95 protein-coding genes, 1 tRNA gene and 1 CRISPR repeat array (2 of these 97 only partly in view) are annotated in these 113821 nt (G+C 75.6%); of the genes, 56 read left to right on the top strand and 40 right to left on the bottom strand.

Annotation, left to right across the window (positions count from 1 at the left end; all coding sequences use genetic code 11):
- The 4 genes in view from CSPHI_RS11490 to CSPHI_RS11475 are tightly spaced (at most 11 nt apart) and all read left to right on the top strand, a layout consistent with a single transcriptional unit that may run on beyond the window.
- On the top strand, positions 1-1393 hold the 3' portion of the coding sequence (locus CSPHI_RS11490; protein WP_075693439.1) for a pyruvate kinase. Its footprint begins 503 nt before the window's first position; the window shows 1393 of its 1896 coding nt (coding positions 504-1896); its start codon lies beyond the left edge, outside the window; the stop codon is at positions 1391-1393.
- The gene (locus CSPHI_RS11485) at positions 1390-2094 is read left to right on the top strand and encodes a hypothetical protein (protein WP_075693437.1); all 705 of its coding nucleotides are present in this window, start codon (positions 1390-1392) and stop codon (positions 2092-2094) included. The genes CSPHI_RS11490 and CSPHI_RS11485 overlap by 4 nt, the downstream gene beginning before the upstream one ends.
- Entirely contained in the window at positions 2094-2843 is a 750-nt protein-coding gene (locus CSPHI_RS11480; RefSeq protein ID WP_075693435.1) for a glycerophosphodiester phosphodiesterase, read from the top strand. Before CSPHI_RS11485 ends, CSPHI_RS11480 begins: the two co-directional genes overlap by 1 nt.
- Before the next feature lie 11 nt (positions 2844-2854).
- On the top strand, positions 2855-3772 hold the full coding sequence (locus tag CSPHI_RS11475; RefSeq protein ID WP_084210406.1) for a DUF5926 family protein: 918 nt from the start codon (positions 2855-2857) through the stop codon (positions 3770-3772).
- Here CSPHI_RS11475 and CSPHI_RS11470 read toward each other — a convergent pair.
- On the bottom strand, positions 3769-5181 hold the full coding sequence (locus CSPHI_RS11470; RefSeq protein ID WP_075693431.1) for an LCP family protein: 1413 nt from the start codon (positions 5179-5181) through the stop codon (positions 3769-3771). The two genes, CSPHI_RS11475 and CSPHI_RS11470, sit on opposite strands and share 4 nt — an antisense overlap.
- 50 nt (positions 5182-5231) lie before the next feature.
- On the opposite strand from CSPHI_RS11470, the gene CSPHI_RS11465 reads away from it, so the two are divergent.
- On the top strand, positions 5232-6005 hold the full coding sequence (locus tag CSPHI_RS11465; RefSeq protein WP_075693429.1) for a fructosamine kinase family protein: 774 nt from the start codon (positions 5232-5234) through the stop codon (positions 6003-6005).
- Between the two features lie 23 nt (positions 6006-6028).
- A complete protein-coding gene (locus CSPHI_RS11460) occupies positions 6029-7216 on the top strand; it encodes a polysaccharide pyruvyl transferase family protein (RefSeq protein WP_084210405.1) in 1188 nt (395 codons plus the stop codon).
- On the opposite strand, the gene CSPHI_RS11455 is transcribed toward CSPHI_RS11460, so the two are convergent.
- Both CSPHI_RS11455 and CSPHI_RS11450 read right to left on the bottom strand, forming a co-directional pair.
- Positions 7173-7880, bottom strand: a complete 708-nt coding sequence (locus tag CSPHI_RS11455) for a CPBP family intramembrane glutamic endopeptidase (protein WP_075693428.1) — start codon at positions 7878-7880, stop codon at positions 7173-7175. The genes CSPHI_RS11460 and CSPHI_RS11455 overlap by 44 nt on opposite strands.
- Entirely contained in the window at positions 7877-9103 is a 1227-nt protein-coding gene (locus CSPHI_RS11450) for an amidase family protein (RefSeq protein ID WP_075693426.1), read from the bottom strand. Before CSPHI_RS11450 ends, CSPHI_RS11455 begins: the two co-directional genes overlap by 4 nt.
- Before the next feature lie 34 nt (positions 9104-9137).
- Between CSPHI_RS11450 and pheA the strand changes: the two genes are divergently transcribed.
- Both pheA and CSPHI_RS11440 read left to right on the top strand, forming a co-directional pair.
- Entirely contained in the window at positions 9138-10061 is a 924-nt protein-coding gene (gene pheA, locus CSPHI_RS11445) for a prephenate dehydratase (RefSeq protein ID WP_075693424.1), read from the top strand.
- Positions 10058-10693, top strand: a complete 636-nt coding sequence (locus CSPHI_RS11440; RefSeq protein ID WP_075693422.1) for a histidine phosphatase family protein — start codon at positions 10058-10060, stop codon at positions 10691-10693. The genes pheA and CSPHI_RS11440 overlap by 4 nt, the downstream gene beginning before the upstream one ends.
- Here the strand turns inward: CSPHI_RS11440 and CSPHI_RS11435 are convergent.
- Complete coding sequence (locus CSPHI_RS11435) at positions 10684-11028, bottom strand: metallopeptidase family protein (RefSeq protein ID WP_075693420.1); 345 nt, start codon at positions 11026-11028, stop codon at positions 10684-10686. The two genes, CSPHI_RS11440 and CSPHI_RS11435, sit on opposite strands and share 10 nt — an antisense overlap.
- A complete protein-coding gene (locus CSPHI_RS11430) occupies positions 11025-12068 on the bottom strand; it encodes a septum formation family protein (protein WP_157118550.1) in 1044 nt (347 codons plus the stop codon). Before CSPHI_RS11430 ends, CSPHI_RS11435 begins: the two co-directional genes overlap by 4 nt.
- A gap of 106 nt (positions 12069-12174) precedes the next feature.
- On the opposite strand from CSPHI_RS11430, the gene CSPHI_RS11425 reads away from it, so the two are divergent.
- Positions 12175-12840: a LysE family transporter gene (locus CSPHI_RS11425; RefSeq protein WP_075693417.1), complete on the top strand. Its 666-nt coding sequence runs from the start codon at positions 12175-12177 to the stop codon at positions 12838-12840.
- On the top strand, positions 12837-13760 hold the full coding sequence (locus tag CSPHI_RS11420) for a Dyp-type peroxidase (protein ID WP_075693415.1): 924 nt from the start codon (positions 12837-12839) through the stop codon (positions 13758-13760). Before CSPHI_RS11425 ends, CSPHI_RS11420 begins: the two co-directional genes overlap by 4 nt.
- 32 nt (positions 13761-13792) lie before the next feature.
- Here CSPHI_RS11420 and CSPHI_RS11415 read toward each other — a convergent pair whose 3' ends face one another.
- From CSPHI_RS11415 to CSPHI_RS11405, 3 genes are read right to left on the bottom strand one after another with little or no spacing between them, the layout of a single operon-like run.
- The gene (locus CSPHI_RS11415) at positions 13793-14293 is read right to left on the bottom strand and encodes an RDD family protein (RefSeq protein ID WP_075693413.1); all 501 of its coding nucleotides are present in this window, start codon (positions 14291-14293) and stop codon (positions 13793-13795) included.
- A gap of 47 nt (positions 14294-14340) precedes the next feature.
- Positions 14341-14877 carry an RDD family protein gene (locus CSPHI_RS11410; RefSeq protein ID WP_075693412.1) on the bottom strand — a complete coding sequence of 179 codons (537 nt, stop codon included), beginning with the start codon at positions 14875-14877 and terminating at the stop codon, positions 14341-14343.
- A 24-nt stretch (positions 14878-14901) separates the two neighbouring features.
- On the bottom strand, positions 14902-15375 hold the full coding sequence (locus CSPHI_RS11405) for an RDD family protein (RefSeq protein ID WP_075693410.1): 474 nt from the start codon (positions 15373-15375) through the stop codon (positions 14902-14904).
- A gap of 174 nt (positions 15376-15549) precedes the next feature.
- Here CSPHI_RS11405 and CSPHI_RS11400 point away from each other — a divergent pair, with 174 nt between their 5' ends.
- The 5 genes from CSPHI_RS11400 to CSPHI_RS11380 are packed head-to-tail and all read left to right on the top strand — an operon-like array spanning position 15550 to position 20451.
- Positions 15550-16065 (top strand): gluconokinase, encoded by a 516-nt coding sequence (locus CSPHI_RS11400; protein WP_075693408.1) that lies wholly within the window; start codon positions 15550-15552, stop codon positions 16063-16065.
- Entirely contained in the window at positions 16062-17429 is a 1368-nt protein-coding gene (locus CSPHI_RS11395; protein ID WP_075693406.1) for a GntT/GntP/DsdX family permease, read from the top strand. Before CSPHI_RS11400 ends, CSPHI_RS11395 begins: the two co-directional genes overlap by 4 nt.
- A gap of 36 nt (positions 17430-17465) precedes the next feature.
- Positions 17466-18725 carry a serine--tRNA ligase gene (serS, locus tag CSPHI_RS11390; protein WP_075693405.1) on the top strand — a complete coding sequence of 420 codons (1260 nt, stop codon included), beginning with the start codon at positions 17466-17468 and terminating at the stop codon, positions 18723-18725.
- Positions 18722-19612 (top strand): lysophospholipid acyltransferase family protein, encoded by an 891-nt coding sequence (locus CSPHI_RS11385; RefSeq protein ID WP_075693403.1) that lies wholly within the window; start codon positions 18722-18724, stop codon positions 19610-19612. Before serS ends, CSPHI_RS11385 begins: the two co-directional genes overlap by 4 nt.
- A complete protein-coding gene (locus CSPHI_RS11380; RefSeq protein ID WP_245803315.1) occupies positions 19609-20451 on the top strand; it encodes an HAD family hydrolase in 843 nt (280 codons plus the stop codon). Before CSPHI_RS11385 ends, CSPHI_RS11380 begins: the two co-directional genes overlap by 4 nt.
- 78 nt (positions 20452-20529) lie before the next feature.
- On the opposite strand, the gene CSPHI_RS11375 is transcribed toward CSPHI_RS11380, so the two are convergent.
- The gene (locus tag CSPHI_RS11375) at positions 20530-22635 is read right to left on the bottom strand and encodes an N-acetylmuramoyl-L-alanine amidase (protein ID WP_075693401.1); all 2106 of its coding nucleotides are present in this window, start codon (positions 22633-22635) and stop codon (positions 20530-20532) included.
- 172 nt (positions 22636-22807) lie between these two features.
- On the opposite strand from CSPHI_RS11375, the gene glf reads away from it, so the two are divergent.
- The 12 genes from glf to CSPHI_RS11315 all read left to right on the top strand — a co-directional run bounded on the left by glf (position 22808) and on the right by CSPHI_RS11315 (position 41147).
- Positions 22808-24040 (top strand): UDP-galactopyranose mutase, encoded by a 1233-nt coding sequence (gene glf / locus CSPHI_RS11370; protein WP_075693400.1) that lies wholly within the window; start codon positions 22808-22810, stop codon positions 24038-24040.
- Positions 24041-24077: 37 nt separating this feature from the next.
- A complete protein-coding gene (locus tag CSPHI_RS11365) occupies positions 24078-26060 on the top strand; it encodes a glycosyltransferase (protein WP_075693398.1) in 1983 nt (660 codons plus the stop codon).
- Positions 26044-26571 carry a phosphatase PAP2 family protein gene (locus tag CSPHI_RS11360; RefSeq protein WP_075693396.1) on the top strand — a complete coding sequence of 176 codons (528 nt, stop codon included), beginning with the start codon at positions 26044-26046 and terminating at the stop codon, positions 26569-26571. Before CSPHI_RS11365 ends, CSPHI_RS11360 begins: the two co-directional genes overlap by 17 nt.
- Complete coding sequence (locus CSPHI_RS11355; RefSeq protein WP_425429725.1) at positions 26568-27569, top strand: decaprenyl-phosphate phosphoribosyltransferase; 1002 nt, start codon at positions 26568-26570, stop codon at positions 27567-27569. The genes CSPHI_RS11360 and CSPHI_RS11355 overlap by 4 nt, the downstream gene beginning before the upstream one ends.
- A gap of 140 nt (positions 27570-27709) precedes the next feature.
- Positions 27710-28738, top strand: coding sequence for an alpha/beta hydrolase (locus CSPHI_RS11350; protein ID WP_075693394.1), 1029 nt, complete (start codon positions 27710-27712; stop codon positions 28736-28738).
- 254 nt (positions 28739-28992) lie between these two features.
- Complete coding sequence (locus CSPHI_RS11345; RefSeq protein WP_075693392.1) at positions 28993-30906, top strand: alpha/beta hydrolase-fold protein; 1914 nt, start codon at positions 28993-28995, stop codon at positions 30904-30906.
- Positions 30903-31400, top strand: a complete 498-nt coding sequence (locus CSPHI_RS11340) for a DUF732 domain-containing protein (protein WP_075693390.1) — start codon at positions 30903-30905, stop codon at positions 31398-31400. Before CSPHI_RS11345 ends, CSPHI_RS11340 begins: the two co-directional genes overlap by 4 nt.
- Positions 31401-31405: 5 nt before the next feature.
- Positions 31406-32320, top strand: coding sequence for a cutinase family protein (locus tag CSPHI_RS11335; RefSeq protein WP_075693388.1), 915 nt, complete (start codon positions 31406-31408; stop codon positions 32318-32320).
- A gap of 93 nt (positions 32321-32413) precedes the next feature.
- Complete coding sequence (locus CSPHI_RS11330) at positions 32414-34252, top strand: FadD32-like long-chain-fatty-acid--AMP ligase (protein ID WP_075693386.1); 1839 nt, start codon at positions 32414-32416, stop codon at positions 34250-34252.
- Between the two features lie 42 nt (positions 34253-34294).
- Positions 34295-39094, top strand: coding sequence for a polyketide synthase Pks13 (pks13, locus tag CSPHI_RS11325; RefSeq protein ID WP_075693384.1), 4800 nt, complete (start codon positions 34295-34297; stop codon positions 39092-39094).
- A gap of 114 nt (positions 39095-39208) precedes the next feature.
- Positions 39209-40705, top strand: a complete 1497-nt coding sequence (locus tag CSPHI_RS11320; protein ID WP_084210494.1) for an acyl-CoA carboxylase subunit beta — start codon at positions 39209-39211, stop codon at positions 40703-40705.
- An 82-nt stretch (positions 40706-40787) separates the two neighbouring features.
- Positions 40788-41147, top strand: a complete 360-nt coding sequence (locus CSPHI_RS11315) for a DoxX family protein (RefSeq protein ID WP_075693380.1) — start codon at positions 40788-40790, stop codon at positions 41145-41147.
- Positions 41148-41205: 58 nt separating this feature from the next.
- On the opposite strand, the gene CSPHI_RS11310 is transcribed toward CSPHI_RS11315, so the two are convergent.
- Complete coding sequence (locus CSPHI_RS11310; RefSeq protein ID WP_075693378.1) at positions 41206-42693, bottom strand: peptide MFS transporter; 1488 nt, start codon at positions 42691-42693, stop codon at positions 41206-41208.
- Positions 42694-42903: 210 nt separating this feature from the next.
- On the opposite strand from CSPHI_RS11310, the gene CSPHI_RS11305 reads away from it, so the two are divergent.
- Both CSPHI_RS11305 and CSPHI_RS12565 read left to right on the top strand, forming a co-directional pair.
- On the top strand, positions 42904-43509 hold the full coding sequence (locus CSPHI_RS11305; protein ID WP_157118548.1) for an NINE protein: 606 nt from the start codon (positions 42904-42906) through the stop codon (positions 43507-43509).
- Between the two features lie 88 nt (positions 43510-43597).
- Positions 43598-44221: a TM2 domain-containing protein gene (locus CSPHI_RS12565; RefSeq protein WP_075693374.1), complete on the top strand. Its 624-nt coding sequence runs from the start codon at positions 43598-43600 to the stop codon at positions 44219-44221.
- 9 nt (positions 44222-44230) lie between these two features.
- Here CSPHI_RS12565 and CSPHI_RS11295 read toward each other — a convergent pair whose 3' ends face one another.
- The 6 genes from CSPHI_RS11295 to trmB all read right to left on the bottom strand — a co-directional run bounded on the left by CSPHI_RS11295 (position 44231) and on the right by trmB (position 50595).
- Positions 44231-45004: a hypothetical protein gene (locus CSPHI_RS11295; RefSeq protein ID WP_075693372.1), complete on the bottom strand. Its 774-nt coding sequence runs from the start codon at positions 45002-45004 to the stop codon at positions 44231-44233.
- Positions 45005-45141: 137 nt separating this feature from the next.
- On the bottom strand, positions 45142-45540 hold the full coding sequence (locus CSPHI_RS11290; protein ID WP_075693370.1) for a DUF3054 domain-containing protein: 399 nt from the start codon (positions 45538-45540) through the stop codon (positions 45142-45144).
- Positions 45537-46640 carry a lysylphosphatidylglycerol synthase transmembrane domain-containing protein gene (locus CSPHI_RS11285; RefSeq protein ID WP_075693368.1) on the bottom strand — a complete coding sequence of 368 codons (1104 nt, stop codon included), beginning with the start codon at positions 46638-46640 and terminating at the stop codon, positions 45537-45539. Before CSPHI_RS11285 ends, CSPHI_RS11290 begins: the two co-directional genes overlap by 4 nt.
- Positions 46640-49171, bottom strand: a complete 2532-nt coding sequence (locus tag CSPHI_RS11280; RefSeq protein ID WP_075693367.1) for an MMPL family transporter — start codon at positions 49169-49171, stop codon at positions 46640-46642. Before CSPHI_RS11280 ends, CSPHI_RS11285 begins: the two co-directional genes overlap by 1 nt.
- 3 nt (positions 49172-49174) lie before the next feature.
- Positions 49175-49828, bottom strand: coding sequence for an NYN domain-containing protein (locus CSPHI_RS11275; RefSeq protein ID WP_075693365.1), 654 nt, complete (start codon positions 49826-49828; stop codon positions 49175-49177).
- Positions 49825-50595 (bottom strand): tRNA (guanosine(46)-N7)-methyltransferase TrmB, encoded by a 771-nt coding sequence (trmB, locus tag CSPHI_RS11270; RefSeq protein WP_075693363.1) that lies wholly within the window; start codon positions 50593-50595, stop codon positions 49825-49827. The genes CSPHI_RS11275 and trmB overlap by 4 nt, the downstream gene beginning before the upstream one ends.
- 120 nt (positions 50596-50715) lie before the next feature.
- Between trmB and CSPHI_RS11265 the strand changes: the two genes are divergently transcribed.
- The 5 genes from CSPHI_RS11265 (at position 50716) to CSPHI_RS11245 (ending at position 56027) form a co-directional block, all read left to right on the top strand.
- Complete coding sequence (locus CSPHI_RS11265) at positions 50716-51168, top strand: hypothetical protein (RefSeq protein WP_075693361.1); 453 nt, start codon at positions 50716-50718, stop codon at positions 51166-51168.
- A complete protein-coding gene (locus CSPHI_RS11260) occupies positions 51153-52118 on the top strand; it encodes a hypothetical protein (RefSeq protein WP_075693359.1) in 966 nt (321 codons plus the stop codon). The genes CSPHI_RS11265 and CSPHI_RS11260 overlap by 16 nt, the downstream gene beginning before the upstream one ends.
- Entirely contained in the window at positions 52118-52504 is a 387-nt protein-coding gene (locus CSPHI_RS11255; RefSeq protein ID WP_075693357.1) for a hypothetical protein, read from the top strand. Before CSPHI_RS11260 ends, CSPHI_RS11255 begins: the two co-directional genes overlap by 1 nt.
- A 112-nt stretch (positions 52505-52616) precedes the next feature.
- Entirely contained in the window at positions 52617-54455 is a 1839-nt protein-coding gene (locus tag CSPHI_RS11250) for a phosphoenolpyruvate carboxykinase (GTP) (RefSeq protein WP_075693355.1), read from the top strand.
- A 45-nt stretch (positions 54456-54500) separates the two neighbouring features.
- Entirely contained in the window at positions 54501-56027 is a 1527-nt protein-coding gene (locus CSPHI_RS11245; RefSeq protein WP_075693354.1) for an SDR family oxidoreductase, read from the top strand.
- Here CSPHI_RS11245 and CSPHI_RS11240 read toward each other — a convergent pair.
- Positions 56024-56881 (bottom strand): SDR family NAD(P)-dependent oxidoreductase, encoded by an 858-nt coding sequence (locus tag CSPHI_RS11240; protein ID WP_075693352.1) that lies wholly within the window; start codon positions 56879-56881, stop codon positions 56024-56026. The two genes, CSPHI_RS11245 and CSPHI_RS11240, sit on opposite strands and share 4 nt — an antisense overlap.
- 174 nt (positions 56882-57055) lie before the next feature.
- Here CSPHI_RS11240 and CSPHI_RS11235 point away from each other — a divergent pair, with 174 nt between their 5' ends.
- Both CSPHI_RS11235 and CSPHI_RS11230 read left to right on the top strand, forming a co-directional pair.
- Positions 57056-57505 (top strand): Rrf2 family transcriptional regulator, encoded by a 450-nt coding sequence (locus tag CSPHI_RS11235; protein ID WP_075693350.1) that lies wholly within the window; start codon positions 57056-57058, stop codon positions 57503-57505.
- Between the two features lie 133 nt (positions 57506-57638).
- On the top strand, positions 57639-58841 hold the full coding sequence (locus tag CSPHI_RS11230) for a globin domain-containing protein (protein ID WP_075693348.1): 1203 nt from the start codon (positions 57639-57641) through the stop codon (positions 58839-58841).
- A gap of 118 nt (positions 58842-58959) precedes the next feature.
- Positions 58960-59415: direct repeats of the CRISPR family, unit length 29 nt; unit sequence GGGAACAGCCCCGCTCGCGCGGGGAGGAC.
- Positions 59416-59864: 449 nt separating this feature from the next.
- On the opposite strand, the gene CSPHI_RS11225 is transcribed toward CSPHI_RS11230, so the two are convergent.
- Positions 59865-61655: a choline/carnitine O-acyltransferase gene (locus CSPHI_RS11225; protein ID WP_075693347.1), complete on the bottom strand. Its 1791-nt coding sequence runs from the start codon at positions 61653-61655 to the stop codon at positions 59865-59867.
- A 117-nt stretch (positions 61656-61772) separates the two neighbouring features.
- Here CSPHI_RS11225 and CSPHI_RS11220 point away from each other — a divergent pair, with 117 nt between their 5' ends.
- Both CSPHI_RS11220 and CSPHI_RS11215 read left to right on the top strand, forming a co-directional pair.
- Positions 61773-62840, top strand: a complete 1068-nt coding sequence (locus tag CSPHI_RS11220) for a nitronate monooxygenase (protein WP_075693345.1) — start codon at positions 61773-61775, stop codon at positions 62838-62840.
- A 43-nt stretch (positions 62841-62883) separates the two neighbouring features.
- Entirely contained in the window at positions 62884-63342 is a 459-nt protein-coding gene (locus CSPHI_RS11215) for a carboxymuconolactone decarboxylase family protein (protein WP_075693343.1), read from the top strand.
- On the opposite strand, the gene CSPHI_RS11210 is transcribed toward CSPHI_RS11215, so the two are convergent.
- The 6 genes from CSPHI_RS11210 to CSPHI_RS11185 all read right to left on the bottom strand — a co-directional run bounded on the left by CSPHI_RS11210 (position 63264) and on the right by CSPHI_RS11185 (position 70765).
- Positions 63264-64358, bottom strand: a complete 1095-nt coding sequence (locus tag CSPHI_RS11210; protein ID WP_075693341.1) for an acyltransferase family protein — start codon at positions 64356-64358, stop codon at positions 63264-63266. The two genes, CSPHI_RS11215 and CSPHI_RS11210, sit on opposite strands and share 79 nt — an antisense overlap.
- A 113-nt stretch (positions 64359-64471) precedes the next feature.
- Positions 64472-65164 carry a pyridoxamine 5'-phosphate oxidase family protein gene (locus CSPHI_RS11205; RefSeq protein ID WP_075693339.1) on the bottom strand — a complete coding sequence of 231 codons (693 nt, stop codon included), beginning with the start codon at positions 65162-65164 and terminating at the stop codon, positions 64472-64474.
- 87 nt (positions 65165-65251) lie between these two features.
- A complete protein-coding gene (locus CSPHI_RS11200) occupies positions 65252-66076 on the bottom strand; it encodes a GDSL-type esterase/lipase family protein (protein ID WP_075693338.1) in 825 nt (274 codons plus the stop codon).
- A gap of 228 nt (positions 66077-66304) precedes the next feature.
- Positions 66305-68551, bottom strand: coding sequence for a 3-hydroxyacyl-CoA dehydrogenase NAD-binding domain-containing protein (locus CSPHI_RS11195; protein WP_075693336.1), 2247 nt, complete (start codon positions 68549-68551; stop codon positions 66305-66307).
- Positions 68552-68584: 33 nt separating this feature from the next.
- Entirely contained in the window at positions 68585-69817 is a 1233-nt protein-coding gene (locus CSPHI_RS11190; protein ID WP_075693334.1) for an acetyl-CoA C-acetyltransferase, read from the bottom strand.
- A gap of 132 nt (positions 69818-69949) precedes the next feature.
- Positions 69950-70765, bottom strand: a complete 816-nt coding sequence (locus CSPHI_RS11185) for a class I SAM-dependent methyltransferase (protein WP_245803314.1) — start codon at positions 70763-70765, stop codon at positions 69950-69952.
- An 84-nt stretch (positions 70766-70849) separates the two neighbouring features.
- Between CSPHI_RS11185 and CSPHI_RS11180 the strand changes: the two genes are divergently transcribed.
- The gene (locus CSPHI_RS11180; RefSeq protein ID WP_075693332.1) at positions 70850-71989 is read left to right on the top strand and encodes a glycosyltransferase family 4 protein; all 1140 of its coding nucleotides are present in this window, start codon (positions 70850-70852) and stop codon (positions 71987-71989) included.
- On the opposite strand, the gene CSPHI_RS11175 is transcribed toward CSPHI_RS11180, so the two are convergent.
- Together CSPHI_RS11175 and pgfA are read right to left on the bottom strand one after the other, a co-directional pair.
- Positions 71925-73694 (bottom strand): MmpA family trehalose lipid delivery protein, encoded by a 1770-nt coding sequence (locus CSPHI_RS11175; RefSeq protein ID WP_075693331.1) that lies wholly within the window; start codon positions 73692-73694, stop codon positions 71925-71927. The two genes, CSPHI_RS11180 and CSPHI_RS11175, sit on opposite strands and share 65 nt — an antisense overlap.
- Before the next feature lie 109 nt (positions 73695-73803).
- Positions 73804-74949 carry a cell envelope lipid trafficking protein PgfA gene (gene pgfA / locus CSPHI_RS11170; protein WP_075693329.1) on the bottom strand — a complete coding sequence of 382 codons (1146 nt, stop codon included), beginning with the start codon at positions 74947-74949 and terminating at the stop codon, positions 73804-73806.
- Between the two features lie 151 nt (positions 74950-75100).
- Between pgfA and CSPHI_RS11165 the strand changes: the two genes are divergently transcribed.
- Positions 75101-76339, top strand: coding sequence for an acyltransferase family protein (locus CSPHI_RS11165; RefSeq protein WP_084210398.1), 1239 nt, complete (start codon positions 75101-75103; stop codon positions 76337-76339).
- Here the strand turns inward: CSPHI_RS11165 and CSPHI_RS11160 are convergent.
- From CSPHI_RS11160 to CSPHI_RS11125, 8 genes are all read right to left on the bottom strand, one after another.
- Positions 76225-79722 carry an alpha-(1->3)-arabinofuranosyltransferase domain-containing protein gene (locus CSPHI_RS11160; RefSeq protein WP_075693327.1) on the bottom strand — a complete coding sequence of 1166 codons (3498 nt, stop codon included), beginning with the start codon at positions 79720-79722 and terminating at the stop codon, positions 76225-76227. The two genes, CSPHI_RS11165 and CSPHI_RS11160, sit on opposite strands and share 115 nt — an antisense overlap.
- Before the next feature lie 10 nt (positions 79723-79732).
- Positions 79733-79927, bottom strand: a complete 195-nt coding sequence (locus CSPHI_RS11155) for a DUF2613 domain-containing protein (RefSeq protein WP_075693326.1) — start codon at positions 79925-79927, stop codon at positions 79733-79735.
- Positions 79928-80119: 192 nt separating this feature from the next.
- The gene (locus CSPHI_RS11150; RefSeq protein ID WP_075693324.1) at positions 80120-80533 is read right to left on the bottom strand and encodes a universal stress protein; all 414 of its coding nucleotides are present in this window, start codon (positions 80531-80533) and stop codon (positions 80120-80122) included.
- A gap of 27 nt (positions 80534-80560) precedes the next feature.
- A complete protein-coding gene (locus tag CSPHI_RS11145; protein WP_169840411.1) occupies positions 80561-82639 on the bottom strand; it encodes a YhgE/Pip family protein in 2079 nt (692 codons plus the stop codon).
- A gap of 8 nt (positions 82640-82647) precedes the next feature.
- Positions 82648-83583, bottom strand: coding sequence for a P-loop NTPase family protein (locus CSPHI_RS11140; protein ID WP_245803313.1), 936 nt, complete (start codon positions 83581-83583; stop codon positions 82648-82650).
- A 179-nt stretch (positions 83584-83762) separates the two neighbouring features.
- A complete protein-coding gene (locus tag CSPHI_RS11135; RefSeq protein ID WP_075693320.1) occupies positions 83763-85895 on the bottom strand; it encodes a YhgE/Pip domain-containing protein in 2133 nt (710 codons plus the stop codon).
- Positions 85892-86737 (bottom strand): ATP-binding cassette domain-containing protein, encoded by an 846-nt coding sequence (locus tag CSPHI_RS11130; RefSeq protein WP_075693318.1) that lies wholly within the window; start codon positions 86735-86737, stop codon positions 85892-85894. Before CSPHI_RS11130 ends, CSPHI_RS11135 begins: the two co-directional genes overlap by 4 nt.
- A 240-nt stretch (positions 86738-86977) precedes the next feature.
- Positions 86978-87051, bottom strand: a tRNA-Gly gene (locus CSPHI_RS11125).
- Positions 87052-87178: 127 nt separating this feature from the next.
- Here CSPHI_RS11125 and dcd point away from each other — a divergent pair.
- The 6 genes from dcd (at position 87179) to CSPHI_RS11095 (ending at position 92350) form a co-directional block, all read left to right on the top strand.
- Complete coding sequence (gene dcd, locus CSPHI_RS11120) at positions 87179-87754, top strand: dCTP deaminase (protein WP_075693316.1); 576 nt, start codon at positions 87179-87181, stop codon at positions 87752-87754.
- A 118-nt stretch (positions 87755-87872) separates the two neighbouring features.
- Positions 87873-88691, top strand: coding sequence for an ABC transporter ATP-binding protein (locus CSPHI_RS11115; RefSeq protein ID WP_075693314.1), 819 nt, complete (start codon positions 87873-87875; stop codon positions 88689-88691).
- Complete coding sequence (locus CSPHI_RS11110; RefSeq protein WP_075693312.1) at positions 88688-89341, top strand: ABC transporter permease; 654 nt, start codon at positions 88688-88690, stop codon at positions 89339-89341. The genes CSPHI_RS11115 and CSPHI_RS11110 overlap by 4 nt, the downstream gene beginning before the upstream one ends.
- Positions 89342-89345: 4 nt before the next feature.
- Positions 89346-90044 (top strand): ABC transporter permease, encoded by a 699-nt coding sequence (locus CSPHI_RS11105; RefSeq protein ID WP_075693311.1) that lies wholly within the window; start codon positions 89346-89348, stop codon positions 90042-90044.
- Complete coding sequence (locus tag CSPHI_RS11100; protein ID WP_075693309.1) at positions 90041-90997, top strand: ABC transporter substrate-binding protein; 957 nt, start codon at positions 90041-90043, stop codon at positions 90995-90997. The genes CSPHI_RS11105 and CSPHI_RS11100 overlap by 4 nt, the downstream gene beginning before the upstream one ends.
- Positions 90998-91030: 33 nt before the next feature.
- Positions 91031-92350: a UDP-glucose dehydrogenase family protein gene (locus CSPHI_RS11095; RefSeq protein WP_075693307.1), complete on the top strand. Its 1320-nt coding sequence runs from the start codon at positions 91031-91033 to the stop codon at positions 92348-92350.
- Here CSPHI_RS11095 and CSPHI_RS11090 read toward each other — a convergent pair.
- The 3 genes from CSPHI_RS11090 to CSPHI_RS11080 form a co-directional block, all read right to left on the bottom strand.
- Entirely contained in the window at positions 92331-93704 is a 1374-nt protein-coding gene (locus tag CSPHI_RS11090; protein ID WP_075693305.1) for a YibE/F family protein, read from the bottom strand. The genes CSPHI_RS11095 and CSPHI_RS11090 overlap by 20 nt on opposite strands.
- Before the next feature lie 73 nt (positions 93705-93777).
- Complete coding sequence (locus tag CSPHI_RS11085; protein WP_075694046.1) at positions 93778-95076, bottom strand: pyridoxal phosphate-dependent aminotransferase; 1299 nt, start codon at positions 95074-95076, stop codon at positions 93778-93780.
- A 313-nt stretch (positions 95077-95389) separates the two neighbouring features.
- Complete coding sequence (locus CSPHI_RS11080) at positions 95390-99151, bottom strand: heterodisulfide reductase-related iron-sulfur binding cluster (protein WP_084210397.1); 3762 nt, start codon at positions 99149-99151, stop codon at positions 95390-95392.
- A 438-nt stretch (positions 99152-99589) separates the two neighbouring features.
- Here CSPHI_RS11080 and CSPHI_RS11075 point away from each other — a divergent pair, with 438 nt between their 5' ends.
- The 8 genes from CSPHI_RS11075 (at position 99590) to CSPHI_RS11040 (ending at position 109408) form a co-directional block, all read left to right on the top strand.
- Positions 99590-100123: a PadR family transcriptional regulator gene (locus tag CSPHI_RS11075; protein ID WP_075693304.1), complete on the top strand. Its 534-nt coding sequence runs from the start codon at positions 99590-99592 to the stop codon at positions 100121-100123.
- Complete coding sequence (locus tag CSPHI_RS11070; RefSeq protein WP_075693302.1) at positions 100120-100818, top strand: ABC transporter ATP-binding protein; 699 nt, start codon at positions 100120-100122, stop codon at positions 100816-100818. The genes CSPHI_RS11075 and CSPHI_RS11070 overlap by 4 nt, the downstream gene beginning before the upstream one ends.
- A complete protein-coding gene (locus CSPHI_RS11065; RefSeq protein WP_075693300.1) occupies positions 100818-103616 on the top strand; it encodes an FtsX-like permease family protein in 2799 nt (932 codons plus the stop codon). Before CSPHI_RS11070 ends, CSPHI_RS11065 begins: the two co-directional genes overlap by 1 nt.
- A gap of 353 nt (positions 103617-103969) precedes the next feature.
- Positions 103970-105811 (top strand): molecular chaperone DnaK, encoded by a 1842-nt coding sequence (gene dnaK / locus CSPHI_RS11060; protein ID WP_075693299.1) that lies wholly within the window; start codon positions 103970-103972, stop codon positions 105809-105811.
- The gene (gene grpE / locus CSPHI_RS11055) at positions 105811-106428 is read left to right on the top strand and encodes a nucleotide exchange factor GrpE (protein ID WP_075693297.1); all 618 of its coding nucleotides are present in this window, start codon (positions 105811-105813) and stop codon (positions 106426-106428) included. Before dnaK ends, grpE begins: the two co-directional genes overlap by 1 nt.
- 135 nt (positions 106429-106563) lie before the next feature.
- Entirely contained in the window at positions 106564-107724 is a 1161-nt protein-coding gene (gene dnaJ, locus CSPHI_RS11050; protein ID WP_075693295.1) for a molecular chaperone DnaJ, read from the top strand.
- 26 nt (positions 107725-107750) lie between these two features.
- The gene (locus tag CSPHI_RS11045; RefSeq protein WP_075693293.1) at positions 107751-108197 is read left to right on the top strand and encodes a heat shock protein transcriptional repressor HspR; all 447 of its coding nucleotides are present in this window, start codon (positions 107751-107753) and stop codon (positions 108195-108197) included.
- 164 nt (positions 108198-108361) lie between these two features.
- Complete coding sequence (locus tag CSPHI_RS11040) at positions 108362-109408, top strand: PTS sugar transporter subunit IIC (protein WP_245803423.1); 1047 nt, start codon at positions 108362-108364, stop codon at positions 109406-109408.
- On the opposite strand, the gene CSPHI_RS11035 is transcribed toward CSPHI_RS11040, so the two are convergent.
- Both CSPHI_RS11035 and CSPHI_RS11030 read right to left on the bottom strand, forming a co-directional pair.
- On the bottom strand, positions 109387-110715 hold the full coding sequence (locus CSPHI_RS11035; RefSeq protein ID WP_075693291.1) for an alpha/beta hydrolase: 1329 nt from the start codon (positions 110713-110715) through the stop codon (positions 109387-109389). The two genes, CSPHI_RS11040 and CSPHI_RS11035, sit on opposite strands and share 22 nt — an antisense overlap.
- Positions 110715-111026 carry a hypothetical protein gene (locus CSPHI_RS11030; RefSeq protein ID WP_075693289.1) on the bottom strand — a complete coding sequence of 104 codons (312 nt, stop codon included), beginning with the start codon at positions 111024-111026 and terminating at the stop codon, positions 110715-110717. The genes CSPHI_RS11035 and CSPHI_RS11030 overlap by 1 nt, the downstream gene beginning before the upstream one ends.
- 156 nt (positions 111027-111182) lie before the next feature.
- Between CSPHI_RS11030 and CSPHI_RS11025 the strand changes: the two genes are divergently transcribed.
- Both CSPHI_RS11025 and CSPHI_RS11945 read left to right on the top strand, forming a co-directional pair.
- On the top strand, positions 111183-112025 hold the full coding sequence (locus CSPHI_RS11025) for a nitrilase-related carbon-nitrogen hydrolase (RefSeq protein ID WP_075693287.1): 843 nt from the start codon (positions 111183-111185) through the stop codon (positions 112023-112025).
- Positions 112026-112031: 6 nt separating this feature from the next.
- The gene (locus CSPHI_RS11945) at positions 112032-113549 is read left to right on the top strand and encodes a PucR family transcriptional regulator (RefSeq protein ID WP_084210395.1); all 1518 of its coding nucleotides are present in this window, start codon (positions 112032-112034) and stop codon (positions 113547-113549) included.
- On the opposite strand, the gene CSPHI_RS11005 is transcribed toward CSPHI_RS11945, so the two are convergent.
- Positions 113516-113821 carry the final stretch of a CaiB/BaiF CoA transferase family protein gene (locus CSPHI_RS11005; protein ID WP_075693285.1) on the bottom strand. It continues 813 nt past the right edge of the window, so 306 of the gene's 1119 nt are visible here — the last part of the coding sequence; its start codon lies beyond the right edge, outside the window; the stop codon is at positions 113516-113518. The two genes, CSPHI_RS11945 and CSPHI_RS11005, sit on opposite strands and share 34 nt — an antisense overlap.

Below are 113821 nucleotides of genomic sequence, written 5' to 3'. Positions count from 1 at the left end.
CGGCCCCGCCGCCTGGGCGGCGATGATCGACCACGTGCGCGCCGCCGCGGCCGCGGTGGGCCGGGAGATCCCGGTGAGCATGGACCTCGCCGGGCCGAAGCTGCGCACCGGGCCGATCGCCCCGGGGCCCCGGGTGGGCCGGGCCCGGGTGCTGCGCGACGACTCCGGGAGGGTCATCGCCCCGGCCCGGCTGTGGCTCACCGCCGCCGGCGACCCCGACCCCGCCCCCGCCCCGGAGACCCCCGCCCCGGGCCGGCCCGCGCTGGCGGTGCGGGTGGACCGGGCCTGGCTGGGCCGGTTGCGCCCCGGGTCCGTGATCGGCCTGGTCGACGCCCGGGACCTGCGCCGGGAGTTCACCGTCGTCGCCGCCGGCGCGGCCGGGGTGCTCGCCGAGGGCCGGCGCAACGCCTGGGTGCCGGAGGGCGCCCTGCTGCGCCACGAGCACGAGGCCACCCCCGCCCGCGGGATCCCGGCCACGGTGCGCCGGCTGCGGCTGCACCGCGGCGATCTGCTGCACCTCACCGATGAGCCGATCCTCGCCGAACCGGCCGCCCCCGGGGCCCCGGGTCGGATCTCCTGCACCATCGGCGCCGCGGTGCGCGCGCTGCGCCCCGGGGACGCGGTGCTCTTCGACGACGGCGCCATCGGCGCGGAGGTCGAGCGCCTGGAGCGCACCCCGGGCGGCCATGTCGACGCGGTGTTGCGGGTGACCCGGGCCCGGCCCGGCGGGGCGAACCTCGCCGCCGGCAAGGGCGTGAACCTGCCGGACACCCCGCTGCCGCTGCCCTCGCTGACCCCCGAGGACGCGGAGCACCTGCGTTTCGTCGCGGAGCACGCGGACATCGCCGCGGTGAGCTTCATCCGCACCCCCGGGGACGTGGCGCATGTGCTCGGGGTGCTCGGGGAGCTCGCCGCCGAGCACGACCGCGCCGGGCGCCCGGAGCTGGCCGCCCGCGCCCGGGACCTGGGCCTGATCCTGAAGATCGAGACCATCCCGGGCTTCCGCAACCTGCCCGGGATCATGCTCGCCGCGATGGCCCGCGACGAGGTGGGCGTGATGATCGCCCGCGGGGACCTGGCCGTGGAGCTCGGCTTCGACCGGATGGGGGAGGTGCCCGGGCAGATCCTGGCCCTGGCCCAGGCCGCCCGGATGCCGGTGGTGCTGGGCACCCAGGTGCTGGAGACCCTCGCCAAACGGGGCCTGCCCTCCCGGGCGGAGATCACCGACGCCGCCCATGCGTTGCGCGCCGAATGCGTGATGCTCAACAAGGGCCCCTTCATCGTCGACGCGATCGCCGCCCTCGACGATCTCGCCCGGGCGCTGGGCCGCTCCCGGCGGAAGAACCGGATCCTGCTGCGCCGGATCCGCTCCTGGGACGGGGCCGGGCGATGATCGACGCCGAGCTCCGGACGCATGTCCGGGCGCATGTGGTCGCCCTCATCGGCGGCGCCCTCGCCCTGCTCGCCCCGCTGGCCGCGGCGGCGACCTGGGGGGCGCACCGCGCCCCCGGCGGGGACGTCACCGGCATGGTGCTGCTCACCCCGGTCGCCGGGCTGCTCGACTCCCTCGTCCTCGCGGCCGGGGCGACCCTCGCGGTGGCGGTGCTCTCCCTGCTCGGCGCCCTGCGCACCCGGGCCCTGGCGCACCGGCCGCCGCTGGCCCGCGGCCGCGCCGGGATCACCGCGGCGCATCTGCTGCCCCCGCTCAACCTGATCGGCCCGGTGGCGGTGCTCGCCGAGACCGGGGTGCGCACCCGCCCCGGGGCCTGGGCCTGGTGGGCCGGCTGCCTGCTCGCCCCGGTGGCCGCGGTGGCCCGGCTCACCGCCCTCACCGCCGGGGAGCGGATCCGCGCGGATCTGCTCGTCGGCTGCGCCGCGCTGGCCCTGGCGCTGGCCGGCGCCGCCCTGGAGCGGGCCCTGACCGCCGTCCCGGCGCGCCGGCTGCCCGCCGCGGCGCCGCCGCCGGCGGGTCCGCGGCCCTTCTGGGCCCGCGGCGCGGACCCGGCGGCCCGGCCCCGCGGCCGGGTGGTGCTGGAGCCGCCCCTCGACGACGGCGTCGGGGATCTCATCATCCGCGGCGGGGAGGGCCGGTGATGGAGATCATCGCGCACCGCGGCGCCTCCGGGGAGTTCCCGGAGCACACCCTGCTCGCCTACGCGATGGCCGTGGAGCAGGGCGCCGACGGGGTCGAATGCGATGTCCGGCTCACCGCCGACGGGCACCTGGTGTGCATCCACGACCGCACCGTGGACCGCACCACCGACGGCACCGGGGCGGTGCGCCGGCTCACCCTGGACCGGCTGCGCCGGTTCGACGCGGGCGCCCCCGGCCACCCCCAGCCGGTGCTCGAGTTCGAGGAGCTGCTCGACTTCGCCCTGGACCATCCGCGGCTCGGCCTGTTCGTGGAGACCAAACCCGACCCGGGCCGCGGCACCGCCCTGGAGCGCGCCCTCGCCGACCGGCTCCGGGCCCGCGGCCTGGCCCGGGATCCGCGGCTGCGGCTGATGAGCTTCGCCCCGGCCTCGGTGGCCGCGCTCGGCCGGCTGCTGCCCGGCCTGGACCGGATCCAGCTGGTCGACCGGCCCGCCGGGACCCGATCCGGGCTGCGCCGGGCGCTGGCCCGGCCCACCCACCTGGGCGTGAATCTGCGCGGCGCCCGCCGCGACCCGGTGCGCACCCGGCGGGTGCCGGATCTGCGCTACAGCTGGCTCGCCCGGGGCGACGCGGACGTGGAGTTCGCCGCCGCCGCCGGGGTGCGCTGGCTGGCCACCGACTTCCCGGACCGGGCGCGGGCGGTGCTGCGCCGGGGCGCGCCGGGCACGCGGGGCCGGTCCAGCCGGTAGGTTGTGGGGCCGTGGGAAAGAAATCACGGAAGAACCGAGCACATGACACCCCGCCGGCCGGGATGAGCCGCCGCCAGGCCAAGCTCGCCGCCCGGGCCGCCGAACGCGCCCGGCTCGCCGGCAACCCCCGGCCCTTCGCCGGCGTGCCCGCCGAGGCGGACCTCATCGCGCTGCGCGAATTCGTCTCCTCCGCCACCGCCCCGGTGGAGGTCGCCGGGGCGGAGCGGGGCATCCGGCTGTGCACCGTGCTGCCCGGCGGCGGCGCGGCGGTGACCCGCGCCGCCGAGCACGGCGGCGGCGCCCTGGTGGCGCTGCAGACCCGGGACCGCTCCACCGACGCCGCCGCGGACCTGGCCCGCGCCCTGGACTGGGCGCGCGCCGCCGGCGACGGGGAGGTGCTCGACTCCGCGGTGACCGGGGCCGCCCCCGCCCTGGCGGAGCTGCTCACCGGCGTCGACCCCGCGGCGATCGAGGTGCACGGGGACTTCGCCTGGTGGCTGCCCCCCGGCGCCGACGCCGCCGCTGCGGGCCCGGAGATCCGGGCCGCCGCGGAGGCGATCGTGCCGGCGCACCGGGTCGCTGCCGAGGTCCCCGGCGCGGTGTGGTGGGCCGACCCGGGCGAGCGGGCGCATCTGCGCTGGGTGCGCCCCGAGGACCCGGCGGCGCTGCTCGACGCGCTGGCCCGGGTGCACGCCGCGGACCACCTCAGCCTCGGCGAGGGCACCAAGTTCGCCGGGGTGTTCCGGGTCGCCGGGGTGCTGGTGCCGGTGTGGGACGTCGACCGGGACGCCCCCGCCGACTCCTGGGCGGCGGCCGTCGCCGCCGGCGAGCGGCGGATCGCCGCCGCCCTGGCGGAAACCGGCCCCCTGGACGCGGCGGGCCGGAAATCCCGGGAGACGATCCTCTCCCGGCAGGTGACCCTGACCTAGCGGATCCGGCGGAACAGGTCGGCGGCGGCCTGCTCGTCCCAGAGCAGCACATCGCCGACGTCGACCGTCATCGCCCCGCCGACCGGCACCGTCTCCGAGGCCGAGCCCAGCGCCAGCCGGCCGAGCAGCCAGGCCAGGTGCCAGGAGTGATCCCCGTCGCCGACGGTCACCGCCGTCGTGGCCGCGCCCAGGGTGGGCACCAGGCGCAGCGGGTTGAGCAGCACCCCCGGGGAGCGCAGCCGGGTGGTCAGCGCGGCGAGGAACTCGCGCTGCCGGGCCACCCGGTCCAGGTCCCCGCCCGCGGTGGAGCGGGTGCGCACGTAGCCCAGGGCGGCCGCCCCGTCGTAGTCGCCGCAGCCGGCGGGCACGTCCAGCCCGGCCAGCGGATCGTCGATCGCCTCCTCCGGGCACAGCTCGATCCCGCCGGCGGCGTCGACGACGCGGGCGAAGCCGCCGAAGCCGATCTCCGCGTAGTGGTCGATGCGCACCCCGGTGGCCCGCTCCACGGTCTCCACCAGCAGCGGGGCCCCGCCGTAGGCGAAGGCGGCGTTGATCTTGTCCATCCCGTAGCCGGGCACCTCCACATAGGAGTCCCGGGGGATGGACACCAGGGTGGGTTCCCCGATGAGGGGGATGTGCGCGATCAGGATCGCGTCGGTGCGCTGGCCCTCGATCCCCCCGCCGGCGGCCAGGGCGGCGTTCTCCTCCTCGCTCATCCCGGCCCGGGAATCGGAGCCGACCAGCAGCCAGTTCGACGCGGCGCTGCGGCCCGGCCGATCCGCCAGATCGGCGAAGACCTCGGTGCGCTGCAGGCGCAGCTCCACCACCGCGAAGGCGGCGAGCACCAGCAGCACCAGCAGCAGCGCCAGGGTGCGCACCGGCCGGCGCAGGCAGCCGGGCCGGCGCCGCCGGGGCTTCGGCGCCGGGCCCCGGCCGCGGCGGCCCCGCGGGGGCGGCGGCGGGGCGGGCGGCCGGTAGCCGGGCGGGGGGAAGCGCGGGTCGGCGTGCTGGGCGCGCGCCGCGGGCGCCGGCTGCGCCGGCATCGCCCGGGTCCGCCCGGCCGCGGCCGGCCGGGCCCCGCGCGGCTGCCGGGGCAGCCGGTGCGCCCCCGCGGCGCGGTCCGCGGCGGCGCGCTCGGCGGCGGCGCGGCGCCGGATCCGATCCGGGTCCAGCCGCGGATCCCGCTCCGGGGGATCCGGGCGCTCCGGGCGCCGCCGCGGTTCGGGCGTCCCCGGCCGCTCCCCGCGCAGCGGGCGCTCCCACTGCGGGCCCTGCCCCGCGCCCCCGGCCGGCGGCGCCGGCCGCGCCGGCCTGCGCCGGATCGGCCGGCCGAAGCGGTCCAGGCGGGGGCGGCCCTGCGCATCGAGCACGTAGTCGCCGCCGTCGGCGGGCCGGGGGGTGTCGCTCATGCCTGTAGACAATAGGAGATGGGGCCGCCCCACGGGCCTACGCTGGGGCCATGGCCGAGGAGATCCACCGCAAGACCCGCCCCGGCGCACCGGCCGGGTTCTTCGACTGCGAGGCCGCCGGCCTGCGCTGGCTGGGGCAGGCCAGCGCCACCGGCGGCGCCCGGGTGGCCCGGGTGCTCGGCGTCGGGCCCGAGGAGCTGCTGCTGGAGCGGATCCGCCCCGCCGCCCCGGACCGGGCCGCGGCGGCGGCCTTCGGGGCGGCGCTGGCCGCCACCCACGACGCGGGCGCGCCGGCCTTCGGCGCCCCGCCGCCGGGCTGGTCCGGGCCCGGGTTCTTCGGGCCGCTCGCCGACCCCCGGCCGCTGCCGCTGCACCCCCGGGCCCGCTTCGGGGAGTTCTACGCCGCCGATCGGCTCGCCCCGGCGCTGGCCGCGCTGGACGGGGTCTACGGCCCCGCCGAGCGCGCCGTCTTCGATGCGGTGGCGCGGCGGCTGCTCGCCGGGGACTTCGACGACGACGATCCCCCGGCCCGGGTGCACGGGGACCTGTGGTCCGGCAACCTCATGTGGGATCGCCGCGGCGCGGTGCTCATCGACCCGGCCGCCCACGGCGGGCACCGGGAGTCGGATCTGGCGATGCTGGAGCTCTTCGGCGCCCCGCACCTGGACGCCATCCTCGGCGGCTACCGGGAGGCGCACCCGCTGCCGCCCGGCCGGGAGCGCCGGGTGGGGCTGCACCAGCTGTACCCGGTGCTGATGCACGCGGTGCTCTTCGGCGGGGGCTACGCCGGGCACGCCCTGCGCCTGGCCCGGGCCCTGGTCTGAGCGCCCCGCCTAGGCTGGGGCGCATGCCGGCACCGCAGCGGGAGCTCATCCACCTGATCGCGCCCTCCGGGCACCCCAACTACGGCGATGAGCTCATCGTCTCGGCCTGGCTGCGCTTCCTCGCCCGGCGCCGGCCGCGGGCCCGGGTGGTGCTGGACTGCCACACCCCCGGGGTGGCCGCCGCGCTGCACCGCGGGGAGCACCCCGGGCTGCTCGCGGTGGACACCACCTTCCGGGTGGGGGTGCGCGCCGCCGCGGACGCCGGCGGCGACCCGGCCGCCGCGGTGGCCCGGGCCCGGGCGATCCTCGCCGACCCGTCGATCTTCGCCCAGGTGGCGGTGAACCTGGACTGGGCGCGCCGGGCGGAGGTGGTGCACGTCCTCGGCGGGGGGTGGATCAACGATCTCTGGCCCGCCCACGCCGCGGTGCTCGCCACCGCCGGGGAGCTCGGCCGCACCCGGGTGGCCACCGGGCAGGGGCTCGTCCCCGGGGAGTCCCTCGCCGCCGCGCTGGCCGGGGTGTGGCCGCGGTTCGACCTGGTGGACGTGCGCGACGGGCCCTCCCGGGCGCTGGTCCCGGCGGGTGCCTCGGCGACCGGCGACGACGCCTGGCTGGGGCTGGCCGCCGGCCCGGCCGGGCTGGGCGCGTCCCGGGCCCGGCCGGTGGTGCTCGCCGCGCAGGCGGATCTGCTCGCCGAGGGCGATCCGGCGGCGCTGGCGGGGCGGATCCTGGCCATCCTGCGGGACTGGGGGGTCTCCGGGGAGGACCTGGCGGTGCTGGAGTGCATCCCGGACGTGGACCTGGTGGTGTGGCGGGAGATCGCCGCCGCCGCCCCGGATCTCGCCGCCGGGGCCCGGATCGTCGGCTTCCCGGAGCTGCTCGCGCACGGGCTGCCGGCCCGCCCCGGGCAGCGCTGGCTGAGCACCCGCTACCACCCGCATCTGGTGGCCGCCGCCCGCGGCGCGGCCGGGGTGGCCCTGGACGTGCACGCCGGGGGCTACTACGCGGTGAAGCATGGCGCGGTGGCCGCCGCCGGCTCCGGCTGGCCGGTGGTCGACGGCCGGGCGCCGGCGCGGCCCGGGCCCGGGTTCGACCCCGCGGCGGCGCGGGCCGCGGAGGCGGCGAAAACCGCCCTGGCGGAGCGGATCTACCCGCGCCGGGGGCCGCTCAGCCGAGCAGCCCGGCGCCGAGGAAGGCCACCGCGTCGATGAGGAAATGCGCCCCCACCAGGGGCCACAGCCGGCGGGTGCGCAGGAACCAGGCGGCGAAGACCGCCCCCATGACGAGGTTGCCGACCCCGGCGGTGGGTCCCTGGTAGAGGTGGTAGGCCCCGCGCAGCGCCGCCGAGGCCGCCAGCGCCGCCGCCGGGGAGCGGCCCAGCTGGCCCAGCCGGGTGATCAGCCAGCCCACCACCACCAGCTCCTCGGCCACGGCGTTGGCGGCGGCCAGGGCCAGCAGCGGCGCCACCGTCGCCGCGCCCACCCCCATCGCCGCCGGATCCACCGGCCGGCCCAGGCCCAGGGCCAGCCCCGCCAGGTACAGGCCCAGCCCCGGGATCCCGATCAGCGCGGCCAGGCCCGCCGCGGCCGCGGCGTCGCCGCGCCGGGGCCGGCCGGGCACGCCCCGGACACCGTCCCGGGCCAGCAGCAGCCAGGCCAGCCCGCCCCAGGCGGCCAGGGCGGCCGCCCGGGTGAGCTGCAGGCCCAGGTTCAGCCAGGGCCCCTCGGCCAGGGCCTCGTTGAGCGCCACCGGCTGCGCGCCGAGGGCCCCGCCGGCGAGCACCCCGGCCAGCTGCAGCACCGCGCGCACCGCCGCGGCCCCGAAGGTCGCCGCCAGCAGCAGGGCCAGCTCCGCGCGCAGCAGCCGCCGGCTCATCGCCGCTCCAGCACGGCGCCGAGATCGAGCAGTTCGGCGGCGCCCGCGCGCACCGCGCCGAGATGCACCGAGGCCCCGCCGAAGGGCAGCGACAGCGCCGCCCAGCCGGTGAGGTTCCACAGGGAGCAGAAGGGGGTCCACCGGGTCTGCGCCGCGAAATCCGCCGCGTGGCCCAGCCCCGCGAAGTAGCCGATCGGCGGCGGATCGTGGGCCAGGGTGGGGGTGAGCGCGACATCCACCGGCCACCGCCGGCGCACCGCCTCCGGCAGCCCCGCCCGGTCGGCCAGGCACCGCGCCCGCCGCGCCGGGCCCACCGCGGCGCCGCGTTCGCGCAACCAGCGGGTCATCGGCGCGTAGTCGCGCTCCGGCAGCCCGGCCAGGGCGGCGGTGATGGTGTCCGCGAAGAGCCCGGCGGCCCAGTCCGCCGGATAGGGCGCGGGCAGCTCCACCACCTCGTGGCCGGCGTCGGCGAGGGCGTCCGCCGCCGCCCGGGCGGCGGCCGCCCAGCGACCCCCGGCGCGCACCGGATCCTGCAGCCCGGTCAGCCGCAGCCCCACCCGCAGCCGGCGCCGCCCCGGGCGGGGGGCGGGCAGCCGGTGCAGCACCGCGAGATCCGCGAGATCCCGGGCGAGGAAGCCGGTGGCGGCCAGCGCCCCGCCGGCGGTGTCGTGGGCGGGTTTCAGCCCGGCCACCCCGCAGGCGGCGGCCGGCACCCGGATGGAGCCGCCGCCGTCGGTGCCCAGCGCCGCGGGCACCACCCCGGCGGCCACCGCCACCGCCGAGCCCCCGGAGGACCCGCCCGGGGTGCGCCCGGGCGCGATCGGGTTGTCCGGGGCCGCCAGGCCGGTGGGCTCGGTGTAGGCGGTGGCGCCGACCTCGGCGGTGGCGGTGGTGGCCACCGGCACCGCGCCCCGGGCGAGCAGCGCGGCGACCTCCGGATGGTGCGCGGCCGGGCGGTGGGTGAGCCGCGCCGAGCCGAGGGTGCAGGCCACCCCGGCGATCGGCAGCAGATCCTTCACCGCCACCGGCAGCCCCGCCAGATCCCCGCCGCCGCCGCGGGCGTCGAGGGCGCGGGCCCGGTCCAGGGCGCGCTCGCCCAGGCAGGTGGCGACCCCGGTGGCGCGGGGGTCGCCGTCGGCGGCGGCCAGCGCCGCGGCGGCCGCCGCGGCGGCGGGGAGCTCCCCGGCGGCGATCCGGCGGAGCAGGGTGCGGGCCCGGGTCATGCACGGATGGTATCCGGCCCTTAGGCTGGGGGCCATGACCACCGTGACCTTCCTCGGCCCGGCCGGCACCTTCACCGAGGCGGCCCTGCTGGACATGGCCGGCCTGGCCCCGCTGGCCGGGGCGGGGCTCGACCCGGTGCCCGTGGACTCCCCGGCGGCGGCGCTGGGCGCGGTGCGCCGCGGGGCGGCGGACTACGCCTGCGTGGCCATCGAATCCAGCGTGGACGGCCCGGTGACCTCCACCTTCGATGCGCTCACCGCCGGCCCGGAGCTGCAGATCTACCGGGAGACGGAGATCGACGTGGCCTTCTCCATCCTGGTCCGGCCGGGCGCCGATAGCGCGGCGGTGCGCAGCTTCGCGGCGCACCCGGTGGCGCTGCCGCAGGTGCGGCAGTGGCTGGACGCGCATCTGCCGGGGGTGGAGCTGCACCACGCCAGCTCCAACGCCGCCGCCGCGCACCGGGTCGCCGAGGGGGCCATCGACGCCTGCGCCGCCCCGGCCCGCGCCGGGGAGCTGCTCGGCCTGGCCGAGCTGGCCGCCGACGTCGCCGACGTGCGCGGCGCGCGCACCCGCTTCGTGCTGGTCGGCCGGCCCGGGCCGGTGCCGGCGCGCACCGGGCGGGACCGCACCGGGGTGAGCTTCACCCTGCCGAACCGGCCGGGCACCCTGCTCGACGCGCTCACCGAATTCGCGGTGCGCGAGGTGAACCTGTCCCGGATCGAGTCCCGGCCCACCCGGGAGGCGATGGGCGCCTACCGCTTCCACGTGGACATCATCGGCCATCTCGCCGACGCCCCGGTGCGCGGGGCGCTGGCCGCGCTGCACCGCCGGGCCGAGGATCTGCGCTTCCTCGGCTCCTGGCCGGCGCACGCCCCCGGCCCCGCCGACGCCCCGCCCCCGGACGTCACCGAATCCCTGGCCTGGGTGGACGCCCTGGCCGACGGGGGGCGGCGATGAGCGCCGGCCGGCTGATCCTGATCCGGCACGGGCAGACCACCGCCAACGTGGCCCGGGCCCTGGACACCGCGCTGCCCGGGGCGCCGCTGACCGACCTGGGGGTCATCCAGGCCCGCCGCCTGGGCCGGGTGCTCGCCCCGGCGGCCGGGGGGCTGGCGGAGGTGGTCACCTCCCATGCGCTGCGCGCCCGGCAGACCGGGGCGGGCGCGGTCGGCGGCCTGCACCGCATCGCCGGGCCGGGGGTGCGGCTGCGGCACGCCGCCGGGCTGCAGGAGGTCGCCGCCGGGGAGCTGGAGGGCCGCGCGGACCGGGAGGCGCACCGGATCTTCCTGGAGATCTTCCACGCCTGGACCCACGGGGAGCCGGAGGCCCGGGTGCCCGGCGGGGAAACCGCCGCAGAGGTGCTCGCCCGGTGGCGGGCCGCGGTGGCCGCGGCGGTGGCCGCCGCCCCGGCCGGCGGGATCGCCGCGGTGGTGGGCCATGGCGCGGCGATGCGGCTGGCCGCCCAGGATCTCGCCGGGGTGGACGGCGATTTCGTGTTCACCCACCCGGTGCCGAACACCGGCCGGATCGAGCTGGTCCGCGACGGCGCGGGCTGGCGGGCGGCGGACTGGGCGGGGGCTCAGCCGTAGCCGAGGCGGTGCAGGTCCTCCTCGTCGAGGCCGAAGAAGTGGCCCACCTCATGCAGAAGGGTCACCCGGGTCTGCTCCACCAGCTCCGCCTCGGAGGCGCAGATCTCGGCCAGCGCCTCCCGGTAGATGTGGATCACGTCCGGCGGGGTGGGGAAGTCGACGACCCGCTCCGGCAGCGGCACCCCCTCGTAGAGCCCGAGCAGGGTGGGCGTGTCCGGGTTGCGGTCGGCCACCAGGATCGCGACATTGCCCAGCCGGCGCAGGAACTCGTCCGGGATGAGGTCGATCGCCTCGTCGACGAGCTCCTCGAACCGGGCCGGGGTCACCTCGATCACCGCGGCGCCTCCCCCCGGCGGGGGTTGCGCGGCGGCGGCGGGGTCGGCGGGGCCCCGTCGATGGTGAACTCCCCGAGCACCGGGCCCTGCAGGGTGGCGAAGCCCTCGCCCCCGGAGTCCTTCGCCAGCCAGCAGTTCGTCGAATGGGAGCCCCGGGACCAGGACTCCTCGCCGACGGGCAGCCAGAAGGGCAGCAGGGTGGAGGCGTAGAGGGCGTCATCGCCGGCCTCGCCGCCGCCGAAGTAGTCCACCGCGGCGGTGGTGCACACATCGGAGAGGTAGTCGTTCTGGGCCTGCTCGGCGGGGAAGGCCTCGCCGAACTCGGCGCGCAGGTCCACCACCGCCACCGACTCGAAGATGTGCGGGTCGGCGCAGTCGGCGGGCACCAGGCTGCCGCGCTCGTCGACGGCCACGCAGGCCCCGGGCGGGTACGTGGCGGCCTGGTCGGCCCGCCGCGCCGGGCCCTCGTTGACCTCCGGGGAGCCGTCCGGGCCGGGCCGCTGGATACCGCAGAGCATGGTCCGGTCGCCCTCCGCCCAGGCCTCCGCCGGGGGCAGCATGGGGGCGATGGTGAACGCCCCGGCCGGGTCGAAGCGGCCGTCCAGGTAGTCGATGGTGGCCTCCCGGCACACCCGGTCGCGCAGGTCCACCAGCTGCCGGGCGGTGGGCTGGCCCACCCCCGGCGGGTACTCCCCGGCGACCTCCGGCAGCTCGGCGAGATCCACCCGGCGGGACACCTCGTAGCGGTGCGGTTCGGCGCAGTCCACCACCGCGAAGGCGGTCACCCCGCCGGCGGGGTCGGTGCGCCAGCTGATGCACTGGCCGGGCCGCGCCCCGGTGAACGGATCCGCCGCCGCGGCGCTGGTGGCGGTCGAGCCGCGCGGATCGGCGGCGCCGGGTGCGCCGCCGGGCGCCCCGGCCCCGTCGACCGCGGCGCCCACCGCGGCGGCGGCGATGCCGCCGGCGAGCATCGCGGCGGCCACGGCGCGGCCGCCCCAGCCGCCGCGCAGCCGGTTCGAGGGTCTCCGGGAGGTGCTCATCGTGGGCCCCATTGTGCCCCATGGGCCCGGGTCCGCCGCGCCGCCCCGGCGGGGTTAGGCTTCCAGCCATGCCGCACTCCCTCCACGACCCCCGCGGGGGCACCCGGTGAACTGGGCGGCGCTGGCCGCCATGCTCGGCGTGCACGTCATCGGCATGGCCTCCCCCGGCCCGGACATCGTGCTGATCCTGCGCCTGGCCACCCGCTCGCGCCGGCAGGCGCTGGCCGCGGTCGCCGGGATCGTCACCGGCGCCAGCGTCTGGGTGAGCCTCACCGTCGCCGGGATGGCCGCGGTGCTCTCCGCGCACCCGGGGCTGATGGCGGTGATCCAGGTCCTCGGCGGGGCCTGGCTGGCCTGGTCCGGCTGGGGGATGCTCGCCGCGGGCCTGGCCGCCCGGGGCGCCACGGTGCCCCGGATGGCCCCGGCCGATGACGCCGCCCCCGCGGCCCGCTACCGGCAGGGGCTGCTCACCAACCTGTCCAACCCGAAGATCGTGCTGTTCATGGCGGCGGTGCTCAGCCAGTTCATGCCGGTCGGCGCCCCCGCCTGGGTGCAGCTATTCTACCTGGCCTCCCTCATCGCCTCCGCGGTGCTGTGGTTCTCCCTGGTGGCGGTGGTGTTCTCCACCCCGGCGATGACCCGCCGGCTGCTCGGCGCGGGCCCGCTCATCGACATGGTGGCCGGGGCGATCTTCCTGGTGCTGGCGGCGGTGCTGCTCACCGGCGGCGGGGGCACGCTGTTCGCCGCAGTCGTGGGATACTCGGGTTCATGACGCATCAGACCGGAATCACCGCACTCGGCGTGTCCGATCACGCCTACCTGGAACTCGATCTGGTCGACGGCGCCGACCCGGCCGAGGCCGTCGGCCGCCTGGCCGCCGCCGTGAACCAGCCCACCACCATCGCCGCGAACATCGTCGTCGGGGTGCGCCCCGAGCTGTGGGCCAGGGTGGCCCCGGCCGGCGCCGCCCCGGAGGGGGTGCACGGCTTCAACGAGCCGATCCGCGGCCCCGGCGGCTACGCCATGCCCGCCACCCAGCACGACGCCTGGATCTGGGTCTCCGCCTCCGCGCGCTCGCGCTGCTTCGACGTGGCCAAGCTCATCCTCGGCGAACTCGACGGGGTGCTGCGCGTCGCCGACGAGATCGTCGGCTGGGTCTACGAGACCAACCGGGACCTCACCGGCTTCGAGGACGGCACCGAGAACCCCGGCGCCCTGGAGGCGCCCGGGGTGGTGGCGGTGCCCGCCGGCCGGCCCGGCGCCGGCTCCTCGGTGCTGCTCTTCCAGAAGTGGGAGCACCGCAGCCGCGACTGGGAGGGCCTCGGCGAGGATCGCCAGGAGGAGATCATCGGCCGCACCAAGGCCGACAGCGTCGAATTCGACGACGAGGTCAAGCCGGAGGACTCCCACGTCGCCCGCTCCGTGGTGGAGGTCGACGGGGAGGAGCTCGACGTCTACCGGCGCAACGTCGCCTACGGCGATTTCGGGGAGCACGGCACCGTCTTCGTCGGCTTCAGCCACGACCAGTGGCGCCTGGAGCAGATGCTGGTGCGCATGGCCGGCGCCGACGGCGGGCCCCGGGACACCCTCACCCGCTTCACCGACGCGCTCACCGGATCCTGGTACGTCTGCCCCGCGGTGGAGGCGCTGGCCGAGGTCGCCGAACCCTACCTGCCGGAGGAAGAGGACTAGGCCGCCGCGGGACCGGGGATCCCCCGGCCCGGTCAGCCCCGCAGCACCCGGGTGCCGGCGGCCCGGTCGTGGAACACCGGCTCGGCGCGGCGGGCGCGGATCGCGATGATGATGCCGATCAGGGTCACCAGCGGCCCGCCGAGGCCCGGGATGAGCCCCAGCAGGAGCCAGCGGTTGCGCCGGGCGGCGACCCGGAGGTCCATCGCGGCGCCGCCGGCGCGCACCACCCGGGTGCCCAGCACGGTTTTGCCGAGGGTGCGCCCGGTGGCCGCCTCGGCGAGCGTCTTGTACAGGTAGAACAGGGCCACGCCGATCAGGGCGGCGACCGGCAGGGTCTGCATGCCGAGCACCAGCTCCCCCTCGGCGGTGAAGACCGCATCCCGCCCGGTGGCGTCCAGCGCGGCATCGACCCGGTGCAGTAGCGCGCCGGTGACCCAGCCGATGGGGATGCTCAGCAGGCACCAGTCGATCAGGTAGGCGAGCACCCTGCGGGTGCCGGAGGCCGGTCGGGGGGCGTCGTGCGGGGCGCTCATCGGAGGCTCCTCTGCTCGGGGACGCGGACCCGGCGAGTATCCGGCGCTCACCGCCGGTCGTCCAGGGGAGCGCCGCCGGGCGCCCCCAGCCGGGTGGGGCCCCCGGGGGCCGGGTCCGGGACCACCCGGGTGCGGGAGAGCCGGTCCACGAAGGCGGGCCCGCCGGCGGCCTGCGCCATGAGCAGGAGGCCCAGGCCCAGGGTGATCGCCCAGCCGATGAAGGGCAGCGCGGCCGGCAGCAGCCACAGGTTTCGGCGCAGCGCCGCGCCCGGCGACGGCGGCGCCCCGCCGGGGCCGAGGATCCGCAGCCCCGCCATCCGCTTACCGGGGCTGCGGCCGTACCGCGCCTCGGCGGCCCACCGGTGCAGGAAGAACAGCAGCTGCGGCGCCGCGGTGAGCAGGAGCAGCCGGAGGCCCGGGGGCATCGGGCCGATCCCGTGGATCGCCGGCAGCAGCAGCGCGGTGGCCAGGATCGCGGCGACGCCGCCGGTGCCCAGATCCAGGACGAAGGCGCGGAGCCGGGCGCGCACCGGGGCGGGCCGCCCCGCCGGCGGTCCCCGGTGCGGGTTCGGCGGCCCGCTCATCGCCCACCCCATCCCGACGCCGGCCTACTCCTGGACCACCTGGGTGCCGGCGGCGCGGTCGTTGCGGGGCGCCCCGCCCCGGCCGATCCGGCGCAGGATCAGGATGCCCAGGATGAGGGTCACCAGCCAGCCGAGCATCGGGATCGCCGCGGGCAGCAGCCACAGGTTGCGGCGCAGCGCGGCGCGCATGCCCACGGCGGCATCCTCCCCGGGCCCGCGGACGACCCGCAGCCGCATCAGCCGCTTGGCGATGGTCTGCCCGCCGCTGGCCTCCAGCCCGGCCTTGTAGAGCAGCACCAGCGCCGTGGCGAGCAGCCGGCCGAGGCCGGGGAGGTCCACGTCCGCGCCGGCGAGGAAGAGGGAGAGCTCGATGGTCTTCGCGGTGATCGCGCCGAGGATCCCGGCGGCCGGGGCCACCAGCAGCAGGTCCATCAGCAGCGCGCCGAGGCGCAGTCCGGCGGCGGCCGGGATCGCGGCGGCGGTTCGGTTCTCGCCCATGGCCGGGCCCTTCCGGATGGTGGTCGATGAGGGTTGCCTACGATTATCTCCCCCGGCGGCGCCGGGCACCGCCCGGCGCACCCCCGGCCGGGTGGGCCGGGCGCGGGCCCCGGCTGAGCAGGGCACCGGGGAAGCTTCCTTCCCCTCGGGGGTGAGGGGGGTTAACATCCGGGCATGGACGATTGCACGCATCTCGTGTTCATGGGGGTGAGCGGCTGCGGCAAATCGACCGCCGCGGCGCTCGCCGCCGGCCGGCTCGGCCGGCCGCTGGCGGAGGCCGACGACTTCCACCCGGCCGCCAACATCGAGAAGATGGCCGCCGGCCGGCCCCTCGACGACGCCGACCGGGCGCCCTGGCTGGCCGCGCTGCGCGACCGGATGGCCGAGGTGGGCGCCCCCGGCGCGGTGGTGACCTGCTCGGCGCTCAAGCGCGCCTACCGGGACACCCTCCGGGAGGCGCCGGGCCGGGTCTTCTTCGTGCACCTGGCCGGCTCCCGGGAGCTCATCGGCGCCCGGCTGGCGGCGCGCACCGGGCATTTCATGCCCGCGGATCTGCTCGGCTCCCAGTACGCGGACCTGGAGCCGCTGGCCGCCGACGAGGACGGGGTCACCCTGGACGTGGCCGCCGCCCCGGGGGAGCTCGTCGACGCCGCGCTCGCCGCGGCCGGGCTGGCCGGGGGCGGGCGGTGATCGCCGCGGCGGCGCAGGCGCCGCTGACCACCGCCGGGCCCGCCCAGCTGGTCACCGCCGCCCTGATCGGGATCGCCGCGATCATCGTGCTCATCGTGTGGGTGCGGTTGCACCCCTTCCTCTCCCTGATGGTGGGCTCCGCGGTGCTCGCCCTGGCCGCCGGAATCGCCCCGGTCGACGCCTTCACCGCCTTCACCGCCGGGCTCGGGGACACCGTCGGCGGGGTCGGGGTGCTCATCGCCCTGGGCGCCATCATCGGCACCCTGCTGGTGAAATCCGGGGGCGCGGACGCGATCGTGGACGCCTTCCTGGCGCGCACCGGGGAGCGCGCCCTGCCCTGGGCGATGGCCGGGCTGGCCTTCGTGATCGGCATCCCGCTGTTCTTCGAGGTCGGCGTGGTGCTGCTCATCCCGGTGGTGATGCTGGTCGCCGCCCGGGTGCGCAAACCCGTGGTGCTGCTGGGCATCCCGGCGCTGGCGGGGCTGTCCGCCCTGCACGGGCTGGTGCCCCCGCACCCGGGGCCGCTCATCGCGATCGACGCCCTCGGCGCGGACCTGGGCCTCACCCTGGGCCTGGGCCTGCTGGTGAGCGTGCCGGTGGTGGTGATCGCCGGGCCGCTGTCCGCGAAGGTGATGGCCCGGTGGGTGCCGATCGGGGCCCCGGCGACCTTCACCGCCGGCGAGCCGATCCCCGCCGAGCGCCGGCCGGGGGTGGGCGTGGCCCTGTCCGTGGTGCTGCTGCCGGTGGCGCTGATGCTGGCGCGCACCATCGCGGAGACCACCGGCCTGGGTGGGCCGGCGGGCGCGGCCCTGGACATCCTGGGCACCCCCCTGGTGGCGCTGCTCATCACCACCTTCGTGGCGATGGCGGCGCTCGGCCTGCGCGATGGCCGGGATCTGGCGGCGGTGTCCGACCTGGTCGGCTCCTCCTTCGCCCCGGTGGCCGGGATCCTGCTCATCGTCGGCGCCGGCGGCGGGTTCAAGCAGACCCTGGTGGACTCCGGGGTGGCCGAGGTGGTCGCCTCCTGGATCGAGGGCGCCCCGCTGTCCCCGCTGGTCGCCGGCTGGCTGGTGGCGGTGGCGATCCGCCTGGCCACCGGGTCGGCGACGGTGGCCACGATCACCGCCGCGGGGATCATGGCGCCGATCGCGCCGGGGCTGGATCCGGCGCAGCAGGCGCTGCTGGTGCTGGCCATCGGCTGCGGCTCGGTGTTCCTCTCCCATGTCAACGACGCCGGGTTCTGGCTGGTCAAGGAGTACTTCGGGATGACCGTGCCGCAGACCTTCAAAACCTGGTCGCTGATGGAGACGATCCTGTCGGTGACCGGTCTGGTGGTGGTGCTGGCGGTGGGGCTGGTCGTCTGAGGCCGCCCGGATCCGCCCGCCGGGTACCCTGGGCCCGTGATCGATCTCAGATTCCTCCGCGACCACCCGGACATCGTGCGCGACTCCCAGCGCACCCGCGGCGAGGACCCGGCCCTGGTGGACCGGCTGCTCGCCGCCGACGCCGCCCGCCGCGAATCCATCGCGGCGGCGGACGCCCTGCGCGCCGAGCAGAAGTCCTTCGGCAAGGAGATCGGGGCGGCGGCGAAGGAGGACCGGCCGGCGATGATGGCCCGCGCCAAGGAGCTCTCCGAGCGGGTCAAGGCCGCCGAGGCGGCGCAGAAGGCCGCCGCCGCGGAGGTCGACGAGCTGCAGCTGCGGCTCGGCAACGTCGTCGAGGGCGCCCCCGCCGGCGGGGAGGAGGACTTCATCGTCCTGGAGCACGTGGGCGAGCCCCCCGAGTTCGACTTCGAGCCCAAGGACCATCTGGACCTCGGCGAATCCCTGGGGCTCATCGACATGGAGCGGGGGGCGAAGGTCTCCGGCTCCCGCTTCTACTTCCTCACCGGCGCCGGCGCCCTGCTGCAGCTGGGCCTGATGCAGCTGGCCGCGCAGAAGGCGGTCGCCGCCGGTTTCCGGCTGATGATCCCGCCGGTGCTGGTGCGCCCGGAGACGATGCGCGGCACCGGCTTCCTCGGCGCGCACGCCGACGAGATCTACTACCTGCAGGAGGATGACCTCTACCTGGTCGGCACCTCCGAGGTGGCCCTGGCCGGCTACCACGCCGATGAGATCATCGACCTCTCCGCCGGGCCGCGCCGCTACGCCGGCTGGTCCTCCTGCTTCCGCCGGGAGGCCGGCTCCTACGGCAAGGACACCCGCGGCATCCTGCGGGTGCACCAGTTCGACAAGCTGGAGATGTTCTCCTACTGCCTGCCGGAGCAGGCCGCCGAGGAGCACCGGCGGCTGCTGGACATGGAGCGGGAGATGCTCGCCGCGGTGGAGGTGCCCTACCGGATCATCGACGTCGCGGGCGGCGACCTGGGCTCCTCGGCGGCCCGGAAGTTCGACACCGAGGCCTGGGTGCCCAGCCAGGGCACCTACCGGGAGCTGACCTCCACCTCCAACTGCACCACCTTCCAGGCCCGCCGGCTGCGCACCCGGTACCGCGACGCCGAGGGCAAAACCCGGTTCGCGGCGACGCTGAACGGTACCCTCGCCACCACGCGGTGGCTCGTCGCCATCCTGGAGAACCATCAGCGCCCCGACGGCTCGGTGGTGGTGCCCGAGGCGCTGCGCCCCTTCGTCGGCCACGAGATCCTGGAGCCCGCCAAATGAGCAAGCGCCCCGTCCCCGCCGGATACCGCCGCGACCGCGGCTTCCTGGTCCCGGAGTCCTTCCGCCCGGCCCCGCCCACCGAGGAGGCCCGGGAGCCCTTCTACTCCTGGGTGATCCGCACCGCCCGGCGCTATATGCGCTTCCAGGGCCTGGAGATGACCGTGGACGGGGCGGAGCACTACCCCGTCGACTCCGGGGCCATGATCGTCGGCAACCACACCGGCTACTTCGACTTCGTGCACTTCGGCGTGCCCGCCTTCCTCAACGGGGGCCGGCTGGTGCGCTTCATGGCGAAGAAGGAGCTCTTCGAGCACCGGATCGCCGGGCCGATGATGCGCTGGCTGCACCATATCGAGGTGGACCGCTTCGCCGGCGCCGCCGCCCTCGATGAGGCGATCCGGCGGCTGAGGGCCGGGGCCCTGGTGGGCATCTTCCCGGAGGCGACCATCTCCCGCTCCTTCGAGATCAAGAGCTTCAAGACCGGCGCCGCCCGGATCGCCCGGGACGCGGAGGTGCCGCTGATCCCGGTGACCATCTTCGGCGGGCAGCGGCTGTGGGCCAAGGGCGGGGAGCGCAGGCTGGGCCGGTCGAAGATCCCGGTGTGGATCCGCGCCGGTGAGCCGATCCTGCCCGGCGAGGACGCCCAGGAGACCACCGACCGGCTGCATGCGGCGATGGTGGCGCAGCTCGCCCAGCTGCGCGAGGACTACATCGACCGCTACGGCCCCTTCCCCGAGGGGCTGCCCTGGATGCCCGCCGCGCTGGGCGGTTCCGCGCCCACCCTGGAGGAGGCCAACGCCATGGACGAGCGGGACCGGGAGGCCCGCCGCCGGGCCCATGAGGAGCGCAAGGCCCGCGAGGCGGAGCGGAACGGCGGGGGCAGTTGACCCTGGCCGCCACGCCGCCGCTGCTCGTCGCCAGCGACATCGACGGCACGCTGCTGGACTCCCGGGACCGGGTGCGGCCCCGGCTGCGCCGGGCGATCCTGCGGATGCTGCGCTCCGGGGTGCCCCTGGCGCTGGCCACCGGCCGGCCCGCCCGCTGGCTCACCCCGGTGCTGGACCAGCTGCCGGTGGCGCCGATGTGCGTCTGCGCCAACGGGGCGGTGATCTACGACGCGAAGGCGGACCGGGTGGTCGCCGACCACTCCATCGCCCCGGCGGTGCAGCGGGAGGTGGTGGACCGGGCCCGGGCGGCGATGGCCGCCGCGGGCGCCGGCGGGGTGGGCCTGGCCGCGGAACGCGCCGGGGTCAGCGCCGCGGACCCGATCGACGAGCTCTTCGTGGTCTCGCCCTCCTACAGCCACGCCTGGGAGTCCGCCGAGCACGGCATCCTCGCCGAGGATGAGCTGCTCGCCGCCCCGGCGACGAAGCTGCTGCTGTCCAATCCGGGGCTGGGCTCGGCGGAGCTGGCCCGGATCATCGCCCCGGCGATCCCGGAGGGGCTGGCGCACGTCACCTTCTCGGTGCCGGACGGGCTGGTGGAGGTCTCCGCCCCGGGGGTGACCAAGCGCAAGGGCCTGGAGGCGGTCGCCGCCCAGGTGGGGGCGGGCCCGGGGGACGTGGTGTGCTTCGGGGACATGCCCAATGACATCGAGATGCTGCGCTGGGCGGGGCTGGGGGTGGCCATGGGCAACGCCCGGCCGGAGGTGCGCGCCGCCGCCGACGAGGTCACCGCGGCCAATGACGATGACGGGGTGGCGCTGGTGCTGGAGCGCTGGTTCTGAGCCCGATCGGCCGGGGCGCGGCCGGATGGGGGAGGGGGCGCGCCGCGCCCGGGGCGCGCCCCGGGCGCGGCGGGTGCGCTAGTCCTCGTGGACGGCGATCTCGCCGGTGGCCTCGTCGAAGGTGATCGAGCCGTGCTGGAAGTCGACCCGCCAGAGGTCGCCGTCCTTGGCCTGCCGGCCCACCGGGGCGCCCAGCGGCCCGGTCTCGAAGCCGCGCGCCGCCCAGGCGTCGGCGATCTCGCCCCACAGCGCGTGGGTGCCGGTGGTCCGCGAGGAGGTGATGATCCCGTGGGAGAACTTCACGTAGCGCAGCGGGTCGGCGCGGCCGGCGTCATTGGCGACGGTGCCACCGGTCTGCACCCCGGACTCGGCGTCGCCGAGCACCCCGCCGAGGGTGGCGAGGACCTCGCGCCATTCGGCGGCGAAGTCGTTGTCCTCGTTCGCCTGCAGCACGATGTCCACCAGCACCGGGATGTCCGCGATGGTGGCCTGCGGGTCCTGCCCGCCGATCGCGGCGATGAGCTCGTCGGCGGTCTCGCCGATGCCCGGGGCGCCGAGCAGGCCGAGCACCGCGGCGAAGATGCTGTGCGAGCCCACCGAGCCGGGGTGGGCGTGCGCGCCCTCGTCCCCGGCGGCCGGGGGCTCCCCGGCCGCGCCGTCGGCGTCGCCGTCATCGGCCCCGGTGGAGCCGATCGCCTCGGCGATGGCGTCGGCGACCTCCCCGGCGGAGGGCCCGTCGCCGTCGCCGTCGCCGTCGACGATGAGCCCGGTGTCGCCCCCGGGGGCCTCGTTGTCCACGGCCCCGGACTGGATCCGGTCGTACTTGGCCTTGGCGATGGCCCGGATCTCGGCGAGTCGGGCGTAGGCGGAGTCGCCGGGGCAGGTGGTCTGCCCGGTGTCCCGGTGCCCGAAGACCCGGGGCAGGGTCACCGTGGTGCCCCGCGGGTAGCGGGCGTAGGAGCTGCCCCCGGAGGTCAGCTGGGTGGTGCCGGTGGGGTCGGCGTCCTCCAGGGAGAGCCGCCAGCCGAGCATGTTGCCCACCGCGGTGATGCTGGCCTGGGTGGGCGCCACCGACTCGTAGTTGCCGAGGATGGAGATCGCCCAGGTGTCCTTGTTGAAGCCGCCGGAGTGGGCGCCCTGCACGGCCTTGTCCAGGCCGCCGTAGCGGCCCTCGTAGATGTTGCCGTACTTGTCCACCAGGGCGTTGTAGCCGATGTCGCACCAGCCGCGGGTGACCGCGTGGTACTGGTAGATGCCGCGCACGATGCCCGCGGCCTGCGCCTCGGTGTAGTTGTTGGAGCCCGCGGTGTGGTGCACCGTGGTGCCCTTGACCTGCTCGTTGATCGTCGGCGAGCCGCAGCGGATGGACTCGTTGGCGCCCCAGCCGGAGCGGGTGATGACCTGCGGCATGCCGGTGACGTTGGTGGCGTCCACGATCGGCGCGATGCCCTCGTTCGCCCCGGCGTCGCCGTCGATGAGCACCGCGTTGACGTCCAGGCTGTCGGCCTCGTCGGCCACCGGGCGGATGTCCGCCCACTGCGCGGGGGTGTCCGGGGCGGCCGGGGCGGCCGGCGCCCCGGGGCCGGCGGGGGCCTCGCCGGCGGAGCCGACCGCGGTCTCCGCGGCGGCGCGGGCCTGCTCCACCGCGGCCTCCGCGGCGTCGACGGCGCGGCCGGCGGCATCGCGGAAGATGTCCAGGCCGTGGGTGGAGATCTGCACCGCCCGGGTGGGCTCGATGTAGAGCAGCTCGGTGCCCTGGATCTCGTCGGCGGCGGTGTCGGAGGGGTTGTCCGCGTCGGTGTCGTACCACTGCGACCAGGTGCCGTCGGGGCGCTCGGCGCGCACGAACACGGCCACGTCCGGGTCGCCGTACCAGGTCAGCGCGAACATGGAGAACTCCTCGGCGCGGCGGATCTCCTTGACCACGCCGCGGTCCGGGTGCAGCCCGTCGGCCAGCGACTGGGTGGCGATCGCGGCGTCGTCGACGGTGACGTTGATCGCCTCGGCGATCGGCACCGTGACCACGGAGGCGTCGATGGGGCCGGTGCCCTCCTGCTGGGTGAGCGTGATCGGGGCCCCGCCGCCGAGGGCGACCAGGGGGGCCGCGGCGAGCGCGGCGACCGCGCCGAGGATCAGGCTGCGGCGGCCGTTGGCGGAGGCGCGGATGCGTCGTCGGAGTGCCAAGGTTCTCAAGTCTCCCGGATGTCGAGGGCGGGTGCTCCTGTTATATATGAGCAATCAGGGACGGATGTTACCAGTGTTGCGGGATGAGTCCAATGATATTGGTGGTGTTTCACCGGCCCCGCCTCGGCGGGCCGCCCCGCCCGGGGCCGCCCGGGCCATTAGGGTGACCGTCGTGACTGAGGACAACGCCCCCGCCCATGCCCCCGCCCCCGCCGGCCGCTACGACCTGATCGTCGTCGGCTCCGGCTTCTTCGGCCTCACCATCGCCGAACGCGCCGCCGCCGGGCTCGGCAAGCGCGTGCTCGTGGTGGAGCGCCGCGGCCACCTCGGCGGCAACGCCTACTCCGAGCCCGAGCCGGAGACCGGGATCGAGGTGCACAAGTACGGCGCGCACCTGTTCCACACCTCCAACCGCAAGGTGTGGGACTACGTCAACCGCTTCACCGACTTCACCGGCTACCAGCACCGGGTCTTCGCCATGCACGACGGGCAGGCCTACCAGTTCCCGATGGGCCTGGGCCTCATCGCCCAGTTCTTCGGCCGCTACTACTCCCCGGACGAGGCCCGCGCCCTCATCGCCGAGCAGGCCGGCGAAATCGCCGTCGAGGACGCCGCCAACCTCGAGGAGAAGGCGATCGCGCTCATCGGCCGGCCCCTCTACGAGGCCTTCATCCGCGACTACACCGCCAAGCAGTGGCAGACCGACCCGCGCAACCTGCCCGCCGGCAACATCACCCGGCTGCCGGTGCGCTACGACTTCGACAACCGCTACTTCACCGACGACTTCGAGGGCCTGCCCGTCGACGGCTACGCCGCGTGGCTGGCCAACATGGCCGATCACGAGCTCATCGACGTGGTGCTGGACACCGACTGGTTCGAGGTCCGCGAGGAGCTGCGCGCGGCCAACCCGGGGGCGCCGGTGGTGTACACCGGGCCGCTGGACCGCTACTTCGACTACGCCGAGGGCCGGCTGGGCTGGCGCACCCTCGACTTCGAGACCGAGGTGCTCGACACCGGCGACTTCCAGGGCACCCCGGTGATGAACTACAACGACGCCGACGTGCCGTGGACCCGGATCCACGAGTTCCGGCACTTCCACCCGGAGCGGCGCTCCTACCCGCGGGACAAGACCGTGATCATGCGCGAGTTCTCCCGCTTCGCCGGGCCCGGCGACGAGCCCTACTACCCGATCAACACCCCGGAGGACCGGGCGATGCTCGCCCGCTACCGGGAGCGCGCCGCCGCCGAGGCCCGGGACAACGGGGTGCTCTTCGGCGGCCGGCTGGGCACCTACCAGTACCTGGACATGCACATGGCCATCGCCTCGGCGCTGACCATGCACGAGAACCTGCTCACCCCGCACTTCACCGAGGGCAGGCCGCTGCGCCAGGATCGCGGCCACTAGGATCCGGGGAGGACCCACGACGATGGAAGGCGGCCGCATGGCAGTCGAACCCGAAGCCAGCCCCGCCGGCGAGACCCGGCTGCAGCGGATCCTGCTGCCCGCACCGGGGGAGCCGGCCGACGTGCGCTCGCTCTACCTGCTCGAACCCGAGCCCGGCCGCGGCCGGGTGCGGGCGACCTCCCGGACCTCCGCAGTGCTGCCGGAGGGCGCCGAGGTGGGCTTCGAGACCTACTTCAACGCCTTCCCGGCGAGCTACTGGCGGCGCTGGACCCCGCTGCGCTCGGTGCTGCTGCGCCTGGAGCTCAGCGGCACCGCCCGGGTGGACCTGTACCGCTCCAAGACCGACGGGGCCCGGATCGCGGTCACCGGCCGGGTGGTCGGCGACGGGGTCACCGAGATCGAGGTGCCCCTCGACGCCTTCGAGGACGGCGGCTGGATCTGGTTCGACCTCACCTGCGACACCGAGGTGACCCTGCACGCCGCGGCCTGGCACGCCCCGGCCCCGCCGGGGCCGCAGCGGCACCCCGACGGCAGCCTGCGGCCGGCCCCGCCGGCCCGGGTCACCGTGGGCATCCCCACCTTCAACCGGCCCGCGGACGCGGTCGCCGCGCTGGCCGCGCTGTCCTCCGACCCGGAGGTCGACGCGGTGATCGACGCGGTGCTGATGCCCGACCAGGGCGACCGGCACCCCGCCGATGAACCGGACTGGCCGGAGGTCGCCGGCCGCTTCGGGGATCGGCTGCGGGTGCTGCCCCAGGGCAACCTGGGCGGCTCCGGCGGCTACTCCCGGATCATGTACGAGGCCCTCGGCGGGCCCGACTCGGATCCGGCGCGGGCCACCGGCAGCCCCTACATCCTGTACATGGACGACGACATCGCCATCGAGCCGGACTCGGTGCTGCGCGCCCTGGCGGTGGCCCGCTACGCCGGCGCCCCGATGCTCGTCGGCGGGCAGATGCTCAACCTGCAGGAGCGCTCCCACCTGCACTCCATGGGCGAGGTCGTCGACCGCGGCGAGTTCATGTGGACCTCCGCCCCGCATGTGCACTACGACCACGACTTCCACGCGCACCCGCTGCGCGACCGCGGGCGCCACGGGCGCAACCCCGCCGGGGAGGAGATCGACTCCCGGGACCTGCACCGGCGCATCGACGTGGACTACAACGGCTGGTGGATGTGCCTCATCCCCCGGGTCGTCGCCGAGGGGATCGGTCAGCCGCTGCCGCTGTTCATCAAATGGGACGACGCCGAATACGGGCTGCGCGCCGCCGCGGCCGGCTACCCCACCGCCACCTGGCCCGGGATCGCGATCTGGCATATGGCCTGGTCCGACAAGGACGACGCGATCGACTGGCAGGCCTACTTCCACCTGCGCAACCGGCTCATCGTCGCCGCCCTGCACCATGACGGCGACACCCGCGGGCTGCTGCGCTCGATGCGCCGGGCCACCGCCAAGCACCTGCTCTGCCTGGAGTACTCCACGGTGGCGGTGCAGAACGAGGCGATGCGCGACTTCCTCGCCGGGCCGGAGCGGCTCTTCGGCATCCTGGAGTCCGCGCTGCCGAAGGTCGCCGCGATCCGCCGCGGCTACCCGGACGCCCGGGTGCTGCCCACCGCCGCGGAGCTGCCCGCGCCGAGCGGGATCCCCGGGGTGCCGGTGCGCGACATCGGCGGCCGGCTGGCCCCGGTGAAGAAGGCCGGTTGGCTGGCCCGGGGCCTGGTGCACAGCCTGCGCCGGCACGACCCCGCCCACCACGAGACCCCGCAGGCCAATCTCACCCCCCTGGAGGCGCGCTGGTTCTCCCTGTCCCGCCTGGACGGGGCGACGGTGACCACCGCGGACGGCCGCGGCGTGGTCTACCGGCAACGCGACCGGGCCACCGCCGCGGAACTGGGCCGGGAGGCGCTGCGCCTGCAGCGCGAGGTCGCCGAGCGCTTCGACGAGCTGCGCGGGCGCTACCGGGCCGCGCACGGGCGGCTGAGCTCGCGGAGGGGGTGGGCCGATGTCTTCGGCGATTGAGGGCGATCCCCTCGGCGAGACCGAGCTGCTGCTCGCCGTGCAGCGGGCGCTGCTGCCGGTGCCGGGGGTGCTGCCCGCCGCGCGGGCGATGAGCCTCTTCGGCGAGCACGCCGCCGGCTGGCTGGCCCTGGCCGGGATCGGCGGGGCCGTGGACCGCCGGCGCCGCGGGCAATGGGCGCGGCTGGGCGCCGCGGCCTTCACCGCGCACGCCGCCTCGGTGGTGATCAAGCGCGTGGTGCGCCGGCCGCGGCCGCATGACCCGCGGGTGCGGATCGGGGTGGGCACGCCCAGTTCGCTGAGCTTCCCCTCCTCGCACGCGACCTCCACCACCGCCGCCCTGGTCATGCTGGCGGGGATCGCCGGCAGCCGGGCGCCCCTGGCCGGGGTGCCCGCGATCATGGCCTCCCGGCTGGTGCTGGGGGTGCACTACCCCGGCGACGTCACCGCCGGGGCGGCCCTGGGCTGGGCCACGGCCGCGGCCATCCGGAACCGAGGAGGAGAACCCGAGTGAGCATCCCCGATCGCGCCGAGCCCCCGCGGCTCGGCTCCGAGCCGCACACCTACGGCATCGACGAGCCCACCAACCCGCAGGGGCATCCCCCGCGCACCCTCGCCGACGCGATGGTCAAGGCGCTGCGGCCCAAGCAGTGGACGAAGAACGCCCTGGTGGTGGCCGCCCCCCTGGCCGCCGGCACCGAGGCGCTCACCGACGGGCGCACCCTCGCCGACGTCGGCATCGCCTTCGCGGTGTTCTGCATGGCGGCGTCCTCCATCTACCTGGTCAACGACGCCCGGGACGTGGAGGCCGACCGGGCGCACCCCACCAAGCGGTTCCGGCCGATCGCGGCCGGGGTGCTGCCGGTGGGCCTGGCCTACGCCATGGCCCTCGGCCTCATCGCCGCGGCGGTGGGGCTGAGCTTCCTCGCCTCCTCCGGGCACGGCCTGGCGGTGGTGGTGGCGGCGTACATCGCCCTGCAGCTGGGCTACTGCTTCGGCTGGAAGCACCAGCCGGTGATCGACATCGCCCTGGTCAGCTCCGGGTTCATGCTGCGCGCGATGGCCGGCGGCGTCGCCGCGGACATCTCCCTGTCCCAGTGGTTCCTGCTGGTCGCCGCCTTCGGCTCGCTGTTCATGGCCGCCGGGAAACGCTATGCGGAGCTGCTCCTGGCCAAGCGCACCAACCGGGAGATCCGGCGCAGCCTGGACGGGTACACGCCCACCTACCTGCGCTTCGTGTGGACCCTGTCCGCCACCGCGGTGGTGGTCTCCTACGCGCTGTGGGGCTTCGAGATGGGCGCGGCCGCCGGCGGCGCGGAGACCCTCTGGTACCAGATCTCGATGGTGCCCTTCACCGTGGCGATCCTGCGCTACGCCGCGGACGTGGACCGCGGCGACGCGGGCAGCCCGGACGAGATCGCGCTGCGCGACCGGCCGCTGCAGGCCCTGGCCCTGCTGTGGGTGGCCACCATCGTCATGGCCGTGTACGTGGCGCCCGGGCTGGGCGGCTGACGCCCCCGGTCGCGATGGGTTTGCCGGTTCGACTAACGCTTTTGGTGACGATTCGGTAACGTAGCCCCGAGCACGGCCGATTACACCCATCGACGGCCCGATGAGCACGGCCGGTCCGCCGTCCCAGCATGAGGAGAAACATGAGCATCACCCACGCCGCCCGCGGCTGGCGCACCCGGGTCCTCGCGGCCCTCGTCGCCGTCGCCGCGGTCTTCGGCACGCTGCAGCTCGGCGTCGACGAGGCCGGGGCCTCGCCGAACCGGGCGAACCTGCGCCCCGGCTGCAGCTTCGACATCTACAAGCACTGGGTGCAGATCTGCCAGGTCTGGTCCCCGTCGATGGACACGCACATCCCGGTGCAGATCGTGCCCTCCCGGGACGGCGGCAACAAGGCCCTCTACCTCCTCGACGGGCTGCGCGGCCCGGAGGGCTACTCGGAGTGGGTGTGGGAGGGCCACGCCCCGAACACCTTCGAGAACTCCAACCTCAACCTGGTGATGCCCGGCGGCGGCACCGCCTCCTTCTACACCGACTGGAACCGCCCCTCGATCAACGCCGCGGGCCGGCAGTTCAACTACCAGTTCGAGACCTTCCTGACCCGGGAGCTGCCGGACTACCTGGCCCGGCACTTCGGGATCTCCACCACCGGCAACTCCATCGGCGGGCTGTCCATGGGCGCCTCCGCGGCGCTGTCCCTGGCCTACAACCACCCGGACAAGTTCGCCCAGGCGCTGGGCTTCTCCGGCTACCTGCACACCACCGCGCCGGGCATGTCCGCGGCGATCGCCGCGGCCCAGCTCGACGCCGGCGGGTACAACTCGCTGGACATGTGGGGCCTGCCGATGTCCCCGGAGCGGGTCCGCAACGATCCCTTCCTCAACATCGACAAGCTGAAGAACGTCGGCGACGTCTACCTCAGCTCCGCCTCCGGGCTGCCGATGAACCTGACCCAGCCGGACATCCTGTACACCCTGCCGGATCAGGCGATCGGGATCGGCCTGGAGGCGCTGTCCCGGGCCTCCACCCTGGAGTTCGAGAACGCCGCCCGGGCCGCGGGCCTGGATCTCACGGTGAACTACACCCCGGACGGGATCCACTCCTGGCAGCTCTGGGACCGGGATCTGGCCCAGGTCAAGGAGCGCGTGCTGAACTTCCAGAACGCGTGGTGACGGCGGGCTAGACGGACCAGCGCGCGGGCGGCCGGGGAATCCTCCCCCGGCCGCCCTTCGCGATCGACGGGACCGTCGAAAAACCCTAAACTTTAGGTCGAGCCTTAAATCGCTGGCGCGCCTGCGCGGGATCCACGCGGGCGGCCGGTAGACAGGAAGAGGACACGCGACGCGACGTCGGCCTCCCGGGGGAGGGGAACCCCCGGGCGCCCCGCGGCGACCCCGCACGACCGAACGCAAAGGAACGCCACCCGATGACCGACACCGCCCCCCGCCGCCGGCTGCGCGCCGCCGCGGCGGCGCTTCCCCTCATCCTGGCGCCGCTCACCGCCCCCGGCGCCGCCGCCGCCCCCGGCGGCTCGGCGATGTGGACCCCCGCCCCCGCCGAGACGGCCGCCCCCGCGCCGATCCGGGAGACCGACCAGGATCTCGCCGGACTGCCCGCCGGGGTCCGGGTGGCCAAGGTGCAGTGGCTCACCGAACGGCACGTGAAGCTGCTCATCGACTCCGCGGCGATGCCCGGCGCCCCGGTGGCCGTGGAGCTGCTGCTGCCCCGCGACTTCCACCGGGACCGGGGGCGCACCTTCCCCGTGGTCTGGCACCTGGACGGGATGCGCGCCCGGGAGGACTACTCCGGGTGGACCCTGGAGACCACCATCGACCGCTTCTACGGGGACAAGAACGTGCTCGTGGTGCTGCCCGTGGGCGGGGAGGCCTCCTTCTACTCCGACTGGGACGCCCCCGAGGGCGAGCGGCACTACAAGTGGGAGACCTTCCTCGTCGAGGAGCTGATCCCGGTGCTGCGCGAGGGCTGGCGGGCCGGGGAGGAGCGGGCCGTGGTGGGCCTGTCCATGGGCGGCACCGCCGCGGTGAACCTCGCCGAGCACCACCCGGGCCTGTTCGACTTCGTGGGCAGCTTCTCCGGCTACCTGGACACCACCAGCCCCGGCATGCCCCGGGCGATCGCCGCGGCGATGCGCGAGGCCGGCGACCACGACGCGGCCAAGATGTGGGGCCCGCCCGGGTCCAAGCGCTGGCGGGAGCACGACCCGAAGCTCGGCGTGGCGAGGCTCAAGGGCACCACCGTGTACGTCTCCGCCGGCAACGGCAACACCGGCCAGTGGGACGAGCCCGGCGAGGTCGCCCCGAACATGCCCGCGAACACCGCCGGCTGGGGCCTGGAGCTGCTCTCCCGGATGACCAGCGAGACCTTCGTGCAGGCCGCCCGCCGCGCCGAGGTGCCGGTCGAGGTCAGCTTCCGCGAATCCGGCACCCACTCCTGGCCCTACTGGCAGTTCGAGACCACCCAGGCCTGGCCGCATCTGGCCGATGCGCTGCGCCTGCCCGAGGGCGACCGCGGGGTGACCTGCGCCGTGGGCGGGGCGATCGCGGCGAAGATCGCCGAACTCGACGGGGTCGGCGACTGCCTCTCCGACGAGTACCCGGTCGGCGACGGCGGGGTGGCCCAGGACTTCGCCAACGGCCGGGCCTACTACCACCCGGACACCGGGGCGAACGTGCTCTGGGGCCGGATCGGCGCCCGCTACGCCGAAATCGGCGGCCCGGACTCCCCGCTGGGCTTCCCCACCACCTCCGAGCGCGCCACCCCGGACGGGGCGGGCCGCTATGTGCACTTCACCGGCGGCTCCATCTACTGGACCCCGGAGACCGGCGCCCATGTCGTCGGCGCGGACTTCGCCAACGCCTGGGGCGACTCCGGCTGGGAGGCCGGACCGCTGGGCTACCCGGTCGGCGAGCGCCGGGAGGTCGCCGGCGGCGCCGCCCAGGACTTCCAGCGCGGGATGCTCACCCGCGCCGGTGAGGGCGAGGTGCGCCTGGTCGCCGGGGCCATCGCGGAACGCTACCGCGAATCCGGCGGCCCCGACGGGGAGCTGGGCCACCCCGCCGGCGGCGCGGAGCCGCTGCGCGACGGCGGCGCCCTGCAGCGCTTCGAGCACGGGATCATCTACCACCACCCGGAGCACGGGGCGCATATCGTGCCCGCCGGGGACATCTTCGACCACTGGGGCGACACCGGCTGGGAGAACGGCCCCTTCGGCTATCCCGTGGGCGAGCAGCGCCGGATCCCGGCCGGGGGCCTGGAGCAGGAGTTCGCCGGGGGCTGGATCCGCCAGCTCAACGGCCGGATCGAGGAGGAGCGCCGATGAGGGCCGCCCGATTCGCCGCCGCCGCGGCCGCCGCGGCGCTGGCCCTGGCCGGCTGCGGGGACGCCACCGTGGACTCCGCCGACGTGACCTCCACCACGGCGAGCCCGAGCACCACCACCACCGGCGAGGCCGGGGGGCGGGAGGACGGCGCGCGGCGCACCGCGAGCTCCACCCCGGTGGCCCCGGAGGGCCGGGCGGAGCGCCGGATCACCGATCCGGCGGCCACCCGCGCCGCGGACGCCCCGGATCACCGGATGCCGCTGACCCCGGCGGACGAGGACTTCCTCGCCGCCCTCGACGAGGCCGGGATCGACGTCACCGGCACCGAGGACCAGCTGATCGCCGCCGGGCACGCGCACTGCGGCGGCGCCGACGCCGATGCCGCGATCGTGGCGGCGGTGGCCGGCCAGCTGGTCGCCCAGGGCCGCGTCGACGGCGAGGCCGGGGACGTCGCCGGGGAGATTGCGGCCGCCGCCGACGAGGCGTACTGCTGATCGCCATGCGCCGCGTCCTCACCCTGCTCGCCGTCCTCGTCCTCGTCGCCGCCATCGGCGTGGGCGCGCTCAACCACTTCGCGCAGCGCCCCGGCCCCGGCCCCGGGCCCGACCCGCGCCCGGCGCCCGGCAACCCGCCGGGCTGCGTCGCCGCGGAGGTGCTCGCCGCCCCGGGCACCTGGGAATCCCGCGCCGACGATGACCCGCTGGCGCCGAGCGCGAACCCGAATTCGCTGCTGCTGACCATTACCGGCCCGCTGCGCGAGGCCTACCCGGCGGAGCGGGTGGGCGTGTGGACGCTGCCCTACCCGGCGCAGTTCCGCAACATCAACGCCCTGCAGGAGATGACCTACGACGACTCCCAGGCCGCGGGCCGGGCCCGGCTGGAGGAGGAGTTGCGCGCCACCCACGAGGCCTGCCCGGCCACCGACTTCATCCTCGTGGGCTTCTCCCAGGGGGCGGTGATCGCCGGCGACGTCGCCGCCGCGATCGGCGCCGGGGCGGGCCCGGTGCCCGCCGAGCGGGTCGCCGGGGTGGCGCTCATCGCCGACGGCCGCCGCGACCCGGCGCAGTCGGCGACGGTGTCCGTCCCGGTCGCCGGGGTGGGCCTGGAGCTCGCCCTGGCGCCGCTGAACGCCGCGGTGCAGCCGATCGTGCCCGGGGCCACCATGCGCGGGCCCCGGCCCGGCGGCTTCGGGGAGCTCACCGACCGGGTCGCCCAGATCTGCGCCCCGGCGGACGTGGTTTGCGATGCGCCGCCGGCGATCGGCGACGCCCTGGCCCGGGCCCGGGACTACGCCGGGGGCAACGCGGTGCACGCCGCGTACGCCACGAACCCGGAGGTGTTCCCGGACGCCACCACCCCGGAGTGGGTGATCGGCTGGGCGCGCGGGCTCATCGACGCGGCCCTGGCGCGCTGAGCGCCCCGCAACCGCCGATGGTTCGGAAACGAAAGTAGATTCCGGTACCGTGGCGGGGAATCCCCACCGAACCCGAGACCCCCGGAGGAACCCATGGACCTGCACGCGGCGATGAGCCAGTTCATCAAGGAGGACGGCTCCTTCGAGTTCCCGCCCACGATGTCCATCCCGAACCTCGCCGAGATGGTCTTCCAGCTCGCCTCCATCACCGGCGACGTCGACGCCGTGCAGCTGGACTACCTCGACTTCGCCGCGGACCGCGCCGGGGAGGTGCGCTCCTTCACCCGCGCCGAGGTGAACCGCCGGATCAAGGCCGTCGCCGCCCGGCTGCAGCAGGTCGCCGACCCCGGGGAGCGGGTGGCGCTGCTCATGGGCAACAGCCCCGAGTACCTCTTCGGCTTCCTCGGCGCCCAGTACGCCAACCTGGTCTCGATGCCGCTCTACGACCCCGCCGAACCCGGCCACGGGGATCATCTGCGCGCCGTGCTCGCCGACGCCCGGCCCACCCTGGTGCTCACCAACCGCCGCTCCGCGCCCGCGGTGCGCGGCCTGTTCCGGGAGCTGCCGCAGGCCGAGCGGCCCCGGGTGATCACCGTCGACGCGCTGCCGGACAGCCTCGCCGAGGACTGGATCTCCGGGGAGGCCGACCCCCGCTACGCGGCGAAACTCGACGACGAGGTCTTCCTGCTGTTCACCTCCGGGTCCTCGCGCACCCCGGAGGGGGTGCGCATCGCCAGCGGCTCGGTGCTCGCCAACGTCTTCCAGATCTTCGCCGCCGCGGATCTGCAGACCCCGATGCGCCTGGTCACCTGGCTGCCGCTGCACCACAACATGGGCATCGTGCTCGGCGCCTTCGTCACCGCCCTGGGCCTGCCCTTCTCCCTGATGACCCCCCGGGACTTCATCCAGCACCCGGACCGCTGGGTGGGGCAGCTGTCCAAGCGCAACGAGGAGGAGCACGTCTACACCGTGATCCCCAACTTCGCCCTGGAGCTGGCCAACCGGCACGCGGTGCCGGGGCCGGACTCGGACCTGGACCTCTCCCGGGTCGCCGGGCTGGTGGTCGGCTCCGAGCCGGTCACCGAGAAGGCCACCCGCGAGTTCATCGCCAACTTCGGCCCCTTCGGGCTGCCGGAGAACGTGATCCGGCCCTCCTACGGGCTCACCGAGGCGACCCTGCTGGTGTCCACCCCGCAGCGGGAGACCCGCCCCCGGTTCACCTGGGTGGACCGGGACTCCCTCAACGCCGGCCGGCCCGAGGTGGTCGCCCCCGGCGCCCCGGAGGCGGTGGCGCTGACCTCGGTGGGCGAATCCGTCGGCGGGCAGCAGGTGGTGGCCGTGGACCCGGAGACCCGGGTCGAGGTCCCCGACGGGGTGATCGGGGAGCTGTGGGTGCACGGGCCCAACATCCCGCTGGGCTACCTCACCGACGCGGAGGCCTCCGCCCGGGTCTTCGGCAACCGCCTGGCCGGCACCCTCGACGAGGGCTCCCGGGCCGCCGGGGCGCCCGCCGACGCCGACTGGATGGCCACCGGGGATCTCGCGGTCTTCCTCGAGGACGAGATCCACATCACCGGCCGGATCAAGGACCTCATCATCGTCGCCGGGCGCAACCACTACCCGCAGGACATCGAGTACACCGCGGAGCGGGCCACCGACCAGGTCCGGCCCGCGGTGGTCGCCGCCTTCGCCATCGACCCCGGCGCCGACGGGGTGGAGCGGCTGGTGGTCATCGCCGAACGCGACCCGAACCGGGATCCGGCCGGCGACGCCGAGGCGATCGGCGCGATCCGGGCGGCGGTCACCGCCGCGCACGGCATCACCCCGGCGGATGTGCGCATCGTGGGCGTGGGGGAGATCCCCAGGTCGGCGGCCGGTAAGATTGCCCGTCGGGTCACCCGCGGGGCATACCTCGACGGGCGATTCGACTAGAGCAGGGCCCCGGCGCGGGGCGCGGAAAGGGGCGAAGGCCACATGGGAGACGCAACGGGGCACGCGATCACGGTCGCCTGGATGCGGGACTGGCTGCGCGACTGGGTGGTCGCCGCCACCGGGCTGACCCGCGCCGAGGTCACCCCGGAGCGGCCCATGGAGGACTTCGGGCTGTCCTCCCGGGACGTGGTGCTGCTCTCCGGGGAACTGGAGGACCTGCTCGGCATCCGGCTCGACGCCACCGTCGCCTACGAGTACCCCACCATCGACGCCCTGGCGGTGCGCCTGGTCGAGGGCGATCACGACAACCCCGACGAGGCCGCCTACGACGCCTACCTCTCCGGGGTGGACGCCGCCCGGAGCCGCCGGATGCGCGATACGGAGCTCACCGACATGGACGTCGCCGTGGTGGGCCTGTCCGCCCGCTTCCCCGGCGCCCCGGACGCGGCGTCGATGTGGGAGCTGCTCATCGCCGGCCGCTCCGCCACCGGGGAGCCCCCCGCGGACCGGTGGGCGGAGTACTCCGCCGACGCCGGGGTCACCGCCGCGCTGCGGGAACTGGACCTGCGCGGCGGCTACCTGGAGGACATCGCCTCCTTCGACGCGGAGTTCTTCGGGCTCTCCCCGCTGGAGGCGCAGAACATGGACCCGCAGCAGCGGATCCTGCTGGAGCTGGCCTGGGAGGCCCTGGAGGACGCCCGGATCCCGGCCTCGGGCCTGCGCGGGGAGCGGGTCGGGGTGTACGTGGGCTCCACGAACAACGACTACGCGATGCTCGTCGCCGCCGACCCCAAGGCCTTCCACCCCTACGCGCTCACCGGCGGGGCCTCCTCCATCATCGCCAACCGGGTGTCCTACGCCTTCGACTTCCGGGGCCCCTCGGTGCAGGTGGACACCGCCTGCTCCTCCTCCCTGGTGGCCATCCACCAGGCGGTGCGGGGGCTGCGCGACGGGGACGCGGACCTGGCCCTGGCCGGCGGGGTGAACATCCTCGCCGCCCCGCACGCCTCCCTGGCCTTCGGCCGGCTCGGCGTGTTCAGCGCCACCGGGGACATCCACGCCTTCTCCGAGGACGCCACCGGCATGATCCGCGCCGACGGCGCCGGGCTGGTGGTGCTCAAGCGCCTGGAGGACGCCCGCGCCGACGGCGATGAGGTGCTCGCCGTGATCCGGGGCAGCGCGGTCAACTCCGACGGCCGCTCCAACGGGCTCACCGCCCCCAACCCGGACGCCCAGGTCGACGTGCTGCACCGCGCCTACGCCGACGCCGGGATCGACCCCCGGGAGGTCGACTACGTCGAGGCGCACGGCACCGGCACCATCCTCGGCGACCCGATCGAGGCCGGCGCCCTGGGCACCGTGCTGGGCCGGGGCCGGCCCGCCGACCGGCCCACCCTGCTCGGCAGCGCGAAGACGAACTTCGGGCACACCGAGGCCGCCGCCGGGATCGCCGGGGTGATCAAGGTGATCCTGGCGATGCGCCATGACGTGCTGCCGCCCTCGCTGCACTACGCCGGACCGAACCCGTACATCGACTTCGACGCCGGCCGCCTGGAGGTCGTGGAGGACCCCCGGGAATGGCCGGAGTACTCCGGGCGCAAGGTCGCCGGGGTCTCCGGATTCGGCTTCGGCGGCACCAACGCCCACGTGGTGCTCACCGACGCGCCCCCGGCCCCGCCGGCCGAGCCGGCCGGCCCCGCCCCGGTGGAGCCGGGCGCGGCGGGGCTGCCCGCCCTGCTGCCGATCACCGGGCTGCTGCCCTCCCGGCGCCGGGCCGCCGCCGCCGATGTCGCGGACTGGCTGGCGGACCATCCGGGGGCGGGCGTGGCGGAGGTGGCGCGCACCCTGGCCACCCGCTCCCGGGGCCGCTCCGCGGCGGTGATCGCCGCCGCGGACCGGGAGCAGGCGCTGGCCGGGCTGCGCCGGGTCGCCGAGGGCGCCGCCGGGCCCGGCGTGGTCGCCGCGGACGCCCCCCAGGCCCAGGGCCCGGTGTGGGTGTTCAGCGGCTTCGGCTCCCAGCACCGCCGGATGGGCCGCGACCTCGCCGAGCTCTCCCCGGTGTTCCGGGCCACCCTGGAGGCCCTGGAGCCGGTCGTCGCCCACGAGGTGGGCTGGTCGCTGACCGGGCTCATCGCCGACGAGGAGCGCGATTTCGACCTCGAGTCCGCGCAGATCGCGATCACCGCGATCCAGATCGGCCAGGTGGACCTGATGCGCGCCCTGGGCGCCCGGCCCGCCGCGGTGGTGGGCATGTCCATGGGCGAGATCGCCGCCGCCTACGCCGCCGGGGGGCTCAGCGCCGCCGAGGCGATGCGGGTGGCCTGCGCCCGCTCCCGGCTGATGGGCGAGGGCGAGGCCCGCGCCGCCGCGGACCCGGACACCGCCGGGGCGATGGCCATGGTGGGGCTCAGCGTGGACCAGCTCGACGAGCTGCTCGCCGCGCACCCCGAATTCGCCGGGGTGGAGCCGGCGGTCTACGCCGCGCCGACGATGACCACCGTCGGCGGGCCCCGGCCGGCGGTGACCGCGCTGTGCGAGCACCTCGTCGCGCGGGAGGTCACGGCCCGGCCGCTCAACGTGCGCGGCGCCGGGCACACCGCCGCCCTGGACCCGATCCTCGGCGAACTGCACTACGAATGCTCCGATCTGGCGCCCCGGCCGATCGCGGTGCCCCTGTTCAGCTCCGTGGACCGCGGGGTGACCCGGCAGCCCGGGGACATCGTGCACGATGCGGACTACTTCACCCGCTGCACCCGCAACCCGGTGTGGTTCTCCGATGCGGTGGCCCGGGCGATCGCCGCCGGCTACGCCACCTTCGTGGAGTTCGCCCCGCACCCGGTGGCGCTGACGCCGGTGCTCGGCACCGCCGCCGCCGCGGGCGCCCCCGATGTGGCGCTGGCGCACCTGGCCAAGCGCAAGGAACCCGCCGGGGCCTCCCTCGCCGCCGCCGCGGCGACCCTGTTCGCCCACGGCCACGACATCGATCTGGCGGCCCTGGCGGGGCCGGGGCCGCGCGCGGAGCTGCCCGGCATCCGGTGGCGCCGGCAGCGCTACTGGACCACCGCCCGGCCCGCCTCCGCCGCCCGCGGCGGGCTGCCCGGCTCCCGCACCGTGCTGCCGGACGGCCGGCTGGCCTACGCCACCCTCGCCGAGGCCGCGCCCAGCGTGCACGTGCTGCTCGACGCGGTGCTCGCCGACGCGGTGCCCGGCGCCCGGATCGGCGCCGTGGCGGAGACCGCCCCGCTGCCCGCGGACGGGGAGCTGACCACCCTGGTCACCCGGCACCCCGGGGGCGCGGCGCTGTCCGTGCACGCCGTCGACGGCGACGCCACCCGCCCCCTGGCCGAGGCCGGGGCGATCCTCGGCGAGGCCCCCGCGCCGGCCCCGGCCCCGGCGGCGCCGGCGATGCCCGCGGAGCCCGCGATCCCCGCGGCGGTGGAGTCCGACCCGGTCGGCTGGGACCCCGACTCCGGGGTGAGCGTCGCCGACCACCTGCGCACCATCGTCGGCGAGGCGATGGGCTACGCCGTCGACGATCTGCCCCTGGAGCTGCCGCTCATCGACCTGGGCCTGGACTCGCTGATGGGCATGCGGATCAAGAACCGGGTGGAGCACGACTTCCGGATCCCGCCGCTTAAGGTGCAGACCCTGCGCGATGCCGCGGTGCGCGACGTGATCGAGCTGGTGGAGCGCCTCGTCGCCGAGGGCGGCGCCGAGGACGGGGACCGGGCCGGGGCCGCGGACGCGGCGCCGGCGGCCGCCGGGGCGGGCCTGGAGGTGCCGCCCCGCGATGACGCCGAGCGCCTGGTCTTCGGCACCTGGGCGGTGGTCTTCGGCGCCACCGCCGGCGGGGTGCTCACCGAGCTGCCGGAGCTCGACGCCGAGGCGCGGGACCGGCTCGCCGGCCGGCTGGCCGAACGCGTCGGCGCCGAGGTGGACCCGGCGGCGCTGGCCGGCTGCGCCACCATCGCCGACATCGCGGATCTGCTCCGCGCCGATCTCGACGGGGAGGTCGACGGGGTGATCCGGGTGCTGCGGGAGCGCCCCGCCGGCTCGGACCGCCCCGCGGTGTTCCTCTTCCACGCCGCCGGCGGCACCACCGCCGTCTACCGGCCCCTGGTGCGCCGGCTGCCCGCCGACGTGCCCGTCTACGGGGTGGAGCGGGTCGAGGGCGGCCTCGCCGAGCGGGTCGCCGGCTACCTGCCCGAGATCGAGCGGTACGCCGCCGGCCACCGGATCGTGCTCGGCGGCTGGAGCTTCGGCGGGATCCTCGCCTACGAGGCCGCCCACCAGCTCGCCGCCAAGGGGATCTCCCCGGAGTTCATCGCCCTGCTCGACGTGGTGCAGCCGGCGGAGCCGGCCCCCGACACCGCCGAGGAGATGCACGCCCGCTGGGACCGCTACGCCGATTTCGCCAGGCGCACCTACGGCCTGGAGTTCGAGGTGCCCCATGAGCTGCTCGCCGAGCGCGGCGAGGACGCGATGCTGGAGCTGCTCGGCGGGCTGCTCGCCGGCGGGGAGGCCGGGCCCGGCCTGGCCGGGGGCGTGCTGGAGCACCAGCGGGCCAGTTTCGTGGACAACCGGATCCTCGCCGCGGTGGACTTCCGGGACTGGGCGGACGTGCACGCGCGCACCGTGCTCTTCCGCGCGGAGCGGATGCACGACGGGGCCGTGGAGCTGGAGCCGCGGTACGCGCGGATTGCCGAGGACGGCGGCTGGTCGGCTATCGTCGATGATTTGGAGATCGTGCACCTGCGCGGGGACCACCTCGCGGTGGTGGACGAACCGGAGATTGCGAAGGTCGGCGAGAAGCTCCGCGAGATGCTGGACGACGTCGGCTAGGGCCGGACCAGCCCCGGCGCGCAGCGGACAACCCACCCGAGGAAACTGGCGGACGATTACGTGAGCACCCACACCACGGCCGAGAAACTCGCCGATCTGCGGCGCCGACTCGAGATGGCGCAGGACCCCGGCAGCGAGCGCGCCAAGGCGCGCCGCGACGCCGAGGGCCTGACCACCCCCCGGTCCCGGATCGCCCGCCTGGTGGACGAGGGCTCCTTCGTGGAGCTCGGCGCGCTGGGCCGCACCCCCGGGGAGGCCGACGCCCCCTACGGCGACGGGGTGGTCACCGGCACCGCCCGGATCGGGGGCCGCCCGGTGGCGGTCTACGCCCACGACAAGACCGTCTACGGCGGCTCCGTGGGCGTCACCTTCGGCAAGAAGGTGTGCGCCCTGATGGACCTGGCCACCCGGGTGGGCTGCCCCGTGATCGGGATCCAGGACTCCGGCGGCGCCCGGATCCAGGACGCGGTGACCTCCCTGGCCATGTACTCCGAGATCGCCCGCCGGCAGGTGCCGCTGTCCGGGCGCTCCCCCCAGATCTCGGTGATGCTCGGCAAATGCGCCGGCGGGGCGGTCTACGCCCCGGTGACCACCGACTTCGTGATCGCGGTGCGGGATCGGGCGGAGATGTTCATCACCGGCCCGGAGGTGATCCGCTCGGTGACCGGGGAGGCGGTGTCCACCGCGGAGCTCGGCGGGGCGGAGCAGCAGGCCCGCAACGGCAACGTCTCCTACGTCGCCGCCGACGAGGCGGAGGCCTTCGACTACGTCAAGGACCTCCTCGACCGGCTGCCGAACACGGTGCACGAGCCGCTCGCCCCGTACCGGGCCCCCGACGAGGCGGAGACCGACCGGGACCGGGAGCTGGAGACCATCATCCCGGACGACCCCAACGCCGGCTACGACATCATGGAGGTGCTCACCCGCATCTTCGACGACGCCGACTTCCTGGAGGTGCAGCCCGACTACGCGCCCAACCTGGTCACCGGCTTCGCCCGGGTCGACGGGCGCACCGTGGGGGTGCTCGCCAACCAGCCGATGCACCTGGCCGGCTGCCTGGACGCGGAATGCTCCGACAAGGGCGCCCGGTTCACCCAGATCTGCGACGCCTACGACATCCCCCTGGTCTACGTGGTGGACACCCCCGGCTACCTGCCCGGGGTGCAGCAGGAGCGCGCCGGGATCATCCACCGCGGGGCGAAGCTGGGCTTCGCCCTGGCCTGGGCGAGCGTGCCCAAGGTGACCGTGATCGTGCGCAAGGCCTTCGGCGGGGCGTATGCGGTGATGGGCTCGAAGAACCTCGGCGCGGACCTCAACTTCGCCTGGCCCACCGCCCAGATCGCGGTGATGGGCGGGGAGGCCGCCGCGGTGATGCTGCAGGGCAAGCAGCTCGCCCAGCTGCCCCCGGAGCAGCAGCCCGCGGCCAAGCAGCGCTTCGTGGACTTCTACAACGAGAACATGACCAGCCCCTACGTCGCCGCCGAACGCGGCTACATCGACGCCATGATCGAGCCCCGGCAGACCCGGGTGCAGCTGCGCCGGGCGCTGGCGCAGCTGCGCGGCAAGGACCTGCCCGCCGAGGAGAAGAAGCACGTCATCTTCCCGCTGTAGCCCGCCGATCGGGGGTGATCCGGCGCCTGCGGCGGCCCCGGGATCGTAATGTTCGCCTCACCAAGCAACGGAGAGGCGACCCATGTTCACGATCCAGATCACCCTGGCCGCGTTGCTCGCGCTCACCCTCGCCGGGGACGCGCTGCTGTCCCTGCGGCCGCCGGCCTTCATCGCCGACTGCCTCGACGGGGTGGGCTTCCCCCGCGACTGGTGGTGGAGCCTCATCCTCATCAAGCTCCTCGCCGCCGGCGGAATCGCCGCCGGCCTCATCCTGGACGACGCCTCGCTGCTCGCCGCGGCGGTGGCCGGGGTGGTGGCCTACTTCATCGCCGCCGCCATCGCCCATGTCCGGGCCGGGTTCCTCGGCGCCGCCTTCTGGGGCAACTGCCTGGGCATGCTGGCCTTCGCCCTGGTCACCCTGGGCGTCGTCCTCGCCGGCTGAGCGGGGCGGGGCCGGCCCCCCGCCGGGGAACGGCGGGGGCCGGCGGCGCAGGGGGCGCTCAGCGCACGTCGACGAAGCGGCGCAGCACCCAGCCGCGCAGCGCCAGCAGCACCACGCCCAGGGCGATCGAGGCCACCCCGAGCACGATGAAGAAGGCGCGCTCCGCGGAGGCGTCCTCCGGGTTGTAGAACCCGGCCAGGGTGCCGGCCAGGGAGGTGCCCATGGCCACCGCCATCAGCCACACCGCGAACATCCGGGAGGGGAACGCCGCCGGGGCCACCTTCGTGGCCAGGGAGTTGCCCACCGGGGAGAGCATCAGCTCGCCCATCGTGAACAGGAAGAGGATCCACACGATGGCGTAGAGCGGGGTGGAGTTCTCGCCCCCGCCGGCGAAGGGCAGGAAGAAGAACAGGCTCACCCCGATGATCACGTTGGCCACCCCGAACTTCACCGGGTAGGACCACTGGCGGTCGCCCAGCTTCGTCCACACCGCGGCGAAGATGCCGGAGAAGATGATGATGAACAGCGGGTTGAAGGACTGGATCCACGCCGGCGAGAGCTCCCAGCCGCCGAGGTGCCGGTCCAGGCGCACATCGGCGTAGATCGCCAGCACCGTGAACTGCTGCTGGAAGATGCCGAAGAACAGCACCCCGGAGACGTACATCGGGATGAACCCGAGCAGCCGGGAGCGCTCCACCTTCGTGGTCAGCGGGGAGAAGAACATCTGGCACCACAGCACCACCGCGGCGACCAGCGCGGCGACGGTGACCACCGTGGACAGCTGCTCCAGGGCGACCACCCCGGTGGCGATGAGCGCGATGCAGGCGCCGACCACGACCACCGCGACCGCCGCCCACAGGGCGTAGCCGGCCGGGCGCAGCGGGTTGGGCACCTCGTGCCCGGCGGCGCCGATGGTGGTCTTGCGCATCAGGATGTACTGGACGAGGCCCGCGGCCATGCCCACCGCGGCCAGGCCGAAGCCCCAGTGGAAGCCCTTCATGCCCCACAGCCAGCCGGTGAGCAGCGGGCCGAACAGGGCGCCGATGTTGACGCCCATGTAGAAGATGGAGAAGCCCGCGTCACGGCGGGTGTCGGCGCGCCCGTAGAGCTGGCCGAGCACCACCGAGGCGCAGGTCTTCACCCCGCCGGAGCCCACCGCGATGGCCACCAGGCCGATCGCCAGGCCGAGGGTGTTGGGCAGCACCGCCAGGGAGATGTGCCCGCACATGACCAGCACCGCGGACCAGAACAGGGTGCGCTCCGAGCCGAGCATCCGGTCGGCGACCAGGGAGGCCACCAGGGCGGCCATGTACACCAGGCCGCCGTAGGCGCCGACGATGGAGGTCGCCGCGGCCTTGTCCATGCCGAGGCCGCCCTCGCCGGCGGCGTAGTACATGTAGAACACCAGGATGCCCTGCATGCCGTAGAAGCTGAACCGCTCCCACATCTCGACGCCGAAGAGGTTGGCCAGGCCCCAGGGCTGGCCGAAGAAGGTTCGTTCCGGGGCCGGTCCCGCATCGGGCCGGGCCTGCGCGCGTGATGACATGCCCCCGATTCTGCCTTGCCGATTGCGCCGATACGCAACGGGGTACGCGATTCACCGCACATCCCCCGGAACATCGCGGCCCCCGGCCGCGTCCCATCGGCGAATGGCCCCGCCCGGGGCCGGAGTCGATCATGGCGGGAGGCCGGAATGGACGGGACATCGCAATCAGGGGATCAGGTGCGGCGATCGGCGCCGCGGACCTTCCGGCAGGTGCCGCCGGAGCAGCCGGCCCGGCCGGCGCCGACGCGCCCCGCGCGGGCGGCCACCCCGGCGAAGACCTTCCGGCAGGTGCCGCCGGAGCAGCCGGCTCGGCCGGCGCCGACGCGCCCCGCGCGGGCGGCCACCCCGGCGAAGACCTTCCGGCAGGTGCCGCCGCCCGGGGCGCCCGCCCCGGCGCCGGCGGCCCCGGCCGGGCACGGGGGACCGGCGCCGGTCCCGGCCGCCGCGGCCGGCGGGCACCCGGGGCAGCCGGCGGCCGGGGTGGGGGAGGTGCACCTCGGCGTGGACGGCCGCCCCTACGCCCCGCCGGCGAAGTCGAAGGGGATCGCGGTCCTGCTCTGCCTCCTCCTCGGCGGCTTCGGCGGGCACAACCTCTACCTCAGCCACTACGGCCGGGCCGCCGGGCAGGCCGCGCTCACCCTGGTGGCCTACCCGGTGCTGCTCAAAATCGGGCTGATGCCGCTGGCCGTCCTCGGCGTGGCCCCGGCGGTGGCCCTCTGGGTCATCGTGGAGCTGATCCTGATCCTCGCCGGCGCCGGCGGCTACCGGGGGCAGCTGCGGCCGCAGCCGATCGGGCCGGCCGGCGGGGTGGGCTGAGGGGGCGGCCGGGAACATTCCGGCCGCCGGCGCGTCCCATTCACGACGGCTCCGCAGGGGAGCCGGACATCGACCGCAGGAGATGATCATGACCACCCCCAACCCCCAGGGCGGACCCGGCCAGAACCCCCACGGCCCGGCGCCGGTGCGGCGGGTCGGCCGCCCGGCGCAGGCGCGCCCGGCGGCCTCCGGGTTCCGGCAGGTGCCCCCGGCCCAGGCGCAGCCCGCCGCGCAGCCGCCGGCGGTGCGGCCGCAGCAGCCCGCCCCGGCCCCGCAGCCGCAGTACACCCAGCCCCAGTACACCCAGCCCCAGCACGCCCAGCCCCAGTACCAGCAACCGCAGTATGGCCAGGAGACGCAGTACCAGCAGCCGCAGTACGGGCAGGGACCGGAGACCCCCTACGGGTCGACGCCCATGCAGCAGGTCAACGTCAACGTGCAGGCCCCCATGGGGCCACCGAAGTCGAAGGCGACCGCCGCGCTGCTCGCCTTCTTCCTCGGCGGCTTCGGGGCGCACAACTTCTACCTGGGCTACTCGCTGCGTGGCGGGCTCCAGCTCGGGCTGTGGGTGTTCTCCCTGGTGACGATCCTCTTCGGCATCGGCGCCCTCGGCATCTTCGCCCTGGGAATCTGGGTGTTCATCGAGTTCATCCTGATTCTGATGGGCTCCGGGGGCTACGAGACCGACGCCTTCGGCCGGCCGCTCGTCTGAATCCGCGGCCTAGGCCTGGCCCGGCTGCCCCGGCTGGCCCATCGGCGGCTGACCGGGCTGACCGGGCTGACCGGGCTGACCGGGCTGACCGGCCTGACCGGGCTGACCGGGCTGGCCGGGCTGACCGGGCTGGCCCGGGAACCCCTGCTGGCCCATCGGCGGCTGGCCGGGCTGGCCCATCGGGGCCTGGCCGGGGGCGCCGTAGTTGCCGCCCCACTGGGACTGGGCGTTGCCCTGCAGCTCCGGGTTGCCGTAGTTGCCCTGCGCCCCGGCCTGCTGCCAGGACTGGCCGGCAGGGCCGGCGGAGTAGACGTACTCGTTAAGCTGCCGCTGGAAGGTCTCCAGCTTGCCCTGCTCCAGGAAGGACACGGTGGCCTCCGTGGTGCCGCCGCCGGAGTTGGTGATGGTGAGCTTCGAGACGATCCCGTTCGCCGCCATCGCGCCGAAGAGCAGGGTGAGGAGCAGGAAGAAGAACTTGGCGCCGCCGCCCTCGGCGCCGCCGACCATGAGCAGGCAGAACAGGGCGAGCAGGCCGAAGCCGATCAGCCGGCCGACCTTCACCGCGATGGAGGCGGTGACCCCGGCGATGGCGCCCATCGGCACGCTGCGCTCCTCGTAGCCCAGCGGGATCACGCCGAGCACCGTGTTCGGGGCCTTGATCGCCAACCGGCGGTTGGTCACCGTCATATTGCTCTTGAGCCAGAACAGCAGCAGGTTCGGGCTGAAGTGCTTGGCCAGCACACCGGTTTCGCCGGGGGCCAGGTGGATATCGGAGTTCGCCATGCGGATCGCCTTTCTCGGGGGATGAGGTGCGGCCGGCGGCCGCGTCCGAGGGGGACCCTAAGCGCGCGCGATCCCCGCGGGCGAGGCCCGCGGGGACCATTCCCCGTTTGCCGGGGTGCGTCGGGGGTGGGGCGGGGTCAGCGCCGGGCGGCGCGCCGGGCGCTGGCCGCGGCGATCGCCCGCCAGCCGAGCAGCAGGATCGCCGAGGTGGTGGAGGCGACGATGATGAAGGAGATATGCGGCACCTGCCCGTGCCGGATGCCCCAGATGCCCAGGCCGACCACGACGGCGATGATCCACACGATGATCCCGGAGGGGCTCACCGCCGCCGCCGGGCGGCGGATGCCCAGCACCACGGCGCCGCCGATCAGGCCGCCGATGAGGAAGGGCCACCAGGTGCTGAGCACCCCGGGCAGGCTCAGGGGGAGTTCGGGGGAGTTGTGCGCGATCCGGGCGAGCAGCGCGAAGAGCAGCAGCGCGGCGGCGTCCATGGCCAGGACTGCGGCGGGGTTGGTGGTGCGGGCGCGGGGCGTCATGGGGCTCCTTCATCGGATGTGGCGGGTGCGGGGCCCGGCGGCGCCGGATCCCGGTCCATGGTATCGCCCCGGCGCCTGGGATCCTCGTCGCCGAAGCCGATCGCGAACACCGCCCAGCCCACCGCCGCGGGCAGCACCAGGGACACCGCCCGGTAGACCAGGATCGCGGCGAAGGCGTCGGTGGCGACCATCCCGGCGGCCACCAGGGTGGTGGTGAGCACCGCCTCCACCGGGCCGACCCCGCCCGGGGTGGCCTGGATGAGCCCGGCGACCTTGCCGGTGACGAAGGCGAGCAGCACCGCGGTGGCGGAGACGTCGACGACCCCGATGGCGCGTACCGCCGCGTAGAGGCAGACCACGTCGGCCACCCAGTTGAGCAGGGACCAGCCGAAGACCACCGCCATCCGCCAGGCCGGCAGGCGGACCTCGGTGAGCTGGGCGATGGTGTCGCGCACCCGGCGGGCGCCGGCGTTGCGGCGCCGCCGGCGCAGCCGGTTCACCCCGGCCAGGGCCCACAGCGCCACCCGCTCCAGGGGGGCGGTGGTGCGGGAGAACCACCACAGCAGCCCGGTCAGCGCGGCCATCCCGGCCAGGGCGGCCACCAGCCGGCCCGGGGCGGGGGCGCCGCCGATGAAGAACAGGCTGGCCACCGCCAGCGCGGCCAGGCCCAGGGAGCTCAGCGCCCCGGAGAAGACCACGAACCAGCTGACCACCACCGCGGAGGCGCCCCATTTCAGCTGCCGGCGCACCTGCAGCGCGGTGGAGAAGGCCACCCCGCCGGGCACCGACACCGACCAGGCGTTGGAGGCCAGGGTGAGCGCGTTGGTGGCGCGCACCGTCGCCGCGTCGACCCCGGCGGCGCGGAAGAGCAGCCGCATCACCTCGGCCATGGCGAACATGGACAGCGCCAGCGCCGCCACCGACACCCCCACCCAGCCGGGATCGGCGGTGAGCATGGTGCGCCAGCCCTCGGCGATGAAGCCCCGGTTGGCGTAGATCAACCAGGCCGCGGCGAGGCCGAGCACGGCCAGCAGCGCGATCCGGGCGGCCGGGTGGGCGGCGGCGCGGCTGCCGCGCCGCCACAGGGAGCGCGCCCCCATCAGCCCTCCCCGCGGCCCAGCTCGCCCCGGCGCTCCCATTCCAGGCGCAGCTGGATCTCGTGCACGCTGAGCCCCCCGGAGCCGGGCCCGTGCTCCCCGCGCTCGTCCCCGTCCTCGTCGACGAGCTCGGCCTCGTGGACCGGGCCGCGGTGCGGCTCCCGGGGCGCCGGGGCGGCCGTGGCGGCGGCCCGGGCCGCGGCCCGGGCGTCGGCGGCGGTGCGCGCCGGGTCGCCGTCATCGTCCGCGCCGGAGGCGCCGAGGTAGGCGGGGGTGGCGTGCAGCAGCCGGGTGTCCGCCTCGGCGGGCAGATCCCGGAACCAGGCGTCCCGCACCCCCTCCGGGTCCGGGTCCGCGCCGCCGGCGTCGCCCCCGTCGTCGGCCGGGTGCCCGGGGGCGGGGTGCCGGCGCACCTCGGAGCCGTGGCCGAGCATCGCCGAGGCGCGCTGCACCCAGCCCGGGGCCCACCAGCAGTCCGGGCCCAGCAGCTTCATCACCGCCGGCACCAGCAGCAGCCGGATCACGGTGGCGTCGAGCAGCAGCGCCGCGATCATGCCGAAGGCGATGTACTTCATCATCACGATGTCGGAGAAGCCGAAGGCGCCGGCGACGACGATCATGATCGCCGCCGCGGCGGTGATGATCCCGCCGGTGTTCGCGGTGCCGAAGCGCACCGCGTGATCGGTTTCCGCCCCCGCCTGGCGGTCCTCCACCATCCGGGAGACCAGGAACACCTCGTAGTCGGTGGACAGCCCGTAGATGATCGCGATGATGAGCACCAGCACCGGGCTCATCAGCGGCCCCGGGGTGAAGCCGAGCGCATCCGCGCCGATCCCGTCGACGAAGAGCAGGGTGAGCACGCCCAGGGTGGCGCCCAGGCCCAGGGTGGTCATGATCACCGCCTTGGCGGGCAGGATCACCGAGCCGAAGACCAGGGCCATCAGGATGAAGGTGGCCAGCACCATGTAGCCGATCATCGCGGGCAGCCGGTCGAACAGCGCCTCGATGGACTCCACCTCCATCGCCGGGGTGCCGCCGATCAGCACCTCCGCCTCCCCGGGGGGGTCGATGGCGCGCAGCCGGTCCACCACCGCGGCGGCGTAGTCGCGGCTCTCCAGCCCGGCGGAGAGCACGGTGACGCCCTCGGTGGTGGGCCGGGTGACCTGGAAGCGGCCGGTGAGCCCCGGGATCTCGTTGGCCCGCCGGTAGACCTCGCCCACCGCGCGGGGGTCCCCGCCATCGCGGATGACCAGCTTCACCGGGTCGGTGCGCATGGTGGGGAAGAGCTCGTCGAAGCGCTCCTGGGCCACCCGGGTCTCATTGGCCGGGGGCAGGTAGGTCTCGTTGATCCCGCCGAAGCGGATCCCGAACAGCGGCAGGGACAGCCCCAGCAGCACCAGGGAGATGATGATGGTGTTGAGCTTCGGCCGGCGCATCGCCCACTGCGGCACCCGGCCCCAGAAGGAGGCCATCGCCTGCTCCCGGCTGCGCCCGGCCCGGCGCACCGACAGCGCGTCGATCCGGGTGCCCAGCAGGGCGAACAGGGCGGGCAGCAGGCCCAGGGAGAGCAGCGCGGCCAGGCCCACGGCGCTGATCGCGCCATAGGCCACGGATTTGAGGAAGGCCTGCGGGAACAGCAGCAGCCCGGACAGGGCCACGGCCACCATCGCCGCGGAGAACACCACGGTCTTGCCGGCGGTGGCGGTGGTGTTGGCCACCGCCTCGGGCACCGGCACCCCCTCGGCGAGCTCCTCCCGGAAGCGGGAGACCATGAACAGCCCGTAGTCGATGGCCAGGCCCAGGCCCAGCAGGGTGACCACGGACTGGGCGAAGGCGTTGACCTGGGTGACCCCGGCGAGCAGGGAGAGGATGCCCAGGGAGCCGGCGATGGACAGCACGCCCACGCTCAACGGCATCGCCGCGGCGACCACCCCGCCGAAGACGATGAGCAGCAGCACCGCCACGATCGGCAGCCCGATCAGCTCGGCGCGGGAGATGTCCCCGGCCATGCCCTCGTCCAGGGCCCCGGCGATGGGGGTGGCCCCGGCGATCTCGAGGTCCAGATCCCCGGAGTCGAGCAGATCGTCCTCGATCTCCCGGTAGTTCCACAGCACCTCGTTGCCGGTGCCGGCCAGGCCGATCGCGGCGAAGGCGGTGCTCTTGTCGGCCGTGGCCAGCGGCGCCGCCCGGCCCTCGAAGTAGCTGGTGATATGCGCCACCGCCTCCGGATGCGCGGCGCGCACCCGCTCCAGGTGGGCGGTGACCGCCGCGCCCAGCGCCGGATCGTCGACGGTGGTCCCCTCGGGGGCGTCGACCAGCACGATCACGTCCCCGGAGTCGTCCCGGCCGAAGACCTCCTCCTCGAGCCGGGCGGCGGCGGTGGAATCGGAGCCGGGGTCGTCCCAGCCCTCCTGGTCCAGCCGGTCCGGCAGCTTCGTCCCGGCGAGCAGGTAGAGCGCCGCGATCGCGGCGATGAGGAGCACCGGGATGGCCACCCGGTGCCGGCAGGCGAATCGACCCCAGCGCTGGAACATGGCTCAGCGCTCCTCGACCAGGGCGGTCAGCGGTCGGAAGGGCTGCAGCCAGGCGCCCTCGGCGGGCAGCGAGTCCAGGTCCAGGCGCGGCAGCGGCTCCCGGAACACCCCCTCGATGTCCTCCAGGTCCACGAACTCCAGCTGCCCGTGCTGCACCGCCCAGGCGGCGTGCTCCCGGAAGCCGAGCACGGTCACCGGCAGCCCCTCGGCGTGCAGGGTCTCCAGCAGCGGCTGGAAGTTCTGCCCGTCCGCGGAGGCGACCACCACCCCGCGCAGCACGCCCTCCTCGCGGCGGCGCCGGATATGCGCGATCATGTCCGGGTCGACGTCGGAGTCCTCGTCGGTCTTCGGTTTCGCGAACACCGCGAAGCCGACGTTGCGCAGCGCCTCCACCCAGGGGCGCACCACCTCGCCGCCACCGGGGGCGATGTTGGTGAACACGGTGGCCTCCGGTTCCACGGCCTCCCCGCGCTCATCGGCCAGGCGGCGGGTGCGGCCGATCAGCCAGCGGCCCACCGCGTCGAAGCGGGGCCGGTGGCTGGCGGTGGGCCGGGCGCCGAGGATGGCGCCCAGGCCCATGTCCAGGTTCGGGCCGTCCCAGACCAGCAGCAGGGTGGGCTGCGACTGCGGGTGCGCGGCGTAGGCGTGCCGGTTCATCGGGCGGGCTCCTCCCCGGCGCGGCGGCGCCAGACGAATTCGCGGATCTCGTGGTCGAGGCCGAGGCCGCGGCGCTCGAATTTGGTGGTGGGGCGGTCCAGCAGGATGGGGCACTCCGGCCAGGGCCAGTCCATCGGCTCCAGGGCGGGCTCCACCTCGCGCAGGTCCTCGATCCACTCGGCGTAGCCGGCGTGGTCGGTGGCGGCGTGCAGCACCCCGCCGGGGGCGAGCCGGGAGGCGATGAGGCGCAGGGTGCCGGACTGCAGGATCCGGCGCTTGTGGTGCCGGGCCTTCGGCCAGGGGTCGGGGAAGAACACCCGCACCCCCGCCAGCGAACCGGGGGCGATCATGCGCTGCAGCACCTCCACCCCGTCGCCGCGGACCAGCCGGATGTTGTCCACGCCGCCGCGCACCATGGCGCCGAGCAGCTTCGCCAGCCCGGGCCGGTAGAGCTCCACGGCGATGATGTTGTGATCGGCCTCCCGGGGGGCCATCGCCACGGTGGAGGTGCCGGTGCCGGAGCCGATCTCCAGGATCGTCGGCCCGGGCCGGCCGAACCACCGCTCCGGGTCGATGACCTCGTCGGACAGGGTGCGGCCCACCCGGTCCCAGTGCTCCTCCCACAGCGCCGCCTGATTGGGCGTGAGGGTGCCGCGGCGGAAGCTGACCCCGCCGATGCGCGGGTAGTCCAGTCCGTCGTCGAACTCGGTCTGCGGCGGGCGGCCGTAGGGGAGGGCGCCCTTGGGGGTGGTCTCGGAGGTGCTCATCGCGGCCCATTGTCCACCAGATCCCGGGCCGGCGGGCAATCCCGTTGCCGACTCCGGCGGGTCGTGTTCTACTGTGCCCGATCACGCGGGCGCCCCGGGCGCCCGCCGGAAGGGGGGATCATGGACGAGGACGACACCCATCGGGCGGCGGTGGACTGGCTCGCCGGCGCCGATGTGGCGGACCCGGCGGCGGTGGCCGTCGCCGGGCTGCTGGAGGAGCTGGCCCGGCCGCTGGTGGCGGTGCGCGGGGAGGCGGCGCCGGAGGTGGCGGCGCTGGCCGCGGCGCTCGACGGGGCGGGCTTCGCCGCGCTCGCCGATCCCGGTCCGGTGGGCCGGGTGGACGCGGACGCGGTGGTGCGGCTCAGCCACGACCCGGCGGCCCGGGCCCGCGGCGGGGAGCTCCTCGCCCGGTCGCCGGGGGCGGACGTGGCGGGGCTGCGCGCGGAGCTGGCCGGGCGGCTCGCCGACCCCGGCGCCCGGGCGGACCGGCTGCGCCGGGGCCTGGCCGGGATCGCCGCGGCGCACCCGGGCTCCCGGGCCGGGCTGGAGGAGCTGCTGTGGCCGTGCGGGTGAGCCTGACCGGGCCGGCCGCCGGCTGGGCGGACCGGGCGGCGCTGCGCGCGGCCGGGGTGCACGTGGACCCGGGCCGGCGGCCCACCGTGCTCATCGCCGTGGACGCGACCGTGCCGCCGGCGCCCGCCGCGGTGGAGCTGGTGGCCGCGGTATCCGCGGCCACCGGGCGCTGCGCGGTGGCGCTCTGCGCGCCGGGGGCGGCGGAACCCGATGCGGCGGTGGCCGCGGCCTGGCGGGCCGCGGCCCCCGACCAGGTGCCGGTGGCCGGGATCGGGCCGGACCTGGCCGGGGAGCTGGCGCTCATCGACGCCGCGCCCGCCGACCCGGTCGCGCCCACCCCGGCGCAGCTGCGCCGGGGGCTGCTCGCCCGCCGGGCGGAGCTGGAGCGGGTGCGGCGGGCGGAGGCGGCCCGCCGCGCGGCGGCGGCCCGGGCCCGCCGGGTGCCGGAGGCGATCGCCGCGGCCCTGGCCCGGGTCGCCCCGGAACCGGCCCGGCTGCGCCGGGCCGAGGATCTCGACGCGGCCGCCCGGCGGGCCGCGGTGGCCCTCGGCGCGGAGCTCGGCGCCCCCGCCCCGGCCTGCCCGCCGGCGCCGGCGCCGCCGCGGGCGGGCCAGCCCGCGGATGCGGCGGTGGCGCTGCTCACCCTCGGCGCCGCCACCGGGGCGGGCCGGCTGCTGGTCGCCCCGCTGGCCGCGCTCGGCGCCGACCCGGGGGTGACCGGGGCTGCCGGGGTGGCCGCCGGGGCGGTGCTGGCGGCCACCGCGGTGGCCGGCACCCGGGCGCGCCGGGCCGCGGCGCTGCGCACCCGCTGGGCGGGGGAGCAGGTGCTGCGGCTGCGCACCCGCTGGACCGCGGAGCTGGCGGAGGCCGCCGCGGCGGCGCCGCCCCCGGCGTGGCGGGCCGGGCAGCTCGCCGCGGCCCTCGGCGGGGCCGGGACGGGGGCGGCCTGATGGACCCGATGGACGGCGGCATGGGCCTCGACCCGGATCCGGGGCCGGGTCCGGAGGATCCCTGCGGGCTGGCCGGGGCCACCCCGGTGGACCCGGGGGCGGCCGGGGCGGCGGGCATGGTGGTGCGGGTCGGCGACGCCTGGTTCGATCTCGGCGACCCCGGGGACCCGGGGGCCTCGGTGACCCTCGCCGATGACCGGGGCCTGAGCATCTACGCGGACCGGGACGGCGACGGGGCGGTGGATCACGTCACCACGGTGCTCTTCGACGGCACCTGGCGGACCTGGTCGGATCCGGCGGCCGACGGCGGCGAGGGCGCCGCGGCGGACCACGGGGCCTGGGACGCCGGGGACTGGGGGCGGCTGGACCCGCACGGCCGGGGGTGAGCCGGCGGGGGTGGCGCCGGTGTGGCCCGCCTCTCACCCCGGACCGGCGGCAGGAACGGGCTGACGTCGGTAGCCTGGTATTAAACCGGAAACCGACAAGTCAGGAGCACCCATGTCCGCACGCGCCATCCCCGGCCTGCAGGGTCAGGCCCCCACCGAGAACGAGGAACTGCTGCGCTGGATCGCAGAGGTCGCCGAACTCACCACCCCCGACAAGGTCGTGTTCTGCGACGGCTCGGAGGAGGAGTGGGATCGCCTGTCCACCGACCTGGTGGAGAAGGGCACCTTCATCCGGCTGAACGAGGAGAAGCGGCCGAACTCCTTCCTGGCCCGCTCCAACCCGGCGGACGTGGCCCGCGTGGAGTCGCGCACCTTCATCTGCTCGGAGACCCCGGAGGGCGCCGGCCCGACGAACAACTGGGCGGATCCGAAGGAGATGCGGGAGAAGCTCAACGGCCTGTTCGAGGGCTCCATGAAGGGCCGCACCATGTTCGTGGTGCCCTTCTGCATGGGCCCCATCGACGACCCGGAGCCGAAGCTGGGCGTGCAGCTCACCGACTCCGAGTACGTGGTGCTCTCCATGCGGATCATGACCCGGATGGGCAAGGCCGCCCTGGACAAGATCGGCCCGGACGGCGAGTTCGTGCACGCCCTGCATTCCGTGGGCGCGCCCCTGGAGCCGGGCGAGGAGGACTCCACCTGGCCCTGCAATGACGAGAAGTACATCACCCACTTCCCCGAGTCGAAGGACATCATCTCCTTCGGCTCCGGCTACGGCGGCAACGCGATCCTGGCGAAGAAGTGCTACGCGCTGCGCATCGCCTCGGTGATGGCCGAGGAGGAGGGCTGGATGGCCGAGCACATGCTCATCCTCAAGCTGACCAGCCCGGAGGGCAAGGCGTACCACATCTGCGCCGCCTTCCCCTCCGCCTGCGGCAAGACCAACCTGGCGATGATCACCCCGACCATCGAGGGCTGGACCGCCGAGGTCGTCGGCGACGACATCGCCTGGCTGAAGTTCGGCGAGGACGGCCGGCTCTACGCGGTGAACCCGGAGAACGGCTTCTTCGGCGTCGCCCCGGGCACCAACTACGACTCCAACCCGAACGCCATGAAGACCATGGAGCCGGGCAACACCATCTTCACCAACGTCGCGCTCACCGACGACGGCGACGTGTGGTGGGAGGGCATGGAGAACAAGCCCGATCACGCCATCGACTGGAAGGGCAACGACTGGACCCCGGACTCCGATGAGCCGTCCAGCCACCCGAACTCCCGCTACTGCACCCCGATCGCGCAGTGCCCGGTGGCCGCGCCGGAGTTCAACGACCCCAAGGGCGTGCCGGTGGACGCGATCCTCTTCGGCGGCCGTCGCCCGGACACGGTGCCGCTGGTCACCCAGGCCTTCGACTGGAACCACGCCACCTTCATCGGCGCCACCCTGGCCTCCGGGCAGACCGCCGCCTCCGCGGAGGCGAAGGTCGGCTCGCTGCGCCATGACCCGATGGCGATGCTGCCCTTCATCGGCTACAACGTGGGCGACTACCTGCGGCACTGGATCGCCATGGGCAAGAAGGGCGGCGACAAGATGCCGGCCGTGTTCCTGGTGAACTGGTTCCGCCGCGGCGAGGACGGCCGCTTCCTGTGGCCCGGCTTCGGCGACAACTCCCGGGTGCTGAAGTGGATCACCGAGCGCATCGAGGGCAAGGTCGACGCCCGCGAGACCGTGGTCGGCTACACCGCCAACGCCGAGGATCTGGACCTCACCGGCCTGGACACCCCGCTGGAGGACGTCAAGGAGGCGCTGCGCGCCCCGGCCGAGAAGTGGCAGGGCGACCTGGCCGACAACGAGGAGTGGCTGAAGTCCCTCGGCGAGATCCCGCAGGAGGTCTGGGACCAGTTCCGGGCCCTGGAGCAGCGGGTCGCCGACAAGCTCGAGGGCAAGAAGTAGCCCCCGGCCCCCTCCCCCCGCCCCGATCGGGGGTAGTATCGGGGGATGAACGAAGCACCGCCCCCCGTCGCACCCGCCCACCACCCGGGTCGGCGGGTGCTCGTCACCGGGGCCACCGGCTACGTCGGCGGTCGCGTCATCCCCGCCCTGCTGGAGGCCGGGTTCACCGTCCGCGCCTGCTCCCGCCGGGCCGCCAACCTGGACCGCTTCGACTGGGCGGATCGGGTGGAGCGCGCCGAGGCGGACCTCGCCGATCCGGGGGCCACCGCCGCGGCGATGGCCGGGGTGGACGTGGTGCTCTACCTGGTGCACTCCATGGCCGGGGCGGAGGAGGACTTCGAGGCCGCCGAGGCCCGGGTCGCCCGCGTCATCGCCGAGGCCGCCGCCGCGGCGGGGGTGCGCCAGATCGTGTACCTCTCCGGGCTGCACCCGCGCACCCGGGCCGCCGGGGAGCTGTCCAAGCACATGCGCTCCCGGGAGGCGGTGGCCCGGATCCTGCTGGAGGCGCCGACGCCCACCCTGGTGCTGCGCGCGGCGACCCTGATCGGCTCCGGCTCGGCCTCCTTCGAGATCATCCGGCACCTCGCCGAGCGGTTGCCGCTGATGATCGCCCCGCGCTGGATCGGCAACCGGATCGAGCCGCTGTCCATCCGGGACTGCCTGCACTACCTGGTGGGGGCGGCGGATCTCGGGGAGCCGGTGAACCGCTCCTGCGACATCGGCTGCGGGGTGTCCTACCGTTTCGCGGATCTGCTGCGCGGCTACGCGGAGGCGGTGGGGTTGACCCGGCGGGTGGTGGCGCTGCCCTGGCCGCTGCCGGTCGACGGGCTCTCCGGGGCGTGGATCGGCCTGGTCACCCCGGTGCCGGCAGCCCTGGCGGTGCCGTTGGCGCAGTCCATGGCCGAGGACGCGGTATGCGAGGAGCGCTCCATCCGGGAGCTCATCCCGGATCCGCCCGGGGGCCTGGCGGACTACCGCACCGCGGTGGCCCGGGCCCTGGCCCGGGAGCTTGGCGGCGGGGTGCCCACCAGCTGGGACGGCTCCTGGCGGCGCGGCGGCGATGCCGCGGCCTCCGCCCCCGGCGATCCGGGCTGGTCCGGGCACACCGTGTACCGGGACCAGCGGGAGGAGACCGCCGGGGTGGACCCGGCGCTGGTGTGGGAGGTGGTGGAGGGCATCGGCGGCGACGCCGGCTGGTACTCCGCGCCCCGGCTGTGGCGGCTGCGCGGGATCCTGGACGCGCTCATCGGCGGCCCGGGCCTGGGCGGCCGCCGGGATCCGCGCCGGCTGGCGGTCGGCGACCGGGTGGACTGGTGGCGGGTGGAGGAGATCCGGCCGGGCCGGCGGCTGGTGCTGCGCGCGGAGATGCGCCTGGACGGCGCCGGCTGGCTGATCCTGGAGGTGGACCCGGACGGCGCCGGGGGCACCCGCTACCGGCAGACCGCGGTGTACGTGCCGCGGGGCCTGATCGGCCGGGCCTACTGGTGGGCGGTGTACCCCTTCCACGGGCTGGTCTTCCCGGCGATGGCCCGCGGGGTGCTCGCCGAGGCCCGGCGCCGCGCCGCGGCCTAGTCCGCGGCGGCGCGGGCGGCGTCGATCCGGGCGTGGTAGCGGGCCCGGGCCGCCGGATCGGCGGCGGTGAAGGAGACGTCCAGGCCGAGGGCGCGTTCCGCGGCCCGGCGCAGCGGGTACGGCAGGGCGCGCAGCAGCGCGGTGGCCGGCCCGAGGATGGCGGGCACCGCCACCCGGCGCCGCCGCCGGCGCACCCCGGCGACGATCGCGGCGGCGACCTGCTCCGGGTCGGCGACCAGCACCGGGTCCAGCCAGCGGCGGTGGTTGGAGCCGGCGGACAGTTCGGTGCGGATGATCCCGGGCAGCACCGCCATCAGCCGGATCCGGGAGCCGGCGGCCGCCAGCTCCCGGCCCAGGGCCTCGTCGAGGCCGAGCACCCCGGCCTTGGTGGCGGTGTAGGTGGCCAGCGCCGGGGCGGGCAGGTTGGTCACCTGGGAGGAGACGTTGACCACCACCCCCTCCGGGGAGAGCCGCTGCAGCGCCGCCTTGGTGCCGTGCACCACCCCGCGCAGGTTGACGTCGATGATCTGGTCGCTGAGCTCCGCGGGCTCCTCGGCGAAGACGGTGGTGGGCATGATCCCGGCGTTGTTGACCACCGCGTCCAGGCCGCCGAGGCCCTCCTTGGCGGCGTCGAGGAACCCGGCCATCGACGCGGGGTCGGCGACGTCCAGGCCGAGGCCGAGCACGACCCGCCCGGGGTGGGCGGCGGCGAGCTCGGCGGCGGTCCGCTCGGCGGCGGCGGCGTCGAGATCGCCGATCGCGACATCGGCGCCGGCGGCGAGGAAGGCTCCGGCGGTGGCGCGGCCGATGCCGCGGGCCGCCCCGGTGATGGCGACCGTGTTCGGGGTGCGCATGGGGTGCTCCTGTTCCGGCCGTCACCGGCCGATCGGGGGCCCGGAGGGATTCCGGGGTTCGGTATCCGAAACGATAGGGGTTACCCGGCGCCGCCGCGTGTTTTCCCCCCGATCCGCCCCGGGGAAGGCGAACCCCGGTCGGGAATCCGGGCCGGCGGCGGCTATCCTGGGCTTATGCAGCTCACCATGTTCTCCGATCTCGGCCTGCGCCTCGTCATGCGCCTGGCCGCCGCGGAGGAGGGGCGGCGCTTCACCGCCCGCGGGGTGGCCGCGGAGCTCAACGCCTCCCCGGCGCATGTGGCCAAGGTGGTCACCCGGCTGGGCGAACTCGGGGTGCTGGTGGCCACCCGGGGCCGCGGCGGCGGGATCCGGCTGGTCGAGGGGGCCACCGGGCGGTCCATCGGGGGCCTGCTGCGCGCCCTGGAGACCGGGGAGGTCATCGACTGCGAGGCCGCGGAGTGCCCGATGATCCCCTTCTGCCGGCTGCGCGGGGCGCTCGCCGAGGCGCAGGAGGCCTTCTTCGCCCACCTCGACGGGGTCACCGTCGATGACCTGATCGCCCGGGACGGGGTCGGCCCGGTGCCGTTGGCGCTGGCCGGGCCGCTGCGCGAGCAGGTTCGCTGATCCTGGCCGAAGTCCATGGTTAAGGTGATTCAGCTCTCATCCGCGGTTTTAAGTGGAATCCGGGGTGCGTATTAAGGGTAGGTTGGACTCCGCCATCCACCCATGGCGCAGCCAACCCCCGCAGGAGGACCCCATGACGGAGATCGCCGTCGAGAAGACCGCCCTTTCCCCCGAGCACGCCGAGCTCATCCGGCAGACCCTCCCGGTCGTCGGCGCCAACATCGGCGACATCACCCCCAACTTCTACCGCCGGATGTTCGGTGCCCACCCGGAGCTGCTCGCGGACACCTTCAACCGCGGCAACCAGAAGATCGGCGCCCAGCAGAAGGCCCTGGCCGCCTCCGTGGCGACCTTCGCCGCCACCCTGGTCGACCCGGAGGCCCCGGACCCGGTGGACCTGCTCGCCCGGATCGGGCACAAGCACGTCTCCGTCGGCATCGTCGAGGAGCAGTACCCCATCGTGCACAAGCACCTCTTCGACGCCATCGAGGAGATCCTCACCCCCGAGGTCTTCTCCGGCGAGGTGCGCGCCGCCTGGGACGAGGTGTACCTGGAGATGCAGCGGGTGCTCGTCGACTTCGAGCGCGGCACCTACCGGGAGATGGGCGTCGCCGACGGCGACGTCTTCCGCGACGCCGAGGTGGTCTCCCGCACCGACCACGGCGACCGGGTGGTGCGCTTCGGGGTGCGCCTGGTCGAGGGCGAGACCCCCGGCTTCCGGCCCGGCCAGTACATCTCGGTGCGGCAGACCATGCCGGACGGGGCCCGCCAGCTGCGCCAGTACTCGCTGACCAACGCCGGCGGCGGGGTGCTGGAGTTCGCGGTGCGCCGCGAGGACGGCGCCCCCGCCGAGGGCATCCCCGCCGGGGAGGTCTCCACCCAGCTGTGGAGGGAGCTCCAGGTCGGCGACGTGGTGGAGATCTCGCTGCCCGCCGGGGACCTGGTGCTGGACACCGCCGCGGACACCCCGGTGGTGCTCATCTCCGCCGGGATCGGGGTCACCCCGATGCTCGGCATGCTGGACCACCTGGTCGCCGTGGACTCCGACCGCCGGGTGCTCGCCCTGCACGCGGACCGCTCCGAGGACGCCGATGTGCTGCGCTCCGGCCGGGTCGGCGCCGTCGAGGCCCTGGCCCACGGCGAATCCCGCACCTGGTACGAGCCGGACCTGATGGACCTGTCCGAGGTGGATCTGCCCGAGGACGCCGACTACTACCTCTGCGGCTCCAACCCGTTCCTGCAGGCCATCCGGGCGCAGCTCACCGAGGCCGGGATCGACAAGTCCCGGGTGCACTTCGAGCTGTTCAGCCCCAACGACTGGCTCGTCGACGGCTGATCCCGCCCCTCCCCGGCAACGCCGGCGCACCCCGCCCGGGTGCGCCGGCGTCGCCGTTCCCCGGGCCCGCCGGCGCGGGGACGCCCTTGTGGGCCACCGTGTCGGATTCGCGGGCAAAGGGGACAGTCCCGCTCGCGCGGGGACGACTGCCACCCGTTCGTGTGGGCGACGATGGTGTTCGGAACAGCCCCACTCGCGCAGGGACGACTGGTGGCGATCATTGGTGCTCATCATGTGCTCCGGAACAGCCCCGCTCGCGCGGGGAGGACACGGTCTTGCTGGACCGGAAGCCGACCGGCCGGGGAACAGCCCCGCTCGCGCGGGGAGGACAGCCGATGACCATCGCGAAGGTGCTGCGGTGGGGGAACAGCCCCGCTCGCGCGGGGAGGACGCGGCCGCCGAGGCGGAGCCCCACCGGATCGCGGGAACAGCCCCGCTCGCGCGGGGAGGACATATCCCACCCGGTCTCCGCGGAGTACTTGATGGGAACAGCCCCGCTCGCGCGGGGAGGACGTGCCTCCAAAGCGCGACAGCGCCCCCGCCGCCGGAACAGCCCCGCTCGCGCGGGGAGGACACTTCTTGACCTGCGGCTATGCACCGGCACGGCTCAATCTACATTCGCTTTCGCGCCGTGGCGCGGGTATCGGACCGAAAGAATCGGAACCCCACCGTGGCCCCGGCACGCACCCGCGCGTGATGATCCTCGTGCTGAGCGTCCACGCGGTGGTGGTGTTGCTCGGCTGCCTGCGCTCCATGCGGGTGCATCCCCATGAGATGGCCGGGCCAGTGCCGGCCGTCCGGGTCGGGCCGCGGACCCGGACCCCGCTGGCCGGGAGCGCCGGGATCCGCCGCTGCCGGCCCGGCTCCGGCATCGGATCGGGCCGTGCCCGGATCCCGGGGTTCGGGCAGGTCAGCGCCCGTGTCGAGCTCATCGGGCCGGTGGCGCCGCGCCATTGGCTCACCCGGGTGCGCCGTGCCGGACACCGGGGTCGGTGTCCGGCGCGGTGCGCTAGGGAGCGGGGCTCAGCCCTCGGTGGCGCCGGCGCGGACCTCGTCGAGGAAGCGGCCGAGCCGGCGGGCGGCGTCGGACAGCGCGGCCTGGAAGGCCATGTGGCCCTCCGTGCGGGAGGAGGAGAAGCTCAGGCAGTACTCGATCTCCCCGTCCAGGGGCGTGTAGTTCACCCCGAACCCGTTGGGCACGGTGGGCGCGAAGGTGTAGCGGCGGATCACCGCATCCGAGCCGATCGAGGTGGTGGACAGGAAATCGGTGCGCGCGGCGACCACGCCCGGGTCCTCGAAGAGCCCCGGCTCCTCCCCGGCCGCGGCGGCGGTGCGGCGCAGCGCCCACAGGTGCCGGTCCATGCCGTCGCCGGATTTGCAGGCCTTCACCCAGCCGCGGTGTGCGGCCATCACCGCGGCGAAGCCGGCCGGCTCGGCCTCCCCGGCGACCAGGGCCTCGGCGAAGGCCACCGCCTCCGGGGTCACCGCGCGCAGGCATTCGGTGCGGCCGCGGACGTACTCGCGCATGTCCACCGCCTCGTAGACGGCGCGCACCCGGTCGTAGGCGAGCTTCTGCGCGATGGTGAGGATGAGCTGGCAGATCGCGTCCGCGCTGACCTTCACGCCCAGATCGGAGGTGTCCGGGGCGGGCACCTTCACCAGACGCACCGCCAGATCCCGTGCCCGGTCCCGGTAGGACTCCAGGGCGTCGCGGAGCACCGGCAGCAGCTCCGCGGGCGGGGACCAGGTGAGCTCCTCCGGGGCGGGTGCGGCGGGGCCGGGGTCGGCGGAGCCGTCCGGCAGCGCCGGTTCGGCGGCCTGCATCCGGGCGATCTGGGTGAGGATGGTCGCCCCGTCGACGGTGGAGTGCTCCACGTGGAGGCAGGCCCAGTCGGTGTCCAGCCCGATCTCGTAGGTCACCGGTTTGGTGGCCCAGGCGTTGCCGGGGCCGAAGGCGCAGTCCCGGAGGGCCGCATCCGCCCGCCGCGGGGTGCGGTGCAGCAGATGGACGGTGAAGAGCATGTCCCGGATCCGGTCGAAGATCGCCGCGCCGGCGGGTTCGGCGCGCAGCGCCCCGGTGACCGCGGCGCCCGCGGCGGCCGGCAGGTAGGACATGTGCGGCAGCGGGATCGGCGACTCCCGGGGCACCTCCTTGGCGGAGGTCAGGGCGCGCTCCAGGCCGGCGCGCAGCGCGGCGACCGGCAGCGCCTCCCCGGCGTCGTCGGTGATCCGCAGCGCCCAGATCCGGTCGGAGACGATGACCCCGATCTCATGCGGCCCGGCGGCGGGGCGGGCGGGGGCGAGGATCCGGTCGCGGGGTTCGGCGGGCATGCGCACCCCGCCGGCGAGGAACTCCCACTGGGCGGGGGAGAGCCGGTTGCCGCGGGCGTCGACCTCCTCCGGGGTGCGGCCGTGCACGTGGTCCAGGTGCAGCCGCACCGCGCGGTGCACCAGGTCCGCGGCCCGGTCCAGGCCGCTGGCCGGGGAGTCCAGGCGCACCTGGAAGCCGACGTTGGTGGCCAGCGGCAGCGGGTCGCGCACGTCGAGGTAGTCGTGGAGCCAGCCCTCGGCGAGCCAGCTGGAGCCGGCGGCGGCCCGCTCCTCGGCGTCGTCGAGGAGGCGCCGGTGGAGTTCGGGGCCGGCGCCGGTGCGGAAGGACTCCACCGCGGCGCGGGTGGCGGCCAGGGTGGGCGCGTCCGCGATCGCGGAGACCACGGTCTCCAGGCGGTTGAGCGTGGTGTCGAGATCGGGCACCGGCAGCGGCGTCCCGGGCTCGGCGGGGCGGGGGGACGGGGGTGCGGACTCGTGGTTCATTGGCCCAGTTTATCCGGGGCGGCGCCGGTCCCGCCCGGGTTTATCGCGCACACCACCTGGTCCACCCCCGCCGCGGGCCGCCTATGGTGGATCGCCACCCCGAGGGAAGGAGCCCCGATGACCCGCGACATCCCGCTGCCCGAGCTGCCCATCGTGCTCGCCCCGATGGCCGGCGGGCCCTCCACCCCGGAGCTGACCGCCGCGGTCTCCGCCGCCGGTGGGCTGGGTCTGCTCGCCGGCGGGTACCTCGCCCCGGAGGAGCTGTCCCGCCGGATCGACGCGGTGGCCGCCGCCACCGACCGCGATTTCGGGGTGAACATCTTCCACCCCACCCCGGCCCCCGAGGCCCCGCCGGCGGCCGCCGCCGCGGCGGAGTGGTCCGCGCACCGGGCCCGGCTGGCCGCCGCCTTCCCCGACGCGGCGCTGCCGGCCACCCCGCATGCCGATGACGACGGCTACGCGGCGAAACTCGAGATCGCGCGGGCCGCCCCGGCGCACTGTCGCTGGGTGAGCTTCGCCTTCGGCCATCCCGCCGCGGCGGAGATCGACCGGCTGCAGGCGGCGGGCAAGGCGGTCGCCCTCGGCGCCACCACCCTCGCCGGGGTGCGCGCCGCGGTGGCCGCCGGGGCGGATGCGGTGGTGGTCCAGGGCATCGGTGCCGGCGGGCACCGCGCCACCGTCGCCGGGGTGGACGACCCCGGCGCGGACGACCCGGCCACGGCCCCGGGGCCGGCCGGGCTCGTCGCCGCGGCGGCGGCCGCCGCCGGGGAGGTCCCCGTCATCGCCGCCGGCGGGGTGGCCGGGCCCGCGGACGTGGCCCGGCTGCGCGCCGCCGGGGCGGCGGCGGTGCAGGTGGGCACGCTCTTCCTCACCGCCGAGGAGGCCGGCACCAAACCCGCCCACGTCGCTGCGCTGCTGCGGCTGCGGGGGCGGCCGACCACCCTCACCCGGGCCTTCTCCGGGCGCTGGGCGCGCAGCATCGCCAACGAGGTCACCGATCGGATCCCGGAGGCCCCGGCGCTGTACCCGCAGCTGCACCACCTGAGCTCCCCGATGCGCGCCGCCGCGGCCGCCGCCGGGGACCCGGAGCGGCTGAACCTGTGGGCCGGCTCCGGCTTCGCCGCCTGCCGCGTCGCCCCGGCCGCGGAGATCCTCGCCGGGCTGCTGCCGGAGGCGGGCCGCTGAGCCGCCGGCCCCGGCCGCGGCGGGGGCTGGCATCATGGGCGCCATGACGCCGAAGGACGACAACCGCACCCTGCCCGCCGACGCCCGCTACGACGAGGGCATCCGGATCCGCCGGGAGGTGATGGGCGACGACTTCGTGGACGCGGCCCTGGCCCGCACCGCGGGCAGCGACGGGGAGCCGCTGCAGCGGCATATCACCGAGACCGTGTGGGGCTCGGTGTGGACCCGGGAGGGCCTGGCGAAGCGGGACCGCAGCCTGCTCAACATCGGCATGCTGGTGGCCCTGCGCGCCACCGGGGAGCTGCGCGGGCACGTCCGCGGGGCGCTGCGCAACGGGCTGAGCCGGGAGGAGATCGTGGAGGCGGTGATCCACTCCGCCGGCTACTGCGGGGCCCCGGCGGCGCTGTCCGCGATGTCGGTGGTTCAGGAGGTCCTGGTCGCCGAGCTCGGCGAGGCCGGCGGGGCGGACGGGGCCGCGGACCCGGGCAGCTCCGGGGCGTAGACCAGCCAGCGCAGCCAGGCCACGTTGACCGCCAGCGCCTCCAGGGCGCGGGCGGCGGCCAGGCAGATCGCGAAGGCGGCGATGCTCACCGCCCAGGGCGCGGCCTCGCCGAGGGAGGTGAGCCGCTCCGAGGAGCCGATCAGGCGGTACTCGAGGAGGATGTCCACCGGGATGTGCGTGAGGTAGATCGCCAGGGTGCGTTGCCCGATGGCGCGCAGCCGGCGGGCCAGGGCGCCCAACGGCCCGCCCCGCCGCCGGTCCAGCCACACCGCCAGGGCCAGGGCGAGGGCCACCCCCGCCGGGGCGCGGCAGAGCCACACCAGCTGCGCGGCGGCGTGCAGCGCCGGCGGCTGGTCGGGCCCGGCCGGGATGGTCACCTGCCCGCGCAGCAGCTGGCCGAGGAGCCACAGCGCCGCGGCGCCGGCCGCCCACCAGGCCAGCCGGCGCCGGGTGAGCTCCCCGGCGCTGGCGCCGACCAGCAGCTCCCGGGCGGCCATGCCGAGCAGGAAGGCCGGCCACCAGCGCAGGATCTGGTTCCACGGGGACCAGCCCCAGAGCAGCGGCCCGGCCAGGGCCAGCGCGATGGCGAGGGCGAGGACCGCGCCCCGGGGCAGCCGGCGGGTGGCCCAGGTGGCGACGCTGTAGACGATGAGCGCCTGCAGGAACCACATGTGCGAGGTGGGGGTGACCAGCTGGGCGGCGATCGCCGCCGGGGGCTCCCGGTGCATTCCGCCGAGGTAGATGATGGTCCACAGGGTGAAGGGGAAGGCCCAGGGCCACACCCGGCGGCGCAGCAGCCAGCGGCCGTCGCCGACGAGCAGCCGCCCGGCGAAGAGCCCGGAGACGAAGAAGAACAGCGGCATCCGCAGCACCCCGGTGGGCCGCAGCAGGGTCGCGATCGCCGTCGAGGGGAAGGGGTCCAGGTTCACGTGGTAGGCGACGACCAGCAGGATGCAGATCCCCTTGGCCAGATCCACCCAGCCGACCCGGCCGGCGCGTGCGGCGCTCGCCGCCATCTCGCCCCTTCCCCGGGCCGTCGCCGGCCCCGTTGCGTGCCCTCGGACGCAACCGAGCATCCCCGGTGCACCGCGCCCGGCCAAACCCCGCCCGGGGGTCGGGGGGTGGCCGGCTACCCCCGCCCCGCGGCCCCGCGGAGCCGGTCCAGCTCCGCCTCGGCCTCGGCGAGGCGGGCCCTCAGCTCCTCGATGTCGGCCCGGTAGAGGCCGGTCAGCTCGTCGATGTACCCCCGATCCCAGCGCGGCGTGATGTGCTTCGTACAGTTGGCGTCCACCGCGGTGACCCGGATGAGCAGCACCCGCTCGATCCGGGAGCGCAGCCGGCGGCCGCCCCCGAGATCGCGCAGCCGCTCCACCAGCTCCGGGTGTCCGGCGGCGTCGAGCACCCGGGCGCGGCCGAAGACCTTCAGCCGGCGCCGGGTGGGGAAGTCGACGAAGAACAGGCACACCCGGCCGTCCCGGTCGATGTTGCCGGTGGTGACGTACTGCCGGTTGCCGGCCAGATCCGGGATCGCCAGGGTGTCCGGGCCGAGGATCCGCACGAACCCGGGGGGACCGCCGCGGTGCTGGACGTAGGGCCAGCCCGCCCCGGTGACGGTGCCGATCATGGCCATGTCCGCGTTCGCGATGAGCCTGCGGTCGGCGGGCTCGAACTCGAACGCGCCCTCGGCGGGCTCGTCGATCCGGTGGTGTGCGCCCACGGCGCGCTGCCGGGCGCGGACGTGCTCGTCGAAGGCGAGCTCGGCGTAGCTCAGCCGCGGGTGCCCGGGGGCGGCGGGCAGGTCATCGGGCGGGGGCTGGTGCATGGCGGCCACCATAGATCCGGCGCGCCCCGGCGGCCCCCGTTCTCGGGGGCCGCCGGGGCGCGCCGGGGGCCTCGCGGCCGGCGGCGGTCAGCCGCGGGCGGCGTTGCCGCCGACGGCGTCCAGGCCGGCGTCGGTCATGTGCAGGATCAGGTTGTGCGGGCCGGCGTTCATGGAGACGATCCCGGCCACCCACGGGTCGGCGGCGCAGGTGCCGTGGCCGCCGGTGACCCGCTTGGAGTCGACGAAGCGGGCCCCGGCGTCGCGGGCGGCGTCGGCGACGGCGCCCTGCAGGGCGTCCTCGATCTCGCGGATGTTCACGCCCGGGGTGGGCGCGCCGGGGGCGTTCGGGGCGAGGTTGAACACGCACACGGTGCCGTCCGGGGCGGAGACGGTCGGGTAGCCGACCACCTTCACCACCGCGTTCGGGGCGGCGGCCTTGGCCTGGTGGATGGCCTCGCGCACCGCGGCGCGCAGGTTCTCCCGCACCTCCGGCACCGGCATGTGGTCGTTGAGCACGTAGGGGTAGGTGTCGTTCGCCCCGGCGAGCATGACCACCTCGCGGGTGGACCCGTTGAGGTCCCCGTTGTCCCGGGCGCGCTGGATCTGCTCGGCGATGCGCATCCCGCCGGTGCGGTAGGAGGCGCCGGCGCAGGTGTAGTCGTCGACGTGGCGGCCGGCGGCGGCGCCGTAGGCGCCGCTGAAGCGGAAGTCGGTGCCGCAGCCGGCCTTGGAGATCCGGGCGTCCGGCAGCGGCAGGTTGGCCTTGCCGGCGGCGAAGTCGTAGACGGTCGGGTTGGCGGCCAGGGAGTCGCCGAGGACGACGGCGTTTCCGGGCGCGGCCTGGGCGGCCGGCAGGGAGATCGCCGCAATCGCGGTGGCGGCGGCGGTGGCCAGGACAGTGCGGAGGCGCATGGGCTGCTTTCGTCGACGGTGGTGCGCGGGCGGCGGGGCCGCGGCCCGGCGCGGGACATACCGGTACAGGATAAGCCGTTTGGGGGGCAATGGAAAGCCCGCCGGGCGATAACGGGGGTGTAACGGGGAAATAACGAGGTGGCGGCGGGTGTCCGGGGGCATGGGCCGACCCCCTGGTGCGCATGCCCACCAGGGGGTCGGGTGGGGCCGGTGGGGCCCCTGGGGGGTCTAGCCCTTCAGCGAGGCCGGCGGGGTGAAGCGCTCGCCGTAGGCGGCGGCGAGCTCCTCGGCGCGGGCCACGAACCCGGGCACGCCCAGGGTCGGGGTGCCGTCGGGCAGCGCCCCGTCCACCACGCCGGCGGCCTTCGCCGCCTCCGGGCGGCCGGAGAACCGGTCGTAGTTGACGATGAACTGGCGGGTGCCGCCGGTCCACGCCGGGTAGCCGATGCCGAAGATGGAGCCGATGTTGGCGTCGGCGTCCTCCACCACCACGCCCTCGTCCATGCAGCGCTGGGTCTCGATCGCCTCGATGAACAGCATCCGGTCCACCAGGTCCTGCAGGTTGGTCTCCTCCGCCGGGATGGACCCGGCGCCGAGCTCGCTCCACAGGCCCGGCCACAGCCGGGTGCGCTTGCCGTCGACGTACTCGTAGAAGCCGCGGCCCTCCAGCCGGCCGGGCCGGTCGAACTCCTCCAGCATCCGGTTGACCAGCCCGGCGACGCCGCCGTCCTCGATCTCGTGCCCGGCGGCGCGCATCGCCGCCTCGGTCTCCTCGCGGACCTTCTTCATCAGCTTCAGGTTCAGCTCATCGGCGAGCTGCAGCTGCGCCGCCGGGTAGCCGGCCTGCCGGGAGGCGGCCTCCACCAGGGTGGGCTGGTGGCCCTCGGCGACCATCCGCATGGACTCGTTGATCACGGTGGCGATCACCCGGGAGGTGTAGAAGCCGCGGGAGTCGTTCACCACGATCGGGATCTTGCGGATCTGCACCGAGAAGTCCAGGGCCTTGGCCAGGGTCTCCGGGGAGGTGTTCTCCCCGGAGATGATCTCGATGAGCATCATCTTGTCCACCGGGGAGAAGAAGTGCAGGCCGATGAAGTCGCCGGTGCGCTCCACCGCCTCGCCCAGCTCCGTGATCGGCAGCGTGGAGGTGTTGGAGCCCAGCACCGCGGTATCCGGCACCGCCGCCTCGATCTCGGCGTGCACCTTGTGCTTGAGCTCGGTGTTCTCGAACACCGCCTCCACCACGATGTCCACGTCGTGCAGATCCTCGTAGGAGTCGGTGGGGTGGATCCGGTCCAGCAGCGCCTTCGACTTCTCCTCGGTGGTGCGGCCCCGGGACAGCGCCTTGGCCTCCAGCTTCTCGGAGTAGTTCTTGCCGCGCTCGGCGTTCTCCAGGGTGACGTCCTTGAGCACGACCTCCATGCCCACCTTCGCGCAGACGTAGGCGATGCCGGCGCCCATCATGCCGGCGCCGACGACGGCGACCTTGCGGAACTCCGTCGTCGGGAAGGGGGTGCCGTCGGCCCGGCGGGGCCGGGAGCCGCCGCCGTTGCAGTGCTGCAGATCGAAGAAGAAGGCCTGCACCATGTTCTTCGACTGGGTGCCGCAGGCCAGCTCGGTGAAGTAGCGGGACTCGATGGTCAGCGCCGTGTCGAAGTCCACCTGGGCGCCCTCGATGGCGGCCTGCATCGCCCGCTTCGGGGAGAGCATCGGCGCGCCCTTGAGCTGCTTGGTGAGGTTGGCGGGGAAGGAGGGCAGCATCATCGCCAGCTTCGGCGAGGTGGGGGTGCCGCCGGGGATCCGGTGCCCCTTCTCGTCCCAGGGCTGGGTCGCGGTGGCCTCCGGCGAGGTCACCCAGGCCCGGGCGCGGTCGAGCAGCTCCCCGGGCTCGACGACCTCGTCGACGAGGCCGGCCTTGAGCGCCTGCGCGGGCCGCATCTGCTTGCCCGGCAGCAGCACGTTCATCAGCGCGTCCTGGATGCCGAGCATCCGGACGGTGCGCACGATGCCGCCGGCGCCGGGCAGCAGGCCGAGGGTCACCTCGGGCAGCCCGATCTTGGAGCCGCGGGCGTCCGCGGCGATGCGGTGGTTCGCGGCCAGCGCGATCTCCAGGCCGCCGCCGAGGGCGGAGCCGTTGATCGCGGCGACCACGGGCACCGCGGCGCGCTCGATCCGGCGCAGCGCGTCCTTCATGCCCTGCACCATCTCGAACATGGCGGCGGCGTCGCCGGGCCCGGCCTTGACCATCTCGGTCAGGTCGGCGCCGGCGAAGAAGGTCTTCTTCGCGGAGGTGATGATGACCCCGCGGATGGACTTCGGATCCTCCGCGAGCTCGGCCTCGAGGCGTTCCACGGTGGCGACGAGGCCTTCGCGGAAGGTGTCGTTCATGGTGTTGACGGGGGCGTCGGGGGCGTCCATCGTGAGCGTGACGACGCCGTCGGCGTCCTTGTCCCACCGGAACATGGTGTCGGTCATTTGGGGTCTCCTTGAAAGGTTCGGGTGGGGGTTCTAGACGCGTTCGACGATGGTGGCCACGCCCATGCCGCCGGCGACGCAGAGCGTCATCAGCGCATAGCGGCCGCCGGAGCGGTGCAGCTCGTCGATGGCGGTGCCGGTGATCATCGCGCCGGTGGCGCCGAGGGGGTGGCCCATGGCGATCGCGCCGCCGTGCACGTTGAGCCGCTCCTCGTCGATGCCCAGGGCCTCCTGGGCGTGCAGCACCACCGCGGCGAAGGCCTCGTTGATCTCCCATACGTCGATGTCCTCGACGGAGAGGTTCGCCTTCGCCAGCACCTCGCGCACGGCCGGCTCGATGCCGGTGAGCATGATCGTCGGCTCCACGCCGTTGACCGCCATGGCGACGATCCGGGCCCGCGGCTCCAGGCCCATGTCCGCGCCGGCGCGCTCCGAGCCGACGAGGGTCAGCGCCGCGCCGTCGACGATGCCGGAGGAGTTGCCCGCGTGGTGCACGTGGGTGATCGACTCCAGCTGCGGGTACTTCTTCAGCGCCACCGCGTCGAAGCCGCCCATGGCGCCCATCTGCTCGAAGGCCGGGCGCAGCTTCGCCAGGGACTCGGCGGTGGTGCCGGGCCGGATGGTCTCGTCCCGGTCCAGGATGGTCAGCCCGTTGGCGTCGACCACGGGGACCACGGAGCGGTCGAAGACCCCCTCCGCCCAGGCCTTCGCGGCGCGCTCGTGGGAGCGGGCCGCGAAGGCGTCCAGGCGGTCCCGGCCGATCCCGTCGAGGGAGGCGATGAGGTCCGCGGAGATGCCCTGGGGCACGAAGTCGGTGGCGAAGGACACCTCGGCGTCCATCGCCATCGCCCCGCCGTCGGAGGCCATCGGGATCCGGGACATCGACTCCACGCCGCCGGCGAGGACGAGCTCGTCGAAGCCGGAGGCGACCTTCTGCGCGGCGAGGTTGATCGCGGTGAGCCCGGAACCGCAGAAGCGGTTCACCTGCACCCCGCCGGTGCGGTACGGCAGGCCCGCGGCGAGCGCGGCGGTGCGGGCGATGTCGGCGCCCTGGTCGGCGACCGGGGTCACGCAGCCGACGATGAAGTCGGAGATGCGCTCCTCGTCCAGGTTCGGGAAGCGGTCGCGGATCTCGTCGATCAGGCCGGTGAGCAGGGAGACCGGCCGCACCGAATACAGCGACCCGTCCTTCTTGCCCTTACCGCGCGGGGTGCGGATCGCCTCGTAGATGAAGGCGCCGCCCGCGGGATTCGTGGCGTTGGTCATAATCAGTCCTCTGCGTCGTCTGGGGAGTGTCCCACGTCACCCTAGCCGCGCGGGACGCCGCGCATCACCCCTCGGCGGATTATCTCCGCATGCCCTTCTCAATGGGGGTGACCGCCCGCCCGACGCCGCAGGTCACCGCATCGCGGGGGGAGCCGGGAGCGGATCGGCGCCGCGGCGCAGCACCAGCACCAGGTTCGACACCGCCACCTCGCGCAGCACCGGCACCCGGGTCAGCCACCAGGCCCAGCGGGGGTGGTAGCGGGGGAAGGCCGCCAGCGGCTCCGCGGCGCCGGTGCGGCCCTGCTCGGCCGCCCAGGCCAGGCCCTCGGCGCAGCCCACCTCGAACAGGGACTCGCCGTAGGCGTTCTTCGGCCGCCGGCCGTGCCGGCGCTCGTAGAGCCGGCGCGCCCGCGCCCCGCCGAGGTAGTGGGTGAGCCCCATCTCATGGCCCCCGAAGGGGCCCCACCAGCAGGTGTAGGAGTACACCATGAGCCCGCCGGGCCGGGTCACCCGCAGCATCTCCCGGCCCATCCGCCAGGGTTCGGCGACGTGCTCGGCGACGTTGGAGGAGTAGGTGAGATCGAAGGCGCCGTCCCGGAAGGGCAGCGCCAGCCCGGAGCCGCGCACCGAGGAGTCCAGGCGGATGCCCGCGGCGGCCATCTCCCCGACATCGGGTTCGCAGGTGACGTAGTCCGCCCCGCGCTCGGCGAAGGCCCGGCCGAAGTAGCCGGGGCCGCCGCCGACGTCGAGGATCCGCATCCCGCGCAGCCCCCCGGCCCCGGCGGCGGCGGCGATGGCGGCGAGCAGCTCCGCGGTGTCCTCGGCCAGCGGGCCGTAGAACAGCTCCGGGCGCTCGCGCTCATGGCGGAAGGCGGCGAGCAGGCCCACCGAGCGGCGCAGCGTGGCGAGGCGGCGCAGGGGGGCGGGGTTCGGCAGGCGATGGCGCACGGGGCCGAAACTACCCGAGCCGCCCCGCCGGCCGCCTCGGGGATCGGGCAAACGGCGCCGCCGGCGGCGGCTACAGTCCCCCCCATGAGGATTCTGCTGCTGTGCTGGCGCGACACCGGCCACCCGGAGGGCGGGGGCAGCGAACGCTACCTCGAGCACGTCGCCGGCGCCCTCGCCGCCGCCGGGCACCGGGTGGTCTACCGCACCGCGGCCTACCCGGGCGCGGCCGCGGCGGAGCGCCGGGGCGGGGTGGCCTTCTCCCGCGCCGGCGGCGGCTACACCGTCTACCCCCGGGCCTGGGCGGCGATGGCCGCCGCCCGCCTCGGCCACGGGCCGCTGGCCCGGGCCCTGGGCGGGCGCCCGGAGGTGGTGCTGGACACCCAGAACGGGATCCCCTTCCTGGCCCGGATCTTCGCCGGGGCGCCGACGGTGCTGCTGGTGCACCACTGCCACCGGGAGCAGTGGCCGGTGGCCGGCCGGCTCACCGGCCGGCTGGGCTGGTTCATCGAATCCCGGCTGTCCCCCCAGGTGCACCGGGGCTGCCGGTACATCACCGTCTCCGAGCCCTCCGCCGCGGATCTGCGCGCCCTGGGGGTGCGCGGATCCGATATCGAGGTGATCCGCAACGGGGTGGACCCGGTGCCCGCCGGCGCCGCTGCGGCGGCGGCGCCGGCCGACCCCGGGCCGCGGCTGGTCACCCTGTCCCGGCTGGTGCCCCATAAGCAGATCGAGCACGCCATCGACGCGGTGGCCGCCCTGGCCCCGCGGTGGCCGGGGCTGCGCCTGGACGTCATCGGCGACGGCTGGTGGGCGGATCGGCTGCGCGGCCACGCCCGGGCCCTGGGCGTGGCCGACCGGGTGGTCTTCCACGGGCAGGTCACCGAGGAGCGCAAGCACGCCCTGCTCGCCGCCGCCCGGGTGCACCTGATGCCCTCCCGGAAGGAGGGCTGGGGGCTGGCCGTGATCGAGGCCGCCCAGCACGCGGTGCCCACCGTGGGCTACCGCTCCTCGGCGGGGCTGCGCGATTCGGTGGTCGACGGCGCCACCGGGCTGCTCGCGGGCACCCCGGCGGAGCTGGTCGCCGCGGTGGGCCGGCTGCTCGCCGACCCCGGGCTGCGGGATCGCCTCGGCGCGGCGGCCCGGCGGCGCGCCGGGCGGTTCAGCTGGCCGGCGACGACCGCGGCGGTGGAGCGGGTGCTCGTCGCCGCCGCCCGGCGCCGCTGAGCGCGGCGACCGCGGCCGCGGCCGGCCCGGCCAGCGCCGCGGCCGCCCAGGCGGCCAGGCCCGCCCATGCGGGGCGCCGATCCGCGGGCGCGGGCCGGGCCACCGGGCCGGGTACGTGGTGCAGCCGCAGCCGCGCATCGGCGTGCACCAGCTCCAGGCGGTCCAGCACCCGCTCCGCCTCGCCCATCGGGCCGGGCGAATCGGCGACCAGCACCCAGGCCACCCCCTCGGCGGCGAGCCGGGCCACCGCGTCCGGCGGCGGGTCCAGCAGCAGCCGGCGCACCCGCGCCGGGCGGCCGGCGGCGTCGTCCACGGCCACCCCGCCGATGAGCAGCTCCGGGGTGCCGAGCACCTCGGCGGGCAGGATCTTCGTCGCCGGGTCGTACACCGGCCGGCCGTCCACCACCCGGTAGGAGGCCGCCGGCAGGCTGGCCACCGCGCCATCGTCCATGGCGACCAGCCCGGTGACCCACTGCCAGCCCGGCCAGGCCGGCTGCGGGGCCAGCGGGGCCACCGCCCGGGGCAGCTCCGGCACCGCCGCCATCGCGGTGAGCGCCGCCACCGCCCCGGCGAGCAGCCGGCGCCGATCCGGCAGGCCCGCGGCGAGGGTCTCCGCCCCGGCGGCGGCGAGCAGCCCGTAGCCGGGCAGCGCCAGGGCCACCCACTTCTGCCCGTCGCGGAGCAGCCCCGCCCCGGGCAGCTGCTCCTGGGCGGCGGCGACGGCGGCCAGCCCCGGCCCGGTGGCGGCCAGGGCGGGGGCGAGCACCGCCACCGCGGCGAGCGCGATGAGCCGGCGGCGCAGCCGCACCGGGGCGGCCCGGCCCGCCCCGCGCCCCCAGGCGGCGCGGGCGCCGATGGCGAACAGGGCGAGCAGCAGGACCACGGTGAGCGCCGAACCGGCGTGCTCCCGGGAGCCGGGCACCACCTGGGCGTTCCAGATCCCGCCGAGCCCGGCGAGCGCCCCCAGGGTGCCGACCAGGTGCTCGGCGCGGGCGGCGAAGGCGCCCGCCGCCGCCGGGTCCGCGGTGGCCGGGGCGCCGCCGAGGGCGGCGGCGATGAGCCAGGGCGCGGACACCGCCGCGGCGCTCGCCGCGGCGAGCAGCCGGTCCCGGGCGCCGCGGGCGGCGGTGAGCGCCACCGCGGCGCCGAGCAGCGCCCCGGTGGGGGTGAGCCCGGCGAGGGCGAGCAGGCTGGCCCGCCAGCCGGGCCGGCCGAGCGCCCCGGCCAGGGCGATCGCCGGCAGCAGCACCGCGGCGGCGACCAGGGACCAGTGGCCCTGCAGCAGCCGCTCCACCACGAAGGGGTTCCACAGGGTGATGGTGCTCGCCGCGAGCTGCCCGGCCGCGCCCGCGCCGAGGGCCCGGCGGGCCAGCTCGGAGGCGGCGACCCCGCCGATCATGAACGCGGTGAAGAGCACCAGCGCGGCCGCCGCCGGGGCGCCGGGGCCGTGCGCGGCCAGGGCGAGCAGCGCGTCCTGGGGGGTGGCCCGGGCGGCGGCGCCGCCCAGGCCCAGGGCCGCGTCGGTCAGCGCCGGGCGGGCGGGCACCACCATATCCCGCAGCATCAGCTCCCCGGGCCGGGCCAGCGGCCACAGCGCCGCGGCGGTGAGCAGCAGCGACCAGCCGACGGCGACCAGGGAGCCGGGGGTCAGGCCGGCCTCCGCGCGGGGCCGGGCGGCGGCGCGGGATCGGGCGGGGGAGTCCACACCGGGGAAGTCTAACGGGGCCCGGGATCGGCGCGGGGCCGCCGCCGGCGCGGGGTGCCACCCCGCGCCCGCGGCGGCCCCTGCGGGAGCCGGCCCCGTGGCCCGCCGGTCAGCTGCGCCGGTGGCCCCGGATGCCCAGCAGGATGAGCACGACGCCGATGATGACCAGCAGGATCGGCGCGTACACGCTGGCGATCTTCAGCTGCTTCTTCGAGTCGCGGGCCATGGACAGCTGGTTGTCCTTGGTCTGCTCGCTCCACTGCGCCTCGAAGTCCATCGCGGTGCGGTTGCGGTTGGCCTCCTCGGCCTTGCGGCCCTCGCCGTGCGCGATGGCCCGGGCCTCGGCGTCGTCCTTGGCGTAGTACTGGAAGATGTGCTCGGTGCCGTTGACGATCATGCCGGTGGTCGGCTCGACGCGGACGGTGCGCACATTGGTGTAGTACCGGTCCATCTCGATCTCGTCATCGCCCTCCTCGCCCCAGAACGCGGCGGGCAGCTTCAGGCGCAGCGAGGCCATGTAGTTCTTGTCCGCCTCGGTGAGCTTGCGGCCCTCGGCGGTCTGATGCGCCTTGAACTGCTCGTAGAGGTTCACCGGCTCGATCTGCATCTCGTAGCGGTAGACGGTCTCGCCGTCCTGCTTCTCCTCGCCCATGAAGTCGATGTCCTGCTCGAGCAGGCCGACCACGTCGTAGTAGTCGTAGGACTTCTTCTCCGCGCCCAGCGGGAACTGGTACTGGATGCCCGGCCGGGTGAAGGGCCGCAGCTGGTCGCCGCCCGGCTCCTGCGGATTGGACATGGCGATGGTGGAGGTGGGCTCGTCCACCGGCCACTGGGTGGCCCGGTCCAGGGTGACCCGGTCCACGGAGGCGTTGATCAGGTTCTTCGGCTCATCCCGGTCCATGCGCAGGATGGTGGTGCCGACCTCGAAGGTGACCACCTTCGCGTCCGCCGGATCCTCCATGTGCACATGGCGCACCGACTTCAGCGGCACCTCGGTGTTGATGAAGCAGTGCATGGGCAGGTTGTCCTCGTCCGCGCACTCCGGGTCGTCCTTGGCCGGGGGCACCGGCTTGTTCTCGGCGAGGGCGCCGGAGTCGAGCAGCGCGCCCTCCCGGACGTCGGTGATGGTGGTGCTCTTGGTGTCCAGCGGCAGGGACTTCAGCTTGGGCACCAGGAACGTGGGCAGCAGCACCGCGATGACGATGAGGGCGGCGCCGACGATGATCGCGATATGCGACAGGGCTTTCTTGGCCATGGGGCGGTGACTATCCTTCCACGGGGGTATGTTCTCGGAGGAAACCTAGCAGGTTTCCCGCCGGGGGTGCGGTGATTTCCGGATAATATCCCGGCGCACCCCGGTCCCGGAACCCCGTGCGGGGGCGATGACCTGCGGATAACCTTTCAGAATGAGCATCGACGACGACCCCGGGAGGAGTGCCGTGACCCAGCCCGCCCAGCCCCCCGCCGGCCGGGTGCCGGAGCACCGGCCGGCCTTCCGCCCCGGGTTCCTGCCCGCCCTGGAGGGGCTGCGCGCGGTCGCCTCGATCGGGATCATCGGCACCCACGCCGCCTTCCAGACCGGGCATGACACCGGGGCGCTGTGGGAGCGGGCGCTGGGCCGCTTCGACTTCTTCGTCGCGGTGTTCTTCACCCTCTCCGGGTTCCTGCTCTGGCGCTCGCACCGCGGCGGCGGGGACTGGCGCCGCTACTACCGGCGCCGGGCCGCGCGGATCCTGCCCGCCTACTGGGTGCTGGTGCTGGTGGTGCTGCTCGTGCTGCCGGTCGGCGCCGGGGCGGGGCTGCGCGCCTGGGCGGCGAACCTCACCCTCACCCAGGTCTTCGTCGCCGAGGGGCTGCACGGCGGGCTCACCCACCTGTGGTCGCTGTCCGTGGAGGTGTCCTTCTACCTGGCGCTGCCGGCCTTCGCGATCCTGCTGCGCCGGCTGGACCCGGTGCGCCGGCAGGGGGCGCGGATCCTGGCCCTGGCGGGCCTGGCCGCGGCCAGCCTCGGCTGGGCCTGGCTGCCGCTGCCCTACCCGGAGGGGGTCAACCCGCATATCCAGCCGGCGGCGTACTTCTCCTGGTTCGCCGCGGGCATGGTGCTCGCCGAGGCGGAGTCCCTGGCCGGGCACCCGGATCCGGCGCGGCGGGCGCTGCTGGGCCGGCTGCGCCGGTATGCGGCGCGGCGCTGGGTCGGGCTGGGCCTCGCCGCGGCGGCGCTGCTGCTGGCCGCCCGCCTCGGCCCGGAGGGCCTGGTGGAGCTGACCCACTGGGAGTTCCTGCGCCGGCTGCTGTGCGGGCTGGTCTTCGGCGCCGGGATCATCGGCCCCTGGGCCATCGAACCGGCCTCCCGGGTGCTCGCCTCCGCCCCCATGCAGGCCCTGGGCCGCTGGTCCTACGGGATCTTCCTCTGGCATATGGCGATGCTCTCGGTGGCCTTCCCGCTGCTGGGGGTGCGCCTCTTCGACGGGCATCTGCCGGCGGTGGCGCTGCTCACCGTGGCGCTGACCATCCCGGTCGCCGCGGCCTCCTACGCGCTGGTGGAGGAGCCCGCCCGGCGCGCCCTGGGCAGGCACTGGGCGACCCCGACCAGCGCCAGCGCGGCCAGCGCGGCCAGCTGCAGCCACCAGGTGCCGGCCAGGTAGCCCTCGGCCGGCCAGGGCCGGTGCGCCGCGGCGACGCCGACCACCGCGAGCAGCGCCGCGCTCGCCGCGCCGAGCCCCGCCGGGGTGGGCCGGCGCGGCGAGTACCGGGTCAGCGCCGCCGCGGCGGCGCCGATGGCGGCGGTGAGCGCCAGGCCCGGCCAGCCGGCGAGCAGCGTCGCCGAGATCGCCCCGAGCGCCGCGGTCGCCGCCGGCGGCGGGCCCGCGGCCAGCCCCGCTCCGGCGGCCGGCGGATTCCCCGGCCCCGGCACCCGCCGGGCCAGGCCCGCCGCGACCAGGGCGAGGGCCGCCGCCAGCGCCCCGCCGCCGAGGATCCAGCCCCGCCAGGCGGCCTGCGGGGCGAAGTCCAGCTCCAGGGTGCCGGAGACCCCGGCGGGCACCACCCAGCCCTGCTGCCAGCCGTTGACGGTGATCGGGTCCAGGACGACCCCGCCGACCCGGGCCCGGGAGCCGGCGTTGACCGACACCGGCCGCCACAGGATCCGGGCGCCCCCCGCGGCGGCCAGCTCCGTCCCCGGCGGGGCCGGGCGCACCCCCTGGGCGGCCGCCGCCGGGGCGTGGAAGCCCGCGTCGGTGAGCGCCACCCAGCGCGCCGCGGAGGACACCCGGTGCATTCCGGCGGCCAGCTCGAGCTCCGCCCCGCAGGCCGCCGGCTCCCCGTCCACCCGGGTCCAGGAGTCGTCCAGCCCGGCGCGGCAGGCCGCCGAATCCACCCGCAGGGTGCGCTCCCCGGGCAGGGTGATCGCCCGGCGCAGGACGGTCTCGTCGATCTCCTGGCCGAGCACCCAGCGCCGGGCCCGCTCGGAGGAGTCCGGCACCACCGGCATCCGCACCGGGGTGATGTCCGCCCCGGCGGCGTCGCGCACCCGCGCCTCGGCGAGGGCGAAGCCCAGCGGCGCCCCGGTGGCGGTGATCCGCACCACCGGGGCCCCGGCGGGGCCCGCCCCGCCGGGCAGCTGCACCCGGGTCGGCTCCCCGGGGGTGAGCGCGGTGGAGGTCGAGGCGCCGCCGGCGCGCACCTGCACCCGGACCGGCACCCGGGCGGCGGTGAGCTCCACGCTGGCCGGGGCCGCACCCGCCGGCAGCGCCAGCTCCACCCACTCGGCCTGGCCGGTGCCGCGGGCCGGCTCCCACCAGGTGCGCGGGTCCCCGTCGACCAGGGCGCTCACCGAATGCTGCGGTTGGGCGCCGCCGAAGTTGTAGGGCTGGTCCGCGCTGGAGGAGGCCCGCACCGCGCCGCCGCCGACCCCGGTGACGGTGAGCGGGATCCCGGCGACGGGGTAGTCGGGCACCAGGTTCGCCACCCCGGTGTCCTCCCCGGGGGCGAGGATCCCGGTGACCGCGCCGACGACCTCCCCGTAGTTGCGGCCGCGCCGGGCGGGGGTGTCGGTGATCGTGCCGGCGCCGTCCCCGGCGAGGATCCGCACCGGGGCGTCCCCGTCGACCTCGTCGAGCCGGGGCAGCGCCTCGGGTCCGCCGGAGACCAGCGGCACCTGGTCGGCGTCGACGATCCGGGGGGAGAGCAGATCCGCCCCGGGGTCGGCGACCGCCCAGATCACGATCCCCCCGGTGGCGGCGCCCCGGCCGGGCCGGCCCGCCCCGGCCACCCCGGCCGGGCCCTCGGCCCCGGCGAAGTCGGCGACCGGCTCGATGCCGGGGGAGGCGGCCAGGGTGCGCTCCAGGGCGCGCAGGTCCCCGCTGCGGGTGGAGGCCCGGCCGTCGTGGCGGACCAGCACATGGCCCACCCCCTGGGCGCGCAGGGTGGCCGCCAGCGTGGCCGAGCCCCCCGCGGTGAGGGCGTCGCGCACCCCGTCCAGGCCCCGGATCGCCTCCGGCGGGGTCAGCGGCACCGCGTCGCGGACCGCCCAGGGGGTGCGCGCCAGCGGCTGCAGCGGTTCATCGCGGGTGAAGCCCCAGCGCTGGTCGGCGAAGGGCATCGCCGGCTCCACCAGGGTGCGCGACCCGGCGGCGTGGGCGGCCAGCCAGTCCGCGGCGGCGGCCCAGTGCCCGGGCACCTCCGCGAAGGGCTGCCCGGGGGCGAGCCGGCCGGACCAGGCCGGGGCGGTGGCCCCGGTGGCGGCGAGGGTGAGCAGCATCGCCGCCGCGGCCCGGCGGTGCCGCTCCGGGCGCAGCCAGGTCGCCGTGGTCCAGGGCAGCCGGCCGGCGAGGTGCGCCAGGCCCAGCAGCAGCGGGATGCGCAGCACCGGGTCGAGCTTGTGCAGGTTGCGCAGCGCCGCGGCCGGGCCGTCGAGCAGCTCCCGGGCGGGGTCGGCCAGGGGGCCGAAGGGGGTGGTCCAGGCGGACATGGCGACCAGGCCGAGCAGGGCCATCGCCCACCACAGCCGGCGCCGGGGCATGCTCGCCGAGGCCAGTCCGGCCAGGCCCGCGGCGGCCACCGCCGTGGTGGCCAGGATGAGGATCGGCTCGGCGACCAGGGCGTTGCCGCCGACGCGCTCCACGGAGACGAAGGGCGCCCAGGAGGTGGTGCCGCGCAGGGTCTCGGCGAGGTTCAGCCACCGGGTGGTCACCCCGGAGGACTCGATGTAGTCGGTGAAGGGCGGGGAGTACCGGCCGAGCAGCAGCAGCGGGCCCAGCCACCACAGGCTCACCGCGGCGCAGGCGGCCAGCCAGCCGCCGAGCATCGCCCACGCCCGGCGCCGGGCGGGGCCGAACAGGGCCGGGGCGAGCAGGATCAGCCCGGCGGGCACGCAGGCCGCGGCGGTGCCCACCGCGTTGACCGCCCCGGTGCCGAGCAGGGCGAGGGCGGACAGGCCCACCGCCCGGGCGGCGGCCGCCCGGCCCACCGGCCGGGCCGCGCCGACGACCCGCAGCAGCGGCAGCGCGATCCACGGCGCCAGCGCCACCGGCCACGCCTCGGAGGAGATCGCGGCCAGGGTGGTGAGCATCCTGGGGGAGAGCGCGTAGAGCGCGGCGGCGAGGATCCGCGGTGCCGGGTGGGCGCCGCCGATCCCGGCGGCCTCGGCGAGGCGGAGGAAGCCGGTGAAGGCGAGGCAGAGGGTGAGCGCCCACCAGGCGGATTGCACCAGGGCCATCGGGGCGTGCCCGCCGGAGAGCAGATCCGCGGCGGCGAAGAAGGCGCCCTGCGGGAAGAGGTAGCCGTAGGCCTGGTTCTGCAGCTGGCCCAGCGGCAGGGTCTCCGACCACATGGTCAGGGAGCGGGCGAGCAGCCCCAGCGGGTTCTCGGTGAGGTCGTGCTTGGTGTCGGCGACCACCCGGCCGGGCGACTGCAGCAGGGCCAGGGCGCACAGCAGGGCCCACCAGCCGAGCAGGCCCCGTCGGGGGAGCACCCGGATGGTGGGCTCCGGTGCCGCCGCCCGCGCCCCGGCGGGCGTGGCGTCGGTCATGGAGTGCCGGTCAGCGCTCGCCGTACTCCGGGCCGCCGAGCAGCGCCTTGTCCTGGGAGACCGCGGCGGCCTCGGGCAGCTCGGTCTGGTAGGCGGCGTTCGCGGCGGTGAGGATCAGCGCACCTCCGAGGAGGGCGCCGACGACGGCGCTGGCCAGGGCGGGGCCCAGGCTCCGGCGGGGCTCCGACTGGTTCTCGTGGGGCATACAAGGCTCCTGGTTGCTTCGTGCGGGGGCGCGGCGCCTCCCGCGGTGGCGGCTGGGGCCCGGGATGGTTGCCCGGGCGAACGGATTCGACTGTAGACCACCGGCGGCCGCCGGCGGGGGGTTTCGGGGGGAATATCCGGCCCGTCCGCGCCCGCGGCCCAGCGTAGCGCGCCGGGCCCGGGGCGCGGAAGCCTAGGCCGGCGGGGGCACCACCAGCACCGGCAGCCCCGATTCGCGCAGCACCGCCTCCGCGGTGGAGGCGGTGAGGATGCCGCGCAGCCCGCCGTGGCCGCGGGTGCCGCAGACGATGAGGTCCGCGCCGGTGGCCTCCGCGGCCTCGACCAGGGCGACCCATACCGCGGAGGCGGACTCCACCGGCAGCGCCTCGGCGGCCAGGCCCCGCTGCCGGGCCCGGGCCACCCCGGCGGCGCAGGTGGCCGCGGCGCGCTCCCGGGCCGGGTCCGCCCCGCCGGGGCCTCGGTGGTGCAGCGGCTCCCAGACGGTGACCACATGCGCCGCGGCCGGGTCCAGGCAGGCCGCGGCATGGTCCACGGCGCGGTCGGCGTGCGCGGAGCCGTCGTAGGCGATGATGATTCTCGGGCCCATCGGGGCGCTCCTGTCCTGTGCTCGGGGTCAGACGTCGATCGGGGGGTGCAGCCGGGACATGGTCCAGGTGCGGTCCCGGGCGGCGGCCACCGCGGTGATCGCCAGGGAGCCGGCGATGACGGCGAGCACCGCGGCGATGGAGATGCCCAGCCGGGCGTCGTAGGTGCCGTACATCACCTGCCGGAAGCCGCTCACCGCGTAGGTCATCGGCATGAAGGGGTGGATCCAGGACAGCAGCTGCGGCTGGGTCTCCACCGGGTACATGCCCCCGGAGGAGACCATCTGCACCATGAGGAAGGACAGCGAGGTCACCCGGCCGGGCCCGGGGCCGAGCAGGGCGTGCAGCATCTGGTTCACCGCCCCGTACATCAGGGCCACCAGGATCGCGAAGGCGAGCACCGCGAGCACCGAGGCGGGCCGCAGCGGGGTGACCGCCATGGTGATGAACACCACCGCCAGCGCCTGGCAGAAGGAGATGATCCCGCCGGGGACGAACCCGTCCACCGCGGCGCGCAGCGGGCTCACCCCGGCGCCGATCTGGCGCTGCTGCAGGGGGCGCAGCACCAGGAAGATGACCAGGCCGCCGACGTGCAGCGCCATGGAGAAGAACAGCGGGGCCAGGCCCGCGCCGAAGGTGTTGTCCCCGGCGGTGTTGTTCTCGTGCACGCCCACCGGCCCGCCCATCACGCTGGCGAGCTGCTGCCGCTGCAGCGGATCCCATTTCGGCACCTGCTCGGCGCCGTCGCGCAGCCGGGTGGCCAGCTCCCGGGCCCCGTCGGCCAGGCGCACCGATCCGTCCTTGGCGGTGCCCAGGCCCTCGTCGAGCCGGTTGCCGCCGTCGAGCAGCTGCGCGGCGCCATCGTCGAGCCGCCGGGCGCCGTCGGCGAGCTGCGCGGCGCCGTCGTCGAGCTGGGTGGCGCCCTCGTCGAGCCGGGTCACCCCGTCGACCAGCCGGTCGATCTGATCGGAGTTGCCGGCCAGCGCGCCGAGGCCGGCCTGCAGCGGGCTGGCCGGGTCGTTGAGCTGGTAGTCCAGTTCCCCGGTGGTCTTCGCCGCATCCCGGATCTCGGCGAGCAGCGGCGAATCCGGGCCGATCCCGGTCGCGGCGAAGCCGTCGGCGAGGCGGTCGAGTTCGGCGACCGCGTTCTGCACGGCGGGTTCGTTGACCCCGCGCAGCTGGTCGGCCAGTGCCCGGATCCGCTCCGCGGAGGCGCCCTGCGCCCCGGCGGCGGCCTCCGCCCCGGAGGCCACCCCGCGCATCCCGTCATTGGCGGCCTTCGCCGCCGCCCCGGCGGTCTCCACGGTGCCGGTGAGCGCGGCGGCGTCGTCCTGCAGCTGGGCGAAGGAGCCGGTGGCGGCGGTGACCTCGGCGCGCAGCTGCCCGGTGCCCTCGGCGAGTTGCCCGGTGCCCTCGCGCAGCCGGCCGACCCCGTCGACCAGGGCGGTGGTGCCCTCCTTGTTGCGGGCGAGCCCGTCGGCGAGCTGCCCGGAGCCGTCGGAGAGCTCGCCCAGGCCATCGCGCAGCTGGTCCGCGCCATCGGCGAGCTGCCCGGCGCCGTCGGCGGCCATGGACACGCCCATCCCGGCGTTGAGCATGCCGACGAGCAGCTTGTCCACCGCCTGGGAGCCGATCCGCTCGCCCACGGTGGCGAGCACCACCCGCATCGCGTTCTCCCCGATCACGGTGGACAGGTAGCCGTTGCGGTCGTTGTACACCGCCTGCAGGGTGGCCTGCCGGGGGGCGTCGCCGGCCGGGGAGGTCACCGCCTCGGAGAAGTCCTCGGGCAGTTCCACGGAGAAGTAGTAGGTGCCGTCGCGCACTCCCTCGATCGCGTCCTGCCGGGAGACCAGGTGCCAGTCCAGGGACTCGTTGTCCACCATGCCGCGGGCGACCTCGTCGCCGGCGTTCATCGCCCGGCCGTCGACGACCGCGCCGCGGTCGGAGTTGACCAGGGCCACCGGCAGATCGGCGAGGTTGCCGAAGGGGTTCCAGAAGCTCCACAGGTACAGCGCCGAGTACAGCAGCGGCATCAGGGTGATGGACACCAGGGTGGCCTTGCCCATCTTCGAGCGCATGAAGCGGCGCAGTTCGTTGCCCGCCTTCATCGAGGGGATCATTCGGCGTACTCCTTGACCATCTCGTCGAGTTCGGCGTCCCCGATGCCCCAGTCGAAGGGGGTGATGTGCGAGGCGTCGGTGTCCAGGCGGACCTGCCGCTGCGGCGGCACCAGGGCGTGCGGCAGCGGGTTGACCGCGTTGATCACCACCGGGATCCGGTGGGAGAGCTCGACCAGCCGGGTGAGCAGGATGATCCGCTCGTCGAGCTCGTGCACCTGCTCCAGGTCGTCGACGATGAGCAGGCCGATCTCCCCGCCGTGGGCGGGGTTGAGCGCCATCGCGATCCGCAGCAGATGCCGGTCCAGCCCGGGCAGCTGGGAGACGTAGGCGTCCAGCGGGGGCAGCGTCCGGGAACCGTAGAGCTCCCCGGCGAGGTCGGCGAGGTAGTCCTCGTCGACGCTGCGCGCCCAGCGCCACACCGGCTGCGACCAGTAGCGGTGCTCGGTGAGCACCCGGCCGACCCGGAGGTCCCGGTCCAGCAGGTCGATCTGGTCCACCCCGGCGATGGCCACCCGGCGCCGGATCGCGGCCCGGCCGGTCTCGCCGAGCACCATCAGCCGGCCCTCGGTGGGCCGCATCCGGCCGGCGATGGTCAGCGCCAGGGCGGTGCGCCCGGAGCCGCCGCGCCCGGAGAGCACGGTCACCCCGGTGGCGGGCACGGCGACGTCGATGGGCCCGTAGACCCGGCCCTCGGCGGCGGTGACGCCCAGGCCGCGGGCGAGCACCGCGTACTCGTCGTGGGTGCCGTCCATCAGCCCGGTCGCGTCCCGGTCGCCGCCGCGGCGGCGGCCCAGCCCGGTCAGCCGGGTCAGCGGCCCCGGGGCGCGGCGGCGCCGCCGCCCCGGTTCGGCCGCCAGATGCGGGTTGCCGGCCGGGGCCTCGGCGGCGTCGGCGGTGTGGCGGGGCGCCTCGTCGGCGGGGTGCTCGGGCATGGGGATCCTCCAGCGGGGATATGCGCGTGGCGCACCCGGTGGGGCGCGCCGGGTCACGGCGAAGGGGATATTACCCGACCAAAACGTGATACCACCGTGACGGGTGTGATCCATGGTACGCAAGTGACGGGGGAGGCCGGGATGCCCGCGATCATCCCGGCGCCCGCCGCCCGCACCCGCTACATCGCGATCGGGGGATGCAGGCGTTGCATCGTCCACACCCGATCCCGGCGGGCGGCCAGCGCGGTGAGCGCCACCGCCCCGGCGGTCACCGCCAGGCAGGCCACCACCGCCCCGGCCATCCGCGGGTCGTAGTCGCCGTAGAGCACCTGACGCAGACCCTGCACCGCGTAGGTCATCGGCATCAGCGGATGCAGCCACTGCAGCGCCGTCGGCTGGGTCTCCACCGGGTACAGGCCCCCGGAGGAGACCACCTGGATCATGAGGAAGGCCATCGCCGCGACCTTGCCCGGCCCGGCGCCGAGCGCCACGTTGAACATCTGGTTGATCGCCATGAACATCACCGAGACCACGATCCCGAACAGCGCCAGGCCCGCCACCGTCGCCGGCCGCAGCGGGGTGACCAGCATCGTGGTGCCGAAGATGACCAGGGTCTGCGCGATCCCGATCACCGCCGCCGGGACCAGCCCGTCGATCGCCGCGCGCAGCGGCGGCACCCCGGCGCTGACCGCCCGCCGGTGCAGCGGGCGCAGCAGCAGGAAGGCGATGATCCCGCCGATGTAGAGCGCCAGGGTGAAGAAGAACGGCGCCAGCCCGCCGCCGAAGGAGTTGTCCCCGGCGTCGTTGGTGGAGGACACGTCCACCGGCCCGCCCATCACCGTGGACACCCGGCGGCGCTCGTCCTCGGACCAGGAGGGCACCTGCTCGGCGCCCTCGGCCAGGCCGGTGGCCAGCTCATGGGCGCCCTCGCGCGCGGTGCCCAGGCCCGCGTCCAGCCGGCGGCCCCCGTCGAGCAGCCGGGTGGCCCCGTCATCGAGCTGGGTGGCCCCCTCGTCCAGCTCCGCGGCCCCGGCGGAGAGCCGGCCCACCCCGGCGTCCAGCTCCGCCGCCCCGGCGGCCAGCCGGTTCGCGCCCTCGTCGAGCCGGTTCACCCCGTCGACCAGCTCGCCGAGCTGATCGGTGCCGGCGGCCAGCGCCTCGATCCCGCCGCGGTACTCCGCGGCCGGGTCGTTGAGCTGCCGGGAGAGCTCCCCGGTGCCCGCGGCCAGCGCGTCCACCCCGGCCACCAGCGGCGAGGCCGGGCCCACGCCGAGGGCGTCGAGCCGATCCGCGGCGGCGTCCAGATCCGCCGCCGCCCGCCGGGAGGCCGGATCCGGAAGCAGCCGCAGGCCGGCGGCGATCCGGCGGATCTCGGCGGTGCCCATGGACTGCGCCGCCGCCGCGGAATCCACCGTGGACTTCAGCTCGCCCACCCCGGAGTCGATTCTCGCCGCCCCGGCGCCGAGTTCCGCGGTGCCCTCGCGGAGCCGATCCGCCCCCGACTGCAGGGCCGCGATGCCCTCGGCCCTCGAGTTCACCGCCGCGGCGAGTTGCCCGGTGCCGGCGGTGAGCTCCCCGGTGCCCTCCACCAGCCGGGAGGTGCCGTCGGCGAGCTCGCCCACCCCGGAGCGCAGCTCCCCGGTGCCGGCGGCCAGCCGGCCGGTGCCGTCCTTGGCCTGGGTGAGCCCGTCGACCAGCTCCCCGGAGCCCTCGTGCAGCTTCCCCAGGCCCTCGTCGAGCTCCCCGGCGCCCTCGGCGGCCCGGGACAGCCCCATCCCGGCGTCCACCATGCCGACCAGCAGCTTGTCCACCGCCTCGGCGCCGATCCGGGAGTCCACCGCGTTGAGCACCTCGCGCATCGCGTTCTCGCCGATGATCGTGGACAGGTAGCCGTTGGCGTCGTTGTACACGGCGTTGAGCGTGGCCTGCCGGGGGTTGTCCGACATCGGCGAGGCCACCGCCTCGGAGAAGTCCCCGGGCAGCTCCACCGCGAAGTAGTAGGTGCCGTCGTGCACCCCGCGCATCGCCGCGGCGTGATCCACCTCCGCCCAGCGCAGCGAGCCGTCCTCGCGCAGGCCCGCGGCGACCTCCGCGCCCGCGTCCAGCCGCTCGCCGTCGACCTCGGCGCCGCGGTCGGAGTTGACCAGCGCCACCGGCAGGTTGGCCAGGTTGCCGAAGGGGTTCCAGTAGGACCACAGGTACAGCGTCGAGTACAGGATCGGCATGATGCAGATGGCCGCGATGGCCACCTTGGTCATCCGCAGCCTCCCGAAGCGACGCAGCTCGGTTCCGGTGTGCAGCAGCGCGATCATCGGCGGATCTCCTTCAGGCGGGCGAGCAGCCGGCGGTCCACGCCGGTTTCCGCGGGGTCGAGGTGGCGGGCGGTGATCTCCAGGTCGGCGACGTGGATGGCCGGCAGGATCTCCTCCGGCGGGGCGACCGCGGAGGTCACCGCCACCGGGATCCGCTCGGCGATGCCGAGCAGCCGGCTGAGCAGCGCCAGGCGCTGCCCGGGTTCGTGGATCTGCTCCAGGTCGTCGACCACGAGCAGCCCGATCTCCGCCCCGTCGGCGGGGTGCAGGGCCAGCGCGATGCGCAGCAGATGCCGGTCCGCGCCGGTGAGCTGGGAGACGTAGGCGTCCAGCGGGGGCAGCGAGCGCGGCCCGAAGGTCTCCCCGGCCAGCTCCGCCAGGTAGTCCTCGTCCGGGGCCGGCACCCGCCGCCACCAGCGGGAGGTCCACGCCCGGTGCTCGGCGAGCACATGGCGCACCCGCACGTCCCGGTCGAGCAGGTCCACCTGCTCCACCCCGGCGATCGCCACCCGGCGCCGGATCGCCCGGGTGCCGGTTTCGCCGAGCACGGTGAGCTCCCCGGAGTCGGGGCGCATCCGCCCGGCGAGGGTCAGCGCCAGGGCGGTGCGCCCGGAGCCGCCCCGGCCGGTGAGGATGGTCAGCCCGGTGCCGGGGACGTCGACGTCCACCGGCCCGTAGACCGGGCCCTCCTCCCCGGTCATGGCCAGGGCGCGGCCGGTCACCGCCGGCGCGGCGCCCTCCGGGTCCTCCGGGGCGTCATGCGCCGCGGGGGCGTCGGGGGCGCCGGGGTCGGGCCGGTCGTCGAAGGCCTCGGGTGCGGCATGCCGGGGCGTGGCGTCCATGCGGGTCCTCGCTGTCGTCGTCTCCCGCGCCCCGGCCGGGCATCGGCGCGGCGCGGGCGCGGTCTGGGTGGGCCGGTGACCCGGGTGCGGCGGCGGCCGTGACCTGGGCCCGATCCCGAAAATACGCGGGTGCCACCAACAATCCCAATCCGGGGCGCCCGGCGCCGGCCCGGGCGCGGGGCAGGGGAGGGGCGCGGACATGCGCGGGCCCCGTCCGCGGAACGCCGCGGACGGGGCCGGTGGAGCCGATGACGGGAATCGAACCCGCGCTGCCTGCTTGGGAAGCAGGAGTTCTACCATTGAACTACATCGGCGCGCCGGGGGCGCGGCGGGCGCCCCCTGCGCCATTAATGTAGCACCGTCCACCCGGGCGCGGGCAAAGCTCCAGGTGGACGGGGCCGGACGGGGCCCCCGGGCCGCCCCGGGGGTTAAGGTGGAGCCGTGCTGCTCTCCGATCGCGACATCCGCGCCGCCCTGGCCGCCGAGGGCGCCGAGCGCCTCGGCATCGACCCCCTGGACCCCTCGATGGTCCAGCCCTCCTCCGTCGACGTGCGCCTGGACCGGTTCTTCCGGGTGTTCAACAACTCCCGGTACACCCACATCGACCCCGCCCAGCCCCAGGAGGAGCTCACCAGCGCCCACGAGGTGCCCGAGGGCGAGGCCTTCGTGCTGCACCCCGGGGAGTTCGTGCTGGCCGCCACCCTGGAGCGCTTCGACATCCCCGCGCATCTCGCCGGCCGCCTGGAGGGCAAGTCCTCCCTGGGCCGGCTGGGCCTGCTCACCCACTCCACCGCCGGGTTCATCGACCCCGGCTTCAGCGGGCACATCACCCTGGAGCTGTCCAACGTCGCCAATCTGCCGATCGTGCTGTGGCCGGGGATGAAGGTCGGCCAGCTGGCGCTGTTCCGGCTGAGCTCCCCGGCGGAGACCCTCTACGGCTCCGGGGCGCTGGGCTCGAAGTACCAGGGCCAGCGCGGGCCCACCCCCTCGAAGGCGTACCTGAACTTCCGGAACTAGCCCGGCGGCGGCGCCCCGCGCCCCCCGATTGCGGTTGCCCGCGGGCCCCACCCTGTAGCCTTACCCCCGAAAACGATGCTCACCGGCGCTGCCGGGAACCCGCCCCAGGGGGTACACCGTGATCCGCTTCGACTCCGTCGCCAAGACCTACGGCGAGTCCGTGGCCGTGGAGGACTTCTCGCTCGACATCGAGGAGGCCGCGATCACCGTCCTCGTCGGCTCCTCCGGCTCCGGCAAGACCACGCTGCTGCGCATGATCAACCGGATGGTGGAGCCCACCTCCGGCCGGGTGCTCATCGACGGCCGCGACGTCGCCGAGCAGGATCCGGTGCGGCTGCGCCGCGGCATCGGCTACGTCATGCAGAACGGCGGGCTGCTGCCGCACCGCACCGTGGTGGACAACGTCGCCACGGTGCCCCTGCTCACCGGCGCCGGCCGGGAGGCCGCCCGCGCCCGCGCCCGGGAGCTCATCGAGCTGGTCGGCCTGGACGTCGACGCGGTCGCCGGCCGCTACCCGGCGCAGCTGTCCGGGGGCCAGCAGCAGCGGGTCGGGGTGGCCCGGGCGCTGGCCGCCGAATCCGGGGTGCTGCTCATGGACGAGCCCTTCGCCGCGGTGGACCCGATCGTGCGCCGGGATCTGCAGGAGGAGGTGCGCCGGCTGCACCGGGACCTGGGCCGCACCATCGTCTTCGTCACCCACGACATCGACGAGGCCCTGGGGCTGGGCGACCGGGTGGTGCTGCTCGGCGACCGGGGCCGGATCGCCCAGGTCGGGGCGCCCGCGGATTTCGTGGAGCGCCCCGCCGACGATTTCGTGGCCCGGTTCATCGGCGTGGACCGGCGCCGGCTCTCCGTGGCCGGGGACCGGGTCGTCGACCGCGGCGGCCGGGTGGTCGGCATGCTCGACGACGCCGAGGGCGGCGGGGGCGCGCGATGAGGCTGGACTGGATCCCCGCCAACCGGGAGCTGATCGGCGGCCTGGCCCTCGACCACCTGGCCCTGGCGCTGCCCCCGGTGCTGGCCTCCCTGCTCATCGCGGTGCCCCTGGGCTGGGCCGCGACCCGGATGCCGCGCGGCGGCCCGGCGGTGGTCACCACCGCCGGGCTGCTCTACGCGATCCCCTCCCTGGCCCTGTTCGTGGTGCTGCCCCCGGTGCTGGGCACCTCGGTGCTCTCCCCGCTCAACGTGGTGGTGGCGCTCACCGTGTACGGCACCGCGCTGCTCACCCGCACCACCGCGGACGCCTTCGGCGCCATCCCGGCGGCGGCGGTGGACGCGGCCACCGCGGTGGGCTACGGGCCCGCCCGCCGGGTGCTCGCCGTGGAGCTGCCCCTGGCCGGGCCGGTGATCCTCGCCGGGGTGCGGGTGGTCTCCGCCTCCTCCATCTCGCTGACCTCGGTGGGCGCCCTCATCGGGGTGCCCGGGCTGGGCTACCTGTTCACCGACGGGTTCAACCGCTCCTTCCCCACCGAGATCCTCACCGGGGTGCTGGCCACCGTGGTGCTCGCGGTGGCCGCGGACCTGCTCATCGTCGCCGTCGGCCGGCTGCTGCTGCCCTGGCGGGCCGTCGCCGGGAAGGGGGCCTGAGGCCATGGCCGAGCCCATCCTGGCCGGGGCGTGGTCCTGGCTCACCGACCCGGCGAACTGGTCCGGGCCCGGCGGCATCGGCATGCGGATCGCCGAGCACCTCGGCTACACCGCCGCGGCGATGGCGGTGGCCTGCGCCATCGCCATCCCCCTGGGCACCTGGATCGGGCACACCGGCCGGGGCCGGACCACGGCGGTGGCGCTCACCGGGGCGCTGCGCGCGCTGCCCACCCTGGGCCTGCTCACCTACCTGGCGCTGACCCTGCCCGGCGGGGCGACCGCCCCGATCATCCCCGCGATCGCGGTGCTGGTGCTCATGGCGGTGCCGCCGGTGCTCGCCGGCACCTACTCCGGGTTCGAGTCCGTCGGCGCGGACACCGTCGACGCCGCCTACGCGGTGGGCCACTCCACCCGGCAGGTGGTGCTCGACGTGGAGTTCCCGCTGGGCCTGCCGGTCATCCTCGGCGGGGTGCGCTCGGCGCTGCTGCAGGTCATCGCCACCGCCACCGTCGCCGCCTACGTGGGCCTCGGCGGGCTGGGCCGGTACCTGCTGGACGCGCTGGCGGTGCGCGACTACGGGATGATGCTCGGCGCCGCGCTGCTCATCGCGGTGCTCGCCCTGGTCGTGGACCGGGCGGTGGCCGCCGCCGCCACCCGGGCCCGCCGGCGCAGCCGGCGCGAGCCGAAGGAGGACCCCCGATGAACGCCCGCATCACCCGCCGCGGCTTCCTCGCCGGCGCCGGCCTGGCCGCCGCCACCGGGCTGGCCGGCTGCCTGATCGACCCGGCGAACCCGGCCAACCGCAAACCCGGGCAGATCCGGATCGGCTCGGCGATGTTCCCGGAATCGGAGATCGTCGCCCGGATCTGGGCGCTGGCCCTGGCCGACTCCGGCCGGGACGTGCACGTCATCCCCCAGATCGGCTCCCGGGAGGTGTACCTGGCGGCACTCGCCGAGGGCGCCATCGACCTGGTCCCGGAGTACTCCGGCAACCTGCTCGCCCACTACGGGGAGGTGCCCGCCGGCGCCGACGAGGCCGATATCCTCGCCGCCCTGCGCGCCGCGCTGCCCGGGGGCTTCCTCGCCCTGGACGCCGCCCCGGCGGAGTCCAAGGACGCCTACCGGGTCACCCGGGCCACCGCCGAGGAGCTGGACCTGACCAGCCTCGCCGATCTCGCCGCCGCCGCGGAGGCCGCCGGGCCGCTGAGGATCGGCGCGCCCCCGGAGCTGGCGGAGCGGCCCTATGGCCCGGACGGGCTGATCGGGGTCTACGGGGTGGCCCCCGGGGGCGTCGAACTGGTCGGCTACGGCGACTCCGGGGGCCCGCTGACCCTGCGCGCCCTGCTCGACGGGGCGATCGACCTGGCGAACATCTACACCACCTCGCCCATCCCCGGCCCCGACGGCCGGCCCGCGGACCTGGTCACCCTGGCGGACCCGGAGCGCCTGATCCCCCCGCAGAACGTGGTCCCGGTGGCCCGGGCCGCCGCGGTGGACGAGGCCGCCCGGGAGGTGCTCGCCGGGGTCAACGCGCGGCTGACCACCGAGGATCTGGTGGCGATGAACCAGCGCAGCTCCGGGGTGGAGAAGGCCGGGGCGGACCGGATCGCCCGGGACTGGCTGGACGGCGCGGCCCCGGGGACGGGCCTCGGGTAGCGGGGGCGGGCCCGCGGCCCCATAATCCGGGTCATGCGGATGAGCGTGATCGGGACCGGGTACCTGGGGGCGACGCATGCGGCGGGGATGGCGGAGGCCGGGCACGAGGTGCTCGGCGTCGACGTCGACCCCGCCCGGGTGGCCGCCCTGGCCGGGGGCGAGGCCCCCTTCCACGAGCCGGGGCTGCCGGAGCTGCTGCGCCGGCACGTCGCCTCCGGGCGGCTGCGCTTCAGCACCGACCCCGCCGAGGCCGCCGAATTCGCCCGGCTGCACTTCATCGCCGTGGGCACCCCCCAGGTGAAGGGCTCCCATGCCGCGGACGTGCGCCACGTCGACGCGGTGGTGGAGGAGCTGGTGCCCCGGCTGCGCGGGGAGCATGTGCTGCTCGGCAAGTCCACGGTGCCGGTGGGCACCGCCGCCCGGCTGCAGGACCGCGCCGACGCGCTCGCCGCGGCCGGCGCGACCGTGGAGGTGGGCTGGAACCCGGAGTTCCTCCGGGAGGGCCGGGCGGTGGCGGACACGCTGCGCCCGGACCGGCTGGTGCTCGGCGTGGACCCGGACCGCGGCGGCGCCGCGGAGGCCGCCGCCCGGGAGTGCTACGCCCCGCTGCTGGCGGCGGGCATCCCGCTGCTGGTGCTGGACCTGCCCACCGCGGAGCTGGTGAAGGTCGCCGCGAACGCCTTCCTGGCCACCAAGGTCAGCTTCATCAACGCCGTCGCCGAGGTCTGCGAGGCCGCCGGGGCCGATGTGGTGGAGCTCTCCCGGGCGCTGGGCCACGACCCCCGGATCGGGGCGCGCTACCTGCACGCCGGGCTGGGCTTCGGCGGCGGCTGCCTGCCCAAGGACATCCGGGCGTTCATGCACCGCGCCGGGGAGCTCGGCGCGGACCAGGCGCTGGCGCTGCTGCGGGAGGTCGACGCGATCAACATCCGCCGCCGGGAGAAGGTCGTCGGCATGGTCAAGGCCGCCTTCGGGGGGCTGGCCCTGGGCCGGCGGGTGGCGGTGCTCGGCGCGGCCTTCAAACCGGATTCCGATGACGTGCGCGACTCCCCGGCGCTGTCCATCGCCGGCCAGCTCGCCCTGGCCGGTGCCGAGGTGCGGGTGCATGACCCGGAGGCGATGGGCAACGCCCGCCGGGTGTTCCCCACCCTGGACTACCGGGACAGCGTCGGGGAGGCGGTCGCCGGCGCGGAGCTGGTGGTGGTGGCCACCGAATGGCGGGTGTTCCGGGAGCTGGACCCGGCCGCGGTCGGCGCCCTGGTCGCCGAGCGCCGGGTGCTCGACGCCCGCAACTGCCTGGATGCGCCGGCCTGGCGGGCCGCCGGCTGGGAGGTCACCGGGCTGGGGCGCTAGCCCCCGGGCGGCCATGCGCCGTGAGCGCGGCGATCGCGGTGGTCACCGGCACCGCCAGGGTCAGCGCCAGGGCGCCGACCACGGAGCGCAGCAGCTCGGTGGCGACCAGGTCGGAGGTGAGCACCTGGGTCAGCGGCCGGTCCGCCACCGACAGCAGCAGGGTCATCGGCAGCGAGGCGCCGACGTAGGCCAGCAGCAGGGTGTACACCATGGAGGCGATGTGGTCCCGGCCCACCCGCATCGCCGCGGCGAAGAGCCGCCACGGCCCGGCCGCCGGGTTCGCCTCGGCGAGCTCGGTGACCGTGGAGGCCTGGGCGATGGTGGCGTCGTTGAGGGCGCCGAGGGCGCCGACGATGAACCCGGCCAGCAGCAGCCCGGTGACGCTCACCGTGGGCAGGTACAGCTGGATCAGCAGGTTCGAGTCATCGGCCAGGCCGCGCACGTCGGCGGTGGCGATGGCGGCGTGCGCCAGGCCCGCGGCGGCGCTGAGCGAGAACAGGGTGCCGCCGAGGGCGGCCCCGGTCTTCCAGTTCACCCCGTGCACCAGCAGCATCACCGGGATCATCGCCGCCGCCCCGGTGACCGTGGCCAGGGCCACCGGGGGCCCGCCGCGCAGCAGCGCGGGCACCAGGAACAGCCCCACCACGGCCAGGGTCAGGCCCAGGCCGAGCACGGCGCGCACCCCCCGCCAGGCGCCGACCAGGACGATGCCCGCCGCGGTGGCGGCCAGCCAGGCCCACATCGCCGGGCCGCGGGCGATGTCCAGGAAGCCGTACCGGTTGCCGCCCGGGCCGGGCTGGAGGGCCAGCACGATCTCGTCCCCGGCGGCCAGGTCCGGGTCCCCGGCCCGCCCGGAGGTCTCCAGCAGCGTGCGCCGGCCGGCGTCCGGGCCGGCGGTGAGCGCCACCACCGCCGCATCGCATTCCGGCGGGGCGAGGCCCTGCCCCGGCGCCGGCGGGGCGGGCACCGGGTCCACCCCGGGGGCGGGGGTGGCCCCGGGCGGCGGGGCCATCGGGCGCGGGTCGGCGCGGAAGCCGGGCGCGGCCGCCGGCGCCGGGTCCCCGTCGAAGACCGCCCCGGAGTCCGGGGAGCCGCAGGGGCCGCGGTCGACGCGCAGCACCCGGCCGGCGACGGCCTCGGCGGAGATGTTCTGGGAGCCGGTGAACCCGGGCTCCGCCGGCGGGGCCGCCCCGCGCGGCCAGAGCAGCACCAGCCCGGCGACGGTCGCCGCCGCCGCCAGCGCCAGCGCCACCAGCAGCGCCCGCCGCCAGGCGCGCACCCGCCGCGGCGGGCCCGCGGGGTCCGCCGCCGGGGCGGGCGCCGGGGCGGCGCCGCCATGAGAATGCCTGCCCATCGCAGTGCCCTCCCTCATCGGGGCCGGGCGGCGTCGCGCCGCCGGGCCGGTGGAAACCCCGCCCCCGGCGGGGCTACTGCTTGTAACTCGCCAGGAAGTTGCCCAGCCGCTCGATCGCCTCGGCCAGTTCCGCGGCCCAGGGCAGGGTGACGATCCGGAAATGGTCCGGGGTGGGGTAGTTGAACCCGGTGCCGCCGACCATCAGGATCTTCTCCTCGCGGAGGATGTCCAGCATCAGCTTCTCGTCATCGTGGATCTCGTGCACCTCGGGATCCAGCCGCGGGAAGGCGTACATCGCGCCCATCGGCTTGACGCAGCTGACCCCGGGGATCTCGTTGAGCTTGCGCCAGGTGACGTCGCGCTGCTCCAGCAGCCGGCCGCCGGGCAGGATCAGGTCCTCGATGGACTGGTAGCCGCCGAGGGCGACCTGGATGCCGTGCTGGGCGGGCACGTTCGGGCACAGCCGGGTGGAGGCCAGCAGGTTGATGCCCTCGATGAAGCCCTCGGCATGCCGCTTCGGCCCGGTGAGCACCATCCAGCCGGCCCGGTAGCCGGCCACCCGGTAGGTCTTGGACAGCCCGTTGAAGGTGATGCACAGCAGATCCGGGGCCAGGGTGGCCAGGGAGATGTGCTCGGCGTCGTCGTAGAGGATCCGGTCGTAGATCTCGTCGGCGAGCAGCAGCAGGGAATGCTCCCGGGCGATGTCCGCCAGGCCCTCCAGCAGCTCCCGGGAGTACACCGCGCCGGTGGGGTTGTTCGGGTTGATCACCACGATCGCCTTGGTGCGGTCGGTGACCTTGGCCCGGATGTCCTCCAGGTCCGGCTCCCAGCCGGCGTCCTCATCGCACATGTAGTGCACCGGCCGGCCGCCGGCCAGGGTGGTCGCCGCGGTCCACAGCGGGTAGTCCGGGGTGGGGATGAGCACCTCGTCGCCCTCGTTGAGCAGCGCCTGGGTGACGATCGAGATCAGCTCGCTGACCCCGTTGCCCAGCCACACGTCCTCGACGTCGAAGCGGGGGAAGCCGGGCACCATCTCGTAGCGGGTGACCACGGCGCGCCGGGCGGGGTAGATGCCCTTGGAGGAGGAGTAGCCCTGGGCGTGGGGCAGCGCGCGCACCATGTCCTGGACGATGGTGTCCGGGGCGTCGAAGCCGAACTTCGCCGGGTTGCCGGTGTTGAGCATCAGGATCCGGTGGCCGTCGGCCTCCATCTGCTCGGCGAGGGTGGCCACCGGGCCGCGGATGTCGTAGAGCACGTTGCGCAGCTTCTCCGACTGGTCCAGCGGGGTCAGCGGGCGGCGGCGCGGATGGGTCGCCCCGGCGCGCAGCGCCCCCTTGGCCGCCCGGGCCTGCTCGGCGCGGGCGGCGCGCATCAGCTCGGCGCTGGCCTGCAGCGCCCGGGCCTTGACCTCCTGGGCGTCGGCCGTGGCGGCCGTGCCCGAACCCTCCTCCGGGGCGGCGGCGCCGGCGGCCGGGGCCGCGGGGGCCTGGTCGGGGCGGTCCGGATGCTCCGGCTTACTCGGGTTCGGGGTGTTTTCACTCACCCGTCCAGCATGCCATTCCCGCCCCGCCGGGGGAACCGCGCGCCCCGATCCGGCGGCGGTGCCGGATCCGGTGGCGGCGCCGGGCGCGGAAACGCCGCGGCCGGGAGGGGAATCCCCTCCCGGCCGCGGCGGGTGCCCCGGGTCAGCGACCCTCGGCGGTGCGGCGGGCGTGGCCCGGGATGGGCACCCCGCGGTGCCGCGGCGCATCATCGGCCGGGGTGGCCGGGGCCTGCTCCGGCGCGGCCTCGGCGGCCTCAGCCTCGCCGGGGGCCTCGGCCTCGACCTCGGCGGGCGCCTCGGGCTCCGGCTGGTCCTCGGCCTCGGCCTCGGCAGACGGCTCCGGCTCGGGTGCGGGCCGCGCGGCCGGGGCGGCCGTGCGGGCGCCACCCGGGATCGGCGCACCACGCCGGGTGCCGCCGGGCAGGGGCACCCCGGTCGCGGTGGTCGCCTGCTCGGCCGGGGCCTCCTCCGCGACTTCGGCGGCCTCGGGCTCCGGCTGGGCGGGTTCGGCCGGGGCCTCGGGCTCGGCCGGGGTCTCCGGCTCGGGCTCCGGGGCCGCGGCGGGCGCCGCGGCGGCCTTGCGGGCGCCGCCCGGCACCGGGGCGCCGCGGCGCGCGCCGCCGGGCACCGGCACGCCGCCGGCGGTCTTCTGCACCTCGGGCTGCTCGGGGGCGGCCTCGGCGACGGTCTCCTCGACCTCCGGCTCCGGCTGCTCCGCCGGGGCCTCCTGCGCCGGCTGCGCGGGCGCGGCCGTGCGGGCGCCACCCGGCACCGGGGCGCCGCGGCGGGCGCCACCCGGCACCGGGGCGCCGCCGACCTTCTGCGGTGCGGCGGCCTCGACGGCGCCGGAGTCCTCGGCCTGGGGCGCATCCGCAGCGGTGTCCGCCGCGGCCTTTGCGCCACCGGGCACCGGGGCACCCTTGCGTGCGCCACCGGGCACCGGGGCGCCCTTGGGCGCGCCACCCGGCACCGGGGCGCCGGGCTTGGCGCCGCCCGGAACGGGGGCGCCGGCCTTGGCACCGCCGGGCGCGGGGGCGCCCTTCTTGGCGCCGCTCGGAACGGGGGCGCCGGCCTTGGCTCCGCCGGGCGCGGGGGCGCCCTTCTTGGCGCCGCCCGGGACCGGGGCACCGGCCTTCGCGCCACCGGGGACGGGGGCGCCGGCCTTGGCGCCACCGGGGGCGGGGGCGCCGGCCTTGGCGCCACCGGGGGCGGGGGCGCCGGCCTTGGCGCCACCGGGGGCGGGGGCGCCGGCCTTGGCTCCACCGGGGGCGGGGGCGCCGGCCTTGGCTCCACCGGGCGCGGGGGCGCCCTTCTTCGCACCGCCGGGGGCGGGGGCACCCTTGGCCCCGCCGGGGGCGGGGGCACCCTTGGCCCCGCCGGGGGCGGGGGCACCCTTGGCCCCGCCGGGGGCGGGGGCACCCTTGGCCCCGCCGGGGGCGGGGGCACCCTTGGCCCCGCCGGGGGCGGGGGCACCCTTGGCCCCGCCGGGGGCGGGGGCACCCTTGGCGCCGCCGGGGGCCGGGGCGCCCTTGGCGCCGCTGGGCGCCGGGGCGGCGACCGCGGTGGGCTTGGCCTCCTCGACGGCCTCCGGCTCCTCCTCGGGCTCCTCCTCGGGCTCCTCCGGCTCGACCCAGCCGCGCTCGGGCTCGGCCATCCAGGTCGGCTCCATCGGCTCCGGCAGCTTGCCGTCGACGAGCACCGAGTCGCGGATCATCTGGGCGATGTCGACGACCTCGGGTTTGGGCCCGTCCTCGATGAGGTTGTTTACGCCGTCGTTCATCATCGTCTTGCAGAAGGGGCAGCCGATGGCGATCTGCTCCGCGCCGGTGCCGATGGCCTCCTCGGTGCGGTTGACGTTGATGCGCTCGCCGATGGTCTCCTCCATCCACATGCGGGCACCGCCGGCACCGCAGCAGAAGCCGGTGTTGCGGTTGCGCTTCATCTCCACGAGGTTCGCGCCGGAGGCGCCGATCAGCTCGCGGGGCGCCTCGAAGACCTTGTTGTGCCGGCCCAGGAAGCAGGGGTCGTGGTAGGTGACCTGGCGGCCCTGGCCGGAGGCCACCGGCTGCAGCCGGTTCTCCCGGACCAGCTGGTTGAGTAGCTGGGTGTGGTGCAGCACCCGGTAGTTGCCGCCGAGCTCGGGGTACTCGTTCTTGAAGGTGTTGAAGCAGTGCGCGCAGGTGACCACGATCTTGCGCTGCTTCGGGGGCACGCCCTCGAAGACCTCGCCGAGCTGCTCGATGTTCTGCTCCGCCATCATCTGGAAGAGGAACTCGTTGCCGGCGCGGCGGGCGGAGTCGCCGGTGCAGCCCTCCGCCTGGGAGAGCACGGTGAACTTCACGCCCGCGGTGTAGAGCATCTCCGCGACGGCCTTGGTGGTCTTCTTCGCGTTGTCGTCGTAGGCGCCGGCGCAGCCGACCCAGAACAGGTACTCGGTGTCGTCGAAGCTGTCCACGTCCTCGCCCCACACCGGGACCACGACGCCGTCCTTGCGGACCTCGTTGATCCAGTCGGCGCGGGTGGAGGCGTTCTGGCCCCAGGGGTTGCCCTTGGTCTCCAGGTTCTTGAACAGCCCGGCGAGCTCGGTGGGGAAGTCGGATTCGACGAGCACCTGGTAGCGGCGCATGTCGATGATGTGGTCGATGTGCTCGATGTCCACCGGGCACTGCTCCACGCAGGCGCCGCAGTTGGTGCAGGACCACAGCACGTCCTGGTCGATCACCCCGGCGTCGCCGTCGCCGACCAGGGGCAGCCCGAGCAGCGCGGCCCCGGCGTCCTCGCCGCCGCCCTCGGCCTCGGCGGCGTCCGCGCCGGCCTTCTGCTGCGCCAGCAGGTAGGGCGCGGAGGCGTAGGCGTGATCGCGCAGCCGGTTGACCAGGAGCTTCGGGGAGAGCGGCTTGGTGGTGTTCCAGGCCGGGCACTGCTCCTGGCAGCGGCCGCATTCGGTGCAGGAGGTGAAGTCCAGCAGGGCCTTCCAGGTGTGGTCGGTGACCGCGCCGGTGCCCATGGAGAGGTCCTCGTCCTCGCTCTCCATGGCCTCCTCGAGGTTGAGGACCTCGCCCTTGGCGGTGAGCGGCTTGGCGGCGCCGAGGGCGTTGTAGCCGTCGGCGTTGCGCTTGAGGAAGATGTTCGCGAAGGCGAGGAAGCGGTGCCAGGCCACGCCCCAGGTGAGGTTGCGGCCGACCACGAAAAGCCAGACCATGCCGCTCATCAGCTTGATGAAGGCGAAGACGGAGACCATGGCCGCGCTGGCCGGCAGCAGCTGGGCGATGCCGCCGGTGACGAAGTTCGCCCAGTTCCAGACGTGCTCGTGGTGGTCGTCGCCGTAGGTGGCGAGCTTGGCGGCCTTGACCATCATCATGCCCAGGCCCTCGAGCAGGACCACGCCCTCGACGAAGTAGGCGGCCTTGGCGTCGGAGCCGTAGAAGCGGCTCAGCCGCTCCTTGCCGCGCTTGGTCTGGCGCACGATGATGAGGCTCAGGATGCCCAGGGTGGTGCCCAGGCCGAGGATCTCGTCGACGAAGTGCCAGAGGGTGAGGTCCCTCAGGATCGGCCAGCCGCCGGCGGGCCAGATCGACTGGATGTAGGCCTCGAACCAGACCAGCGAGCCCAGCAGGAAGCCCACCATGACGAACCAGTGGGCGATCGCGATGCCCGGCTTCTTGAACATCTTGGTGTGCCCGACGACCTCGACGATCGTGGTCCACACCCGGCGCGGCAGCTGGTCGGTGTGCCCGTAGGTGGGCTGGCCCAGCATGATGGTGCGGACCATGTGCACGAAGCCGTAGATGAAGATGCCCCAGCAGGGCAGCGACAGGAGGGCGCCGATGGTACCCAGCGTCACGGTGAAGCCGGTCATCTCGGCTACCCCGGATGCCGGGCTGGCGAGGTGGAGCGCGCTCATGACGTTCCTAACGATGGTGCGGAAAAACGGTCTCCCCGCAACCTCCCCGCACTCCCCGGCGCGGTGCCGTGGTGGGGCCGGCGCGGGTGGGGCTGGTGATGGGTGGTCACGGTTTAGTTCTCTTGTGAGGTATATCACGAGCCCGGCCGGGGCCCTAACCGGCGGCGCGAATGTGGGGGTGGCGCATTTCGACGGGGTCGAATCCGCTGGCCAGCGCCTTTCCGCAGCCTGAACGGGGCCGCCGATTTAAGGCAGGGAAACCTATGCTAAATCGATGTCCGGATCCCCTCGACCAATCGCCCCGGCGGCCCCGGCGGGCCCGGATCGGTCGGCCCGCGGGCCGGGGGCGGGGGTGTTCCCCGAGCGTTCTTGCTTACCGGGTAAGCGGCACCGTATGCTGCAGGTGGTTACCGAGTAAGCATCTGGAGGGAGGCGGGCATGTCCGTCAAACACGCCCTCCTCGGGCTCATCGGCGAGCGGCCCCGCGCGGTGGCGCAGCTGCGCCGGGGCTTCGAGGAGGCGACCCGGGGCACCTGGCCCCTGAATATCGGGCAGGTGTACCAGACGGTGCGCCGCCTGGAGCGCGACGGCCTCGTCGAGCCGGTGCCCGACGAGGCCGCCGAGGCCGAGGCCTACCGGCTCACCGAGGCCGGCCGCGCCGAATTGGCCGCCTGGTGGGACACCGCGGTGCTGCGGCCCCGCGACGACCGCGATGAGCTGGCCATGAAGATCGCCGTGGCGGAGACCGTCGGCGGGGTCGACGTCACCGCGCTCATCCAGCGCCAGCGCGGCGCCGCCCTGGCGGAGCTGCGCGAGCTGGTCCGGCTCAAGGCGGCCACCCCCGCCGACCGCGGCGCCGACCGGCTGCTGCTGGAGCGGCGCGTCTTCGACCTGGAGGCCGAGGCGCGCTGGCTGGACCACGTGGAGAACCTCGCCGCCGTCACCGACCACCCGAAAGGAGCCCAGTCATGAGCGCCCCCGCCGCGGCCCCCGCCGCACTCGACCTGCAGGAGGTCACCCGGATCCACCGGGACGGGCCGGATGAGGTCCGGGCCCTGGACGCGGTGAGCCTCACCGTGGAACCCGGCCGGCTGCTCGCCGTGATGGGCCCCTCCGGCTCCGGCAAATCCACCCTGCTCAACATCGCCGGCACCCTGGACGCGCCCACCAGCGGGCGGGTGCTGATCGACGGCGTGGACGTCGCCGGGATGAGCCGGGACGCCCGCGCGGACATCCGCCGGGAGCACCTGGGCTACGTCTTCCAGGACTTCAACCTGCTGCCCACGCTCACCGTGGCGGAGAACATCGCGCTGCCCCTGGAGCTCGGCGGGGCCGGCGCCGCGGCGCGCCGCGAGGCCGCCCGCGCCGCCCTGGCCGAACTGGGCCTGGAGGCCCTGGCCGGGCGCTTCCCCGCGGAATGCTCCGGCGGGCAGCGCCAGCGGATCGCGATCGCGCGCGCCCTGGTCGGGGAGCGCCGGCTGATCCTGGCCGATGAGCCCACCGGGGCGCTGGACACCACCACCGCCGAGCAGGTGCTCGCGGTGCTGCGCGGCCGGGTCGACGCCGGCGCCGCGGCGGTGCTGGTCACCCACGAACCCCGGTTCGCGGCCTGGGCCGATGAGGTCATCCAGCTGCGCGACGGCCGGATCCTGGGCGGTGATCGGTGATGGCCGGCCCGCTCGCCCGCGCCGGCCTGGCGCTGCGCCTGGCCCGCCGCGGGATGCTCCGGAACCGGTGGACCGCGCTGCTCGGCATCGTGCTGCTGGCCCTGCCGGTGGCCGCCCTCGCCGGGCTGGCCAGCATGGTGGCCAGCGACCCCGGCGAGTACCGGGCCCCGCTGGAGCCGGTCGCCCGGATCCGGATCTCCGACATGCCCTGCGACTTCGGCGATCCCGGCACCTGCCTCGAGGACGACCGGGGCGGGCAGCGGGGGCGGCCCATCGCGGACCGGCTCGGCGACGCCCTCGGACCGGCCACCGCGGCCCGGCTGGAACCGGAGGTGGACTTCTCCGCCGGCCTCGCCGCCGGGGCCGGGGCCGCCGAGATCCGGATGGACGCCCGCGCGGTGGCGCTGCCGCCGGCGGCCGGGGGGCCGGCGCCGGGCACGGTGCTGCCCTCGGCGGAGCAGGCCCGGGCCCTCGGCCTGCACCGCGGCGATGAGCTGCGGGTGCGGGTGCCCGGGGTCGCCGAGCCGCTGCGGCTGCGCATGGCCGGCATCGGCGCCGGCGGGGACTCCGAGGCGGTGCTCGCCCTGGCCGATGTGCCGGGGGTGCGCCTCGGCGGCGAGGCCCGCTACGGGGAGCTGCCCGCGGACCTGGAGTACTCCTGGCGCGCCGATGCGGTGCCCGAGGTGCGCCCCGGTTTCGGGGTGGCCCTCGACGCCGCCTACGACCCGGAGTACGCGCCGGGGGAGTCGGGCAGCCGCCGGCCGGTGCTCACCGGGCTGCGGCAGCTGGGCTACGCCGATGCGGCGACCCGGGCCACCGTGGTCGCCGCCGGCGCCCTGGCGCTGGTGCTGGTCGCCGCGACGGTGACCCCGCTGTTCGCGGTCTCCGCCCGGCGCCGCCGCCGGGAGCTGGCGCTGCTCGCGGCCACCGGGGCGCGGCCGGCCCGGCTGCGCGCGGTGATGCTCGCCGAGGGCCTGCTCACCGGGCTCGGCGCCGCCGTCCTCGGCGGGCTCGGCTCGGCGGTGCTCGGCCTGGCCGGCTTCCGCCTGGTGCGCGAGGCCCACGGCGCGGCGTTCCACTGGGCCGCCGACGCCTGGGCGCTGCTCGCCCTCGCGGCGGTGCTGTGCGCCTGCGCCGCGGCCGCGCTGCCCGCGATCCGGGCCGGCCGGGAGGAGCCGGCGCTGGGCCTGGCCGACGGCTCCGCCGCCTACCGACCCCGTCGCGGCCGGCTGCTCTGGGCGGGGCCGGCGCTGCTGCTCATCGCCCTGCTCGCGCTGGTCGCCGAGGCGCCCCCGGAGGGCGCGTTCTGGCTGCCGGTGGCGGCACTGGGCACCGTCGCCTCCGCCCCGGCGCTGCTGCGCGGCCTGGTCGCGCTCGGCCCCCGGCTGCCGCTGCCCGCCCGGCTGGCGCTGCGCGACGCGGACCGCTCCGCGCAGCGGGTGGGCGCGGCGATCGCCGCGGTGGCCGGGGTGGTGTTCATCGCGGTGGGCTCCTACGGCTACCTCGGCGCCATCCCCTCCCGGGAGACCACCCCGGTGCCGCTGCTGGCGGCGTGGACCGCCACCGCGCCGAGCTCCACCGCCGGGATCGACGCCGATCTCGACCGGCTGGCCCGCAGCACCGGCGCCATCGGCCGGATCGACGTGTGGAACCCGGCGATCGGCGGGGAGCTGGCGCTGGTGCGCCCCGAGCGCCCGGATCCGGAGGCCGTGGTGGTCGGCCCGGAGGCGTACTGGGTGCCGCGCTTCGGCGTGGGCGAGGGGGTGCTGGTCGCCGACCCGGGCGTGGTGCGGGTGCTCGCCGCGACCGACGCGGACGGGATGGGCGAGCGGCTCACCCGGGCCCGCCGGGTGCTCGCCGCCGGCGGGGCGGTGGTCGCCGACGAGTCCGTGATCCGGGACGGCCGGGTGACCGTCCGGGTCTGCGGCGGCGCCGCCGCCGGGGAGCCCGCGGAGACCCTCGACGAGCGGCGGGAGCGGCTCACCGCCGCCGGCGGGGACCCCGCGGAGGCCGCGGCCGCGGAGGGCGGCTACGGGGCCGCCTGGGTGCCGGTGCCCGGCGGCTGGGCGCCGCCGGAGTGCGGCGCCGACGCCGGCGCCGGCGCGGGGGAGGCCGACGGGGCCCGGGAGATCGAGATCCCGGCGATGGCGCTGCCGGGGCTGTTCGCCCCGCAGCCCGACCCGGGGCCCGGGGAACCGGACTACGAGACCCTGGGCCCGGCGGTCATCGCCCCGGACACCGCCCGGCGGCTGGCCGTGGATCTCCGCTACGGCGGGACCGTGCTGCCGCTGCGGGAAGACCGTCCGGGCTGGCGCTCCCTCATCGACGGCACCCCCCTGGACCGGAGCACCCCGGAGGACCTCTTCCTCGCCGACCCGGCGGCCTACCCCGGGGACCTGGTGATGCACCGGATGGCGGTGGCGGTGCTGTGGCTGCTCGGCCTCGGCGTGGTCGCCCTCGTGGTGGTGCTCGGCGGCCGGGAGACCCGCGCGGATCTGGCGATGCTGCGGGTGCTCGGCGCCCGCCGCGGGCTGCTGCGCCGCTACGCCGGGGCGCAGGGGCTGCTGGTCGGCCTGGCCGGGGTGGCGCTCGGGGGGCTCGGCGTCGCCGGACTGGCGGCGGCCTTCCTGGCGCATCGGGCGATCCACTTCGGGGCGCCTCCGGCGGGCGCGCTCGCCGGGGCGCCCTGGGGCCCGGTGGCGCTGTTCGCGGCGAGCCTGGCGGCCATGTCCTGGGTGGTCGGGCTGGTCCTCGGCGCCCGGTTCCGGGGCGGCCCGCCGCCGCGGCGCGGGGACTGACCCCGCCCGGCCCCGCCCCGCCCGGCCGGCGGCGGCGCCCACCGCGGCCCCGCCCCGCCCGGCCGGCGGCGGCGCCCACCGCGGCGCCGCCGCCGGCCGCGGCCGTGCCCGGGGTGGAATACGCCCTGGTCGGCGGGTGTTCCGGTGGGCGTCCGGAGAAAAGTTGAGTCGGGCGGGAACAATTCCGGGGCGAACCCCGTTGCACCGGATGAGAAGGTTGAGTCGGACAGGCTCAAGACGATTTGACGGGGCGAACCCGTCGGGTGCACTCTTGAGTCCGTGAGGCTCAGCCTCGGAGAAACGAACGAATGACTCGCCGCAGCCGGCGAGCGCAACGCAGGAGGAACATCACCATGGGACGTGCAGTCGGCATCGACCTCGGCACCACCAACTCGGTCGTCTCGGTCCTGGAGGGCGGCGAGGCGAAGGTCATCGCCAACGCCGAGGGATCGCGCACCACCCCGTCCGTCGTCGCCTTCGCCAAGAACGGCGAGGTGCTCGTCGGGCAGTCCGCGAAGAACCAGGCGGTCACCAACGTGGACCGCACCATCCGCTCCGTGAAGCGCCACATGGGCACCGACTGGAGCGTGGAAATCGACGACAAGAAGTACACCGCGCAGGAGATCTCCGCGCGCACCCTGATGAAGCTGAAGCGGGACGCGGAGTCCTACCTCGGCGAGGACGTCACCGACGCGGTCATCACCGTGCCCGCCTACTTCTCCGACTCGGAGCGGCAGGCCACCAAGGAGGCCGGGCAGATTGCGGGCCTCAACGTGCTGCGCATCGTCAACGAGCCCACCGCCGCGGCCCTGGCCTACGGCCTGGAGAAGTCCGATGACGAGCAGACCATCCTGGTCTTCGACCTCGGCGGCGGCACCTTCGACGTGTCCCTGCTGGAGATCGGCGACGGCGTGGTGGAGGTGCTGGCCACCGCCGGCGACAACCGCCTCGGCGGCGACGACTGGGACCAGCGGGTCGTGGACTGGCTGGTGGATAAGTTCAAGGCCGCCCAGGGCATCGACCTGACCAAGGACAAGATGGCGATGCAGCGGCTGCGCGAGGCCGCGGAGAAGGCCAAGATCGAGCTGTCCTCCTCCCAGCAGACCTCCATCAACCTGCCCTACATCACCGTCGACGCGGACAAGAACCCGCTCTTCCTCGACGAGACCCTCACCCGCACCGAGTTCCAGAAGATCACCCAGGATCTGCTGGACCGGACCCGCAAGCCCTTCCAGCAGGTGATCAAGGACGCGGACACCTCCGTGTCCAGCATCAACCACGTGGTCCTGGTCGGCGGCTCCACCCGGATGCCCGCGGTGAGCGATCTGGTCAAGGAGCTCACCGGCGGCCGGGAGCCGAACAAGGGCGTCAACCCCGACGAGGTCGTCGCGGTCGGCGCGGCCCTGCAGGCCGGCGTGCTGCGCGGCGAGGTCAAGGACGTGCTGCTGCTCGACGTGACCCCGCTGTCCCTGGGCATCGAGACCAAGGGCGGGGTGATGACCAAGCTCATCGAGCGCAACACCACCATCCCGACGAAGCGCTCGGAGACCTTCACCACCGCCGAGGACAACCAGCCCTCGGTGCAGATCCAGGTCTTCCAGGGCGAGCGCGAGATGGCCGCGGCGAACAAGCTGCTCGGCTCCTTCGAGCTCGGCGGGATCGCCCCGGCCCCGCGCGGGGTGCCCCAGATCGAGGTGACCTTCGACATCGACGCCAACGGCATCGTGCACGTCACCGCGAAGGACAAGGGCACCGGCAAGGAGTCCACGATCACCATCCAGGACGGCTCCGGGCTGTCCCAGGAGGAGATCGACCAGATGATCAAGGACGCCGAGACCCACGCCGAGGAGGACCGCAAGCGCCGCGAGGAGCAGGAGGTCCGCAACTCCGCGGAGTCGATGGTCTACCAGACCCGGAAGTTCGTCGAGGACAACGAGGACAAGGTCAGCGAGGACATCCGGGAGAAGGTGGAGGAGGCCGCCAAGGGCGTCGACGAGGCGCTCAAGGGCTCCGACATCGACGCCATCAAGAACGCCGTGGACAAGCTCTCCGCGGAGAGCCAGGAGATGGGCAAGGCCATCTACGAGGCGGAGGCGGCCCAGGGCGCGGCCCAGGCCGACGCCGCCGACGCCGGCGCCGATGACGTCGTCGACGCCGAGGTCGTCGACGAGGACGAGAGCAAGGACGACAAGTGATGCCGGAGCAGGACGACCCGCGCGAGGGGGTCCGCGAGGACCCCGTCGCCGAGGCGGACGCCGAGGCGACCGAGGCGACCGAGGCCACCGACGCCACCGAGGCGACCGCGGATGCGGCCGCCGAGGAGGCCGCCGGGGCCGAGGACGAATCGGCCCGGCTCGCCGCGGAGCTCGAGGAGCGCACCGGGGACCTGCAGCGGGTGACCGCGGAATACGCGAACTACCGCCGCCGGGTGGACCGGGACCGGGCCAACGACCGGGCCGCGGCCAAGGCCGCGGTGGCCGCCGAGCTGCTCATCCTGGCCGATGATCTCGACCGGGCCGAGGAGCACGGCGACCTGGAGACCGGGCCGCTGGCGGTGTTCGCGGGCAAGTTCCGCGACATGCTCGCCGGGCTGAAGGTCACCGCCTTCGCCGAACCCGGCGAGGGCTTCGACCCGGAGATCCACGAGGCCGTGCAGGACATGTCCTCCGGGGGCGAGCAGGTCCTCGGCGCGGTGCTGCGCAAGGGCTACCGGATGGACGATCGGCTGCTGCGCACCGCGATGGTGGTCATCGCCGATCCGGAGCCGGCCGCCGCGGAGGACGGGGCCGATGCGGCGGGGGAGCGGGGCTAGCCGCCCCGGGTAGGCCCCCGCCGCCCCGGACCGGGGTGTCCCGCCCCGGCCCGGGCCCCGGCGGGCGATGATGATGGGCAATGGCAATGACGGGCGCGCGACCGGCGCGCGGATGAGGAAAGGAGGCGACGATCGATGACCCAGCGGGAATGGGCCGAGAAGGACTATTACGCCGATCTTGGCGTCGCCAAGTCCGCGGGCCAGGACGAGATCAAGCGCGCGTACCGCACCCTGGCCCGGGACAACCACCCGGATGCGCATCCGGGGGACAAGGCCAAGGAGGAGCGCTTCAAGCGCATCTCGGAGGCCTACTCGGTGCTCGGGGAACCCGAGAAGCGCGCCGAATACGATGAGCTGCGCGCCGCGATGGCCTCCGGGGGCTTCCGCTTCCCCGGGGCCGGCGGTCCGGCCGGCGCCGGCGGCGGCGGGGGATTCGACTTCAACATCTCGGATCTCTTCGGCGACGCGGGCGGCTCCGGCGGGCTCGGCGACATCCTCGGCGGGTTCATGGGCCGCGGCGGCGGCCGGGCGGCCCGGCCGCGCCGGGGCGCCGACGTGGAGACCGAGATCACCCTGGACTTCCGGGAGGCCGCCAAGGGGGTGACCATCCCCCTGCAGCTGACCAACCCCTCCCCGTGCACCACCTGCCACGGCTCCGGGGCCCGGGCCGGCACCTCGCCGGTGACCTGCGGGTCCTGCCATGGCACCGGGTTCGTGGAGGAGCAGCGCGGCGCCTTCGCCATGTCGCACCCCTGCCCGGACTGCGGCGGCCAGGGCACCCGGATCGACGATCCCTGCCCGGATTGCGCCGGCACCGGGGTGACCACCCGGCGGCGCACCATCACGGTGCGGGTGCCGGCCGGGGTGGTCGACGGGCAGAAGGTGCGCCTGGCCGGCCAGGGCGAGGCGGGTCTGCGGGGCCGCCCCGCCGGGGACCTCTTCGTCACCGTGCACGTGCGCCCGGACGAGATCTTCACCCGCTCCGGGGACGACCTGGAGGTCACCGTGCCGGTGAGCTTCGCCGAGCTCGCCCTCGGCGGCACCCTCACCGTGCCCACCCTGGACGGCCGGGTGCGGGTGCGGGTGCCCGCCGGCACCAGCGACGGGCGCACCCTGCGGGTGCGCGGCCGGGGCATCCCGAAGCGCTCCGGCACCCCCGGCGACCTGCTGGTCACCGTGTCGGTGCGGGTGCCCACGGATCTGGACGACGCCGCGGCCTCGGCGCTGCGGTCCTATGCGGAGGCCGAGCGGGCCGGGGGCTTCGACCCCCGCGCGGGCTGGGCCGGGGAGGCCTGAGCGCCCCCCGGCGGGGACGGAAGGAGATGAGCGCCATGCCGGAGAAGAAGCAGCAGCCCACCGAGGTGTACGTCATCTCGGTGGCCGCGGAACTGGCCGGCATGCACGCCCAGACCCTGCGCAACTACGACCGGCTGGGCATCGTCACCCCCCGGCGCACCCGCGGCGGCGGCCGGCGCTACACCGCCCGGGACGTGGCCCTGCTCCGGGAGGTGCAGCGGCTCTCCCAGGAGGAGGGGGTCAACCTCGCCGGGATCAAGTCCATCATCGAGCTCACCGCCGAGGTGGACCGGCTCAAGGAGGACAACGCCCGGCTGCGCGAGGAGCTCGCCCGCACCCGCCGGGAGGCCGCCCCGCGCCGCGGGGAGCTGGTGCACGTGCCCCGCTCCACCGCGGTGGTGATGTGGGATCGCCGGGCCCGCCGGCGCGGATCCCGCGGCGAGGGGACCGCACCCGGCGCCGAGCGCGGCTGAGCCGCGCCCGCCCGGGCGCCCGTCCGGGCATCCCCGCGAAAACCCCGAAGGCCGTTCCTGACCTGCCGCTTCCCCGTCTCCCGGGGTGGTTTAGGCTGCCCGCCATGACCTTCCGCGAACCGCCCACCGCCGACCCCGCCGCCGACGCGGCCATCCCGCCCCGGATGGGCGGCGGGGAGTTCACCATGCGGGTGCTGCAGGGCATCTCCGTGGCCGTGGTGGTGGCCCTGGTGCCCCAGGCGCTGCTCGGCGAGCTCTTCCGGGCCCTGCTGCCGGTCTTCCCCGCCGGGGCCACCGTCATCGAGCTGGTCTCCCTGGCCTCCTCCCTGATGCCGGTGCTCATCGGGGTGCTGGTGGCCATGCAGTTCCGGCTCTCCCAGATCCAGACCGCCGCGGTGGGCATCGCCGCCACCTGCGGTTCCGGGGTGGCGCAGGTCGACCCGGAGGGGGGCTTCCACCTGCAGGGCACCGGGCTGGTGATCAACACCGGGATCACCGCCGCCCTGGCCGTCGGCGTGATCCTGCTCATCGGGGATCGGCTGCGCAACTACACCATCCTGCTGCTGTCCACCATCGTGGTGGTGGTCGCCGGCGGAATCGGCTGGGTGGTCACCTACCCGGTGGTCAGGGTGTTCACCGAATGGCTCGGCGGCCTGGTCAACGGGGCCACCGCGCTGCAGCCGGTGCCCATGGGCATCGTGCTGGCCATGCTCTTCGCGGTGATGATCGTCTCCCCGGTGTCCACGGTCGGGGTGGCCACCGCCATCTTCATGGCCGATGTCGCCGCCGGCACCGCCAACCTCGGGGTGGTCGCCGCGGGCTTCGGGCTGCTCGTCGCCGGCTGGCGGGTCAACGGGCCGGCGACCTCGCTGCTGCATGTGCTGGGCAGCCCCAAGGTGCAGATGGCGAACATGTTCGCCCGGCCGGCGGCCTTCGCGCCCATGCTGTGCACCGCCGCGGTGCTCGGCGGGCTCGGCGGGGCGGTGGGCGTCCCGGGCACCGCCATCTCCGCCGGGTTCGGCATCTCCGGGCTGGTCGGCCCGCTGGCCGCGCTGAACGACCCGGGCTGGGGCTGGACCCCGGGCAACCTCGCGGTGGTGGCCCTGATGTTCGTGGTGGCCCCGCTGGCGCTGTCGATCGGCTTCCAGCTGCTGTTCACCCGGGTGCTCGGCTGGACCCGCCCGGAGCACTACCGGCTCGACTTCGACTGAGCCGGCGGCGCCGGGCCGAGCCCGGCGTCGTCCTCCAGTTCCGCGATGATGGCGCGCAGCCGCCGCGGATCCTCGAAATAGGCGGAATGCGCCCGCCGCACCGGCGCCGGCGGCGATTCCGCCCGCTCCGCCCCGGGGGCCCCGAACCCGGGGTCCTCCGGGTCCGCGCCGTGGATCCCGGCCCGGGCGGCCAGGCCCACCGGGTCGCGGGGGTCGCGCACCGAATGCACCCGCCCGGATCCGCGGTGCCGCCGGCCGCCGGGGCCGAGCAGCCGCAGATCCCCCGCATCGGCCACGCCCGGCCCGGCCCCGGGGGAGCCGAGCAGCATCAGCGCATCGGCGCGCAGCCCCGGGCCCCGGGCGGCCTGGGCGGCGACCACCGCCCCGTGGCTGTGCCCGAGCACCGACACCGCCGCCCCCGGGTGCGCCGCGGCGAGCCGGGCCACCGCGGTGCGCAGCTGGGCGGCCGCCGCCGGGTGGTGGCCGTCGCCGGCGGCGGCGAGCAGATCCGGCGGGGCGTCGTGCAGGGCCACCACCACCGCGGTGGCGGCGGTGGCGCAGTCCAGGATCGCCCGGGCCCGCCGGCCCAGGCGGTGCACGGTGAGCGGCTCGAGCGGATCGGAGCCGGTGCCGGGGACCAGCACGATCAGGTGGTCCGCGGCGGAGGGATCCCCGTAGGCGAGGAGCGCGGTGGAGTCCGGGCCGGTCTCCAGCACCCGGCCCCCGTCGCGGGCGGCGACGGCGGTCACCGCCGGCCAGCGGGGGTGGCCGCGCAGGTTCGACCGGCCCGGCGCGCCCGGCCAGGCCCCGGCGAGCCGGTCGGCGGTGGCGGCGTCGGCGGCGCGCACCCCCGCCAGGGCCCGGCGGATGAGCAGCGACTCCGCCCGGGCGAGCAGCAGCAGTGCCGCGGCCGCGCCGGGGGCCAGGGCCAGCGCCCGGGTGAGCCCCGGCCCCGGCCGGGCCCGGCCTGCGGCGTCCACGGCCATGCCGTGGGCCCGCGCCCGGGCGAGCGCGGTGCGCAGGCCCTCCCGGGCGGCGCCGATCCGGGCCCCGCCCTCGGCGAGGTGCCCGCCGGCGAGATCCAGCAGCACGGCGAGCTCGCGCAGCGCCCGGGCGCGCCGGGCCAGGGACTCCTCGGCGCGGTCGCGCTGCAGCCCGGCCAGGTGCTCCGGGTCGATGCCGGCGACCGCGGCGCCGAGCCGATCCGCGGCGCCGCGCAGCCGCTCCGCGGCCTCCCGGTGCCCGCGAGCGGCCCCGCCCAGCGGCGCGGTGGACCAGGCCGCGGCCCCGGCGAGATCCACGGCCATCAGCGCACCCCACCCGCGATCCGCCCGGCGAGCTCCCGGTCCGCCCCGTCGAGGTCGTCCGCCAACCGGCGGATCCGCCCGGCCAGCTCGGCCAGCTCCCCGGCGCGCCGGTGGAGCTCGCCCGACCAGGCCCGGGCCAGCCGGTCCGCGGCCGGTCCGGTGGCCGCCCCCGGCGGGCAGGCCGCGCCCCGGGGCAGCCGCGCCGCGGCGGCGAGCTCCGCGGCCTCCTCCGCGATCCCCGCGGCGAGCCGGCGCAGCGCCGTCGGGGAGGCCTGCAGCAGCCCCGGATCCCCCGTGCCCGCCATGGTCATCGCCCGTCCCCTCCCCGGTTTCCCGTGCGCGGCCAGGATGCCCGCCCCGGCGCGGCCGTGCCCGCCCAGCCGGGCCGGGGGCGCCGGGGCCGGTGGACAACCGGCGAAAACCCGCGCCGGCGGTGGACAACCCGGCCGCGCCGGTAGCCTTGGCCCATGCGCATCACCATCGCCCAGCTGGAGAACCGCCCCGAGGTGGGGGAGAACCTGCGGGCCATCCGGGAGGCGATCGCCGCCGCCGGGCGGGCCCGCGCGGACCTGGTGGTCCTCCCGGAGGCGGCGATGCTCGCCTTCGGCGCCGGCCGCCTGGACCGGGTCGCCGAGGATCTCGACGGTCCCTTCGCCACCGCCGTCGGCGAGGCCGCCGAGGCCGCCGGGCTGGTCGCCGTGGCCGGCATGTTCCGGCCCGCCGACGAGGTGCTCGTCGAGGGCCGCCGGCTGCGCCGGGTGCACAACACCGCCCTGGTCACCGGGGCCGGGCTGCACACCGGCTACGACAAGATCCGGCTCTTCGACGCCTTCGGCTTCCGCGAATCCGACACCGTCGCCCCGGGGGCGGAGCGGCTCATCGTGGACGTGCCGGTGCGCGAGGGGGAGCGCGACACCGTCCGGCTGGGCCTGGGGGTGTGCTTCGACATCCGCTTCCCGGAGCACTTCACCGCCCTGGCCGCCGAGGGCGCCGAGGTGATCGCCCTGCCCACCTCCTGGAACGACGGGCCGGGCAAACTCGGCCAGTGGCGCACCCTCACCGCCGCCCGGGCCCTGGACGCCACCTGCGCCCTGGTCGCCGTGGACGCGGCCCGGCCCGGCGGGGCCGCCGCCGCCGGTGCCGCGGAGGGGCCCACCGGGATCGGGCACAGCGCGCTCATCGCCCCGGACGGGCGGCGCATCGTGGAGGCCGGCTACGACCCGCAGCTGCTCACCGCGGACCTGGATCTCGGCGAGCTGGACCGGGTGCGCCGGGAGATCCCGGTGCTGGCGATCCGCGAAGGGAACTAGGTTCCGGTGCGCACTCCCACCGTCGCCGACCTGGTCCGCCGGGGGGAGCTGGGCCTGCGTTTGCATACCTCGGCGGAGGTGGCGGAGCAGTCGGTGGTGCAGTGGGCGCACGCCATCGACCGCCCGGATGCGGCCCGGTGGGTGGCGCCGGGCACCCTGGTGCTCAGCGGCGGCTTCCAGATGGCCGAGGACTACGCCGGACTGGCCGCGGATCTAGATCGGCTGCACGCCGCTGGGGCGGCGGGCCTGGCCCTGGACGCCGCCGGCCGTTGGCCGGAGGTGCCCGCCGCGTTGGTGCGCCGCGGTACGGAGTTGGGTGTGCCGGTGCTCTCCGTGGCCGCCGAGATCCCCTTCGCTACGGTGGTGCGCACCGTCGCCGAGGAGATCGTCGCCGCCCGGGTGCGGGCCCTGACCGCCCTGGTGGAGCGGCAGTCCCGGCTGACCCGGGCGATGCTCGCCGGGGGGCTTCCGGCGATGCTGCGCGAGGTCGCCGGGATGCTCGGCGCGGTGGCCGCGGTCGTCTCCGCCGAGGGGGTGGTGCTCGCCGCCGCCGGGGACGCCGCCGAGATCGCCGCAGCGCTGCCGGAGCCGCCCTTCACCCCGTCAGCCGGACCCTCCGCCCGCGGTGGCAGGGGCACCCGGATGGTGCTGCCGTTGGCCGGGGCCGAGGGCGAGGACCCCGGCGCAGGGCGTGGCGCCCTGGTGTTGGATACGGAGTCGCCGCCCGATGAGCTCGACCGGGTGCTCGCCGGGCATGTCGCCGCCCTGGCGGCGTTGTCGCTGGCCCGTTCCCGGGCGGTGCACGGGGTCGAGGAAGCGCTGCGCGCCGATGCCACGGCGGCGGTGGCGGCCGGGCGCACGCCCCCCGCCGAGCAGCTGGGCCTGTTCGGGCTTACCCCGCAGGCCGAGGTGCGCGCGGTGCTGGTGCACGGGGTGACGGGCCCGCCGGTGGCGGCGGTGCTGCGGGAGTCGGGGCGGGCGCACCTGCATGGCCCGGCCGCCGGCGGCCGGCTGGTGCTGCACGGCGGCGCCGATGATCTCGCCGAGGGACTGGCCGGGATTGACGGCGCCCGGGTGGGGGTGGGCTCGGCGATGCCGCTGGCCGCCGCGGTGTCCTCGCTGCGCCAGGCGGAGTTGGCGGTGCCGGCGGCCGGGGCGGTGGCGCGGGTGCGCCGGTTCACCGGGATGGCGGCCCATGAGCTGCTGCTCGGGCTGCTCGACGACCAGGCTGCGGAGCTGCTCGCCGCCGGGCTGCTGCGCCGGCTGGAGGAGCATGACGCGGCCACCGGGGAGGGCACCGTGGCCGCGGTGGAGGCATTCCTGGTCGCCAACGGCCGGGTGGAGGCGATGGCCCGGCGGCTGGGGGTGCACCGGCAGACCGCCCGGGCCCGGGTGGACCGGGTGGAGGCGGTACTCGACGCCAGCCTCGACGACCCGGATGTGCGCGCCGAGCTGTGGCTGGGGTTGCGCTCCCGGGCCGCGGCCCCGGCTCAGCCGCCCAGCTCCGGCGGCGGCAGCCGGTAGGCCGCCGGGGTCTCCGACAGCCGCAGCGGGTTCCGCACGGTGCGGGTGCCGCCGAGCTCCACCACCGGGTCCAGGCCCAGTTCGGTGGCGTAGTCGAAGGCGCCGGCGATGTCGTTGACCGGTCCGGCGGGCACCCCGGCGGCGGCGAGGTCGGCCGCCCAGTCGGCCGCGCCCCGGCGGGCCAGGGCGGTGGACACCAGCTCCTGCAGCGCCTCCCTGTGCCGCACCCGGTCCGGGTTGGTGGCGAAGCGGGGATCTTCGGTGAGCTCCGG

It is taken from the genome of Corynebacterium sphenisci DSM 44792 (assembly GCF_001941505.1).
Lineage (GTDB): Bacteria > Actinomycetota > Actinomycetes > Mycobacteriales > Mycobacteriaceae > Corynebacterium > Corynebacterium sphenisci.
Note: the sequence above shows the minus strand (reverse complement) of the source record. Positions and strands in the feature narration are given on the sequence as shown.

Coding starts and splice junctions, on each gene's coding strand:
- CSPHI_RS11455 (WP_075693428.1), bottom strand. CDS start 7,880: ATGAGCCGGCGGCTGCTGCGCGCGGAGCTGGCCCTGCTGCTGGCGGCG.
- CSPHI_RS11215 (WP_075693343.1), top strand. CDS start 62,884: ATGACGCCGAAGGACGACAACCGCACCCTGCCCGCCGACGCCCGCTAC.
- CSPHI_RS11320 (WP_084210494.1), top strand. CDS start 39,209: ATGGCGCAGGACCCCGGCAGCGAGCGCGCCAAGGCGCGCCGCGACGCC.
- CSPHI_RS11460 (WP_084210405.1), top strand. CDS start 6,029: ATGCCGGCACCGCAGCGGGAGCTCATCCACCTGATCGCGCCCTCCGGG.
- CSPHI_RS11265 (WP_075693361.1), top strand. CDS start 50,716: ATGGACGAGGACGACACCCATCGGGCGGCGGTGGACTGGCTCGCCGGC.
- dnaJ (WP_075693295.1), top strand. CDS start 106,564: ATGACCCAGCGGGAATGGGCCGAGAAGGACTATTACGCCGATCTTGGC.
- CSPHI_RS11195 (WP_075693336.1), bottom strand. CDS start 68,551: ATGACCGACACCATGTTCCGGTGGGACAAGGACGCCGACGGCGTCGTC.
- pheA (WP_075693424.1), top strand. CDS start 9,138: ATGACCACCGTGACCTTCCTCGGCCCGGCCGGCACCTTCACCGAGGCG.
- CSPHI_RS11080 (WP_084210397.1), bottom strand. CDS start 99,151: ATGAGCGCGCTCCACCTCGCCAGCCCGGCATCCGGGGTAGCCGAGATG.
- pgfA (WP_075693329.1), bottom strand. CDS start 74,949: ATGGCCAAGAAAGCCCTGTCGCATATCGCGATCATCGTCGGCGCCGCC.
- CSPHI_RS11350 (WP_075693394.1), top strand. CDS start 27,710: ATGAGCATCACCCACGCCGCCCGCGGCTGGCGCACCCGGGTCCTCGCG.
- CSPHI_RS11295 (WP_075693372.1), bottom strand. CDS start 45,004: ATGGCGAACTCCGATATCCACCTGGCCCCCGGCGAAACCGGTGTGCTG.
- CSPHI_RS11365 (WP_075693398.1), top strand. CDS start 24,078: ATGGCAGTCGAACCCGAAGCCAGCCCCGCCGGCGAGACCCGGCTGCAG.
- trmB (WP_075693363.1), bottom strand. CDS start 50,595: ATGAGCACCTCCGAGACCACCCCCAAGGGCGCCCTCCCCTACGGCCGC.
- CSPHI_RS11145 (WP_169840411.1), bottom strand. CDS start 82,639: ATGAAGGCGGGCAACGAACTGCGCCGCTTCATGCGCTCGAAGATGGGC.
- CSPHI_RS11180 (WP_075693332.1), top strand. CDS start 70,850: ATGAGGATTCTGCTGCTGTGCTGGCGCGACACCGGCCACCCGGAGGGC.
- CSPHI_RS11225 (WP_075693347.1), bottom strand. CDS start 61,655: ATGAACCACGAGTCCGCACCCCCGTCCCCCCGCCCCGCCGAGCCCGGG.
- CSPHI_RS11345 (WP_075693392.1), top strand. CDS start 28,993: ATGACCGACACCGCCCCCCGCCGCCGGCTGCGCGCCGCCGCGGCGGCG.
- CSPHI_RS11155 (WP_075693326.1), bottom strand. CDS start 79,927: ATGCCCCACGAGAACCAGTCGGAGCCCCGCCGGAGCCTGGGCCCCGCC.
- CSPHI_RS11315 (WP_075693380.1), top strand. CDS start 40,788: ATGTTCACGATCCAGATCACCCTGGCCGCGTTGCTCGCGCTCACCCTC.
- CSPHI_RS11100 (WP_075693309.1), top strand. CDS start 90,041: ATGAACGCCCGCATCACCCGCCGCGGCTTCCTCGCCGGCGCCGGCCTG.
- CSPHI_RS11385 (WP_075693403.1), top strand. CDS start 18,722: ATGAGCAAGCGCCCCGTCCCCGCCGGATACCGCCGCGACCGCGGCTTC.
- CSPHI_RS11330 (WP_075693386.1), top strand. CDS start 32,414: ATGGACCTGCACGCGGCGATGAGCCAGTTCATCAAGGAGGACGGCTCC.
- CSPHI_RS11110 (WP_075693312.1), top strand. CDS start 88,688: ATGAGGCTGGACTGGATCCCCGCCAACCGGGAGCTGATCGGCGGCCTG.
- CSPHI_RS11230 (WP_075693348.1), top strand. CDS start 57,639: ATGACGGAGATCGCCGTCGAGAAGACCGCCCTTTCCCCCGAGCACGCC.
- CSPHI_RS11200 (WP_075693338.1), bottom strand. CDS start 66,076: ATGCGCCTCCGCACTGTCCTGGCCACCGCCGCCGCCACCGCGATTGCG.
- CSPHI_RS11440 (WP_075693422.1), top strand. CDS start 10,058: ATGAGCGCCGGCCGGCTGATCCTGATCCGGCACGGGCAGACCACCGCC.
- CSPHI_RS11085 (WP_075694046.1), bottom strand. CDS start 95,076: ATGCGCGCCGCCCGCGCCGAGCAGGCCCGGGCGGCCAAGGGGGCGCTG.
- CSPHI_RS11160 (WP_075693327.1), bottom strand. CDS start 79,722: ATGACCGACGCCACGCCCGCCGGGGCGCGGGCGGCGGCACCGGAGCCC.
- CSPHI_RS11290 (WP_075693370.1), bottom strand. CDS start 45,540: ATGACGCCCCGCGCCCGCACCACCAACCCCGCCGCAGTCCTGGCCATG.
- CSPHI_RS12565 (WP_075693374.1), top strand. CDS start 43,598: ATGACCACCCCCAACCCCCAGGGCGGACCCGGCCAGAACCCCCACGGC.
- CSPHI_RS11070 (WP_075693302.1), top strand. CDS start 100,120: ATGAGCGCCCCCGCCGCGGCCCCCGCCGCACTCGACCTGCAGGAGGTC.
- CSPHI_RS11095 (WP_075693307.1), top strand. CDS start 91,031: ATGCGGATGAGCGTGATCGGGACCGGGTACCTGGGGGCGACGCATGCG.
- CSPHI_RS11470 (WP_075693431.1), bottom strand. CDS start 5,181: ATGAGCGACACCCCCCGGCCCGCCGACGGCGGCGACTACGTGCTCGAT.
- CSPHI_RS11250 (WP_075693355.1), top strand. CDS start 52,617: ATGTCCGCACGCGCCATCCCCGGCCTGCAGGGTCAGGCCCCCACCGAG.
- CSPHI_RS11245 (WP_075693354.1), top strand. CDS start 54,501: ATGAACGAAGCACCGCCCCCCGTCGCACCCGCCCACCACCCGGGTCGG.
- CSPHI_RS11210 (WP_075693341.1), bottom strand. CDS start 64,358: ATGGCGGCGAGCGCCGCACGCGCCGGCCGGGTCGGCTGGGTGGATCTG.
- CSPHI_RS11140 (WP_245803313.1), bottom strand. CDS start 83,583: ATGCCCGAGCACCCCGCCGACGAGGCGCCCCGCCACACCGCCGACGCC.
- CSPHI_RS11280 (WP_075693367.1), bottom strand. CDS start 49,171: ATGTTCCAGCGCTGGGGTCGATTCGCCTGCCGGCACCGGGTGGCCATC.
- CSPHI_RS11465 (WP_075693429.1), top strand. CDS start 5,232: ATGGCCGAGGAGATCCACCGCAAGACCCGCCCCGGCGCACCGGCCGGG.
- CSPHI_RS11360 (WP_075693396.1), top strand. CDS start 26,044: ATGTCTTCGGCGATTGAGGGCGATCCCCTCGGCGAGACCGAGCTGCTG.
- CSPHI_RS11420 (WP_075693415.1), top strand. CDS start 12,837: ATGACGCATCAGACCGGAATCACCGCACTCGGCGTGTCCGATCACGCC.
- CSPHI_RS11165 (WP_084210398.1), top strand. CDS start 75,101: ATGAGCATCGACGACGACCCCGGGAGGAGTGCCGTGACCCAGCCCGCC.
- CSPHI_RS11235 (WP_075693350.1), top strand. CDS start 57,056: ATGCAGCTCACCATGTTCTCCGATCTCGGCCTGCGCCTCGTCATGCGC.
- CSPHI_RS11450 (WP_075693426.1), bottom strand. CDS start 9,103: ATGACCCGGGCCCGCACCCTGCTCCGCCGGATCGCCGCCGGGGAGCTC.
- CSPHI_RS11130 (WP_075693318.1), bottom strand. CDS start 86,737: ATGGACGCCACGCCCCGGCATGCCGCACCCGAGGCCTTCGACGACCGG.
- pks13 (WP_075693384.1), top strand. CDS start 34,295: ATGGGAGACGCAACGGGGCACGCGATCACGGTCGCCTGGATGCGGGAC.
- dnaK (WP_075693299.1), top strand. CDS start 103,970: ATGGGACGTGCAGTCGGCATCGACCTCGGCACCACCAACTCGGTCGTC.
- CSPHI_RS11240 (WP_075693352.1), bottom strand. CDS start 56,881: ATGCGCACCCCGAACACGGTCGCCATCACCGGGGCGGCCCGCGGCATC.
- CSPHI_RS11040 (WP_245803423.1), top strand. CDS start 108,362: ATGGGCGGCGGGGAGTTCACCATGCGGGTGCTGCAGGGCATCTCCGTG.
- CSPHI_RS11310 (WP_075693378.1), bottom strand. CDS start 42,693: ATGTCATCACGCGCGCAGGCCCGGCCCGATGCGGGACCGGCCCCGGAA.
- CSPHI_RS11035 (WP_075693291.1), bottom strand. CDS start 110,715: ATGGCCGTGGATCTCGCCGGGGCCGCGGCCTGGTCCACCGCGCCGCTG.
- CSPHI_RS11025 (WP_075693287.1), top strand. CDS start 111,183: ATGCGCATCACCATCGCCCAGCTGGAGAACCGCCCCGAGGTGGGGGAG.
- CSPHI_RS11075 (WP_075693304.1), top strand. CDS start 99,590: ATGTCCGTCAAACACGCCCTCCTCGGGCTCATCGGCGAGCGGCCCCGC.
- CSPHI_RS11430 (WP_157118550.1), bottom strand. CDS start 12,068: ATGAGCACCTCCCGGAGACCCTCGAACCGGCTGCGCGGCGGCTGGGGC.
- CSPHI_RS11410 (WP_075693412.1), bottom strand. CDS start 14,877: ATGAGCGGGCCGCCGAACCCGCACCGGGGACCGCCGGCGGGGCGGCCC.
- CSPHI_RS11480 (WP_075693435.1), top strand. CDS start 2,094: ATGGAGATCATCGCGCACCGCGGCGCCTCCGGGGAGTTCCCGGAGCAC.
- grpE (WP_075693297.1), top strand. CDS start 105,811: ATGCCGGAGCAGGACGACCCGCGCGAGGGGGTCCGCGAGGACCCCGTC.
- CSPHI_RS11030 (WP_075693289.1), bottom strand. CDS start 111,026: ATGACCATGGCGGGCACGGGGGATCCGGGGCTGCTGCAGGCCTCCCCG.
- CSPHI_RS11090 (WP_075693305.1), bottom strand. CDS start 93,704: ATGGGCAGGCATTCTCATGGCGGCGCCGCCCCGGCGCCCGCCCCGGCG.
- CSPHI_RS11105 (WP_075693311.1), top strand. CDS start 89,346: ATGGCCGAGCCCATCCTGGCCGGGGCGTGGTCCTGGCTCACCGACCCG.
- CSPHI_RS11045 (WP_075693293.1), top strand. CDS start 107,751: ATGAGCGCCATGCCGGAGAAGAAGCAGCAGCCCACCGAGGTGTACGTC.
- CSPHI_RS11285 (WP_075693368.1), bottom strand. CDS start 46,640: ATGGGGGCGCGCTCCCTGTGGCGGCGCGGCAGCCGCGCCGCCGCCCAC.
- CSPHI_RS11255 (WP_075693357.1), top strand. CDS start 52,118: ATGGACCCGATGGACGGCGGCATGGGCCTCGACCCGGATCCGGGGCCG.
- CSPHI_RS11205 (WP_075693339.1), bottom strand. CDS start 65,164: ATGCACCAGCCCCCGCCCGATGACCTGCCCGCCGCCCCCGGGCACCCG.
- CSPHI_RS11400 (WP_075693408.1), top strand. CDS start 15,550: ATGGACGATTGCACGCATCTCGTGTTCATGGGGGTGAGCGGCTGCGGC.
- CSPHI_RS11335 (WP_075693388.1), top strand. CDS start 31,406: ATGCGCCGCGTCCTCACCCTGCTCGCCGTCCTCGTCCTCGTCGCCGCC.
- CSPHI_RS11275 (WP_075693365.1), bottom strand. CDS start 49,828: ATGAACCGGCACGCCTACGCCGCGCACCCGCAGTCGCAGCCCACCCTG.
- CSPHI_RS11220 (WP_075693345.1), top strand. CDS start 61,773: ATGACCCGCGACATCCCGCTGCCCGAGCTGCCCATCGTGCTCGCCCCG.
- CSPHI_RS11135 (WP_075693320.1), bottom strand. CDS start 85,895: ATGATCGCGCTGCTGCACACCGGAACCGAGCTGCGTCGCTTCGGGAGG.
- CSPHI_RS11190 (WP_075693334.1), bottom strand. CDS start 69,817: ATGACCAACGCCACGAATCCCGCGGGCGGCGCCTTCATCTACGAGGCG.
- CSPHI_RS11415 (WP_075693413.1), bottom strand. CDS start 14,293: ATGAGCGCCCCGCACGACGCCCCCCGACCGGCCTCCGGCACCCGCAGG.
- CSPHI_RS11405 (WP_075693410.1), bottom strand. CDS start 15,375: ATGGGCGAGAACCGAACCGCCGCCGCGATCCCGGCCGCCGCCGGACTG.
- CSPHI_RS11340 (WP_075693390.1), top strand. CDS start 30,903: ATGAGGGCCGCCCGATTCGCCGCCGCCGCGGCCGCCGCGGCGCTGGCC.
- CSPHI_RS11485 (WP_075693437.1), top strand. CDS start 1,390: ATGATCGACGCCGAGCTCCGGACGCATGTCCGGGCGCATGTGGTCGCC.
- CSPHI_RS11065 (WP_075693300.1), top strand. CDS start 100,818: ATGGCCGGCCCGCTCGCCCGCGCCGGCCTGGCGCTGCGCCTGGCCCGC.
- CSPHI_RS11150 (WP_075693324.1), bottom strand. CDS start 80,533: ATGGGCCCGAGAATCATCATCGCCTACGACGGCTCCGCGCACGCCGAC.